The 110,055-nt window shown below is 56.7% G+C and carries 96 protein-coding genes, 1 tRNA gene, 2 rRNA genes, 1 pseudogene and 1 riboswitch (2 of these 101 running past the window's edge); of the genes and pseudogenes, 50 read left to right on the forward strand and 50 right to left on the reverse strand.

Annotation, left to right across the window (positions count from 1 at the left end; translation table 11 throughout):
• On the forward strand, window positions 1-582 hold the 3' portion of the coding sequence (locus JYB84_RS17735; RefSeq protein WP_407696042.1) for an MATE family efflux transporter. 756 nt of this gene lie to the left of the window's left edge; only the last 582 of its 1,338 coding nucleotides appear in the window; its start codon lies beyond the left edge, outside the window; the stop codon is at window positions 580-582.
• Between the two features lie 40 nt (window positions 583-622).
• On the opposite strand, the gene nfuA is transcribed toward JYB84_RS17735, so the two are convergent.
• Window positions 623-1,201, reverse strand: a complete 579-nt coding sequence (nfuA, locus tag JYB84_RS17740; protein ID WP_207321325.1) for a Fe-S biogenesis protein NfuA — start codon at window positions 1,199-1,201, stop codon at window positions 623-625.
• A gap of 221 nt (window positions 1,202-1,422) precedes the next feature.
• On the opposite strand from nfuA, the gene JYB84_RS17745 reads away from it, so the two are divergent.
• A complete protein-coding gene (locus tag JYB84_RS17745) occupies window positions 1,423-3,924 on the forward strand; it encodes a M14 family zinc carboxypeptidase (protein WP_207321326.1) in 2,502 nt (833 codons plus the stop codon).
• Here JYB84_RS17745 and JYB84_RS17750 read toward each other — a convergent pair.
• A complete protein-coding gene (locus JYB84_RS17750; RefSeq protein WP_207321327.1) occupies window positions 3,921-4,667 on the reverse strand; it encodes a ComF family protein in 747 nt (248 codons plus the stop codon). The two genes, JYB84_RS17745 and JYB84_RS17750, sit on opposite strands and share 4 nt — an antisense overlap.
• 29 nt (window positions 4,668-4,696) lie before the next feature.
• Between JYB84_RS17750 and bioH the strand changes: the two genes are divergently transcribed.
• Window positions 4,697-5,485 (forward strand): pimeloyl-ACP methyl ester esterase BioH, encoded by a 789-nt coding sequence (gene bioH, locus JYB84_RS17755; RefSeq protein ID WP_207321328.1) that lies wholly within the window; start codon window positions 4,697-4,699, stop codon window positions 5,483-5,485.
• 34 nt (window positions 5,486-5,519) lie between these two features.
• The gene (locus JYB84_RS17760) at window positions 5,520-6,035 is read left to right on the forward strand and encodes a hypothetical protein (protein WP_207321329.1); all 516 of its coding nucleotides are present in this window, start codon (window positions 5,520-5,522) and stop codon (window positions 6,033-6,035) included.
• A gap of 56 nt (window positions 6,036-6,091) precedes the next feature.
• On the opposite strand, the gene JYB84_RS17765 is transcribed toward JYB84_RS17760, so the two are convergent.
• Window positions 6,092-8,440: a Tex family protein gene (locus JYB84_RS17765; protein ID WP_207321330.1), complete on the reverse strand. Its 2,349-nt coding sequence runs from the start codon at window positions 8,438-8,440 to the stop codon at window positions 6,092-6,094.
• A gap of 117 nt (window positions 8,441-8,557) precedes the next feature.
• The gene (gene greB / locus JYB84_RS17770; protein WP_207321331.1) at window positions 8,558-9,052 is read right to left on the reverse strand and encodes a transcription elongation factor GreB; all 495 of its coding nucleotides are present in this window, start codon (window positions 9,050-9,052) and stop codon (window positions 8,558-8,560) included.
• A 308-nt stretch (window positions 9,053-9,360) separates the two neighbouring features.
• On the opposite strand from greB, the gene ompR reads away from it, so the two are divergent.
• The 3 genes from ompR (at window position 9,361) to JYB84_RS17785 (ending at window position 13,443) form a co-directional block, all read left to right on the forward strand.
• On the forward strand, window positions 9,361-10,086 hold the full coding sequence (ompR, locus tag JYB84_RS17775; RefSeq protein WP_207321332.1) for an osmolarity response regulator transcription factor OmpR: 726 nt from the start codon (window positions 9,361-9,363) through the stop codon (window positions 10,084-10,086).
• 13 nt (window positions 10,087-10,099) lie between these two features.
• Window positions 10,100-11,416: a two-component system sensor histidine kinase EnvZ gene (gene envZ / locus JYB84_RS17780; RefSeq protein WP_207321333.1), complete on the forward strand. Its 1,317-nt coding sequence runs from the start codon at window positions 10,100-10,102 to the stop codon at window positions 11,414-11,416.
• An 80-nt stretch (window positions 11,417-11,496) separates the two neighbouring features.
• Window positions 11,497-13,443, forward strand: coding sequence for a methyl-accepting chemotaxis protein (locus tag JYB84_RS17785; RefSeq protein WP_207321334.1), 1,947 nt, complete (start codon window positions 11,497-11,499; stop codon window positions 13,441-13,443).
• Window positions 13,444-13,447: 4 nt separating this feature from the next.
• Here JYB84_RS17785 and JYB84_RS17790 read toward each other — a convergent pair whose 3' ends face one another.
• On the reverse strand, window positions 13,448-13,921 hold the full coding sequence (locus tag JYB84_RS17790) for a peroxiredoxin (RefSeq protein ID WP_207321335.1): 474 nt from the start codon (window positions 13,919-13,921) through the stop codon (window positions 13,448-13,450).
• A 164-nt stretch (window positions 13,922-14,085) separates the two neighbouring features.
• On the reverse strand, window positions 14,086-14,319 hold the full coding sequence (locus JYB84_RS17795; protein WP_207321336.1) for a hypothetical protein: 234 nt from the start codon (window positions 14,317-14,319) through the stop codon (window positions 14,086-14,088).
• A gap of 332 nt (window positions 14,320-14,651) precedes the next feature.
• Here JYB84_RS17795 and JYB84_RS17800 point away from each other — a divergent pair, with 332 nt between their 5' ends.
• A complete protein-coding gene (locus JYB84_RS17800) occupies window positions 14,652-15,011 on the forward strand; it encodes a nuclear transport factor 2 family protein (protein ID WP_207321337.1) in 360 nt (119 codons plus the stop codon).
• Window positions 15,011-15,580: a GNAT family N-acetyltransferase gene (locus JYB84_RS17805; protein ID WP_228290841.1), complete on the forward strand. Its 570-nt coding sequence runs from the start codon at window positions 15,011-15,013 to the stop codon at window positions 15,578-15,580. Before JYB84_RS17800 ends, JYB84_RS17805 begins: the two co-directional genes overlap by 1 nt.
• A gap of 162 nt (window positions 15,581-15,742) precedes the next feature.
• Here the strand turns inward: JYB84_RS17805 and JYB84_RS17810 are convergent, their stop codons facing one another.
• A complete protein-coding gene (locus JYB84_RS17810; RefSeq protein ID WP_207321338.1) occupies window positions 15,743-16,474 on the reverse strand; it encodes a DNA/RNA non-specific endonuclease in 732 nt (243 codons plus the stop codon).
• Window positions 16,475-16,770: 296 nt separating this feature from the next.
• Here JYB84_RS17810 and JYB84_RS17815 point away from each other — a divergent pair, with 296 nt between their 5' ends.
• The 3 genes from JYB84_RS17815 (at window position 16,771) to JYB84_RS17825 (ending at window position 19,924) form a co-directional block, all read left to right on the forward strand.
• Window positions 16,771-17,631, forward strand: a complete 861-nt coding sequence (locus JYB84_RS17815) for a PfkB family carbohydrate kinase (RefSeq protein WP_207321339.1) — start codon at window positions 16,771-16,773, stop codon at window positions 17,629-17,631.
• A gap of 236 nt (window positions 17,632-17,867) precedes the next feature.
• Window positions 17,868-19,325 (forward strand): sensor domain-containing diguanylate cyclase, encoded by a 1,458-nt coding sequence (locus JYB84_RS17820; RefSeq protein ID WP_207321340.1) that lies wholly within the window; start codon window positions 17,868-17,870, stop codon window positions 19,323-19,325.
• Window positions 19,322-19,924, forward strand: a complete 603-nt coding sequence (locus JYB84_RS17825) for a GNAT family N-acetyltransferase (RefSeq protein ID WP_207321341.1) — start codon at window positions 19,322-19,324, stop codon at window positions 19,922-19,924. Before JYB84_RS17820 ends, JYB84_RS17825 begins: the two co-directional genes overlap by 4 nt.
• A gap of 42 nt (window positions 19,925-19,966) precedes the next feature.
• On the opposite strand, the gene JYB84_RS17830 is transcribed toward JYB84_RS17825, so the two are convergent.
• Window positions 19,967-21,883, reverse strand: a complete 1,917-nt coding sequence (locus JYB84_RS17830) for a methyl-accepting chemotaxis protein (protein ID WP_207321342.1) — start codon at window positions 21,881-21,883, stop codon at window positions 19,967-19,969.
• Between the two features lie 210 nt (window positions 21,884-22,093).
• Complete coding sequence (locus JYB84_RS17835; protein WP_207321343.1) at window positions 22,094-23,743, reverse strand: electron transfer flavoprotein-ubiquinone oxidoreductase; 1,650 nt, start codon at window positions 23,741-23,743, stop codon at window positions 22,094-22,096.
• A 230-nt stretch (window positions 23,744-23,973) separates the two neighbouring features.
• Window positions 23,974-24,110, forward strand: a riboswitch (molybdenum cofactor riboswitch).
• Here JYB84_RS17835 and moaA point away from each other — a divergent pair.
• From moaA to JYB84_RS17890, 11 genes are all read left to right on the forward strand, one after another.
• A complete protein-coding gene (gene moaA / locus JYB84_RS17840) occupies window positions 24,098-25,078 on the forward strand; it encodes a GTP 3',8-cyclase MoaA (RefSeq protein WP_207321344.1) in 981 nt (326 codons plus the stop codon). (Overlaps the previous riboswitch by 13 nt.)
• A 21-nt stretch (window positions 25,079-25,099) precedes the next feature.
• Window positions 25,100-25,573, forward strand: coding sequence for a cyclic pyranopterin monophosphate synthase MoaC (gene moaC, locus JYB84_RS17845; RefSeq protein WP_207321345.1), 474 nt, complete (start codon window positions 25,100-25,102; stop codon window positions 25,571-25,573).
• A gap of 4 nt (window positions 25,574-25,577) precedes the next feature.
• Window positions 25,578-25,826 (forward strand): molybdopterin synthase sulfur carrier subunit, encoded by a 249-nt coding sequence (gene moaD, locus JYB84_RS17850; protein WP_207323295.1) that lies wholly within the window; start codon window positions 25,578-25,580, stop codon window positions 25,824-25,826.
• A 1-nt stretch (window position 25,827) separates the two neighbouring features.
• Window positions 25,828-26,361 (forward strand): molybdopterin synthase catalytic subunit MoaE, encoded by a 534-nt coding sequence (gene moaE, locus JYB84_RS17855; RefSeq protein WP_207321346.1) that lies wholly within the window; start codon window positions 25,828-25,830, stop codon window positions 26,359-26,361.
• A complete protein-coding gene (gene modA / locus JYB84_RS17860) occupies window positions 26,358-27,119 on the forward strand; it encodes a molybdate ABC transporter substrate-binding protein (protein WP_207321347.1) in 762 nt (253 codons plus the stop codon). Before moaE ends, modA begins: the two co-directional genes overlap by 4 nt.
• Complete coding sequence (modB, locus tag JYB84_RS17865) at window positions 27,119-27,796, forward strand: molybdate ABC transporter permease subunit (protein ID WP_207321348.1); 678 nt, start codon at window positions 27,119-27,121, stop codon at window positions 27,794-27,796. Before modA ends, modB begins: the two co-directional genes overlap by 1 nt.
• Window positions 27,797-27,817: 21 nt before the next feature.
• Window positions 27,818-28,918: an ABC transporter ATP-binding protein gene (locus JYB84_RS17870; protein ID WP_207321349.1), complete on the forward strand. Its 1,101-nt coding sequence runs from the start codon at window positions 27,818-27,820 to the stop codon at window positions 28,916-28,918.
• Window positions 28,919-29,093: 175 nt separating this feature from the next.
• Window positions 29,094-29,630 carry a hypothetical protein gene (locus JYB84_RS17875; RefSeq protein WP_207321350.1) on the forward strand — a complete coding sequence of 179 codons (537 nt, stop codon included), beginning with the start codon at window positions 29,094-29,096 and terminating at the stop codon, window positions 29,628-29,630.
• Window positions 29,631-29,644: 14 nt separating this feature from the next.
• Window positions 29,645-30,322: a response regulator transcription factor gene (locus tag JYB84_RS17880; protein WP_207321351.1), complete on the forward strand. Its 678-nt coding sequence runs from the start codon at window positions 29,645-29,647 to the stop codon at window positions 30,320-30,322.
• 49 nt (window positions 30,323-30,371) lie between these two features.
• Entirely contained in the window at window positions 30,372-31,634 is a 1,263-nt protein-coding gene (locus tag JYB84_RS17885) for a sensor histidine kinase (protein WP_207323296.1), read from the forward strand.
• Window positions 31,635-31,642: 8 nt separating this feature from the next.
• Window positions 31,643-32,314, forward strand: coding sequence for a TIGR01621 family pseudouridine synthase (locus JYB84_RS17890; RefSeq protein WP_207321352.1), 672 nt, complete (start codon window positions 31,643-31,645; stop codon window positions 32,312-32,314).
• Here JYB84_RS17890 and JYB84_RS17895 read toward each other — a convergent pair.
• Entirely contained in the window at window positions 32,285-33,475 is a 1,191-nt protein-coding gene (locus JYB84_RS17895; RefSeq protein WP_207321353.1) for a GGDEF domain-containing protein, read from the reverse strand. The genes JYB84_RS17890 and JYB84_RS17895 overlap by 30 nt on opposite strands.
• A 148-nt stretch (window positions 33,476-33,623) precedes the next feature.
• On the opposite strand from JYB84_RS17895, the gene JYB84_RS17900 reads away from it, so the two are divergent.
• On the forward strand, window positions 33,624-33,791 hold the full coding sequence (locus JYB84_RS17900; protein ID WP_207321354.1) for a YqaE/Pmp3 family membrane protein: 168 nt from the start codon (window positions 33,624-33,626) through the stop codon (window positions 33,789-33,791).
• Window positions 33,792-33,850: 59 nt separating this feature from the next.
• Window positions 33,851-34,009, forward strand: coding sequence for a DUF2986 domain-containing protein (locus JYB84_RS17905; RefSeq protein ID WP_207321355.1), 159 nt, complete (start codon window positions 33,851-33,853; stop codon window positions 34,007-34,009).
• Here JYB84_RS17905 and JYB84_RS17910 read toward each other — a convergent pair.
• From JYB84_RS17910 to JYB84_RS17930, 5 genes are all read right to left on the reverse strand, one after another.
• Window positions 34,006-34,824 (reverse strand): substrate-binding periplasmic protein, encoded by an 819-nt coding sequence (locus tag JYB84_RS17910; RefSeq protein ID WP_207321356.1) that lies wholly within the window; start codon window positions 34,822-34,824, stop codon window positions 34,006-34,008. The genes JYB84_RS17905 and JYB84_RS17910 overlap by 4 nt on opposite strands.
• A 133-nt stretch (window positions 34,825-34,957) precedes the next feature.
• Window positions 34,958-38,290: a TIM-barrel domain-containing protein gene (locus tag JYB84_RS17915; RefSeq protein ID WP_207321357.1), complete on the reverse strand. Its 3,333-nt coding sequence runs from the start codon at window positions 38,288-38,290 to the stop codon at window positions 34,958-34,960.
• Between the two features lie 164 nt (window positions 38,291-38,454).
• The gene (locus tag JYB84_RS17920) at window positions 38,455-41,361 is read right to left on the reverse strand and encodes a DUF2339 domain-containing protein (protein ID WP_207321358.1); all 2,907 of its coding nucleotides are present in this window, start codon (window positions 41,359-41,361) and stop codon (window positions 38,455-38,457) included.
• 78 nt (window positions 41,362-41,439) lie between these two features.
• Window positions 41,440-41,835: a VOC family protein gene (locus JYB84_RS17925; protein ID WP_207321359.1), complete on the reverse strand. Its 396-nt coding sequence runs from the start codon at window positions 41,833-41,835 to the stop codon at window positions 41,440-41,442.
• A 30-nt stretch (window positions 41,836-41,865) separates the two neighbouring features.
• Window positions 41,866-42,690 (reverse strand): hypothetical protein, encoded by an 825-nt coding sequence (locus tag JYB84_RS17930; protein WP_207321360.1) that lies wholly within the window; start codon window positions 42,688-42,690, stop codon window positions 41,866-41,868.
• A 239-nt stretch (window positions 42,691-42,929) separates the two neighbouring features.
• On the opposite strand from JYB84_RS17930, the gene JYB84_RS17935 reads away from it, so the two are divergent.
• The 3 genes from JYB84_RS17935 to JYB84_RS17945 all read left to right on the forward strand — a co-directional run bounded on the left by JYB84_RS17935 (window position 42,930) and on the right by JYB84_RS17945 (window position 47,168).
• Window positions 42,930-45,206 (forward strand): PKD domain-containing protein, encoded by a 2,277-nt coding sequence (locus tag JYB84_RS17935; RefSeq protein ID WP_207321361.1) that lies wholly within the window; start codon window positions 42,930-42,932, stop codon window positions 45,204-45,206.
• 102 nt (window positions 45,207-45,308) lie between these two features.
• On the forward strand, window positions 45,309-46,157 hold the full coding sequence (locus tag JYB84_RS17940; protein WP_207321362.1) for a DMT family transporter: 849 nt from the start codon (window positions 45,309-45,311) through the stop codon (window positions 46,155-46,157).
• Between the two features lie 72 nt (window positions 46,158-46,229).
• On the forward strand, window positions 46,230-47,168 hold the full coding sequence (locus tag JYB84_RS17945) for a pirin family protein (RefSeq protein ID WP_207321363.1): 939 nt from the start codon (window positions 46,230-46,232) through the stop codon (window positions 47,166-47,168).
• Between the two features lie 109 nt (window positions 47,169-47,277).
• On the opposite strand, the gene JYB84_RS17950 is transcribed toward JYB84_RS17945, so the two are convergent.
• The 8 genes from JYB84_RS17950 to JYB84_RS17985 form a co-directional block, all read right to left on the reverse strand.
• A complete protein-coding gene (locus tag JYB84_RS17950) occupies window positions 47,278-49,362 on the reverse strand; it encodes a M13 family metallopeptidase (RefSeq protein WP_207321364.1) in 2,085 nt (694 codons plus the stop codon).
• Window positions 49,363-49,603: 241 nt separating this feature from the next.
• Entirely contained in the window at window positions 49,604-50,902 is a 1,299-nt protein-coding gene (locus JYB84_RS17955; protein WP_207321365.1) for a phospholipase effector Tle1 domain-containing protein, read from the reverse strand.
• A 143-nt stretch (window positions 50,903-51,045) separates the two neighbouring features.
• Complete coding sequence (locus JYB84_RS17960; RefSeq protein ID WP_207321366.1) at window positions 51,046-52,206, reverse strand: GGDEF domain-containing protein; 1,161 nt, start codon at window positions 52,204-52,206, stop codon at window positions 51,046-51,048.
• A 177-nt stretch (window positions 52,207-52,383) separates the two neighbouring features.
• Complete coding sequence (locus JYB84_RS17965) at window positions 52,384-53,469, reverse strand: energy transducer TonB (protein ID WP_207321367.1); 1,086 nt, start codon at window positions 53,467-53,469, stop codon at window positions 52,384-52,386.
• Window positions 53,470-53,639: 170 nt separating this feature from the next.
• Window positions 53,640-56,366, reverse strand: coding sequence for a M16 family metallopeptidase (locus JYB84_RS17970; RefSeq protein WP_207321368.1), 2,727 nt, complete (start codon window positions 56,364-56,366; stop codon window positions 53,640-53,642).
• 257 nt (window positions 56,367-56,623) lie between these two features.
• The gene (gene gorA / locus JYB84_RS17975) at window positions 56,624-57,979 is read right to left on the reverse strand and encodes a glutathione-disulfide reductase (protein ID WP_207321369.1); all 1,356 of its coding nucleotides are present in this window, start codon (window positions 57,977-57,979) and stop codon (window positions 56,624-56,626) included.
• A gap of 115 nt (window positions 57,980-58,094) precedes the next feature.
• Window positions 58,095-58,547 carry a hypothetical protein gene (locus tag JYB84_RS17980; protein ID WP_207321370.1) on the reverse strand — a complete coding sequence of 151 codons (453 nt, stop codon included), beginning with the start codon at window positions 58,545-58,547 and terminating at the stop codon, window positions 58,095-58,097.
• 48 nt (window positions 58,548-58,595) lie between these two features.
• Entirely contained in the window at window positions 58,596-59,282 is a 687-nt protein-coding gene (locus JYB84_RS17985; RefSeq protein WP_207321371.1) for a hypothetical protein, read from the reverse strand.
• 240 nt (window positions 59,283-59,522) lie between these two features.
• Between JYB84_RS17985 and prlC the strand changes: the two genes are divergently transcribed.
• Window positions 59,523-61,559: an oligopeptidase A gene (prlC, locus tag JYB84_RS17990; RefSeq protein WP_207321372.1), complete on the forward strand. Its 2,037-nt coding sequence runs from the start codon at window positions 59,523-59,525 to the stop codon at window positions 61,557-61,559.
• 123 nt (window positions 61,560-61,682) lie between these two features.
• Entirely contained in the window at window positions 61,683-62,213 is a 531-nt protein-coding gene (locus JYB84_RS17995) for a thioesterase family protein (RefSeq protein ID WP_207321373.1), read from the forward strand.
• Window positions 62,214-62,225: 12 nt separating this feature from the next.
• On the opposite strand, the gene JYB84_RS18000 is transcribed toward JYB84_RS17995, so the two are convergent.
• Complete coding sequence (locus JYB84_RS18000) at window positions 62,226-62,873, reverse strand: glutathione S-transferase family protein (protein ID WP_207321374.1); 648 nt, start codon at window positions 62,871-62,873, stop codon at window positions 62,226-62,228.
• 87 nt (window positions 62,874-62,960) lie between these two features.
• Window positions 62,961-63,878 (reverse strand): LysR family transcriptional regulator, encoded by a 918-nt coding sequence (locus JYB84_RS18005; protein ID WP_207321375.1) that lies wholly within the window; start codon window positions 63,876-63,878, stop codon window positions 62,961-62,963.
• Window positions 63,879-63,989: 111 nt separating this feature from the next.
• Between JYB84_RS18005 and JYB84_RS18010 the strand changes: the two genes are divergently transcribed.
• The 6 genes from JYB84_RS18010 to JYB84_RS18035 all read left to right on the forward strand — a co-directional run bounded on the left by JYB84_RS18010 (window position 63,990) and on the right by JYB84_RS18035 (window position 72,037).
• Window positions 63,990-64,841: an NAD(P)H-binding protein gene (locus JYB84_RS18010; protein WP_207321376.1), complete on the forward strand. Its 852-nt coding sequence runs from the start codon at window positions 63,990-63,992 to the stop codon at window positions 64,839-64,841.
• 64 nt (window positions 64,842-64,905) lie between these two features.
• Complete coding sequence (locus tag JYB84_RS18015; protein ID WP_207321377.1) at window positions 64,906-65,595, forward strand: DNA-3-methyladenine glycosylase I; 690 nt, start codon at window positions 64,906-64,908, stop codon at window positions 65,593-65,595.
• A 221-nt stretch (window positions 65,596-65,816) separates the two neighbouring features.
• Window positions 65,817-66,965, forward strand: a complete 1,149-nt coding sequence (locus tag JYB84_RS18020) for an efflux RND transporter periplasmic adaptor subunit (RefSeq protein ID WP_207321378.1) — start codon at window positions 65,817-65,819, stop codon at window positions 66,963-66,965.
• Window positions 66,966-66,980: 15 nt separating this feature from the next.
• Window positions 66,981-70,142 carry an efflux RND transporter permease subunit gene (locus JYB84_RS18025; protein WP_207321379.1) on the forward strand — a complete coding sequence of 1,054 codons (3,162 nt, stop codon included), beginning with the start codon at window positions 66,981-66,983 and terminating at the stop codon, window positions 70,140-70,142.
• 537 nt (window positions 70,143-70,679) lie between these two features.
• The gene (locus tag JYB84_RS18030) at window positions 70,680-71,249 is read left to right on the forward strand and encodes a LemA family protein (protein WP_207321380.1); all 570 of its coding nucleotides are present in this window, start codon (window positions 70,680-70,682) and stop codon (window positions 71,247-71,249) included.
• 140 nt (window positions 71,250-71,389) lie between these two features.
• A complete protein-coding gene (locus tag JYB84_RS18035; protein ID WP_228290981.1) occupies window positions 71,390-72,037 on the forward strand; it encodes a lytic transglycosylase domain-containing protein in 648 nt (215 codons plus the stop codon).
• 2 nt (window positions 72,038-72,039) lie between these two features.
• Here the strand turns inward: JYB84_RS18035 and JYB84_RS18040 are convergent, their stop codons facing one another.
• Entirely contained in the window at window positions 72,040-72,894 is an 855-nt protein-coding gene (locus JYB84_RS18040) for a 23S rRNA (adenine(2030)-N(6))-methyltransferase RlmJ (protein WP_207321381.1), read from the reverse strand.
• Between the two features lie 134 nt (window positions 72,895-73,028).
• On the opposite strand from JYB84_RS18040, the gene JYB84_RS18045 reads away from it, so the two are divergent.
• Window positions 73,029-73,775, forward strand: a complete 747-nt coding sequence (locus JYB84_RS18045) for a class I SAM-dependent methyltransferase (RefSeq protein WP_228290843.1) — start codon at window positions 73,029-73,031, stop codon at window positions 73,773-73,775.
• Between the two features lies 1 nt (window position 73,776).
• Here the strand turns inward: JYB84_RS18045 and JYB84_RS18050 are convergent, their stop codons facing one another.
• The gene (locus tag JYB84_RS18050) at window positions 73,777-74,661 is read right to left on the reverse strand and encodes a DMT family transporter (protein ID WP_207321383.1); all 885 of its coding nucleotides are present in this window, start codon (window positions 74,659-74,661) and stop codon (window positions 73,777-73,779) included.
• Between the two features lie 108 nt (window positions 74,662-74,769).
• Here JYB84_RS18050 and JYB84_RS18055 point away from each other — a divergent pair, with 108 nt between their 5' ends.
• Complete coding sequence (locus JYB84_RS18055; protein WP_207321384.1) at window positions 74,770-75,273, forward strand: MarR family winged helix-turn-helix transcriptional regulator; 504 nt, start codon at window positions 74,770-74,772, stop codon at window positions 75,271-75,273.
• A gap of 55 nt (window positions 75,274-75,328) precedes the next feature.
• Entirely contained in the window at window positions 75,329-76,084 is a 756-nt protein-coding gene (locus JYB84_RS18060) for a PilZ domain-containing protein (RefSeq protein WP_207321385.1), read from the forward strand.
• A 27-nt stretch (window positions 76,085-76,111) separates the two neighbouring features.
• On the opposite strand, the gene JYB84_RS18065 is transcribed toward JYB84_RS18060, so the two are convergent.
• The 5 genes from JYB84_RS18065 to JYB84_RS18085 all read right to left on the reverse strand — a co-directional run bounded on the left by JYB84_RS18065 (window position 76,112) and on the right by JYB84_RS18085 (window position 80,970).
• Window positions 76,112-76,513, reverse strand: a complete 402-nt coding sequence (locus JYB84_RS18065) for an acyl-CoA thioesterase (RefSeq protein ID WP_207321386.1) — start codon at window positions 76,511-76,513, stop codon at window positions 76,112-76,114.
• Between the two features lie 75 nt (window positions 76,514-76,588).
• Window positions 76,589-78,382, reverse strand: a complete 1,794-nt coding sequence (locus tag JYB84_RS18070; protein ID WP_207321387.1) for an AMP-dependent synthetase/ligase — start codon at window positions 78,380-78,382, stop codon at window positions 76,589-76,591.
• 98 nt (window positions 78,383-78,480) lie between these two features.
• Window positions 78,481-79,743: a hypothetical protein gene (locus JYB84_RS18075; RefSeq protein ID WP_207321388.1), complete on the reverse strand. Its 1,263-nt coding sequence runs from the start codon at window positions 79,741-79,743 to the stop codon at window positions 78,481-78,483.
• Window positions 79,740-80,585, reverse strand: a complete 846-nt coding sequence (locus tag JYB84_RS18080) for an ABC transporter ATP-binding protein (RefSeq protein ID WP_407696043.1) — start codon at window positions 80,583-80,585, stop codon at window positions 79,740-79,742. The genes JYB84_RS18075 and JYB84_RS18080 overlap by 4 nt, the downstream gene beginning before the upstream one ends.
• On the reverse strand, window positions 80,572-80,970 hold the full coding sequence (locus tag JYB84_RS18085; protein WP_207321390.1) for a GntR family transcriptional regulator: 399 nt from the start codon (window positions 80,968-80,970) through the stop codon (window positions 80,572-80,574). Before JYB84_RS18085 ends, JYB84_RS18080 begins: the two co-directional genes overlap by 14 nt.
• Before the next feature lie 89 nt (window positions 80,971-81,059).
• On the opposite strand from JYB84_RS18085, the gene JYB84_RS18090 reads away from it, so the two are divergent.
• Genes JYB84_RS18090 through JYB84_RS18105 form a run of 4 tightly spaced genes read left to right on the forward strand, consistent with a single transcriptional unit; the run spans window position 81,060 to window position 84,670 of the window.
• The gene (locus tag JYB84_RS18090; protein WP_207321391.1) at window positions 81,060-82,568 is read left to right on the forward strand and encodes an alpha/beta hydrolase; all 1,509 of its coding nucleotides are present in this window, start codon (window positions 81,060-81,062) and stop codon (window positions 82,566-82,568) included.
• A 3-nt stretch (window positions 82,569-82,571) separates the two neighbouring features.
• Complete coding sequence (locus tag JYB84_RS18095) at window positions 82,572-83,306, forward strand: ABC transporter ATP-binding protein (RefSeq protein ID WP_207321392.1); 735 nt, start codon at window positions 82,572-82,574, stop codon at window positions 83,304-83,306.
• On the forward strand, window positions 83,303-84,436 hold the full coding sequence (locus JYB84_RS18100) for an ABC transporter permease (protein WP_207321393.1): 1,134 nt from the start codon (window positions 83,303-83,305) through the stop codon (window positions 84,434-84,436). The genes JYB84_RS18095 and JYB84_RS18100 overlap by 4 nt, the downstream gene beginning before the upstream one ends.
• A gap of 36 nt (window positions 84,437-84,472) precedes the next feature.
• Entirely contained in the window at window positions 84,473-84,670 is a 198-nt protein-coding gene (locus JYB84_RS18105; protein WP_207321394.1) for a hypothetical protein, read from the forward strand.
• Window positions 84,671-84,797: 127 nt separating this feature from the next.
• Here JYB84_RS18105 and JYB84_RS18110 read toward each other — a convergent pair whose 3' ends face one another.
• From JYB84_RS18110 to JYB84_RS18535, 9 genes and pseudogenes are all read right to left on the reverse strand, one after another.
• Window positions 84,798-85,241 (reverse strand): DUF6491 family protein, encoded by a 444-nt coding sequence (locus tag JYB84_RS18110; RefSeq protein ID WP_207321395.1) that lies wholly within the window; start codon window positions 85,239-85,241, stop codon window positions 84,798-84,800.
• 76 nt (window positions 85,242-85,317) lie between these two features.
• Window positions 85,318-85,602 (reverse strand): hypothetical protein, encoded by a 285-nt coding sequence (locus JYB84_RS18115; protein WP_207321396.1) that lies wholly within the window; start codon window positions 85,600-85,602, stop codon window positions 85,318-85,320.
• A gap of 270 nt (window positions 85,603-85,872) precedes the next feature.
• A complete protein-coding gene (locus JYB84_RS18120) occupies window positions 85,873-86,994 on the reverse strand; it encodes an ABC transporter permease (RefSeq protein WP_207321397.1) in 1,122 nt (373 codons plus the stop codon).
• On the reverse strand, window positions 86,987-87,928 hold the full coding sequence (locus tag JYB84_RS18125; protein ID WP_207321398.1) for an ABC transporter ATP-binding protein: 942 nt from the start codon (window positions 87,926-87,928) through the stop codon (window positions 86,987-86,989). The genes JYB84_RS18120 and JYB84_RS18125 overlap by 8 nt, the downstream gene beginning before the upstream one ends.
• Window positions 87,925-88,860: an HlyD family secretion protein gene (locus JYB84_RS18130; RefSeq protein WP_207321399.1), complete on the reverse strand. Its 936-nt coding sequence runs from the start codon at window positions 88,858-88,860 to the stop codon at window positions 87,925-87,927. The genes JYB84_RS18125 and JYB84_RS18130 overlap by 4 nt, the downstream gene beginning before the upstream one ends.
• Entirely contained in the window at window positions 88,857-89,498 is a 642-nt protein-coding gene (locus JYB84_RS18135) for a TetR/AcrR family transcriptional regulator (protein WP_207321400.1), read from the reverse strand. The genes JYB84_RS18130 and JYB84_RS18135 overlap by 4 nt, the downstream gene beginning before the upstream one ends.
• Before the next feature lie 102 nt (window positions 89,499-89,600).
• Window positions 89,601-90,272 carry a phosphatase PAP2 family protein gene (locus JYB84_RS18140; RefSeq protein WP_207321401.1) on the reverse strand — a complete coding sequence of 224 codons (672 nt, stop codon included), beginning with the start codon at window positions 90,270-90,272 and terminating at the stop codon, window positions 89,601-89,603.
• Window positions 90,273-90,441: 169 nt separating this feature from the next.
• Entirely contained in the window at window positions 90,442-90,807 is a 366-nt protein-coding gene (locus tag JYB84_RS18530) for a CZB domain-containing protein (RefSeq protein ID WP_407695906.1), read from the reverse strand.
• Window positions 90,808-90,840: 33 nt separating this feature from the next.
• Window positions 90,841-91,533 (reverse strand): annotated as a pseudogene (locus tag JYB84_RS18535) (methyl-accepting chemotaxis protein); the annotation flags it as partial.
• 258 nt (window positions 91,534-91,791) lie between these two features.
• On the opposite strand from JYB84_RS18535, the gene JYB84_RS18150 reads away from it, so the two are divergent.
• From JYB84_RS18150 to JYB84_RS18160, 3 genes are all read left to right on the forward strand, one after another.
• On the forward strand, window positions 91,792-94,359 hold the full coding sequence (locus tag JYB84_RS18150; RefSeq protein ID WP_207321403.1) for a bifunctional diguanylate cyclase/phosphodiesterase: 2,568 nt from the start codon (window positions 91,792-91,794) through the stop codon (window positions 94,357-94,359).
• A 103-nt stretch (window positions 94,360-94,462) separates the two neighbouring features.
• The gene (locus tag JYB84_RS18155; RefSeq protein ID WP_207321404.1) at window positions 94,463-95,620 is read left to right on the forward strand and encodes an iron-containing alcohol dehydrogenase; all 1,158 of its coding nucleotides are present in this window, start codon (window positions 94,463-94,465) and stop codon (window positions 95,618-95,620) included.
• 145 nt (window positions 95,621-95,765) lie between these two features.
• A complete protein-coding gene (locus tag JYB84_RS18160) occupies window positions 95,766-96,659 on the forward strand; it encodes a DUF2167 domain-containing protein (RefSeq protein WP_207321405.1) in 894 nt (297 codons plus the stop codon).
• 53 nt (window positions 96,660-96,712) lie between these two features.
• On the opposite strand, the gene rlmF is transcribed toward JYB84_RS18160, so the two are convergent.
• Both rlmF and JYB84_RS18170 read right to left on the reverse strand, forming a co-directional pair.
• Window positions 96,713-97,621: a 23S rRNA (adenine(1618)-N(6))-methyltransferase RlmF gene (rlmF, locus tag JYB84_RS18165; RefSeq protein ID WP_207321406.1), complete on the reverse strand. Its 909-nt coding sequence runs from the start codon at window positions 97,619-97,621 to the stop codon at window positions 96,713-96,715.
• A gap of 23 nt (window positions 97,622-97,644) precedes the next feature.
• A complete protein-coding gene (locus JYB84_RS18170) occupies window positions 97,645-98,019 on the reverse strand; it encodes a flagellar basal body-associated protein FliL (protein WP_266097124.1) in 375 nt (124 codons plus the stop codon).
• Window positions 98,020-98,158: 139 nt separating this feature from the next.
• On the opposite strand from JYB84_RS18170, the gene JYB84_RS18175 reads away from it, so the two are divergent.
• Complete coding sequence (locus JYB84_RS18175; protein ID WP_207321408.1) at window positions 98,159-98,722, forward strand: chorismate--pyruvate lyase family protein; 564 nt, start codon at window positions 98,159-98,161, stop codon at window positions 98,720-98,722.
• A 25-nt stretch (window positions 98,723-98,747) separates the two neighbouring features.
• Here JYB84_RS18175 and JYB84_RS18180 read toward each other — a convergent pair whose 3' ends face one another.
• Both JYB84_RS18180 and JYB84_RS18185 read right to left on the reverse strand, forming a co-directional pair.
• The gene (locus tag JYB84_RS18180; RefSeq protein WP_207321409.1) at window positions 98,748-101,333 is read right to left on the reverse strand and encodes an immune inhibitor A domain-containing protein; all 2,586 of its coding nucleotides are present in this window, start codon (window positions 101,331-101,333) and stop codon (window positions 98,748-98,750) included.
• 291 nt (window positions 101,334-101,624) lie between these two features.
• A complete protein-coding gene (locus tag JYB84_RS18185) occupies window positions 101,625-102,221 on the reverse strand; it encodes a YhgN family NAAT transporter (RefSeq protein WP_207321410.1) in 597 nt (198 codons plus the stop codon).
• A 202-nt stretch (window positions 102,222-102,423) separates the two neighbouring features.
• Here JYB84_RS18185 and JYB84_RS18190 point away from each other — a divergent pair, with 202 nt between their 5' ends.
• Both JYB84_RS18190 and JYB84_RS18195 read left to right on the forward strand, forming a co-directional pair.
• Window positions 102,424-103,974 (forward strand): metal transporter, encoded by a 1,551-nt coding sequence (locus JYB84_RS18190; RefSeq protein ID WP_207321411.1) that lies wholly within the window; start codon window positions 102,424-102,426, stop codon window positions 103,972-103,974.
• A gap of 63 nt (window positions 103,975-104,037) precedes the next feature.
• Window positions 104,038-104,829, forward strand: coding sequence for an NRDE family protein (locus tag JYB84_RS18195; protein ID WP_207321412.1), 792 nt, complete (start codon window positions 104,038-104,040; stop codon window positions 104,827-104,829).
• Here the strand turns inward: JYB84_RS18195 and JYB84_RS18200 are convergent.
• Window positions 104,804-105,226 (reverse strand): YybH family protein, encoded by a 423-nt coding sequence (locus JYB84_RS18200; RefSeq protein WP_207321413.1) that lies wholly within the window; start codon window positions 105,224-105,226, stop codon window positions 104,804-104,806. The two genes, JYB84_RS18195 and JYB84_RS18200, sit on opposite strands and share 26 nt — an antisense overlap.
• A 78-nt stretch (window positions 105,227-105,304) precedes the next feature.
• Here JYB84_RS18200 and JYB84_RS18205 point away from each other — a divergent pair, with 78 nt between their 5' ends.
• Window positions 105,305-105,862 carry a lysophospholipid acyltransferase family protein gene (locus JYB84_RS18205; RefSeq protein ID WP_207321414.1) on the forward strand — a complete coding sequence of 186 codons (558 nt, stop codon included), beginning with the start codon at window positions 105,305-105,307 and terminating at the stop codon, window positions 105,860-105,862.
• Window positions 105,863-105,867: 5 nt separating this feature from the next.
• Here the strand turns inward: JYB84_RS18205 and JYB84_RS18210 are convergent, their stop codons facing one another.
• From JYB84_RS18210 to JYB84_RS18225, 4 genes are all read right to left on the reverse strand, one after another.
• On the reverse strand, window positions 105,868-107,127 hold the full coding sequence (locus JYB84_RS18210; RefSeq protein WP_207321415.1) for a mechanosensitive ion channel family protein: 1,260 nt from the start codon (window positions 107,125-107,127) through the stop codon (window positions 105,868-105,870).
• 255 nt (window positions 107,128-107,382) lie between these two features.
• Window positions 107,383-107,459 (reverse strand) — tRNA-Asp (locus JYB84_RS18215).
• Between the two features lie 23 nt (window positions 107,460-107,482).
• Window positions 107,483-107,598: ribosomal RNA gene (gene rrf, locus JYB84_RS18220) — 5S ribosomal RNA — on the reverse strand.
• A 227-nt stretch (window positions 107,599-107,825) separates the two neighbouring features.
• Window positions 107,826-110,055: ribosomal RNA gene (locus JYB84_RS18225) — 23S ribosomal RNA — on the reverse strand (it continues 663 nt past the right edge of the window).

The following is a 110,055-nucleotide window of genomic DNA, read 5'->3' on the forward strand; positions in this document are numbered from 1 at the left end:
TGCCTGCAGGCCGCCTTCGCCTTTATGACCTTCAAGGGGGCAGGCCTCGGCGATGTGCAGCTGGCGGCCAATGCCGTGCTCTTGAACCTTATGATGCTGATTGCTTATGCCCTGGATGGGATTGCCTATTACGCCGAAGTGCAGACGGGCAACGCCATAGGCCGACGTGACAATGTCGGTTTGCAACAAGGTGTGGTGCTGGCCTTCTTTTGGTCAGCCGTGTTTGCCCTGTTGTTTTCCCTCACCTTTCTGCTGCTGGGCCCCTGGATGATAGCCCTGCTGACGGATATAACCGAGGTCAGAACCGAAGCCAATCGGCTGCTACCCTGGCTTATTGGCCTGCCCCTGCTGGGATTTGGCTGCTTCCTGTTTGATGGCGTCTATATCGGCGCCTCCAAGGGACGGGTGATGCGCAACGGCATGCTGCTTGCCTGCGCCGGGGTATTTTTCCCCATCTGGTGGTTAAGTCAGGATTGGGGCAATGGGGCTCTGTGGCTCGCCCTGTCTTGCTTTATGTTGGCCCGCAGCCTGAGCCTGGGCGGGCATTATTTGCTGACCCGCCACAATTTCGAACGGACATAAAAAAACGCGGCCTTGGCCGCGTTTTCAACGAAGTTCACTCTTACTGGTAAGAGTGATCGCCGTGTTGGTGATCGGTCACGTCGCGCACACCGGACAGTTCGCCCGGGAACATATCCAGCAGCTGCTTCTCAATACCATCCTTGAGGGTCACGTCCACCATGGAACAACCGTTACAGCCACCGCCAAATTGCAGCACGGCTACGCCCTCAGCGGTGATTTCCACCAGCATGACATTACCGCCATGGCTGGCCAGCTGAGGATTGATCTCGGATTGGATCACATACTCAATACGCTCAACCAGGGGAGCATCACCGGCCACCTTGCGCATCTTGGCATTGGGGGCCTTGAGGGTCAGCTGTGAACCCAACTGATCGCTGACGAAATCTATACTGGCATCCTCGAGGAAGGGCGCGCTCTTTTCATCCACCATGGCGTTGAAACCATTGAACTCCAGTTCAATATCATCATCTTCCACTGCATCGGGAGGGCAGTAGGACACACCGCACTCGGCATGGGCCGTGCCGGGGCTGATAACGAATACGCGGATATTGGTGCCTTCTGGCTGATCGGCCAGCAACTTCACAAAGTGCGCCTGGGCGGCTTCGGAAATGGTAATCATGTAGAGCTTGCTCCCGGCAGGATAAACCTGAGTGAATTACTAAGAATTAGGCTTATCATACTCCCCTTGCCGGCCGGAGTGTAGTCCCAAGGCTCCGGAGCCGGGGCAAAAAATCCCCAACAGCCGCGTCGCATTCGGTAGCTCCGGACATAGCGGTTGGCATACACCATCCCAAGCTGTTAATTTAAAAGCCATTACAAATACAAAAATAGAAATTCGCCATGAATTCAAGCCTGTTTTGTCGCGTCCTGCTGCTCTGTGGTCTGTTGCTGCCCTTGGGTTTAGTAGCGGCGCAGGACAAAACTGACGCCCTGGAAACCTATTTGGGTTACCCCCTGGGCTCCTGGCATCTGCGCCATGATCAGATAAACGGCTTTCTGCAGCAGTTGGCCGCAGGCAGCGACAGGGTGTCACTGGAAAGCACCGGCTTCAGCCATGAGCACAGGGAACAGCTGACCGCGGTCATCACCTCACCCACGAACCAGGCCAGGTTGGCTCAGATCCTCGCCAATCGCAGTCGGGTCAAACAGGGAACGGCGGAGCAGGATCTGTTGATAATCTGGTTGGCCTATTCCATCCATGGCGACGAGGCCAGTGGTGCCCACGCTGCCATGGCGCTGGCCCAGCAACTGGCGCAAAGCCGGGAGCAATGGGTACAGGAGCTGCTAACCCAGGCGGTGGTGCTGATTACACCCACCCAGAATCCGGATGGCTTCGATCGTTTCTCCACTTGGGCCAACGGCAATGCCGGACTCAATCCGGTCAGCGACGAGGAGCACAGGGAGCATATGCAGGCCTGGCCCGGTGGGCGTTACAATCATTTCCTGGCCGATCTTAACCGTGATTGGCTGTTCCTGCGCCAACCCGAAACCCGTGGCCGGATAGCCCTGTTCCATAAGTGGCAGCCCCATCTGGTGTGCGACTTCCACGAAATGGGCCACAACCAGAGCTATTTCTTCCAACCCGGGGTACCGGAACGCACCCATCCCCTGACCTCGAAACGCAATCAGGAACTGACCGATAAGCTGGCCAATTTCCACCGCCGGGCTTTGGACGGCCGTAAACAGCCTTATTTCAGCCGCCAGTCCTTCGATGATTTTTTCTATGGCAAGGGCTCCACCTACCCCGACATCAACGGCGCCGTGGGTATGCTGTTTGAACAGGCCAGTGCCCGAGGCCAGATACAGGATTCAGATTTCGGCCCTGTCAGCCTGCAACAGGCCTTAGGCAATCACCTGACGACCTCCGTCTCCAGCCTGCAGGGCGCCCTCGCGCTGAAAGCCGAGCTGCTCGATTACCAACGCGCCTTCTACCGCGGCAAACGCAATCTGGGGCGCAGCGGCAAACTCCTGTCGACCCGGGGTGACGGCGCCGCCCGGGATGATTTGGCCGCATTGCTCAGGCAACATCAGGTGCAATACTCATACCTGCGCCAGGACATCAGGGAAGACAAAAAAGTCTTCCGCGCCATGGACAGCCTGTTTGTTCCCGACGAGCAACCTCAGTCGGCGCTGCTGGCGGCGCTGTTCGATCAGCGTACCGAATTTGCCGATGCCACCTTCTACGATGTGTCGGCCTGGGACCTGGCTTCGGCCTACAACCTGGCAGTTGAAAACGACTTTCGTCCCGAGTGGGAACAGCTGAGCGAACTGCCGCTGCTGCCCCCCAGGTTCGAACCGAGCGACGCCGCCGTCGCCCTGCTGCTGGACTGGCGCCAGGGCAACGCCGCGGCGGCGCTGGCAAAATTACAGGCCAGGGGCGTCAGGGTGAGAGTCGCCTCCAAGCCCTTCACCCAGAGACAGTCGGGTCGCAACCGGGAATATGGCCCGGGTACCCTGCTGATACTGCTGCAACAACCGGGGTTTGAAGCCGGTGAAATACAGGCCCTGACGCAGCAACTGGCGCACCAATTTGGATTGCCACTGGAGCAGAGCCTCTCGGCCCAGGCCATGGTCGGCGCCGATCTCGGCAGCGATGACTTTTATCCGCTCACCCCCATCAAACCTCTGCTGGTGAGTGGCCGTGGCAGTGAACCCACAGAAGTGGGCGAACTCTGGCAATACCTGGACACCCGGATTGGCATCCCCACGCCCCTGGTGGACAGCGATCGTCTGGAGAAGGTCACCCTGGAAAACTACAGCCATCTGCTGCTCGCCGACGGTGACTATATGCATCTGGATGAGGATGTTGGCCGCAAACTGGCCAACTTTGTCAACACAGGCGGAGTCATCATAGCCCAGAAGGGTGCCCTGATCTGGCTTAAGAAACGTAACCTGCTGCGCACCGATGTCAGGGAAGATCGCTTCTTCCTGCAGCAGTTCAGTACCGCAGAACTGAGCTGGGAAGACAGGGAAAGCTTCAAGGCCCGTCAGGCCATTGGTGGCGCCATCCTCGAATGGCAACTCGATCCCCTGCACCCCTTAAGCTGGGGGCTGGGCAGCGCCAGCCTTCCAGTGATGAAAAATCAGGTGCTGGGACTGGCGGACAGCAGCGATCCCTTTGTGGAAGCCGCCCATTACCGGGATCCGCCGCTGCGCAACGGTTTCCTGGCTCCCGAGTATGGCCGCGCCTTTGGCGGCACCACGGCCATGGTGGCCGAACCCCGGGGCAAAGGGGCCGTGGTCGCCCTGGCCGATAATCTCATGTTCCGCAATGTCTGGCTTGGTGCCGAGCGTGTCTATGCCAATGCCTTGTTTTTCCTGCCTGTGGCCCTGGGCAATTAATCGGACAGCACCTCTGACAACAGGCCCGGCGCTTCGGCCCGGGCCAAACACCAGACCTGTACCGCCACACCTGAGCCCCGAAACAAGGCAGCGATTTCCCGCGCCGTGGCTCCCGTGGTCACCACATCATCCACCAGGGCAATGCGCTGCCAGGGGCATGGCCGGTTCAAACTGAAAGCATTTGCCAGGTTGCGCCTGCGGGCCTTGCCATCAAGTCCTTCCTGGGGCCGGGTATCCAGGCAACGACTCACCAGACTATCGTCCAGGGGCAAACCGCTGTAGCGGGCCAGTTCGGCGGCAATCAGCCAGGCTTGGTTAAAACCCCGGCTGCGTTGCCGCTTGGGATGCAAAGGCACGGGCACCAACACCTGGGGCAATTGAATTAGCCCAAGCAGGCTCAATCTGTGGGCCCTTTGCCACAGCAGCTGACACAACACCGCCAGGGGAGCCAGTTGCTGCCTGTGCTTGATGGCGGCAATCACACTGCCCAGACCATGGTGATAGCTGGCCGGCGCCACCACGGCCAGGGTATCAAGCCTTTGACAGCTGCCGCAGAAGCCGGATTCCTGCGGCAAACCACGACCGCAACCCAGACATACGGGCCCCTGATAGAGGGTGCTGGCGAGACAGGTATCGCACAACCCGGTATGTTCAGCCGGGATAGACAGATGACAGAGCAGACAACGGTTGGGTAAACTAGCGGCGAGCCAGGCGCCCAGCCGCCACAGTGAATCTAATTTCATGTTTCTTCCCTGAACCCCGAGAGGCCGCAGTGCAAGCTTCCCTTCATAGCGACATTTTTGGCGATGGCCCGCCGCTGGTATTGCTCCATGGCTGGGGCATGAACGGTAAGGTGTTTTCGCCCCTGCAACAGGCCTTGTCCAAGTATAAGGTGCACTGTGTTGATCTGCCGGGCTTTGGTTTGAGCCCCGCCATAGCAGGCGATCTCGATGCCTGGGTCGATGCCCTGATGGCCATGGCGCCCGCCGATGCCGTGTGGGCCGGTTGGTCTCTGGGTGGCCTGGTCGCTACCCGGGCGGCACAAAGGCACCCGCAGCGACTGGCGGGCCTTATCACCATTGCCAGTTCACCCTGCTTTATGGCCAGGGAGCAGGAAGCCTGGCCCGGAATAGCGCCCAAGGTATTGGCACAGTTTGAAGCGGAATTGCAGCAGGATCTGCCCCGCACCATAGAAAGGTTCCTGGCCATCCAGGCCATGGGCAGCGACAGCGCCAGGGAAGACATCAAACGCATTAAGGAACTGGTGTTGTCGCGGCCATTACCCCAGGCCTCGGCGCTGGCCCAGGGCCTGAGCATGTTGGAGCTGGTTGATCTCAGACCGGGACTGGCCACCATGGACCTGCCCTGGCTGCGGATCTGGGGCCGCCTCGACGGCCTGGTGCCCAGAAGGATGATGGGCCAGCTGCCTTCAAATTCCAGCACCGAAGACAAGGTTCTGGCCAAGGCGTCACACGCCCCGTTTATCTCCCACGGCGATGAATTTGTGCACTGTGTAACCGATTGGCTCGACAGACTTTATTCCGACAAGGAAAGCGGCTAATATTTAACCAGAAATCTTAGCCGGACGCCTTTCTATGCTGCTGGTCAGTCACTACCCCCAGGTTCCGCTCGCGACATCCAATGCCGCGACCGACGCCGCTCGGGTAGATAATCAGCTGCGTCCCCCCATCATACCCCCAAGCGAAGCCACCAAGGGCCATGAAGAGCGTGCCTTTAACCCGCAACATGAGCGCACCGCAGATGAGCCCCAGATCCAGTCGCGGCTGCAGCAGCGGGTCGAGGAAAGGCAGCAACAACATCAGGGCTCGCAACAGGAACAGCAGCAGCGCCACGCCGGTGAACAGCAGCAAAGCCGCCAGGCGCCGTCACGACCGCTGAAGATACCGGCCAAACAACATCCGGCCCTGTCACGCAAAGACATCAAGGTGCGCAGCGAAACCCGCAGCCCTCAGCCCAAGGCCAATCAGGGCACCAGTCCCCAGGCCGGCATGCCGGAGCAGTTCTACCGCACCATTGCCGCCCATGTGAGTGAGTTCTACGCCGGACGCACCGCTCCGGAGGAAGAGCCGGCGCTGTCGGCCTGGATCTGAACTGCCATAAAAGTAAAAACGCAGCCGAGGCTGCGTTTTTTCATGCCCTTTAGGGATCAGGACTTTTTCAGTTTGGCAAAAGCATCGGCAAAGGCATTGCCCATGGCGGCGTTGGCCGGTTGCGGCTTGCTGCCCTGGCGTTGACCGCCTTTGGGCTGGCCACCACGCGGGTTGGGCTGCCCACCCTTGTGCTGTTGTGGCTTGGCGCTCTTGACCTCGGGCTTCTCGTCGAGGCGCATGGTCAGGCCGATACGCTTGCGCTCCACATCCACTTCCATCACCTTGACCTTGACCACGTCACCGGCCTTGACCACTGTGTGGGGATCGCTGACAAACTTGTCCGCCAGGGACGAAATGTGCACCAGACCATCCTGGTGTACGCCTATGTCCACAAAGGCGCCGAAGTTGGTGACATTGGTGACCACGCCTTCAAGGATCATCTCAGGCTTAAGATCGCGGATTTCATGGACCCCGTCCTTGAACTGGGCGGTCTTGAATTCACCGCGGGGATCGCGACCCGGTTTATCCAACTCCCGCAAAATGTCGGTGATGGTCGGCAGACCGAATTCCTCGGTAACAAAATCCTTGGGATTGATGCCACGGATAAGCTCGGTATTGCCTATCAGGCTGTCGATGGCCAGGGACTTGGCGGCGGCAATACGCTGCACCAGGGCATAGGTCTCGGGGTGTACCGCCGAGGCATCGAGCGGGTTGTCCCCATCCCGGATCCGCAGGAAGCCGGCGGCCTGTTCAAAGGCCTTGGGGCCAAGGCGCGGCACCTTGAGCAATTCCTTGCGGTTTTTAAACTGACCGTGCTCATCGCGGTAATCCACCAGATTCTTGGCCAGGGTCTTGTTGAGACCGGACACCTGACTCAGCAGTGGCACCGAGGCCATGTTGAGATCGACGCCGACGCTGTTTACGCAATCTTCCACCACCGCTTCCAGGGAGTGCGACAGCTGACTCTGACTGACATCGTGCTGATACTGGCCCACACCGATGGACTTGGGCTCAATCTTCACCAACTCGGCCAGAGGATCCTGCAGGCGCCGGGCGATGGACACGGCACCGCGAATGGACACGTCGAGATCCGGGAATTCGTTGGCCGCCAGTTCCGAGGCCGAATACACGGACGCACCGGCCTCGCTGACCATGACCTTGGTCAGGCCCGGATGGGTATCGCGCAGGCTGGCGATAAGCTCGCCCGCCAGCTTATCGGTTTCACGGGAGGCGGTGCCGTTACCCACGGCAATCAGTTCCACCTTGTACATGGTCACCAGGTTCGCCAATGTGCGCAGCGACTTGTCCCACTGGTTCTGGGGCTCATGGGGGAACACTGTGGTGTGGGCCACCAGTTTGCCTGTGTCGTTGACCACGGCCACCTTAACCCCGGTGCGCAGCCCGGGATCCAGCCCCAGGGTGGCCTTGGAGCCTGCAGGCGCCGCCATCAGCAGATCGCCGAGGTTGCGGGCGAAGACCTTGATGGCATCCAACTCGGCCACTTCACGCATCCGTGACACAAATTCGGTTTCCATTTGCAGCGAAATCTTGATGCGCCAGGTGGCGGTCACCACAGACTTGAGCCACATATCCACGGCGCAGCTGCCAAGTTTAAGCCCAAGATGATCGGCAATAATGACTTCGCAATAACTGCCGCTGCCGGGCTCGGCACCCGGGTCGGCATTCATCGACAGGCTGAGTATGCCCTCGTTGCGGCCCCGCAGCATGGCCAGCGCCCTGTGTGACGGTACCTTGGCCATGGGTTCGCTGTGCTCAAAATAGTCGCGGAACTTGGCACCTTCCTTTTCCTTGCCCGCCATCACCCGGCTCTCGATCACCGCGCTGTGTTCCAGCTGCTCACGCACCTTGCGCAGCAGTTCGGCATCTTCGGCAAAACGCTCCATCAGGATATAACGGGCACCATCCAGCACGGCGCGGGCATCGGCAAATCCGGCCTCGGCCTGGATAAAGGCGGCGGCTTCGGCTTCGGGATCGACAGCGGCGTCGCCCCGGGCGGCCAGCAGTTTATCGGCCAGAGGTTCAAGACCGGCTTCAATGGCAATCTGGCCCTTGGTGCGACGCTTGGGCTTGTAGGGCAGATACAGATCTTCAAGACGGGTCTTGTTGTCGGCGGCATTGATGGCGGCCTTAAGTTCAGGGGTCAACTTGCCCTGGGCCTCAATGGAGGACAGGATCACCTGGCGGCGATCGGCCAGCTCACGCAAATAGCCCAGGCGACTGAACAGGTTACGCAACTGGGTGTCATCCAGGCCACCGGTCACTTCCTTACGGTAACGGGCGATAAAGGGCACTGTGGCGCCTTCATCCAGCAGGGCTATGGTGGCATTGACCTGTTGCTCGCGAACACTCAGTTCGTCGGCAATAATCCGCGCTATATCAGACATAATCAGTTAAAAATTCCATTGCAAATGCGTTGGCCCAAAGATACCACAGCCAGGGAGACCGGGCATGCCTGGGCGGTGAAAACCGGGCTTTTCGGCGAAAAACTTCCCCCGACCGGTTCAATCTTCCGGTTCGAAGGCTTGGTATCGGATGCAGTTAATAAACCATTCCTTGCGCCCCGAGGGGGTCTGGACGCTGATTTCATCGTCCACCTGTTTGCCTATCAGCGCCCGCGCCATGGGGGAGTCTATGGTGATGTAACCCTTCTTGGTGTCGATTTCATCCTTGCCAACGATTCGATAGCGCACCACAGTGCCCTCGTCGTTTTCCAGCTCCACCCAGGCACCGAAGAACACCTTGCCTTCCTGCTGCGGCGAGTAATCCACTATCTTGAGTTCCTCCAGACGTTTGAGCAGGTAACGTACCCGGCTGTCTATCTGGCGCAGCAATCGCTTGTTATAGGTGTAGTCGGCATTTTCCGAGCGATCCCCCTGGGCGGCGGCTTCCTGTACCTTGAGGGTGATCTCGGGGCGGTATTCCTTCCAAAGATACTTGAGCTCTTTGTCCAGGGTTTCCCAGCCCTTACGGGTAATGAGATGGGCTTTTTTTGTCATGGGGCAGCAGAATTCTGAATTGATTCGCAATGCCTGAGGTTATACCAGAGCCGGGGATGGGATCAAAGCCGCCGGCTTATGCTTGGTTACAATTTACCGTTTCAGAGTCAGGATCACTGCCTTTCCAATAAAATTCACTATAATTCATTGTGTTGTATCCGGATTTCAGCTGGAGCAAGCCCGGGATGCAAACAGGCGTCAAATGCGTCACTCTGGTCAGGCGCAGATAATTGCGGCTATAGTAACGCTTTCAATATCAGCCAGTTGTTCAGGTTTTACCGGCCCCCGGCCGGACACAAGGATTTACCATGGGACAAGAAACCTCGAAAATTCTCGTTGTCGATGATGATATGCGCCTGCGGGCCCTGCTGGAGCGTTATCTGGTCGAGCAAGGCTATCAGGTGCGCAGCGCCGCCAATGCGGAGCAGATGGACCGCCTGTTGGAAAGGGAGAATTTTCATCTGCTGGTGCTGGATCTGATGTTGCCCGGCGAAGATGGCCTGTCCATCTGCCGCCGCCTGCGTCAGCAGGAAAATCCCATCCCCATTGTTATGCTGACCGCCAAGGGTGACGAGGTGGACAGAATCATAGGCCTGGAACTGGGTGCCGATGACTACCTGCCCAAACCCTTCAATCCGCGGGAACTGCTGGCGCGGATCAAGGCCGTCATGCGGCGTCAAACCACGGAAATCCCGGGTGCTCCGGCGCAGCAGGAAGAGGAAATCGCCTTCGGCGAATTCAGGCTCAATCTGGCAACCCGCGAGATGTACCATGGCGATGAGGCCATTTCCCTCACCAGCGGTGAATTTGCGGTACTCAAGGTGCTGGTCACCCACCCCAGGGAACCCCTGTCACGGGATAAGCTGATGAACCTGGCCCGGGGCCGGGATTACTCGGCACTGGAGCGTTCCATCGATGTGCAGGTATCACGCCTGCGGCGTCTGATAGAGAAAGATCCTGCCAACCCCCGCTATATCCAGACAGTTTGGGGCCTGGGCTATGTGTTTGTGCCCGATGGCACGGCGCGGCGCTGAGCCGGAGCAGTAGATGAATCACTCCTGGTGGCAGCGCCTGCTGCCCCGCAGTGCCTTCAGCCAGACTGTGATGCTGATTGGCTGTTTGTTGCTGATCAACCAATTGGTGTCCTACGTTTCGGTCGCCCTCTACGTGATCAAACCCAGCTATCAGCAAATTAACCAGCTGATTGCCCGCCAGGTCAGTTTTCTGTTTGCCGACGGCATAGAGTTGGGCCGCGAACACCTGACGGTTGTCGATGCCCTCAATGCCAAGGTCAAAGACGACAGCATGAAGGTGTATAACCAGAAGCAGGCCCGGGAAGCCGGGGTCGAGCAGGCAACCTACTATGGTCTGCTGTCAAACCAGATGTCCGACTATCTGGGCGGCAAGGCCGAGGTGCGCATTACCCAGGGCGAGACGCTGCAGATTTGGATCCGGCCGCCCCAGGCCCCCGCCCTGTGGATCCGGGTGCCACTGACCGGCTTCAACGAGATGGCGCTGTCTCCCCTGACTTTGTATCTGATGGTGATCGGCGCCCTGAGTGTGGCCGGTGGCTGGTTATTTGCCCGCAAGCAAAACAAACCCTTGAAGGCCCTGCAACAGGCCGCCATGGCGGTATCGAGGGGGGATTTTCCGGAGCCGCTGGCCCTGCGCGGCTCAAGCGAAATAGTTGAAGTGACCAATGCCTTCAACCAGATGTCCCACAGCATGAAGCAATTGGAGCAGGACAGGGCCTTGCTGATGGCCGGCATATCCCACGACCTGCGCACCCCTTTGACCCGGATCCGACTTGCATCTGAGATGATGGTCGATGAGGACGCCTACCTCAAAGACGGCATTGTGGCCGACATTGAGGACATGGACGCCATCATTAACCAATTTATTGCTTATATCCGCCAGGATCAGGAAGCGGTGCGGGAGCTTATACCCCTAAACCCTTTAATCCAGGAGTTGGCCCAGGCCGAGTCGAAACGCGACGGCACCATAGAGCTGGCACTGACCGACTGCCCGGAGATCCCCATGCAGGCCATTGCCATCAAACGGGTCTTGGGAAATCTGGTGGAAAACGCCTTCCGTTACGGCAATGGCTGGGTGCGGATTTCTTCCCTGTTCGATGGTCGCCGGGTCGGCTTTGCGGTGGAAGATAATGGCCCCGGCATTCCCGAGCAGCAGATCCCCAAGTTGTTTCAACCTTTCACCCAGGGCGACAGCGCCCGTGGCAGCGTCGGCTCCGGTCTGGGGCTGGCCATCATCAAGCGCATAGTGGACAGGCACCAGGGTAAGGTCAGCCTGAGTAACAGGCCGGAAGGCGGCCTGCGGGCCGAGGTTTGGCTGCCACTGGAATGACAATCTAGTCGTCATCAATCTGTCATCTTAACGTCATATGCTGGCGCCGACTCAGGCACTTTGACTACGGCGTAATCAAGATGAAGATTTCCACCCTATCCCTGACTGCATCCGCCATTTTATTGGTGTTGGCGGCCACCCTGGCCGGCATAGTGCTCTGGAGCAGTGAGCAGCGCCAGCAACTGGAATTACAGGGCCAAACCCTGGAGCAGATACAGCGCAGCTTTCTGGTGGAAGTACGCCGCGAATTGGAACACTACCTTGGCAGCGGCGATGCCAGCCAACTGGAGTCGGCCCGCAGCCAGCTGCAACAGATGCAGGTCAGCATTGCCGAAGTGGACAATCCGGCAGCCACAGAGCTCAGCCAATTGCTGAAACAATTTGCCGGCGAGCTGAACACCAAGTACCGCGCCGCCGGCAAGCTGTCGGGCAACCCCAGGCAGCTGTTGGCCCACGCCGAAACCGAGCTGCTGGACTTTAACCGGCGTCTGGCGGACTACGGTACCCAGGGCCTGACCATCAACGAGCCCCTGGCCCGGAAATACCTTGCCCTGAGCAGCACCCTGCCCCCGCTGGTTTACCAACTGTCTCAACTGAGCGAAGGCTATCTGATTGGCAAAGATCAACGCCTGCAGGGGATACTGGCCACCAAACTCGATGAACTGGACGCCTGGCGCCAAAGCCTGTCGCAGCTTGCCGATATCGGCATTTACCGGGTGGAGGAAGTGGATGAGTTTGCCCTTGGCGAGCAGGAAGCGGAAAAAACCGAGGTAGGGGCCGAGTACCGCAGTGAGCTGGTGAGTCTGAGCCAAAGATACCGACGCGAGATAGACAACACCCATCAACTGCTGGCCAATAACCAGCAGATCCAGGCCGACCTGATGCAGGCCATTGCCAACAGCGAGTCCTTGCTGCTGGATCTGAGCGAAAGCCAGGAGCGACGTAACACCAAGCTGAAACAGGAAATGCAGCTGATACTCTACGCCATAGTGTCAGTGCTGGCGCTGTTTGCCCTGGTCTACCTGGTACTGCAACAGCGACGGGTGGTGAAACCCCTGAAGCGACTCAATCTGGCGTTCGGACGCCTGACCGAGAGCAACCAACGCGAGCGCTTGCAGATCCAAAGTCGCTGCGAAACCGGACAAATAGCCGAGCATTTCAATCGCCTGCTGGACAATTTCGAACAGCAGGATGAACAGCAACGCGGGCGTATTTCCGACGTCTCCCAATCCCTTGGACAGCTGGTGAGTCAGATTGGCGGCCTGGCCAAAAACAGCGAGGCCACAGAGCAGATAGTAAATGAGGCCCTCAGTCGCACCGCCGCCCTGCGCGAACTGGCCCAGGAGGTCAGCAGCACATCCCACAGGGTCGCCGAAGATGCCAGCGGCACCATGGAGCAGATGCGCCAAAGTCAGGCCCAGGCGGAAGCCGTGCTGGCGGCCACCCAGGACTCCCACGACGCGGTCCGGCGCTGCCATGAGTCATTGGCAGGCCTGAGCGGCTCAGTCAGTGATGTGTCCAAGATCATTGATGTCATAGGCAATATTGCCGAACAGACCAACCTGCTGGCCCTTAACGCCGCCATCGAGGCAGCCCGGGCCGGCGAACAGGGACGGGGCTTTGCCGTGGTGGCCGACGAGGTGCGTAACCTGTCACAGCGGACCCAGAGTTCGCTGCAGGAGATCCTCGCCATCCTGGGACAACTGACGGCGGCCAACGAGGCCCTGTCGCACACGGTTGAAGGCATAGAACAGACCACCGACAGCCAACACCAACGTGCCAGTCAATTGCTGCAGGTGGCGCAAGCGGTACAGCAACAGGCCAACGGCATGGCGCAAACCGCCGGGCAGGGGGTCAGCAATGCCGGTTTGCAGTTGAATTATCTGGATGAATTCGTGCAGGCCATGGAAGCGTTGCGCAGCCAGTCACTGGCGGCCTCAAGACAGAGTCAGACCATAGCTAGCGAAGTGGCCGACAGCGTGGCCCGCATAGAAGACAGCCTGAGCGGTGGCGCCCAGGCTGTATAAGGGATCAGAGGGCAGCAAGCATCACTTCGGCCTTGCTGACCTCAAATGCCTTGGGGGCTTCCACGTTCAGCACCTTGACCACACCGTCTTCCACCAGCATGGCATAACGCTGGGAACGCAGACCGCCGAAGGCACCGGTTTCCATCTCCAGTCCCATGGCCTTGGTGAAACTGCCGTCACCATCGGCCAGCATCATGATTTCGCTGGCGTTCTGGGCATCTCCCCAGGCCTTCATCACGAAAGCATCATTGATAGCCACACAGGCAATAAAATCGATACCTTTGGCCTTGAACTGATCGGCCAAGACCACGTAACCGGGCAGGTGTGCAGCGGAGCAGGTAGGGGTAAAGGCGCCGGGCACGGCAAAGAGAATCGCTTTCTTGCCGGCAAACAGGCTGGCTACATCGTGGGTAACCATGCCATCGGCGGTCAGTTGGCTCAGGCTGAGGGCCGGCAGTTTATGTCCTTGCTGAATCATGGGTAAGTTCCTTAGGGTAAATGGATCTCAAGTATGCTACCCCCTTTGGCAAGGCGCAAACACTGAGAAAAACAAGGGAAATAGCCAAAGGATCTGCTGCGGGATAAAGAGCATAAAATGAAAATGCCCCGCATTGGCAGGGCATTGTTACTCAGGGCTGGATATTACTCGGCTGCACGGCGGTGTTTGGCCATGTCGGCATCCACCTGTTCCTGGTTTTCTATGCTGAGCCTGCCGTAGGCCGTCAGTTCAGGCTTTTCTTCCTTTTGTTCATCAATCAACTGCTCAAGCAGCGGCTTGAAAGCCTGACCTTGCTGCTCATCCAGCATGCCGTTGACATCCTGATAGGTAAGCCAGGCCGCATAGGCGACGATGGCGTAGAAAATTTGCCGTTTCATGACACTAATCCTTTGAACTCTCGCGTTACTCTTACTCGGGTCCGATCGATCTTTTTGCCGATCTGGGGCTGATCTTTATTTAAAAAATCAATGGTTTCAATAGCTGTTTTTTTGACCAGTCAAAAGATTGACTAAATTGGCCCGGCATTTGCAATGGGCTGTATTACATTTCAATGGGTTAGCGAAATCGGCTAAAAATTTGCGCCGCATATTTTTTTGGAATTTTTTTCTATAAGCAATAGATAAATTGCTATATCTGGCTATAAACTGCCCAATCCGGGCAATTCAACGACCATATCAACTGCCAGGACACTGCAATAAGGACTATTTTCATGCCGCAACTCAGCGCGGAACAACTGGTACAAGGTCAATTGGATGCCTACAACGCCCATGATTTGGAAGGCTTTCTGACCTTCTTCAGCGACGACGTGCGCCTGTATCGACCACCTGCGACAACCCCGGTACTCTCGGGCAAGGCCGAATTTGGCCACTTTTATGCCAGCGAGCGCTTCAATGTGCCGACGCTGAGGGCCGAGGTGGTCAAGCGTATGGTGGCCGGCAACAAGGTCATAGATCAGGAACTGATTTTCGGTTTGGGAGATGAACCGCGCCAGGTCATGGTAGTGTTCGAAATCAAGGCGGGCCTGATCCACAGCATGTGGAGCTTTGCCGCGGATCAGGAACAGGGTTGATGCTGCAGGGCGACCATGGAGACCACAGGATGACCGACTTTCCACGCCTGCGCAGCCCAAGATTGCTGCTGCGGGCCTTTCAGCACTCTGACTTGACCGCCTTTGCCACCTACCGGGCCGATCCCCACATCGCCCGCTATCAAAGCTGGTCCAGCTACAGTCTGGCCGATGCCGAGCGCCTGTATGAGGGGATGCAGGGGTTGGCCTTTGCGACACCGGGGTGCTGGTACCAGATAGCCTTGGCCAATCCGGATACCGATGAATTACTGGGTGATTTGGCGCTGCATTTTATCGACGAAGCTCAGGTGGAGTTGGGATTTACCCTGTCGGCGGCGGCCCAAGGTAAGGGACTGGCTACTGAAGCCGTCAACACCATACTGAGTTACCTGTTCGATACTCTGGGCAAACACAGGGTCATCGCCGTTACCGATGCGCAAAATGCCGCTGCGGCCCAATTGCTGGAGCGCTGCGGCTTCCGTCGCGAAGCACACTGGATAGATAACGTGTTTTTCAAGGGTGCCTGGGGCAGTGAGTATCAATACGCCATCCTGGCCCGTGAATGGCCCTGAACACAGACCTGCGGCACAGAAAGGCTGAGTGTAACTGACACTCAGCCTTGGCAGATGTCATCCCGGATAAGAAGCCTTTCTCACTGGGCCTGCGGCCCGGATATTGAAGGGTCTTTTACTCAAGATCCAGGCAAAGACGACCGCTACCGGAATGACTCAGGTTTACCACATTTCCCACAGGGTGGACTCGGCCGCCTCTTCAACCGAGTCAGGCAGGTCACTGAAAAAATCCAGGTGGGTCAGGCGCTCCACTTCATCCACTGTGGTGATGAACTGGGGCAGTTCGCTGGAAGACACGCTGCGGTGGGGCACGATAAAGGCAATGGCATCGTTGTAGTAGGGATCCAAAATCACCTTGTAGAAGGCATTGGGAATATAGACACCGTTGCCTATATAGGTTTCATTGCCATCCCAGATGGGGCCGGAGATCACATACAGCTCCTCATAGGTATTGGCCCATTCACGCACCTTTTCCTCCAGCGCCTTCCAGCCACCGCGGTTAAAGCCCGGCAGCTGCGGTGACATGTTGGACATCAGGAAGCTTTGCTTCATGGACTCTTCGGTAAAATCCATGGTGCCAGAGGGTGCCAGATGACCGCGATCATAGCCTGTGCTGCTGTAGTCCGAGCTCAACGAGCGATAGGCCTCCGGCAACTCCTTGTCGGTGGTAAAGCTGTTGGAACGCTCGAAAAAGGCATTCACGCTGGCGGCAGTGATATGGTAAGCCACCCAGTCAGCCACCTTGTTCTGGTAGTTGTAGCCAACGGCGTAGCCGTCACGGCACAGCTGCTGATCGCTTTGTCCCGGCGTGCCTTTTTCAAGGTGCTGGTGACAGGCAGCAGCGGCCTGGGCCGATAACATCAGGCCCAACAGGCCAATCAAGTAGTGTTTCATGGTATTAACCCCTTTTGATTTTTATTGTTTACCGCACCGAATCCTAAAAACTGAATCAATACAGCATGTTGCAACGTTGTTAAGCTGCGGGGCGGATGTTAACAAAGCACTGTGTCAGCTAAAAGTCTGGTGTCTGAAAAAACAGCAGAGACCGAGAAAAATCCTCGAAGCGGGAGCTGCAACACTGGTTTGACGCACAGGATGCAGTGACGGGCAGCCAAAAGCGGCGCAAAAGCCCTTGCCAGGGCGCCGTGGCACAGTAGTATGGCCAAAGTCCCTGTTTTAGGAGCCTTGCCATGGCCAACATTATCCTGGTCGCCAACCTCAACTGTGATCGCCTGTTGCTGCTCGACAAACCGCTGCACACGGGTGGACGCTTTCATTACCGGGATGGTGGCCAAAGATTGGGCGGTGGTGGGGCTAATACCGGATTGGGCCTGGTGTGGGCCGGCCACAGGGTCGCTCTGGTCAGCCAGGTGGGGCGTGATGATATAGGTGATTGGCTGCTGGCCGAAACCAGCACCCAGGGCATAGATTGTCATATGATCCAGCGCCGCCCAGGCAATACCTGCGAGATGCTGCTGGTAATGACGCCGGACGGTGAACGCACCATAATCCGCCCCCAAAGGCCGGTTTTCGAGCTGCCGGCGCCGCCCCGCTGGCAACGCTGGGACGCCCTCTATATCAACTCCTCCGCCGAAGGGGCCGCCAGCTGGGCCAGGACAGCCCTGCCCCATTGCCTCGTGGTGGCGCAATTGGCCAAGGATGACAGGGAAAGGCCCTGCCACCTGTTGCTGGCCTCGGCCACGGATCTCAATGGCCGCACCGAGCTACCCCTGTGGCAATACGCCCAATCCATTGCCGGCGACAGCCTGCGCTATCTGGTGGTGACCGAGGGTGACAAGGGGGCATGCGTTTACAGCAGCGACGGCTGTCAGCGGGTACCAGCCCGCCCCGCCAGGGTGGTGGATACCACGGGTGCCGGTGACGCCTATGCCGCCGGCTTGATCCATGGTCTGTGCCGCAACCTGACCATAGTGGACGCCATGGCCGAAGCAGCGATCTGGGCAGCGTTCGCGGTCGAAAGTGAGAGTTCCACCCCGGGAACGGCGCTGCAACAGTATCTCGAAGAACAAGCAAATGCGATGGGCAAATGATGTCATAAAGCTGACATCTACATGTCATCTGCCTGCAATCCCTGCCCCTTATTCTTCTTCGCCATCAACCGCAGGTTAGCTGTTCCCTGAACCTTCCCATTTGTCAGTTGTTTGCTTGTTTTGATACCCCGCCCTGTGCGGGGATTTTTTTTATAAACCCTGCCATTTCATGCACAAGGCGTCTTTGTGCATTAGTATGAGATCACCGGTTTGCAATAAACACCCCGGAGGCGCAATTGGGGAACTCGGTCTGGAATGAAAAGCGCAGATTCATCTGGCTGCTGACTTTGTTACTGGTCACCGCCTTTCTGGCCACCAGCGGCATCAGTTACAAGGTGGCCCACGATTCACTCAGCCAACAGGTAGAGCAGAACACCCTGCCGCTGACCAGCGACAACATCTATTCGGAAATCCAGCAGGATTTGCTGCGGCCTATCTTTATTTCCTCGCTGATGGCCCAGGACACCTTTGTCCGTGACTGGACCCTGGCCAGGGAGCAGGATCCGGATAAGCTGGTGCGCTACCTCAAGGAAATCCAGGAGCGCTACGGCACAGTCACCAGCTTCTTTGTCTCCGAAGCCAGCCGTAACTACTACCACTCCAGCGGCATTTTGAAAAAAATCCAGGACACCAATCCCCAGGACGCCTGGTATTTCCGGGTTCGCTCCCTGCCCGAAAGCGAACCCTACGAGATCAACATAGATGCGGACACCGCAGACCGCAGCAAGACCACAGTGTTCGTCAACTACAAGGTCTTTGATTTTGAAGGCCGTTTTATTGGCGTCACCGGAGTGGGACTGGCGGTGGAGAAGGTCAAGGCCTTGATTGAGCTGTACCAGCAACGCTACAACCGGGTGGTGTACTTCTGCGATCGCGAGGGGGACATTACCCTGTCTGGCCCGGGTTATCGGGGTCAGGCAAGCCTGCAACACACCTATGGTTTGGATAAACTGGCCACCCGCATACTCACCAGCCCCAGCGGCAATTTCAGTTACGAACGCGAAGGCAAAACGGTATACCTCAACAGTCGCCTGGTGCCCGAGTTCAAATGGTTCCTGATTGTGGAACAGGAAGAGTCACAGGGGGAGCAGGAACTGCTCAATACCTTCTGGGGCAATATGGGCCTGAGCCTAGTGGTCACCCTGGGCATACTGCTGATCGCCAATATGACCCTGGGTCGTTACCAGCGCCGGCTGGAACACATGGCATCTACCGACAAGCTGACCGGCACCGCCAACCGCCAGGTGTTTGAGGAATATTTTGATCAGGCGCTCTTGCAGGCCAAGGCCAATTCCAGCGCATTGAGCATACTGCTGCTGGACATAGATCACTTCAAGCAGATCAACGATACCCACGGTCACAGCATGGGCGATCTGGTGCTCAAGACGGTCGCAAGTCTGATCCAGGACACACTGCTGGATGACGAAATACTCTGTCGCTGGGGCGGAGAGGAATTCCTGTTACTGACCCATCAGGACATGGTGCAGGCCAGCGAGCGGGCCGAGTTGTTGCGTGAGCGCATTGCCAACCGCCGGCTCAAGGTCAACGGCCACGACATCGACATCAGGGTCAGCATCGGCGTCGCCCAATTTGAGTATCAGGAATCGGCCGACAATCTGATCAAGCGCGCCGACATCGCCCTGTATCAGGCCAAAGACAGCGGCCGCGATCGCGTGGTGCTCAACCATCCATGAATCAAGCATCCATGAATCAACCGGCCATGAGTCAAGCTGCCATAGACCAAGCTGCCAGAGTGGTGGTGGCCACCTCCCCCAGGCTAAGCCTGAGCCACTTTGCCCCCGGGGATGCCGCCGACTTTTTTGCCCTCAATGCCGACCCGCAGGTGCTGCAATACACGGGTGACTTGCCCTTTGCCGACCCGGCAGCCGCACTGGCTTTTATCCACAATTATGACCATTACCAGCGCCACGGCTTTGGCCGCTGGAGCCTGCATCTGCATGATGGCACCTTTATCGGCTTTTGCGGCCTCAAGCAGCACGGCGATGGCCAGGTAGATCTGGGCTTTCGGTTGGCACGGGCCTATTGGGGTAAGGGGTTGGCCGGCGAAGCAGCCCGGGCAGCCATGGTGTTGGCCAAGGACAGATTTGAGTTGGACAGCCTTATCGCCCGCGCCATGGCTGACAATCAGGACTCGATCCACCTGCTGAACAAACTGGGATTCGGCCGCGCCGGCAAGTTGGATCAGGGGCAGTGGCTGGGTTTTGAGCTGTCACTGAGCGAGGTTCCGCTGGAGCGCTGGCGCCGGGATGTGCAGATTAAGCCGTACAGCTAAAAAACAGCCCGGACTCTGCCGGGCTGATTGTTAAAGCGCTTATTACACCTTGAACTTGGCCACCAACTGGTCCAGACGTCCCGCCAAAGAGGTCAGATCCTGGCTGGCGCGGGCCGCCGCCTGAGCGGTCTCCGCGGTGCGCTGGGTGATCTCGTTGATTTCGGTCACGTTGCGATTGATGTCCTCCACCACTGTGGACTGTTCTTCGGTGGCCGCCGCCACCTGGATATTCATGTCACTGATAAGGCCTATGCGCTCGCTGATACCGCTCAGCACCTGACTGGCCTCATCCACGGCCTTGACCCCTTCCTGGGAACGGCTGCGGCTTTGGGACATGGCATTCACCGCCCGGGTCGCCTCGGCCTGCAGCTTGTCAATCATGCCCTGCACCTCGTTGGTGGAGGCGGCGGTGCGCGACGCCAGATTACGCACCTCATCGGCCACCACGGCAAAACCGCGACCGGCCTCACCGGCACGGGCAGCTTCAATGGCGGCGTTCAGTGCCAGCAGGTTGGTCTGCTCCGATATGGCGCGGATCACATCCAAAATGCCACCGATGGACTTGGTATGGGTCGCCAGGGATTCAATCACCTCACCCACCTGCTGCACGTCCCGTGACAGCTGATTGATGGTATCTCTGGCTTGGGTCACCACCCGCTGGCCTCCAACCGATTCGGTGTCCGCGTCCTTGGCGGCATCGGCTGCCTGGGCGGCGTTGCCGGCAATCTCATTCACAGTGGCGCCCATCTCATTGATGGCGGTCACCACCTGCATGGTGCGATCTTTCTGCTCATGGCTGTCATCGAGGGTTTGCCCCGCCTGGCGCGACACGTCCCGCGCCGACTGCCCCAGTTGTTCGCTGGTGCGCGCCACTTCCAGTACCGAATCCTGGATCTTGGCAATAAAGGCGTTGAAACCCTTGGCCAATTCGGCAATTTCATCCTCGCCTTCCACCGGCAGACGTTGGCGTAAATCACCCTCGCCTTCCCCTATGTTGCGGAACATGTCAGCCACCTTGGCAATGGGCTTGCTGACGCTGCCGGCCACGGTCGACCCCAGGATAACGAAGCCCACGGCGATGGCCAGGGTCCACAGCAGTATGTGCAGCACGGCATCGGACAACAGCGCAAACACCTCAGCCTCAGGCACCTGGGCCAGCAGGTACCAGTCCATGGACGGAATATAGCTGCTGGCGATCAGGGTCGACTCACCGTCGACCTCGGCCCGCAGCAGGCTGAAATCGCTTTTTGTCAGCAACTTGTTGGTGTCGGCATCGGGATACAGCTTGGACAGATTGGCCTTGCCTATCTTGCTCTTGTCCTGGTGCAGCTGCACCTTGCCGCTCGCATCCACCAAATACACAAAGCCGCTCTGCTCTATTTTGAACGAGGCCAGCAGCCGCACCATATCATCAAGAGATTTGGCCAGCCCCACCAAGCCCCGACCCGAGGGTTGCTGATAGTTGATAAAGAGTTTGACCTCACCATTGGCCTCGGTAAACACGTTCAGCATCCGTTCCTGACCGCTGTCCCGGTAACCGAAGAACCAGCCGTCCTGACTCGGGGTCAGGATCCGTAAAAAGCCATCCTGGGTGTAATAGGCGGCGGTTTGACGATCGGCATAGGAGGCCTGCACCAGGTCATACTGGCGGGTCACGTCCTTAAGTTGGGCCACCACCCTGGGCTCATCGGCCGCGGGCCTGTCCGACTCCAGCCATTGCAGCAACATGCGGCTGTTGGCCAGCTGCTCGGCGGCATTCATCAGGGTAACTATGTCCATTTCCAGCTTGTTGCGTATGCTCAGCATCAGGCTGGGCATTTCCGAGTCCAACATGCGCTTCTCGACCACATCGCGGGCACTGCGTTGACTCAGTACCCCCACCAGGGAGGTGGACAAAAGGATAGCCAGCGCGACCGTCAGCAGGATTTTTTGTTTTATGGTGAGTCTGTTCAAATTCATGATGTGCTTTGCCCTCGGATAGCGCCTGGTCCAATGCCTGAACCTGCAAGTATCGCCACAATGGGACCAACCTGCCGTGATGGGTCACAAAGATCCCGCCCGTCCCGACGAAAAATATGTGATAGACCGATGAATTATGGTGGATTTTTTTGGGTGCTGCCAAAAATCAGCCAAAAAAAACGCCGGAGTTTTGGGCTCCGGCGCTGAGTCTTACATGTTCGGGTAGTTGGGACCACCGCTGCCTTCCGGCGTAACCCAGGTAATGTTCTGGCTCGGGTCCTTGATATCGCAGGTCTTGCAGTGGATGCAGTTTTGCGAGTTGATCACGAACTTGGGTTGTCCCGCCTCTTCCACTATCTCGTACACCCCGGCCGGGCAATAACGCTGGGCCGGCTCATCGTATCTGGCCAGGTTGACCTCCACCGGAATGCGCTCGTCTTTCAGGCGCAAATGGCAGGGCTGATCTTCCTCGTGGAAGGTGTTCGACAGGTAGACCGAGGACAACTTGTCAAAACTCAGCTTACCGTCGGGCTTTGGATAATCAATCTTGGGATAATCGCTGGCCAGACCCATCTGGGCATAGTCGGGCTTTTCGTCCCGCAAGGTGATGGGGCAACGGCCGCCAAACCAGTTTTGATCTATGTAGTTGAAGGCGCCGCCGAGCAGGGTGCCGAACTTGTGCATCGCCGGACCGAAGTTGCGCGAGCGATACAGTTCATCCGCCAGCCAGCTGTGGTCGAAACGCTCCTGGAAGCAGTCGAGATCCTTACCTTCGGTCACACCGGCCATCAGGGCCTCGGCCAGGGTTTCGGCGGCCAGCATACCGCTCTTCATGGCGGTGTGGGTGCCCTTGATCTTGGCAAAGTTCAGGGTACCGGCATCGCAACCTATGATAAGACCACCGGGGAAACTCATCTTCGGCAGGGCATTGAGACCGCCCTTGGTGATGGCGCGGGCGCCGTAGCACAGGCGCTCACCTCCCTCCAGATACTGGGCAACCAGCGGATGAGTCTTGTAACGCTGGAACTCATCAAAAGGGCTCAGGTGCGGGTTCTGGTAGTTGAGGTCGATGATCAGACCCACCACCACCTGGTTGTCTTCCATGTGATACAGGAAGCCACCGCCGGAGGCGCCCTGGGTCAGAGGCCAACCACCCGTGTGCACCACCTTGCCGGGCTGATGCTTGTCGGCCGGCACCTTCCAGATTTCCTTGAAACCTATGCCGTAATGTTGCGGCGTCTTGCCGTTGTCGAGGTGGTACTTGGCGATCAGCTGCTTACCCAGGTGGCCGCGGCAACCTTCGGCAAACACTGTGTACTTGGCGTGCAGTTCCATACCGGGCATGTAGCTGTCCTTGGGCTCGCCATCGGCACCGACGCCCATGTCGCCAATCAGTATGCCCTTGACGCTGCCATCTTCATGGAACAACAGCTCGCTGGCGGCGAAGCCGGGGAAAATTTCCACGCCCAGCTCTTCGGCGCGGCCGGCGAGCCAGCGGGCCAGGTTGCCAACGCTGATGATATAGTTGCCATGGTTGTGCATGGTCTTGGGCACCAGGGCATTGGGCAGCTGGCGGGAGGCACTGTCGGACTTGAGCAGATGGATCTCATCTTCGGTCACAGGCGTCAGCAGCGGTGCCCCCGTGTCACGCCAGTCGCTGAACAGCTCGTCCAGCACCTTTGGCTCAAACACGGCGCCGGATAAAATGTGGGCCCCCACTTCGGAGCCTTTTTCCACCACGCACACAGTGATTTCTTTACCTGTGTCACGGGAGATCTGCATCAAACGGCAGGCGGCAGCCAATCCGGCAGGGCCTGCACCGACGATAACAACATCGAACTCCATGAATTCGCGTTCCATCTGTTCACCTCTTTCCTTCACTTGTCCCCCGTTGCCAACGGGTGTTTTTCTCATGTTTGTGGCCACCTTACCTGAAAATTGCGCCAAGGCACAGGGGGGCCGGGTCCGCCTAGTGTATTACAGTTTCCGCCTGAGAGTGAGCACTGTCACAAATTGTTAACGGCGTTTTGATCCAGGCCAAGAAATACACGTAAGAGGTATGGAGCCGGGGGGCCTTAGGCCTATAATCGGCAGTGACGGTTCTCCGAGCTTCCCGTCCTAAGTCAACACAGATATGGACCTGAAGCCGTGGCAATTTCGCCACCAGGGTAAGCGCAGAAATGCCCTTACCTCCCACGACTTGGAAAGGTGACCATGTCTCAACTGCAAGATAATTTCGGCCGCAAATTTCATTATTTGCGGATGTCGGTGACCGACGTCTGCAACTTCAAGTGCAGCTATTGCCTGCCCGACGGCTACCGCCCGGACGGTAAACCCGGTTTCCTGTCTCTGGATGAAATCAGTCATCTGGTGGGCGCCTTTGCCGAGGCCGGCACCCGCAAGGTGCGGATCACCGGCGGCGAGCCCACGCTGCGCAAAGATTTCAGCGATATCATACGTGTAATCGCCGATACCAAGACAATCAACACCATAGCCTGCACCACCAATGGTTATCGCCTGGAGAAACATGCCCGGGAATGGTTCGATGCCGGCCTGAGGCGCATCAATGTGTCGGTGGACAGCCTGGACCCCAGAATGTTCTATCAGATCACCGGCGAAAACCGCTTCGATGAGGTGATGCGTGGCGTTAACGCGGCTCTGGAAGCGGGCTTCGAGCGGGTCAAGATCAACGCCGTGTTGCTGAAAAACCTCAACGACCAAGACCTGCCGCGCTTCCTGCACTGGATTAAGCACACACCACTGGATCTGCGCTTTATCGAGCTGATGGAAACCGGTCTGGGCCGGGACTATTTCCAGGCCCACCACCTGCCCGGCAGCAGCATACGCGAGCGCCTGCTGGCCGAAGGCTGGTCCCTGGATCCCCGCGGCGCCGAGGACGGTCCGGCCCAAAACTTCAGCCATCCCGATTACCAGGGCCGCATCGGCCTTATCATGCCCTACGAGAAGCACTTCTGTGACAGCTGTAACCGTCTGCGGGTCTCGGCCCGGGGCAAGCTGCACCTGTGTCTGTTCACCGAGGGTGGTCTGGAACTGCGGGATCTGCTGCAAAGCGCCGAACAAAGGCCGGAACTTATCGCCCGTCTGGAGCGCCAACTGCTGCTGAAGCGGGAAACCCATCTGCTGCACCAGGGCTTCACCGGCGTCACCCAACATCTGGCCTCCATCGGCGGCTAACCGATTTTTGCAAGGAAACCCATGAGCCAATTTACCCACATCAACGCCAGTGGCCATGCCCACATGGTGGACGTGACCGACAAAGATATCAGCGAGCGCGAAGCCAGGGCCGAAGCCTATATCAGCATGGCCCCCGAGACCCTGGAGCTGATCCTCAGCGGTCGCCATCACAAGGGCGACGTGTTTGCCACTGCCCGCATCGCCGGCATCATGGCCGCCAAGAAGACCGCCGACCTCATTCCCCTGTGCCACCCACTGATGCTGACCAAGGTGGAAGTGGAACTGGAGCCTGAGCCCGAGCACAACAGGGTCAGGATCAGCAGCCGCTGCAAGCTGGCCGGCAAGACCGGGGTCGAGATGGAGGCGCTGACCGCCGCCTCGGTGGCCGCACTCACCATTTACGATATGTGCAAGGCGGTACAGAAAGACATGCAGATAGGCCCGATACGGCTGCTTGAAAAACGCGGCGGCAAGTCTGGACATTTCAAGGTATAAGATGATGATAAAAGTGTTATTTTTTGCGCAGGTGCGGGAATTGCTCGGCACCGACAGGATTGAGATACCGGCCCGGGAAGGCGAAACCGCCGATTCATTGCGCCAACAACTGGCGGCGCGGGACGACAAGTGGGCCCGGGTGCTGGGCTCCGACAAGCTGTTGGTGGCGGTCAATCAAACCCTGTGCCAATGGAACACAACTGTGGCAGACGGTGATGAAGTGGCCTTCTTCCCGCCGGTGACCGGAGGCTGAGATGACAGACACAGACCTTGTCCTGGTGCAAACCGGCGATTTCAGTGTTGCCCATGAGTATGCCCGCCTGGCGGACGACCCCGCCGACGGTGCCGTGGTGACCTTTGTCGGCAAGGTGCGCGACTTCAACGATGGCTCCGAGGTCACGGGCCTGACCCTGGAGCACTATCCCGGCATGACGGAAAAGGTGCTGCAGCAGATAGCGCAGGAGGCCCGCGGCCGCTGGCCCCTCAATCGCCTGACCCTGATCCACAGGGTCGGCAGTCTGCAACTGGGTGAGCAAATCGTGTTTATCGGCGTCAGCAGCGCCCACCGCAAGGCCGCCTTCGATGCCTGTGAATTTCTGATCGATTTTCTCAAGACCCGCGCCCCCTTCTGGAAACTGGAGCAAGGGCAACAGGGACGACGCTGGATAGACGCCAGGGACAGCGACGCCCAGGCGGCCGAAGCCTGGGCATCGGCACAGCAAGCTGCAGAGCCCTCTTCTTTGGAGCACTCGTCTTCGGAGCACTCTTCCCTGGAGAAAGAGGCATGAGGCCATGGCTGGCGCTCTGTTTGACGCTGCTGGCGCTGCCGCTGCGGGCCGAGACCGTTACCGTGGCCGCAGCCGCCAACCTTAAGTTTGCCCTGGAACAGATAGCCACCGACTTTGAACACAGCTCGGGCCACAAGCTGCGACTGAGCTTTGGCTCCTCCGGCAATTTCGCCACCCAACTCAGCCACGGCGCCCCCTTTGAACTGTTCCTCAGCGCCGATGAGGCCTATGTGCTGCGTCTGCGCCAACAGGGTATCACAGACAATGACGGCGTGGTTTACGCCTATGGCCGTCTGGCATTGGTGGCGGCCAAGGACTCACCGCTGCAGCTGGATGACAATCTCGATGGACTCAAGCAACTGCTGACTTCGGGTCAATTACAGCGCTTTGCCATCGCCAATCCAGAACTGGCCCCCTATGGTGAACGCGCCCGCACCCTGCTTGAGCAAAAGGGCCTGTGGCAAGCGCTGCAACCCAAGCTGGTGCTGGGGGAAAACGTGTCCCAGGCGGCCCAGTTCGCCCTCGGCGGATCGGCACAGGGCGGCATAGTGGCCCTGTCCCTGAGCCAGGCACCGGCATTCAAACAAAGGGCCCGGGTACTGGCATTGCCGCTCTCAAGCCACGCACCGCTTGCCCAGCGCATGGTACTGCTGCCGGGCGCAGGCCGGGGAGCACAGGCATTTTACGCTTACCTGCAAAGTGAGCCGGCCAGAAGCACCTTTGCCGACTTTGGCTTTGCCCTGCCGGAGCAGCCTTAATGGATTGGCAGGCCCTGACACTGTCGGTCAAGCTGGCGCTGGTGACCTTGCTTATTCTGCTGCCACTGGCCACCCTGGCCGCCCGCTGGCTGGCCTTCAGTCGCTTTCGCGGCCGCAGCATGGTGGAGGCGCTGATGTTGGTGCCCCTGGTGCTGCCCCCCACGGTAGTGGGCTATTACCTGTTGGTGGGTTTCGGCAACCAGAGCCTGCTGGGCAGCTGGCTCAAAGACTGGTTTGGGTTGGAACTGGTTTTTCATTTTTCCGGCCTGGTGCTGGCCTCTGTGCTGGTGAATATTCCCTTTGCCCTGCAACCCTTGCAGCGCGCCTTTGAAGCCATTCCCAAGGAGGTGCGCGACGCGGCCGCCTGCTGCGGCATGCCGGCGCTGAAGATCTTCTGGCGCATCGAGCTGCCCATGATAGTCCCAGGCCTGTTAACGGCGCTGGTGCTGTGCTTTTCCCACGTGCTCGGCGAGTTTGGGGTGGTATTGATGATGGGCGGCAATATTGCCGGTGAAACCAAAACCGTTTCCATCGCCATTTATGATAATGTGCAGGCCTTTAATTTCGACGCCGCCGGGATCATGTCCCTGCTGTTATTGCTGTTTGCCATTGCCGCCCTGGCGATTACCACCAGCCTGTCGCGGCGCCTGGGAGGCCAGGATGGCGACCATCGCTGATGCCGGAGTGAGTTCACAGCCATGAGCCAGATCATCGCCGACTTGCAGGTGCGTATATCCCAACAAACCGGCATCAGGCTGGAAGCCGAGTTCGGCTGCCGGGCCGGCGAGGTGCTGGCGGTGGTGGGCCCCTCCGGTGGCGGCAAGAGCACCTTGCTGAGGATGATCGCCGGTCTCAACCATCCCCAGCAGGGGCGTATTTGCCATGGTCCGCGCACCTGGTTCGACAGCGAGCAAAGGCTGGCCCTGAGTCCCCAGCAACGCCATATAGGTTATGTTCCCCAGCATTTCGGCCTGTTTCCCAGGCTCACGGCCTTGGAAAATGTGTTGGCGGGCCTGGACCATTTGCCCAAGGCCGAGCGACTGCACCGGGCCAGGGCGGCACTGGAGCGGGTCAATCTGCAGGGTTTGGATAAGCGCTTGCCGGCCCAGTTGTCCGGTGGCCAAAAGCAAAGGGTGGCCCTCGCCCGCGCCCTGGCCCGGGAACCTTCGGTGCTACTGCTCGACGAGCCCTTCTCGGCGGTGGACAGGGAGACCCGCGAACGCCTGTACCTGGAGCTGGCCCGCCTGCGCCAGGAGCTTGCCATTCCGGTGATCCTGGTGACCCATGACCTTAACGAAGCCCTGTTGCTGGCGGACCGCATGTTGCTGCTGAGCCAGGGGCAACTGTTGCAACAGGGGCCACCGCAGGAGGTGTTTGCCCGCCCCAGAACCGAGGCAGTGGCGCGTCAGTTGGGACTGCGCAACATCTTTGATGGCCAGGTACTCGCCAATGAAAAGGACGGCTGTTGGTTGGGCTTCGGTGATCAGCGGCTGTTTTGTGCCAACGCCAGTCACATGGCTGAGGGCAGCCGGGTGCGTTGGCTTATTCCCAATCAGGGCATACGTTTCAGCGCATTGGCACCGGGACATAACAAAGCGCTGGGCAATGAGCTGCCACTGAGCATAGACACGGCCCTGCCGCTGGGTGACTCATTGCGCCTGGAGGCCAGTATTCCCGGTTGTGATGCCAGTCTGGCGACAGAGGTGCCCCTGCACCTGGCACGGCGTCTGGGATTGTCGGCCGGGGTGAAGACTCAGGTGCACCTGAGACCCGATTTGCTGCACATACTGGAGTCCTGAGTGACACAGTTTCCCCGATATGGCGCTGAAACAGTCACAAACCCTCCATATCCTTGATTGGATGATCAAAACTTAATCTGAATTCCATCGGCACTTCAGCCACCAACCAGTATACTGGACCACTGTCTGAGGTTAATGACAAGCTGCCGTGGGGCGGGTGTCGATGGAGGATAAAATGAGGTTGTGCCTATATGCATCATTCCTGGGTGCATCATTTCTGGGTTCGGGCCTGGCCCAGGCCGCCAATCCGCTTTATGACAGTCTGGTGGCCGGCAATCCCAAGGATCCTCTGGTGCTGATGGCCGAAATCGAAACCGAACAGCCGGGGATCATCAGCCAGTTCGACATAGATTTCGATGACGGTGAACTGCATTATGAGTTCGACCTTATCAATCCGGCCGAAGACAGCCTGACCGAGCTGACCCTGAGGGCCAGTGATGGCAAGCTGTTGCTGCAAAAGGTCAACAAACTGGAGGCCGACGATCAGGATGAACTGGCCGCGGTCAAGTTACTGCAGCAAAAGGAGCTGAGCTTCTCGGCTTTGGTCACCCTGGCGGTTCAGGAGCAACAGGGCAAGCTGATTGAGGCGCAGCTGGAGCACGATCTCGGTATCAGCTACCTGGAGTTCCAACTGATGGATGAGAACGGCAAACGCAAGCTGGCATTCGACATCAACAAGCTCAAACCCCTGCCCATGCTGACCTGGGAGTAAGACAAGGAGTAGCCATGAAAATCCTCTTGGTCGAGGACGACCTGACCACAGCTGACTACATAGTCAAGGGATTCACCGAACAGGGTCACAATATCGAGGCCGTCAACGATGGCCAGCAGGGATTGTTGCTGGCCACCTCGGGCAATCACGACCTGATCATCCTCGATCGCATGTTGCCCGGCCTTGATGGCCTGAAAATCCTTGCCGCACTGCGGGCAACAGGCAATCAAACCCCGGTGCTTATCCTCTCCGCCCTGGCCCATGTAGACGAGCGGGTCAAGGGACTGCGCGCCGGTGGCGATGATTACATGACCAAGCCGTTCGCCTTTTCCGAGTTGCTGGTGCGCAGCGAAATATTGATCTCCCGCGGCCAATCCCAACCGCTGCAAACCCAGTTGCAGTGCGGCCCGCTGACCATGGATCTGCTGGCCCGCTGTGTCACCCTCGACGGTGAAGAGCTGTTGCTGCAACCCAAGGAATTCCAGCTGCTCAAGTACCTGATGGAGCATCCCAACCAGGTGATCAGCCGCACCTTGTTGTTCGAGGCCGTGTGGGACTACCACTTCGATCCCCGCACCAATGTCATCGACGTGCACATTGCCAAGTTGAGGCGCAAGTTTGAAGAACTGGGCCACGGCGAGCTGATAGAAACCGTCAGAGGGGCCGGTTATCGTCTTCGTCAAAGGCATTAAGCCTCACCAAAGCTCCATCTGGGGCATTACTTTGACCTTCTCAGTGCTGGTGACCCTGATCATCAGCATTTTGCTGTTCGCCCTCTACCGCCAACTGGTAACCGAACAGCAGAATCAGGTACAACAACGCCTGATGGGGGAAATGCAGCGCTACCAGCAACTGGCGCTGAATGTCGACAGGCGCAGTTTTGCCGCCCAGGTCCGCGCGGCGGATCCGCGCACCGCCCTGGTGGCCTGGCGTAACAGTGCCGATCTTATCGGCGCCCTGAGCCTGATCCCTGAAGATATTCCGCTGTTGCCGCAAACGGTGGACTTTCCGATACTCACAGGCGGCCCGGACAGGTTGCACATACTGACCGGCGGCTTGGCCGTGACCGCCTACGGGCCTGTGCTTATCGCCACCCGCACCGACCATCTGGCGGCGCTGATCAAAAAATTCATCCGTGCCGCCGCCACGGCCGTGGCCCTGACCATAGTGCTGACCCTGGCCTTGGGCTTATTGTTCTCCAAGGCCATTTTGCGGCGTTTGGTGCAGTACAACCGCCTGGCCATCCGTATCGAGCGGGGCCAGTATGACACCCGTTTGCCCATCAGTTGGCGCCAGGACGAATTTGACATGCTGGCGGGCCAGTTCAACCGGGTACTCGATACCCTGGAGCACAATCTCAATGCGGTCCGCGGCGTCACCGACAACATAGCCCACGACCTGCGCACACCGCTTTCACACCTGCGTATCGGCCTGGAACAGCTCAAGGATCAAGAGCCCGAAGCCAGAGCCGAGGCCTGTGAAGGTTTGATAGAAGAGCTGGACCACTGCCTGGCCACCTTCGATGCCATGTTGTCCCTGACCCGCATTGAAGAAGGTAAGCAGCAATTGGATCTGCAGCCCCTGAGCCTGCAGCAGCTGTGCCAGGATCTGGTGGAAATGGCGGGAGTGCTGGCGGAGGAACAGGAGCAGCAATTGAGTCTGTCTCTGGGGCGGGAATACCAGTTGTCCGGCGATAAACACCTGCTGTTCCAGGCGCTGTTCAATCTGGTGGACAACGCCATTAAATATGCCGGCCACGGCGCCCACATTGAGCTGGTCCAGCAGGGGCCGGTATTGGAGATCCGCGACAACGGCCCGGGCATTCCCGATGAAGCCAAGGAGCGGGTGTTTGAACGCCTGGTCCGGCTCGACCCCAGCCGCAATCAGCTGGGCACGGGCCTTGGTCTGTCCATGGTAAAAGCGATATTATCGCGCCACAATGCCATCATCCGCCTGTTGGACAATGATCCCGGGCTGGTGGTGCGAATCCAATTTCAGCCCTGAGAGGCCTAATGTTCACAGTCATCAGCGAGCAAAGTGACTTTTTGGTCATCAACAAGCATGCCGGCGTGCATTTCCACAGCCAGGACGGCACTGCCGGGGTGGTGGCCACGGCCGAACAGCAGTTGGGGCTCAAGCTGTATCCGGTACACAGACTCGATACCCTGACCTCAGGTCTGTTGCTGCTGGCCAAGTCGTCCGATGCTGCCCGCGACTTTACCGAGCTGTTCAGCCAACACAGGGTACAGAAATATTACCTGGCGCTGGCACAAGGGAAACCCAAGAAGAAACAAGGTCGTATCGCCGGGGATATGGCCAAGTCCCGTCGCAGTCAATACAAGCTGACCCGCACTCTGGACAATCCTGCCATCACCCAGTTCTTTTCCCATTCAGTGGCCGAGGGCCTGCGCTTATACCTGTTGAAACCGCTGACAGGCAAAACCCACCAGCTGCGGGTGGCACTGGCCAGTCTGGGGGTACCGATTCTGGGTGACAGCCTCTACGGCGGGGCAGCAGCGGATCGCGGCTATTTGCATGCCTATGAACTCAACTTCAACTTCCGCGGCACGGATTATCTTTTTCGCTGTCCCCCTGAGCAGGGGCAGGAGTTTCTGTTGCCACAGGTCACCGAGCAGCTGCAGGGGCCCTGGTTTTCAGCCGTCGGCCTCGATTGGCCGGCTTGACTCGGGGCCAATGCAATTGCGGCCGGCGTCCTTGGCCAGATACAGGGCACGATCGGCGGTCTCAAGCAAATCGGTCGGCATCAAGCCACCACGAACTGTGGCGCAGCCAAAACTGCCGCTGAGTGGGATCTGCTGATCTTTCCAGCGCAATGGATTTTGCATCAACGCCTGGCGCAATGTCTCCGCCAGCTCGCGCACCTGGCGGGCATCGGTATTGGGCAGCAGCAATAAGAACTCCTCACCACCGAAACGACACAACACGTCATCCCGGCGGCATTCGCGCTGCAACAACAGGGCCGTCTGCCGCAGCGCCTCATCACCGGCCAGGTGGCCATAGGTATCGTTTACCTGCTTGAAATGGTCGAGGTCCATCAGGATCAAGCTATAGACCGGCGTTTCACCCTTTTCCCAGGCTTGGTGTAGACGTTCATGTTTGCCGGCACAGCTGCGCCTGTTCCATAGACCGGTCAGTAAATCCCTGTCTGCCAGATAGCGGATCTTGGTCACCAAACGGGTAATGGCATTGGCCACTGTGAGGATACTGATAACCAAGGTTTGCACCAGATAGAGCCAAAGTATGGGCACGGCCTCGGCGGTATCCAGGGACACAAAGCGCTTCCCGTCTTGCCCCAACCACAGGATCACCCCCAGCCTGACCACAAAGGACAGGCTGGCCAACAGAATGGGACTGACCAACAGCCATGCCCGCCAACGGGACATGCTCTTGGACAAGCCCTCGAAATTAGCCTGAGCCAGGCGCCAGAACAACCAGGCCGCCGCAATGGAGAACAGGCTGCCCAGATACAGGGAGGACGCGGCCGAAGGTGGGACCAACAACATTAAACCGGCAAAACACAGCAGCACCAGGACATCGAGCTTTATGCCTGAATCCAAATGGAACAGTTGCAGGGTTCCCCAGCGCAATAGCAAATAGCCCGTCAGCAACAAGATATCGGCTGTAAACCAATAAAGGTAACTCGGTTCTGCCTGGCGCGCAGCCGTCAGTATCAGGCCCAGCATCATCAGGGCATAGGAACCGGCATAGCGCCAGCTGGCACGGGGAGCAATGCGCTGGGGATAGGCCAAAAAGGCCCAAGCAAGAGAGCAAATAGCCGACAGCAGTATGATGACCCTGAACAGGGTCTGCGCCTGAATATCCATCACCGAACCTTTTATGCTGATTCCGTTAAAGATTGCACAGGATTGCTACCCTGTCAGCAAAATTGCAAAACGGCCAATAATTCTGCTTGCCGTAAAGCGCAAAGGCTGCCAAGTTACTGTTATGGTCCCAATAAAAAGGAGAAATACCATGGACACCAACAAATTGCTGCTCGTTATTATTGCTTTGTTCCTGCCACCTTTGGCCGTGTTTCTCAAGGCCGGTGTAGGTAAAGATTTACTGATCAACATCATTCTCTGCTTTGCGTTTTACATCCCCGGTATATTGCACGCCCTGTGGGTCGTGAACCGCGACTGAATCCAGTTCACCCCGGTGTTGGGCCGCTGCTATAATCCCGGCTCCACACCGGAGGCAAGATGAACCGCAAAAAGAAAATCAACCAAACCCTCAAGGCCAAGGCCAAAAAAGCCAACGCCAAGCTGCATAGCAGTAATAAGCCGGCCTATATCTCCAAAGCTGAACGTGCCAGGCTTGCTGCAGAAGCAGATGCGGCAGCTTTGCCCCAGGCCGATTAGTTTTCCGACTCTTCCCCCAGCGCCGGGATCCGCTCATATTTGAACTGATAACGACGCTTGAGTTCGGCTATGGCATCGGCCTGTTCCCGCAAAAAGCGATCAAATTGGGCAATAATGGCCGGATGTTTGATGGTCGACAGGCTGAATTCGCCACTTGAATAGGGTAATCCCGGATCGAATTGCACTTCCTTGTCCTTGCCCAGCGCCATAAAGTGCGCCCGCACCACATCGGCATTCAGATAAACCCCGTCCACCCTCTGTCGCAGCAACATGGCAATCACGGCTTCCACCGAGGACACCTCAAGTATTTCCAATTGCCCACGGGCAACCCTGGGCACATAGTGCACTGCAGTCCAGCCTATGGGCATGGCCATACGCTTTAGACTGTCCAGCGGCTTGCCCACATTACCGCTGTGGCGGCTGATACCATCGACATAACCCACCACCCCGGCACTGTACACCAGGGTTTTATCGGCCTTCATATCGATAAGCCATTGGGGATTATCCGGGTACTGAAAGTCGACCCGGCCGTTGAACAGATCTTTTACGGTGCGGATATAGGGTTCGGCCATGTACACAAAGCGGTAATTATGCTGTTGGGCAAAGAGGTCGAGCACATCGCGGCCAAAGCCCGAGTAGCGCCCATTTTGCATAAAGTAATGGGGTGGATAATAAAAATTTTGCACCCCGATAATGAAGGTCGGCCGGGTATCGGGAGGATTCGGCGGTGAAATGGTATCAATATCCGGATCGGCTCCCCAGACCTGGGCACACACACCCAGCAATGCCACCAACGCCCACCACAATTTCATCATTCATTGTCCGCAACCGGCCTTTTTTCAAGTCTAGGCCCTACAGTCCGGTAATACACAGCCAGACACACATCTTTGGCGCAGACAAAAAAACAGCCGCACATCCGGCGGCTGTTTTTGTGGTGAATGACAATCCCTATAGCTGACCGGGAACCGCAGGAAAGCCCAATACGGATGCATTGGCCCAGTTGCCACACACGCCCGGGCTGCCACCGGTAGTGCGCAGGCTAAGCAGACTCACGCCGCGGATATCCAGCTCGGGTTTGACCACGGCAGGGGCCTGTACCAGCCCGGAATCGTACAGCAGCCTGTCATCACCCCAAATTTGGAACTGCATTCCGCCCTTGCTGCGACAGCTGTCATCTATCCCCAGATCGGCCCGCAGCAATTGCCACTGGCCACTCAGGCGATAGTCGATGCGACTGCTGTGGGACACACCCAATCCCCTGCTGAACTTCAATCCATTCATTGACATCTGGGCACCATCACCGCTCTTACGCCCGCCATTGGCAAGGTTAAGCTCCACCGGCCCCAGGGCATTGTCGCTGCGAAGCGGCGATTGCTCAGCAAGGAACAACTGGGTTCTGGCCGTCTTGGGCTCGGACTGTTGCAACACCCTGAACTCAGAAATGGTGATGGGTGACACCTGTTTTGGCAGCAAGGCGTTATAGGCCTTGGCGGTGTCCTTGGCGGCGGTGACCATGGGATCGACTTCGGCCTGATCTTGGGTACTGAGCACTCTGAACCTCAACAAACTGCCTGGCTTGGCCGGGAATTCCACCTTTTGCAATTGCTGTGACTTGGCCAATCGTCCCTTGGCGACAGGTTCCCCCCACTCGCCGTTATTGTCGCCCAGATAGACCTCATAGTCGGCCACTTGCCCATATTCCCAATGCTTGTCATTGCGAGGTGCAATCTCGAAGCCGGCGATCAGCCGTCGCTCGCCCAGGGCCAGGGTGAACTCATGGGCACCTGTCTTCTGGGACTGATCCCGCTTGGTGCGGAACCAGGTATCCGGATTGCCGTCAAAGGCGTTCTCCAGTGGATGGCCGGACTCCTCGGCGGGTCGTCCCAGCACTAACAGGCTATCGGCAGCCAGCTCGTTGCCAAGTTCGGGCGCAGCAGGATAACCGGCTGTGGTGGCCAGGGTCGCGGCGGCGTCTATGGCAAGCTGCAGCACCAGATTGTCGCGGATGGACACCCTGTCTGTTTTGACCAGCACAGTGCCGTACTTTTCCTCGCTGTAGGTCCAGCCACTGCGCGCCTTGGCCAGGGCCTTGGCATCCTTGAACAGCTTGAGTTTGGTACCATCCAGGGTTACGGCCTCAGGCTTGACCCGGCTGTGGATCATCAGCTCGTACACCCGCTGCGACTCCTGCCCCTGAAAACTGCCCTGGGCAGCTTCAATGTGGACCTCTATGTCACCGGCCACGCCTTCGGGCGCTTTGACCGCGAAACGCTGTTGACTGAATTCCCCCTCCCGATAGCGGCGGCTGTTGCCGTCGTCCTCATACATTTGGTACTCGGACTCGCCCCAGGGGTAGATATCCAGGGTCAGCACATCCTTGGGCTTCTCACCGTCATACAGGGACTCGGGGTACATGGGCAGAATGGCACCGCCGCGGACAAACAGCGGCAGGGTTTTGAGATCCACCTGATAGTCCAGGCTGAGCCCCTCATCGGGCGCTTCCACCACCCGGCCATCCCAGTAATCTATCCACTGGCCCTTGGGCAGAAACACATCCTCGCGCCAGCCCTTGCTGGCGACCTGCGAGCGAAACACCGGCGCCACCAGCAGATCCTTGCCCACCAGGAACTGATATTTGTGTGCCTCGGTCAGGGTCTCGGCGCCTGTGGCGTGATCCCACATCAGGCCGCGCACTATGGGCGCCCCCGTCTGCTCCGTCTCCCAGGCCGTGGTGTACATGTAGGGCATCAAGCGCATCTTGAGCTTGAGGTAGTCCCGGTTGATGCTGCGATAGGGCTCGTCATACCACCAGGGATGTTTGCGGGCCGCCTTGGACCAGCCGGACATGCCCATCAGCACAGGGGTAAAAGACTTCCACTGCAGATCCCGGGTAAAGGTTTCCGGACTGCCACCAAAAATGGCATCCACGTCACCAGTGGCGTAGGCCTGGCCGGAGAGACCCGAACCTATCAGGGTGGGAATATGCCAGCGGATATAATCCCAGCTGGCGGACTGATCGCCGGTCCAGGTTACCGCATAACGCTGAATCCCCGCCCAGCCCATCACGGTCCAGAGGAAGGGCCGGGAATCCGAATTGTTGAGTATGCCTTCGGCCGCTGCCTGGTTGGCATCCAGGGCAAACTGGTAGCCCTGGCCGGTCCAGGCCACGTCGAGTTTCTGGGCCCGGGTACCCGCACTGCCTACTTCCCAGGCAATCTTGTCCACCCCATTTTCGGTCCAAAGGCCGGTATGGAAACCATATTGGGCCAGGCCGGAGACCACCTCGGGCAGATCGGTATAACCACAGCCATAGCCGTCATTTGGCAAAATCCAACCACCGGGCATGTCATGCTCGCGATACTTTTTGGCCACCGAAGCTATCACATCCGGGGTGGTGCCCGTTGGGCCATCGCTCCAGCCCTCGGGTACCGTGCCCGGCTTTTTCACATTGTCACCATCGTTATAACAATCGGCATCGCCATATTCGAAGGCCCAGCGGGGGATCAAGCGGGCACGGCCGGTCAGTTCGGTATAGTCGGCCAACACCTGCTGTATGCTGCCGGGGGCAAAAATATAGGCGTCAAAACGCCCTTCCTGGTGCGCCAAGCGCAGGTAATCTGCGCCACGGAAGTCATAGCTGCCATCACTCCAGGTGTTGCGCAAAATACCGTAGCCCTTGCTGGACATGAAAAACGGCGCCGGACTGGGCCTGTCGCCCTCTTCCCAGCCGCCAGAATAGGAAATCTCCAGACTCTTGCCCCTGAACTCAAAGGCACCGTTCTGCTGGCCCCCACCGTAGAAAAACTCATCAGCGTCTGCACTCAGGGTTTGTACCGTGCTGTCCTGGTTCAGCTCCAGACTTTGCACTTCCTCGGTGATCAGGGTGCGATTGTCGGCCCTATACAGGGCAAAACGCAGCGGTTGCTTGTAGATCCGCAGCGCCAGCGCCGAGGTGGTCAATAACTGGTATTGACCCTGATCGCTCAGTTCAAAAGCCACCGGTTGGTAGTCACGCTTCACCACTATGGCGGCGGCCTTGCTGCCTTCATCACTCAACTCGCCACCGGATCCTGCCTGAATGCGCAACAGGCTGGGTTTAAGCACATCGATTTGCAGTTTAGTCCGGTTATCCGTGGTCAGAGTGAGTTGACTCACACCTGGTTCCACACCTGTGAGCACACCCACGGGGGCTGCCAGACCTTGGCCACAGTACACAATGGCAGCCAGCGCCAGGGCTGTGGGACGGCAGCACAGGGCGAAAAGGGGAAATGGCTTGGGCATTTTCTTCCTCGGAGATCTTGTAGGGTTACGGTGAATACGGCTTCACAAAGGAACAACCACCATAAAACAAAAGCAAACAAAAGAAAACATCGACAAAACGAAAACAAACAAAACCACTTAAGATGGATGAAGAGGAGAATTCCCGGCCACCCGGCCGGGATTGCTTACTCCAGATTCAAAACACGATTGCGGGCTTTCTGGAAGAAGAAGGCCACGGCCAGCAAGATGGCGCCTATCAGCATAAATACCACTATTTTCTGCAATAGGGAGGCCGAGGCCATATCCAGCAACAACAGCTTGAGACAGGCCAGGGCAAAGATGCCACCCGCCAGACGCAACAGCGACTGATTGGCGGGTTTGAGGCTGAGGAACATCAGCCAACAACCGTGGCACACCATCAACAGGGCACTGAGCCCGGCAGCCAGTGCACCGCCCAGGGTCAGCGACAGGGGCAGATAGGTCAGCAGCAACAGACCATGCCAGCCCATGGGCCGCCAGCGGGAAGGCAACTGCCGGTGCCAACGCCGCAAGGCTCTCAGCCTGCGAACTTGTGCCTGCCACATCAGGGCCAGACAGGTCAGTTGCGCCAGCCCGAGTAACCAGGGATCGACACCCCGGGTATCTACCGGGAGCCAGGCCAACCAGAGCACGAGAGCGGCGGCAAAAAATCCGCCCAGGGCCAGGCCATAATTGGGCCTTAAGCATGCTGCCGGAGCCCCCTGCAACAGCCAATAAAAATAGCTCGCCACCGCCAGGGAACTGAAGGCCAGGGTATTGCTGTAATAGCCTTCAATGCTGTGCGCTATCACGGCTACCACCAGGGCGCCGTAGAAGGGCGCCAGTTGCCAGCCCAGGCGGCAGCTCTGTTGCCACAACCAGGGAAGGCGGCCGAATCTGAGCACCAGGGCGCCAAGCCAGACAGCGCCCATGGTCAGGGCCAGCAAGCCCTGCCAACGCTGCTGCAGACACTCAACCGCCGTGGTCAGGATGGCCAACCATAGCAGCACCTCGGCCTCACGCATCAGCAGGGGATGGCGGAAACGACGGCCAATGATCAGGGCCAAGGCCGCCACGCCCCACAGGGCCGGTGCCAACCAGGCCACATAACTGACCACCACCTTGGGCAACAGCAGCAAGGGCAACAGGAACAAGGTCAGCAAACGGGCATACCAGGCCAGCTTCTTCATCCTGCCCTTGGGATACAGGCGCCGGTAGCCATACCAGGCCCCCAGCAGACCAAGGAACAGGAAGATCCGCGCCAGTTGCGCATACAGGGGCTGGGCACTGAAATGGACACTGCCACTGACAACTATGCCTTGCAGCACCACCAGGGCGGGTAACAGTTGCAGCACCCAGGCAAGCATTTCACTGCCGCGCAATTGCCAGCGTTTGGCAAGGTAAAGTAGTGCCAACCCAAGGGGCATAACCAAAAGCACAGAGTATTCCTGCACCAGCAGATAGGCGCTTCCCAGCAGCGCCAACACCAAACACAGATTGGCCAGCTCCCTGACCAGGGTCAGCAGACGGGCTTCAAGTGTGCCGGGCGTTGCCGGCGCCGCCAGCATGCGTGCCGCAAGATAAAGGGCCGCTGTGCTCAACCACCAGGCGATAAACGGCAAATCAAAGGAAAAAGCGCCCCCGACCAGCAATTCCAGCCAGGGAGGGCAATTGATGGCCAGCCCCAGCAACAGCAAGGCGATGGATTCCAGTCGCAGCGATACCTGGCGCTCACGACATCCGAGATACAGCAACAGCAGGGCTTCAAACAGCAACACCAGTCCCAGTTGTTCATCGCTGAGCAGATAGAGGGCGGCAAAGCCCGCCAACGCCGCGGCGCCAAACCAACACAGATGCCTGAAGCCCCTCAGTCGCCAGCCGGCCAGGGACAGGATCAGCCCATTGAACGCCAGCCATTGGCCGGGAAATTCGGAGAAACTCCCCAGACTGTAGATCATAAAGGCCAGCAAGGCCGCAGGCAGCGCCAACAGCCTGTGGCTTAAGCCATTGCGGCCAAAGAGCCACAGGATCGAAGCGCCATAAAGATAGAAAATGCCATGCAGGCACAATAGGGCCAACCAGCCCATGGTACCTGTCACCAAGGGGAGGTCGAGATAGAATCCCAGCACTTCAATGCAGGCCATGTGCAGCACGGCCGTGGTTTCCAGCAACAGCGGCCAGCGCAGCCGCTGGCACAAGGCCACCGAGCCCAGCCCCAGGAGCAGCAGGTAAGGAAGATACATCAGCGGAGCCTGGCTGCCGGGCAATAACATCAGCGGCGCCAGGGAGCCGCCCAAAAGGGCCACTATGCTGATGACCCGGGCCTCCAACCGCAGCGCCAACCAATAACCGCCCAGGGTGATAGCGAGCAACAACAGATAACTCAGGCTGTCGGGGATAAGCCCGTAATAGGGGCCGACAAAGTAGCCGCAGAGATAATTGATGACAAGTCCCAGCCCCACCAGGGCCGAGCCAAAATCGGCCACCGCGGGTTGTCGTCGCCTGAGCCAAACACCCAGTCCCAGGATGGCGTTGGCACAGGCAAAGCCCAACAACGCCTTGCCCGTATCCGACAACCAGTTGTCGAGGGAATACTGCAACAGATAACCAAAGCCCAGGGTCATGGCGATGATGCCGGCCACTGTCATCAGGAATACCGGCCCCTGACCCTTTGACTGGTAATGGCGGTAAAAATCCTGCGCTTGCCCCAGGAGTCCGGCCAGGGGGCCAAGGAGTCCTGCAAGGCCGGTGGCCAGCGCCGCCCCGGCCTTTTGACTCCAGCCTGGTGCCCTTTTCGCGGTTTGCGGGTGAGCTGGCGTTACCTGAGCCGATACCGCGGCCTCTTGAGGTTCTGCCTTGTGCCAGGGAGAGGCGGTTGCAGGGCCCATCGCCTGAGCTTGCGCCTCGGGCACCGAGTCCTCGCCCCGGAGCAGTAACTGCGCCAGCTGATCCTCCAGCGCCTCCAGACGCAGCTCTGTCTGTAAATGCCGCTCCTGCTCCTGCTGTTTTAGGAGCTGCAACTCCCGCAGCAACTGCTGCAGTTGTGCCGCTGACGTCCCTTCCGTTGACTTCATAGCCCGCCCATTTGCTTTAGATTCTGCCTGCCAATAGTGGCCTTACCCCGATATACACAAAACCATTCCGCCACACCACTAGCCGGGCAGATGACAAACGGCCTCAACATTATTGCCATCGGGGTCGAGCACAAAGGCGCCAAAATAGTGCTGATGGTACTGGGGCCTGAGCCCTGGGGCGCCGTTATCTGCACCGCCGGCAGCCAGGGCCGCATGATAAAAGTCGCTCACGGCTGCCCGATCACGGGCCGCAAAGGCGGTATGTCTGGGGGTTGCCGCCTCACTGCTCTCGATCACCCAGAACACCGGTCTGCCGTCCGGACCGAAAGCGCACATGCGCTGGGTAGGCCAATCGGGGTTCCAATGGGCCACCTCTTCCAGCACCAAGGGATAGCCAAGGGGAGCCAGCGCGGCCTGATAAAAAGCCTTGGTAACTTCATAGTCTGTAGCATAGCTGCTTAAGTGATCTATCATGTTCATTCCTTTGTCAAAAATGACAGGACGTCATCGCCGGTTGCCCCTGTCTACATCAAAGGTTCCAAGCGCAAAGGGACCACCGCCATTAATGTCCTTGTCGTAATGAATGGTCAACCAATAACCATTGGCGGGGCCACTGCGGGGCATTCTTAGCATGGCCACGCCAATCCAGATTTCCTTGGCAGAACCACCAACCAGGGTCGCCCGATAACTTAGGGCGGCATTATCGCCAAGATACTCACCATTGGCCTCAAACAGGGCTTGTTGGCGTCGTTCGGGCTTGCCCTTTGGGAAATAGTACATATCGGCAATTAATCGCACCTTGTCGCCATCAATGTTGACCTTGGCGTTGTGAAATTCATACTGATACATAGCCGAATGAAAATTGTTTAGCTCTATGAAGTTATGCTTGTCTATATCTTTTCCTGCACCTTCAAAAGTCCATTCAAACCGCTCTGTTTCAGCAACCTGTTTAGTGTCCGCATTGACCGGAAATCCATTGGCCAACCAGATCCACAGCAAGGTGATGAATATCACAACGCCAATGACCACCCCATAAAACAAGCCTGCAACTTTGGCATGATTTTCATCTCCACTTGGCTCTATTTCTATCTCGTCTTGAATAAGGGGAGGCAGTAAATATTGCTGCTGAAATTGATCGTAATTCAGAAAATCCAAATTTAATGCCAGAGACAATTTTCGGCATTCAATTTCATTGAAAAGCAAAGGGTTGGATAACTTTTTGTAAAAAGTCGATTCCTTGAAGCCATGTTGGCGTATGAAACTTTTTTTACTGACACCCGTGGTTTGCAGGACTCTATTGAGCTCCATCTCAAGAACGCTTCTGTCCATAATATTTATTCGCAATCAAAGTGTTAGATACTCTTTCCGTGTCTATTTTAAGCACAGTTGCAAGCGGTAGCAACTTAGTATTAACAATATTGCGCTCAGGGTGTACGGCCAACATGACTTATTTGGCAACTCCAGTTGGGTAATAAGTATTAATTGGCTGACATCAAAGTCTCGTGGAAATAGGCAATAGGCTCAATCCCACCTTTTATATATCGCCGACTCGAAAAGGAATTTTACCGATGGAACTCACGCATAAATTCAAATTGTCGCTTTTGTCCTGTAGCCTGCTGCTTGCCGCATGCGGTGGCAGCGATGGCAAAGACCCGGAAGTTTCGGTTAACCAGGCGCCCACAGTCACCCTGGCCAATACGACTGTCAATGAAAAAGCCGAAGTCAATTTAAGCGCTTCAGCCACAGACACAGATGGAACAATAGCTTCTTTTCTCTGGGAAGTGACCAGCAGCCATGATATCGCACTGACCGGCGCAGACACTGCTACCCCTAGCTTTACCGCTCCTGAGGTGGGGCTTGAGGGGGACACAGTAGCGCTAAAGGTGACAGTCACAGACGACGACGGCGCCACCGCCAGCGCCAGCACTGAGGTCAAGGTTAACCCACTTACCCTTGCTTTTACCTTGCAAGGTATGGCCACCGATTCGCCTCTTGAAAACGCTCAGATTAAGGTCACCATAGGTGGGCGAGAGATCACTGTTGATGCTACTGCCGATGAAAATGGCAATTACAGCATTGAATTACTACTGGACGATTCGGAAACCAATGCCTTTGTCACCATAGTGGCCATGGGGGTTGGTGAGCAAACCAATGCCGGTCTGATATCTTTGCTTGGCAGCGTGTCGGAACTCAATCAACTTGCAGGTGCAGATGGCATAGTCAGTGCGGAAGATCATTTTGCTGTAAACGTCACCAACGTGACCACGGCCCAATATGCCTTGGCCAAACTGGCCAACAACAATGAACCCATCAGCAGCAGTGAGCAGTTCGCAACACTTTCTGCTAACCTGAATCCCGACGAAGTCCTGGCACTCGCCACAGCCATCAAGGTCGCCATAGACAAATCTGCCGACAACCCGGATTTGGGATTACCCGAGGGGATCAGTAATACCCTGGAATTAGTAGCCAATACGGAGCAAACCCAGGCCTACGTGGAAGATGTGCAACAAAGCACTGAATACGCAGATGCCCAGCAGGAAATCTTTGAAGACCCCAACTTGGTTGATACCCAATCGGCCTTTGTGGTGCCTGAGACCTATTACCTGATGCCACAAAGCACATTGCACAGTGGAAGTGTATTGAAGTTCAAGGCGACCAATGCCGAAGGATCTACAGGCACTGGCACCCAAGGAGATTCCCACTTTGATTGGAGCTTGGCTGAGGGTGTATTAACCCTGATTTATGATGGCAATCCACAAAGCGAGCGATTTTACATCAGCCGAGTAGTTGAGAATCAAACACGCAATGTATTGGTGGAAACTGAGCCAGTGCGCACCGAAATACGGCGCTTGCAAAGTTCAGCAGACGGGGATCTGCTCGCGTTTACCGATGTAAAAAAATGGCATTTCCCCAATGGCGAATTTGAAGACGAAATCCAACAATCACATGCCAGTCTGACAGCCCTTAAGCCCAGTGCCATTAAGCCCATCAGTCACAGTGGAGAGGGGCATATGATAGTACCCACAACAGAGGAGCACAGAGGAGATTCCTATATCAGTACCGAGGTTTTACACCTGGCTGCTGATGGCAGTGGCACTTTTGAATTCAGCCCAGACAGCTATAGCTGGCAGCTGGTTGACGGCCAAATGGTGCTGAGTTTCGGTGAAACCAAGGTGCGTTTTGTGCTGCTGGATGATTCTCAGGCTCTGGACCGCTACGCCTTGGAAGTCAGTGACGATGGCATAAACTTTGACTGGGGTTACACCATTGGCCAGGGTAAATTGCTCACCCAACCACCCGTTTGGGCCGTGGCCGATATTCCCGGCATTTACAGCTATGACAACGCCATATTTAATGGCGAGCCCAGTGCCTTCTGGCTTGAGCTCCATGAAAACGGAGATGCCGAAACCATAAGTGCCGACGACTGGAACGGTGATGGCAAGCTTAATGACGAGGAGTTTTCCATCCAGTATGGCAGTTGGGAAGCGCGCAGCGATGGCGGCATTCGCATCCTGCGTACCATGGTCAAGGTACAGGATGACAACGGCGATATACATTACTCCTATAGCAACAGCTGCCGCCATCCGGAAGGCAACTGCGTTACAGTCCATGATCGAACCTGGTCACTGCTGGGGCAAAAGGATGAGCAATACGGTGTGTTCCATACACACCATTACTACAGTGGTTATTACGACAACGATACTCAGTACATGGACAACCGCACCCTGTTCAAGCTGGCCGAACGCCCACTTCCCTTACCCGAAAGCCTTAAGTCAGCACGTCAAACTAAAGTCATGACAGCTGAGCAGGCAAAGATCGAGTTAAACAAGGCCCAATGGCACTAACTCAAACCAGCCAAGCTTTTAGCCGCCTCTCTTTGGGCGGCTTTTTTATCATTCAAAGCCTTAACTATACTTGCTGCACCTGTTCGAAATCTCGGAACTCCAATGCCGCCCCTGCGTTTAACCCTGCTCACCCTGCTGACCCTGTGTGCCTTTGCCGGCAATTCGCTGTTGTGCCGTGCCGCCCTGAGTCAAACCAGCATAGATGCCGCCAGTTTTACCAGCCTCAGGCTGATGTCCGGCGCCCTGATGCTGGGACTGATAGCCAGACTGAACAGGCAAGGTGCCCCGGGGCGCGGCAATTGGCTTTCCGGCCTAGCACTGTGGGTGTATGCCGCCGGCTTTTCCCTGTCTTATCTGCAACTGAGCACCGCCATGGGGGCCTTGATCCTGTTCGGCGCGGTGCAATTCACCATGATAGGAGTGGGGCTGGTACGTGGTGAGCGCCTGACACTGTACCAATGGCTGGGGCTGGTTCTGGCCTTTGGCGGCCTTGTCGGACTCTTGCTGCCTGGGCTGGCAGCGCCGCCACTGGTGGGCGCGCTGCTGATGCTCAGCGCGGGCATCGCCTGGGGCATCTATTCCTTGCGGGGCCGCAAAGGTGGCGATCCGCTGCGGGTTAACGCCGGAAATTTTCTCTATGCCCTGGTCCCCGCTCTGCTGTTCAGCCTTATCTGGCCCGGCGACACTTCTTGGGATTACCCCGGCATAGGATACGCCCTGGCCTCCGGCGCCCTGGCATCAGGAATAGGCTATGCCATCTGGTACCGGGTACTGCCCGAACTCAAAGCCAGTACCGCCGCCAGCGTACAGCTGAGCGTGCCCGTGCTGGCATCCCTCGGCGGCATAGTTTTTCTGGGGGAATCCCTGAGCCTGAGACTGGTACTGGCAAGCATCGCCATCCTCGGCGGCATATTGCTGGTCATTCTGGCCAGGACGGCAAGCAAATCCTGAATCCAGTGGGTATTTGCCAATAGCGCAGCTTTGAGTAAGGCTAAAGGTATCCCCTGGCAAACCGGAGTCAGCATGAGTGAACGTCAATCCCCGCAATTTTATGGCGGCCCAAGAGAGTGCCCCAGTAACGAGGGGCGCAGGCAAATTCAGCGCATCCTGCCGAGGATCAGCGATGTGGGTGGTATTCCCGTGGCCCGCGCCATACCGCAGAAGGACAGGCGCCTGATTGGCCCCTGGTGCTTCCTCGACCATATAGGCCCGGTCACCGATGGCCCGGCACTGGACGTGGGTCCTCACCCCCATATAGGGCTGCAGACCTTCACCTGGATGCTGGAGGGGGAGATATTACACCGCGACAGCCTGGGCAGCGCCCAGGTTATAAGCCCGGGTCAGGTCAACCTGATGACCGCCGGCTATGGCATAGCCCACACCGAAGAAGCCGTGCCGGGTCATCGCCGGGTACACGCGGCCCAGCTGTGGATTGCCTTGCCGCTGGCCCACAAGGATACCCAACCACGCTTCGATCATTACCCCTCACTGCCGCGCTGGACCGAGGTCGGGGTCGAATTTACCTTGCTGACCGGTCAATGGCTGGAACACCAGGCCCCCGTGCTGCACTTTTCCCCGATCCTCGGTATGGATCTGTATCTGCCCGCCACGGCAGAAACGCCGGTCAGCTTGTCGCTGCCTTTGCAACCCGGATTCGAATACGGCCTGATGCCGATGGAGGGCCAATTCAGCGTCGATGATGAGGCGTTCAGCGACAATCAGCTGGCCTATCTGGGATTGGGGCGGGACTGTGTCGAACTGGAACTGCAGCCGGGTTGCCGCCTGCTGCTCTTGGGTGGCGAGCCCTTAAGCGATGCGGTCAGCATCTGGTGGAACTTTGTCGGCCACAGCAAGGAAGAAATCGCCGAAGCCCAGGCCCAGTGGCTGGCTGAAGATCCGCGCTTTGGCACAGTGCCGGGTTATAGGGGCAAACGCCTTGTGCCACCGCCGTTGCCCTGGTAGCGCCCCCTTATATGAAGGCCAAAACATGCACAGCCAGATACATGTGTAAGGAGATAGCTAGTAAAAGACCGCCATCAAGGCGGTCTTTTTTAATGGGTTAATCCAAGGATTACCAAATCTTGACCCTGTCCTCGGGGGCCAGATACAGGGCATCACCGGGCTTAACGTTAAAGGCCTGGTACCAGGCATCCAGGTTACGCACCGTCAGAGCGCGGTAGTTGCCGGGGGCGTGACCATCGGTGGCGATACGCTGGCGCATGGCCGGTTCGCGCATCTTGGTGGCCCAGGTCTGGGCATAGCCGATGAAGAAGCGCTGATCGCCGCTGAAGCCGTCGATCACCGGTGCTTCCTTGCCTTTGAGGGAGGCACGATACGCATCGTAAGCGGCCGCGAGACCAGCCACGTCAGCAATGTTCTCACCCAGGGTCAGCTTGCCGTTCACATGCAGATCCGGGAACGGCTGGTAAGCGTCGAACTGGCCTGCCAAGGCATTACCCTGCTGGGCAAAGTGATCAAAGTCTTCCTTGGTCCACCAGTTGCGCATGGCGCCTGTGCTGTCGAAGGCCGCACCGTTGTTGTCGAAGCTGTGGCTGATCTCATGGCCTATCACGGCACCTATGGCGCCATAGTTGTAGGCATCATCGGCATTGGGATCGAAGAAGGGTGGTTGCAGGATACCGGCCGGGAAGTTAAGCGCGTTTTGCACCGGCAGGTTGACCGCGTTCACTATCTGGGCCGTCATCCACCATTCGCCCTTGTCCTGGGGTTGACCTATCTTGGCCAGCTGGTGAGCATACTCGGCCTGCTGTCCGGCAATTTGGTTGGCATAGGCATTGCTGGCCTTGACCTTATAGTGGCCGTAGTCGCGCCAGTTGTCGGGATAACCCACACTCACCACCAGGGATGCCACCTTGGCCAGGGCTTCCTGTTTGGTGGCTGGCGCCATCCAATCTATCTGCTCAACCCTGTTGTGGAAGGCGGCGATGATCTGCTTGGTCATGTCGCTGACCTTGGCCTTGGCCGAGGCAGGGAAATACTTGTCCACATAGGCCTTGCCGACCGCATCGCCCAAATAGTCATCCAGGGCGCTGAGGGCGCGCTTGTCACGACTGCGCTGCTGTGGGGTACCGGACAGGGTGGTACCATAGAAGTCAAAGTGGGCCTGATCCACAGCCGTAGGCAGCACGTCTGCATGGCTGTTGATCTGATGGAATGCCAGCCAATCCTGCCAGGATTGCAGTGGCTCGGACGCCACCAGGGCCGACAGGGCCGTGATGGCCGGAGCGTGATAGGCGGCAAAGCGACCCTGCTTGCCCAGCTGCGCCGCCGTCATAAAGGCCTGCCAGTCGATACCGGGTGCCTTGGCATCAAAGTCAGCACGACTCCAGATGGCCGACGACTTGCTGAAATCTTCGCTGTCTTCGCGGCTGACATGGGCCTGGGCAATCTTCAGCTCCAGGGCATAAATCCGTTTGGCACGGGCCTCGGCATCCTCCATACCCGCGGTCTGCAGCAATTTGGCGATATAAGCCTGGTAGGCGGTGCGGATCTCCTGCATCTTGGGATCGTCGGACAGATAGTATTCCCTCTCTGGCAGACCCAGACCACCCTGCAACATGTAGGGCAAGACTTCGCCCGGCGTTGACAGGCCCTGGGTTACAAAGATCCCGAACAGGTTTTCGGTGAAGTAGTTGGTGGCATTGAGTGGGTCCACATCGGCGCGCAGGTTGGCGCCCAGGGCTGCCGACAGCTCGGCCTTGTTGCTGATGGCCGCAAAGCGGGCCAGATCGGCCTGCACCGGCTTCATACCGGCGGCATCGATGGCGGCCGTGTCCAGATAAGCATGGTAAAAATCGGCGATGCGGGCATTGTCACTGCCGGGGGCATGCTTGGCCTTAACCAGCGCATCTATAAGCTCGGCCTTGTGCTTTTCTGTCTCCAGGAAAGCCACCAGGAATGCGCCTGTGCTGGAGCGATCATCCGGGATCTTGGTGGTTTTCATCCACTCGCCATTGGCGTAGTTATAAAAATCATCACCGGGCTTTTTCGATAAATCCATGGCCTGCAAATTAATACCTGCCAGGCTTTGGCTTGCCATGGCATTGACCGGCGTTTGTGCCTGGCTTGGGATGGCAGCAACGCCCCCCAATACTGTTGCGCCTGTCAGCAAGGCCGCTGCGATACGGTTCAACATCTGTAGTTCCTTTTATCGTTATATTTCAACTTATATTGCAAGAGTCGACAACGCAGAAAAGTCTACTCCATTGTCGGCAGGGAGCTGCAAACAAAAATGTGTATTTATGTGTTGAATATGGCCTTGGCAGCCAGGACGAACTCAGCAGCGTCATTCAATTATGGGAGTTACCAGAGGGCGCGCGTCCAAACATCCAAATGCGCATCAGCTGCCCGACCGCACCAGGCCGGGCAGCTGTAGATCAGGCTGCAAATCTCAAACCATAGCTGGCACCATTTTTCCAGACGCACCTAGCCTTGGTTGGACCTGTCAATTCACTGTCCAGTGACAGCCTGTCACCTACCAGCAGATCGCCCTGATACTGAATACGGGCGCCTTCTTTGCTGAAGTCCAGCAATTGGCAACTGGCATCCATCTTATCCTTGTGCAGCATGGCCTGGATGTGGCCACCCTTGAAACGCTCCTGAGCTCGGCGATCTGCCTCGCGGGTATTTTGCACATCTGACTTGGCAACGGCCTCTTCATGCTGTGGCACTTCCGACTCGCTAACCAATTCAGGATTGCCAGGCATGTATGTGCCTTCGGCCATACGCTGCTTGACACTGGCATGAAGACTGACATTGATGGGTGAACTTTGGGGATCACCGTAAACCTGCCGCAATTCGGGTTTGGCGCCCAATTTTTCCAACATTCGGTAACTCCAGGAATAGGAGTTGTGGGCAGTCATCTTGAGATCCGGTTTGCAATGGTGAGCCAAATAGTGCTCATCAAAGTCCAGCCCCAGAGCTTGCGCCTTATTCACCATCCATTGCAATGGCATATCGGACAACCCGGACTCTTCATAGCCACCGGTCACATCGGCATGGGCGCCGACAAACCAGCACTGCTCAATGTGTTGCTTGTCGAGCTGGGAGCCGGCCCACAGATCCGGCTGATAATTGTGTCGCCTTTCATCCAGGGCCAGGGCTTGAAAAGCATTATTCACCGAGGGACTGATTTGGGTATCGTAAAAGCCAATCCAACTGCGGGTTAAACGATTAAGCAGCGGCAGCGGCGCACCACGGGCACCGACGGAATCGAACACCCCCAACATGCGTATGTCGGGACGAATATTGCCTTCATAGTGGGTGGCGGTGCGCTTGTGTTCCGGCGTGCGGTAATAGCGGTAAATTTTCGACAGCTTGCCTAAATCTTCTCTGGCCACCAGACCGACCGCATCAATCAGGCCTGTCAGCGCCCTGGCAGTATGGGCCCCGCGGCTGGCGCCGAAAACATACACCTCATCGCCCGGTTGATAGTTGTGGACAATAAAACGGTATGCATTCAGCACATTGCGCTTCATGCCATAACCCAAGGTGCCGGCAATCAATCTACTGATGGGATTGATACCCAGCCCCTGATCGTAAAACACCACCTGATGTTTGCCATCGGCTGCGATGGGCCTGATGGCTCGAACCATTTTCACCGCATTGGTCGGATTCTCATCCGGCGCATTCCAGGTCCCGTCACAACAGATGACGATGCGTTTGGCCGCGTTCATAGTTACACTCCTTCCACAGGGAAATAGCAGCAAGCCTCGACATTGGCGCCGATACAGTGGAATGAGTATAGTTGAACATTGATTAAAAAGTGACCAGGCCTGACGATGTAAAAGCAGGCTCAAGCCCTATGATTGCTGGTGTCTCAGTGCGATCTTGGATCTGAATCGCAAAATTTATAGCCCCGCTTTCCGGCTTGCTTTATTTGGTACATGGCCGCGTCGGCCTGCTCTATTAGTTGCTTTAATTCATTGCCGTTTTCTGGGTACAGACTGATACCTATACTGGCCCCCAGGCTGTAAGCTTTGTTGCCAATCACAACATCCTCAGCCAACTGAGTCACCAACTTATTGGCCACCTCCTGTACCTGGGCATGGTTTTCCAACTGCGTGGCTATGATGATAAATTCATCACCGCCGATCCGGGCGCAAATATCTGTGCTTCGGGTACTGCTCCTGAGCCGCTCCGCCACCACCTTCAACACTTCATCTCCGGTACCGTGGCCCGCCTTGTCGTTGATGGGTTTGAAATTGTCCAGATCGATATAAAAAATGGCCATTAATTGGTGGGGCCGGTTTGCCAACAGCACGGCTTTCTCAAAAATATTGTGCAAATACCTTTTGTTTTTGAGTCCGGTAAGGGGATCGTGGTGGGCCAGCTCCAATGCTTTTTCCTCTGCATCCAGCAAGCGCTTTTGCAAGCTGAACAAAATGGCGGCCAAGAGTGCCAGATACAACACCAGAGTCAGACCTGTGCCAATCATAAATCCCGGTAACTGCCAGCTTGGCATCAGATACATCAGGGGGTAGGACAGCCAGTGCAGCGTCAACAAGGCCGCTGCCACAGCTGCCGCGGTCATGAAAACAATTGGCATCATTTGTCTGTGCTTCACAATGACAAATGCAAAGCAGCCAAGGTACACCAGGTTAAAGATCACCAAGCTGGCTCGCCCGGCCCACAAGGGTATGTCGGTCAGCAACACCAACAACAGCCACAGCTCTGCCGCCAAGGTACCTGCCCACAGCCAAACCTGCCCGGGCTTCAAACCATAAAACTGCAGCACACCAGCCACCAGCAGCGCTTTTTCCAGCACAATCAAAGCAGCATAACTAACTAAGGTAAGTTCGAGATTTGATTGCTGTGCGTGCAGTAGCAAAGACAGCCGCGCCAACAGTGCGAAGAAGATAGCTGCTGCCCACAGCCTGGCACCGTCATTGGTTCTGGGTATCCGACTGACCAGGATAAACAAAATACAAATGACGAAGTAAATGGTGGAGCCAACGGTATGTTCTATTTGGTAAAACATAACACCTTGCTGCCGCTGATTATGAAAGGGGTGACCTTGCCGATCGCAAACGTATCCCGAAGAGTATAGACCCCTCCCGGGATCTGTTCATAAGTCACGGCATCGGGAAAGGTTGGCGAGTATGGATAGCCGGCACAGTTAATTCACAGTACCGGCCTCAAGGTGAAAGGATGGAGATTATTTTGCCAGCTCAAAATCAAGGCGCACCGTGCTTTCGGCGGCGACAGGTTTACCATCAACAAACTTGGGGGCATAACGCCAATCTTTCAAAGCTAAAAGAGATGCTTCTTCTATGGCTTTCACACCACTGGAGTCAATAATCTTAGGGTCTCTGACCTTACCATTTTCAGCAATGGTGAAACTAATATTCACCCACCCACTTTTTCCTCGCCTGGCGACAGAAACAGGAAACTTGGGCGCAATCTGCAACAGAGGTACCTGCTCCTGGTTATCATTCCAGGGACGCATTTTTCCTACTGCCTGACACTGTTCGGTGGCCTTATCCTCTTCCCCTTGATGTTCATATATTTCTATCAAACGGGTGCGCGCTGCCAAGGCGTAGGGGTGACTGAAATTCAAAGATTCATACTGCTTTATCACGTCCAGAAATAAGGGCTCTGCCTTGGAATATTGCTTATTGCCCAACTCGGCATTGGCGAGCAAATAGTTGGCCTTCACCCTGGCGGTCGCATTTTCCGGCAAATTGGCACTGAAGTATTGCTGGGCATCACGTATGTAAGCCAGCACCTCTCTGTCATAAAACTCAGTTCCTGTCAGACGCTCAAACGCCGTCATCTGGGTCAGGGCCAATAGCTGAGGATTTTTGGCCTTTTCGGCTATAGCAAGCGCCCGTCGGTAAAGGTTCCGGGCCTCTTTATTATTTCTGGACACGTCCGCTGTGATACTAAGGGCATCAATCAGCTCAATGGCATTGTTACCATAGTGTTTTTCAAAACTGGCAAGACTGCTTTGGGCTATGGCATGAGCTTCGTCCCAATGTCCACGAAAGCCTTGGGACTGATCTTGTCCCATGGCCGCAGCCAAATTAAGACCAACCGCGGCGTACTGCAGGTCTTCCTTGCCATATTTTGTCGCCGCCAACTCATAGGCCTTCAAACCATGGCTTACTGCACTGGCGTAATCTCCAGCCTCACTGGCTGATTGATAACTCTGATACTCATCGCTGAATTCGTCTGCCTGAATGGCAACAGAAATAGCAATACCCAAGGCAAAAAGAAGAGGCTTAACAGTCAATGTTTTCATCGTTAGTCCATTAAAAGAAGAAATGACGGGCAAAACTATCATGGGAAGGTGTGATTCACAATCTGCAAATTGCCACGACAAAGCATAAGAAACTGATATTATAAATTTTGTAATTTTGATTACAGATAAGAATGAATTAGGGACCCGAAGGTCCCTAATTCATAGGTCTGTTATTCAACCTTGCTAATATCACCCGCTTTTATCAGAGCAAAATCTTCGACTTTAATGTAATTACGGAACACCTTCGTCAAATCCTCTGCCGTCAGTGCTTGAATTTGGGCTTCAAAATCCTTGTCAAAGTCCATGCTTCGCTCCAGCTTGAGATTCTTGCTTAAGGTGCGTACCAACTCTTTATCTTGGGCTCTACTCACCTTGCGTCCTTGTAACAATCCGGATTTGGCCGCTGCTACTTCGTCCGCAGTAAATCCATCCTTGAGCAGACGCGCAATCTCCTCCTTGAAGCCTGTCTCTACCTTGTTCAGGTTTTGCGGTGCGCAAATGGCATAGGCTCCAAGAATGGCCCTTTGGTCCTCACTTTCAAATTGCAAGAAAGAGCCGGCAGTATAGCTCAGGCCATCTTGTTGGCGCAGTCGCGTAGCCAAACGGGAGCTGAGGAAACCGCCGCCGAGAATATAGTTGCCTAATGTTAAGGCCGGAGCATCGACGCTGGTATCACCGGCCGGCAGCTGCAATGAGGCGACGAAAGTCGCGTTTTCTTTATCTGGGGTATTAAAGCTGATCGGATTGGCATCCAATTTCTGGTATGGGCTATCAATCCTCTGATAATCCCGCTTGCCATTCCAGTTATTGGTCAGGCTCTCAAGGCTGTTAAGGGTTGTTTGCGTGTCAAAGTCACCAATCACCGCAATTTGCATCTGCTTGGCGCCATAAAACTCTTTGTGGTACTGCTTCAGCTGTTTCAAGTTTAGGGCATCGAGCTCTGCCAACTGTTCTTCAAAACTGCCTACGTGTCTTGGATCGTCTTTCTCATAGGGGCTCTGGTGTCGGCTGAAGGCGTTGAAAGCCAGCGCTTGGGGATCCTGCAAGTTTTGTTCAATGGCTACCTTGGCCTCGGCCCTGTATTGCTCAAACTCTTTTTCCGGGAATGTTGGATTTCGTAGCACATCCGTAACTATAGCCAAGACAGAAGTCAGCTTATCCTTTGTGGTTTCCAAGGTGAGGAACAAACTGCCATTGCCACTACCAATCTGGAGATTGGCCTGTAACTTGTCGAGTTCCTCTTTAATTTGTTCGCGGCTGTACTTGCTGCTACCACGCAGCAACATTTCACCCACGGCTTCGCCGACGGTATTCTTTCCTTTCAGGCTGGACAGGTCACCAAACTGGGCATTCATGCGCAGCACCACGGTTTCACCCCGGGTTTTCTTTGGCAGCAATGCCACCTGAGTGCCCGATTTCAACACCAAAGTCTGGGTTCGGCTGTCAATGCTGTCTTGAGAAGGGTCAAAGGCTTCGCCTTGTGCCACCAGCTCACGTCCCTTGTAGTCCTTCACCATGGCTGTCACATCAGCAACCGCGGGAATCTCTATCCGCTCAGGTTTTTCACTTGGAATGAAACGCCCCAAGGTACGGTTATTTTGAGCCAAGTAGTATTCTGCCACCCGCTGCACGTCGGCCAGCGTGACTTTCTCCAAACGATCCCGATTTAAGAACAGCAAACGCCAATCGCCCATGCCAAGCCATTCAGACAATTCAAGGGCAACGCGTTCCGATGAGTTAAATGCCAAGGTCAGATTTTTCAGCAGCGTACGTTTGGCCGTTTCAAGTTCTTTTTCGGTGATAGGTTGGCTTTGTATAGACTCCAAAGTATCAAGGAACACTTTTTGTGATTTATCTATATTGGCGGCCTTATCCAATTCAGCGATGAAAATGGCCAATCCCGGTTCCTGCCATTGGAAACCCATTCCATAAACCGAAGACGCCAACTTGTTTTCCACCATGGCCTTATGCAAACGGCCATTGGGAGTAGCACCGAGGATTTCATTCAGCAAATCAATCGCAGCATAGTCCTCGTGGGCACCTGGCGGCACATGATACATGCTTCCCAGTAATTGCACGTCGCCAACGCGGCGCACTGTCACCTGACGCTCACCGTCTTGAGCCGGCTCTTGGGTATAAAGCGGTTCCAAGGCGCGCTGAGGTTTGGGTATTGCACCAAATTTGGATTCAATCTTGCCCAGCATGACCTTGGAATCAAACTTGCCCGCAACTATCAGGGTCGCATTATCTGGCTGATAATATTTCTTATAAAATGCCTGTAGACGCTCTATGGAGACATTTTCCAAATCCGAGCGGGCACCAATGGTTGACTTACCATAATTGTGCCATTCAAAGGCGGTGCTCATCATGCGCTGCAGAGTGATACGCATGGGACTATTTTCACCCTTTTCAAACTCGTTACGCACCACAGTCATCTCAGTGTCGAGATCCTTTTTGGCGATAAAGGAATTGACCATACGGTCAGACTCCATGCTAAGCGCCCAATCAATATTCTCTTCGGTGGCCGCAAAGGTTTCGAAATAGTTGGTACGATCTGTCCAGGTGGTACCGTTTGGTCTGGCACCGTGGGAGCTCAACTCCGAAGGGATATCTTTATGATTGGGGCTGCCCTTGAACACCATATGTTCAAGCAGATGCGCCATGCCCGTCTCACCATAATTTTCATGTTTGGAGCCCACATGGTAGGTAACGTTGACTGTGACAGTTTCCTTGGTCGCATCGGGGAACAATAATACCTTCAAGCCATTATCAAGCCGATATTCGGTAATCCCCTCCACTTCAGTGACTTTGTCTGCTGCCAATGCAGTAAAGCTGCCCATGCCACCGAGAGCCAGTAACAGAGCGCTGGCAATGCGATTTTTTCGCAAAATTTTCATGCAATTTCCCTTTGTCTTGGTTGATATTCCTCCCAAAGCTAACAGCCTTTGATTGTTCATGCGAGAACAAAGGCTAAAAAATTTACCGTCATTCGTTTTGATTTAAGTCGCTTATTCAACGACCTATTGCCAATAAGCCCAGGTAGGGTATCAGCAATCGAAATTGACTTTGTTGGCTGTAATGGGACTAAAAAGCCGCATCAAGATGATGCGGCTTTATTTTTTGGATAGGGTGCAGGAGCTTGGCGCCAAAAGGCCTAACGCATGGTGACAAATTCTTCTGCACCGGTGGGGTGTATGGCCACTACCGCATCGAAATCGGCCTTGGTGGCGCCCATCTTGATAGCCACGCCGAAGCCCTGGAGTATTTCATCCATGCCGAAACCTATGCCGTGAATACCGACCACTGTCTCCTCGGGGCCGGCACACACCAGCTTCATCTTGCAGGACTGACGGTGGGCGGTAACGGCTGTGTACATGGAGGTGAAGGTCGAGTTGTAGACCTTGATATTATTCTCACCGTACTTGGCCCTGGCCTCGGGCTCGGTCAGGCCCATGGTGCCTATGGGGGGATGACTGAACACCACGGTCGGCACATTGGAATAGTCCATGCGCGCCTCTGGCATGTTACCGAACAGGCGCTCAGACAGCAGACGTCCGGCTTTCACCGCCACCGGGGTCAACTCAATGCCACCGGCCATGATGTCACCGACGCAATAGATGCCCTTGGCACGGGTGTTCTGCTGTTCATCCACCAGCACATAGCCCTGCTCATCCAGCTGTACATCGGTGTTCTCCAACCCTATGTTGCCTGTGGCCGGGCTGCGGCCAATGGCCCAGATAAGGCAATCCACTTCATGGCGCTCACCGTTTTCCAGCTCCAGCACCAGGGTGCCGTCCTGTTGCTTGTGAACCGCCTTGGGTACGGCATCCGTGTGCAGTGTGGGGCCCTGTGCCGCCATGGCATCCACCAGCGCCTGGCTGAGCATGGGGTCAAAACCCCGCAGCGGCGCATGGCGGCGGACAAATAGCTTGGTGTCACTGCCGAGGGCGTGCAGTACCCCGGCGATTTCCACGGCAATATAACCGGCACCGACTACGGCCACTCTCTTGGGCTGTTCGTTGAGGGCGAAAAAGCCGTTGGAGTCTATGCCATGTTCGGCACCGGGAATATCGGGAATGGTGGGCGCACCGCCGGTGGCGATCAGTATATGGTCGGCGCTGTAATGCTCACCGTTGACCTCTATGGTGTGATTATCGACAAAGCGACCATAGCCCTGCACCAGGGTGACACCATTGCTGGCAAAGCCGCGACCATAGGCAGCGTGAACCCGTTCGATGTAGGCCTCGCGACTGGCGACCAGGGTCGCCCAGTCGAATTTTTTCACATCCACATCAAAGCCGTAATCCTTGGCATACAGGTGAATGGCCTCGGCTATTTGGGCGCCGTACCACATGACTTTTTTGGGCACGCAACCAACGTTGACACAGGTGCCGCCCACTTGCTGAGCTTCAATCAACAGCACCTTGGCACCGCGGATGGCGGCGCGGTTGGCAGAGGCAATACCACCGCTGCCGGCGCCGAGGCAGATGTAGTCGTAGTGTTGGGCCATGAAATTCTCCGTAATCTTCGGTCGGCGGGTCTCTATCGAGGGGTGCTAGTTTGCCCCCATAGCGGCGGCGCTTGCAAGAGACCGGGGAGAATCAACAGATATTGCGGCAATGAAATCAGCGCCGGTATTGGCAGCGACCGTAGTCGTCAGGCTCCGGGCCATGGCCGCCGCAATCGAGACAACTCCACTCCTTGCGCCTGACCGTCAGCTCTTCTTTCTGGTAGCCGGCCCCCTGGCTGCGGACGGCAGCTTCCAGGTGATCCAATCTGGCATCCAGCCAACGACAGGCAGGGTCGTTGGCCACCAGCTGGCGCTCAACCTTGGTCTTGCTGATCGTCTTTTTGCTCTGTTTCACTTTGCCGGATTGGCGTTTAGGGGCTTGTGTGGCCTGCGGCAGATGAATTTCCAGTGCCGGGCGGCTTTCGGGCACGGCCAAAGGCTGGCCCTTATCGTCCAGAACTGCGTCTTTGGGGGGTAAATACTGATTATTGAGCACATCGGCACCCAAGGCGCCAACACTGAACAGCAAGAGACCGGCCCAAAGCCGGTAGCGATTTATGGCAGACATTTCCTTGTCCCGGATCCATTCCCTGATTCAGGCAAGCATAGCGGATATTCAGAATTCCCGACTCAGGTGCAGGCTAATAAAATTAAGATCGCCTTCCTCATCATCCAGGATCACATCTCCCTGGGCCTCACTGTGTGCCAACTGCAGGGTTGTGGACCAACCGTCATCCAGGGTCCAGATTGCCTTAACTCCCCACTGTAAATGATTGCGGCCGCTGTGGAGTTCCGTCATGTACTGATAGTCCAGGCCCTGGGTAACGAAAGGCGTTAACTCCAGCGACTCTGTCAACTGCCAATGGCTGTAAAGACTGAGTTCGACAAAATAACCGGCGGCATCACTGCTGTAGGTATAGGCCACCACAGGCACCAAACGCGGCTCCAGCCACCAGGCCAGGCTGGCAAACCATTCATTGTCGGAGAAAGGCTCGTCGGCCACTATCTCCACCCTTTGGTACCCCAGACTGCCACGCCAGTCATCCCCCAGCGGCAGCTCATATTCCAGCCCCAGATTCCACTCACTGAAAAACTCACTGTCACCGCGGGCCAGGGTGGCGTAGGCCGTCAAGCTATCAACCGAAACGGCAGCCCCGCCCCACCAAACGCCGCCCCGGCCTATATTGTCGCGGCCCTCGGACACATATTGGCTGTCCCAGCCCAGATCCAGCCAGTAGCCAGTGTCGGCTTGGCTGGCACAGGTGAACAGGATTAGCGGTAATAAAGACAAGGAGCTTTTCATTACAGGGGTCCGGCATTAAACACAGGCATAGCATAGCCTATTCAGCACCGGCTTAAATGAGAACAGATATCATTTGAGATCCACACAGCATTTTTCCGCTGAACTTTATACGGTACGCGGTTATTTGATCGCCAGCACTGTTAAAGGGCGCATAAGCTGCTAAATGCGATCACGCCTTGATAATTGCCGCCACAGGCCTTATCTATGGCCTATACACAGACCCGATTCCGAGGATCCCCTATGAGCAACCCGCTGTTGTCCCCATCGACACTGCCGCCCTTTTCCAGCATTCGTCCCGAACACATAGAGCCCGCCGTCAGCCAGGCACTGAGTCATTGCCGCGCCGAAATCGAGCGGGTATTGGCCGCCGGCGACTTCAGCTACGAGGGTCTGGTGACACCGCTGGAGCAGGCCGATGACGAGCTGGGTCAGCTCTGGTCCCCCGTGTCCCACATGAACTCGGTACTGAGCACCGACAGCTGGCGCGCGGCCCACGATGCCTGCCTGCCGCTGCTGTCCGAGTACGGCACCTTTGTCGGCCAGCATGAGGGGCTGTACCAGGCCTATAAGACATTACACGGCTCGGCGGAATTTGCCGGCCTGCCAAGGGCCAAGCAAACCCTTATCGAACACAGCCTGCGGGATTTCGAGCTGTCCGGCATAGGTCTGGACGCCGCTAAAAAGGCGCGCTACGGCGAAATCGTCAAGCGCATGTCCGAGCTGACCAGCAGTTTTTCCAACAATGTACTCGACGCCACCCACGCCTGGAGCAAACTGGTGACAGATGAGGTCGAACTCAAGGGTCTGCCCGAGTCCGCCCTGGCCGCCGCCCGCGCCATGGCCGAGGACAAGCAGTTGGATGGCTGGCTGTTCACCCTGGATTTCCCATCCTACCTGCCGGTAATGATGTATTGCGACAACCGGGCGCTGCGGGAAGAGTGTTATCGCGCCTTTGTCACCCGCGCCTCGGACCAGGGTCCCAACGCCGGCGAATTCGACAACGGTCCGCTGATGGAAGAAATCCTCGCCCTGCGCCACGAGCTGGCCCAGTTGCTGGGATTCGAAAGCTTCGCCCACAAGTCCCTGGCCACCAAGATGGCCGAGAGCCCGAGCCAGGTGGTGAGCTTCCTCAACGAGCTGGCACTGCATTCCAAGGCCCAGGCCAAGACCGAACTGGCAGAGCTCAAGGCCTTCGCCGCCGAGCACCATGGCGACGCGACGCTGGAAGCCTGGGATCTCAGCTTCTACGCCGAAAAGCTCAAACAACACAAATACGAGATTTCCCAGGAAGAACTGCGCCCCTATTTCCCCGAGGACAGGGTGCTTGGCGGCCTGTTCCACACGGTGGAGCGTCTGTTTGGCCTGCGCATTGAAGAGCAGAAAGAATTCGATCGCTGGCACAAAGACGTGCGCCTGTTCCATATCTTCGATGCCAGTGGCGAGCAGCGCGGCAGCTTCTTCCTCGACCTCTATGCCCGCAGCGGCAAACGCGGTGGCGCCTGGATGGACGAGTGCCGGGTACGCCGTCGCGGCCCCAATGGCCTGCAACTGCCGGTGGCCTACCTGACCTGCAACTTCAACGGCCCGGTCGGCGGCAAACCGGCGCTGTTCACCCATGACGAAGTCACCACCCTGTTCCACGAATTCGGTCACGGCATCCACCATATGCTGACCAGGATAGAAGTGGCCGGGGTGTCGGGTATCAATGGTGTGCCCTGGGATGCGGTGGAGCTGCCGAGCCAGTTCATGGAAAACTGGTGCTGGGAGCAGGAAGCACTGCAAGAGATCTCCGGCCATTTCGAGACCGGCGAGCCCCTGCCCAAGGCCATGCTCGACAAGATGCTGGCGGCGAAAAACTTCCAATCCGGCATGATGATGCTGCGCCAACTGGAGTTTTCGCTGTTCGATTTCCGCCTGCACCTGGAATATGACCCCGCCAAGGGCGCCCGCATCCAGCAGACCCTGGACGAAGTGCGCGAACAGGTGGCCGTCCTGATCCCGCCGGCCTTCAACCGCTTCCAACACAGCTTCTCACACATCTTTGCCGGCGGTTACGCGGCGGGCTACTACAGCTACAAGTGGGCCGAAGTGTTGTCGGCCGATGCCTTCTCCCGCTTCGAGCAGGAAGGCATTTTCAACCCCGATACGGGCCATGACTTCCTGACCAATATTTTGGAGATGGGTGGCAGCGAAGAGCCCATGACCCTGTTCAAGCGCTTTATGGGCCGCGAGCCCAGCATAGAGGCACTGCTCAGGCACAGCGGTATCGAAGCGTAAAGGCCTTGGCTTAATGACAAGGGGCGCACTGCGCCCCTTTTTGCTGCCGGTCCCCGGCGCCTTGCCTGCTGGTATGACCTCTGTTAGCCTGTGCTTTTAAAGCAAAAACTCAAGAACCGACCCATGAATCTGTATTTCCGCTTAATCTGGTTGTTCCTCTGGCGCGTACGCCACTGCCGCAGCATAGGTTTTCTCGACACCAGCCTGATCCAGTACCGGGCGCTGCCGTCTGACTGCGACATCAATATGCACCTGACCAACAGCCGCTATCCGGCCTTTATGGATCTCGCCCGCACCTTTATGTTGGCGGAAATGGGCCTGCTGAAGCGCTTCCTCAAACTCAAGTGGATGCCGATAGTCAATGCCGCTGAATTCACCTATATCCGCGATATCAAGCCGCTGCAAAAATTCACCATTGAAAGCCGGGTCGTGGGTTGGGACGATAAATATTTCTATATTGATCAACGGTTTGTCAGCGATCGCGGTCTGCACTGCATAGTGCATGTGCGCGGGGTATTCGTTTGTAACCGCAAGCAGGTGCCCATCAGCGAACTGATCCGCGAGGCGGGTTTCGAGGGAGAGACCCCTGAGCTGACGCCCGAGGTACAACAGTGGAAGGCCTTTTTGCAACTCAAGAAGGAACGCAACAGCTGATCAGGGCGCGGCTCAAGGAATGTTGCGCACGCCCGCGGTTTCCTCGGCCTGGGCCAGGGTAATTTCGTCGGTCACCAGCTCCCAGGCGCCGCGGATATTGGCCTGTTGCCGGTAACGGCACAGATTATCCAATTCGAACGGCGTCAGGAGATCGAACAGGGTATCCAGGCAGGGCACCAGGGCGCAGTCGGCCAGGGTAAAGCCATCGCCCACCAGCCAGTGGTTATCGGCCAGCTGGTTATCCAACTCCTGCAAGGTCAGCCAAAGCCTGTTGCGCAACTGCCGGATTTTCAACTCGTCCTGCCGTGACTCATTGAGCAACTGCTCCAGCACAAATAGCTGATTATTGAGATCATTGTCTATCAGCCTGTCCCACAGCCGTACCCGCAAATTCACCGAGGGCATATCCGGCAACAAGCGGGTGCCACCGCGCACCTGCCGGTCCAGGTATTCTATGATGATGCTGGATTCGGGCAATAACAGGCCATCGCTGGTCTTCAACAGTGGCAGCTTGCAGGGCGGATAAATCTGGGCAAATTCGGCCCGCTGCACAGGATCGCGTAGCTCCACCACCCGGGGGAAAAAATTGGCCTGCTTCTCATACAGACCCAGCAGGACCTTTTGGGAATAGCGTGACAGCGGATGATAAAAAAGCTCCATGACACCTGCCTTGCAGCAACCACCTACAAGTTAACTTTAGCCGCAGACGCCACAGAGGGTGCAGTTTTCTGCTGTATTGTTTGCCGGTTATCCGGGATTAGCCTCAGCCCGACCGGGAAACAGTCGCTCCCGCAGGAAATCCAGCAGCACCCGCACCCTTGGAGGAGTCGTATCACGGTAGGGGTGCAGCGCGAAGATCCCGCCCTCGCGCAGATGATAGTCAGGTAACAGCCGCACCAGCTCACCACGTGCCAGTTGCTCCGTCAGCAGGTTATCCGGCAATACCGCCACCCCCAACCCCTGGCATGCCAGCGCCAACAGGGCATTGGTGCTGTTACAGCTGATAAAGGGCGTTACCCGTATCCGGTATTCCTCGCCCTGGCTGTTGTGCAGCACACAGCTGCGGGGCAAATGGCTTGAGGCATGCATCAGCCAGCGATGGCTGTGCAGATTGTCCGGATGCAAGGGCTTACCGTGGCGGGCTATGTACTCGGGGCTCGCCACCAGCAGCTCATCAAAACTGCCGAGCTTGATGGCCTTGAACTCAGAATCGGCTGGCCACCCGGCCTGAATGGCCACATCTATTTGCTGCTCCAACAGGTTCAGTTTGTTGTCTTCCAGCAGCAGGGTCAGGCGCAGGTGGGGAAAGCGCTGATGGAATTCACCGATCAGCGGCAGCAGATTGCGCTCCCCCAACCCCACGGGTGCAGTGACCCTCAGGCTGCCGTACAGCTGCTCGTCGCTGGGACGGGTAACGGCTTCCGCCTGCTTGGCCAGCAACAGCAGTTCGGCACAGTAGTGATAAAAGCCCTGACCATCTTCGGTGAGGCTGATACGGCGGGTGGTGCGGTGCAGCAGCTGGCAGCTGGTACGTTGCTCCAATTTTTTCAGGTGCTGGCTGACCATGGAGCGGCTGATCCCCAGCACCTCGGCAGCCGAGGTCAGGGAGCCCTGCTCCACCACAGTGGCGAACACCAGCATTCGATAAAGTTGTGCCGCGTCCATAGCCGCCCCTTTTGTTTAATTTCACTTACCAAAGCTATAAGTAAACCACTCATTATCAATTTTAGCCACGGGCGTACACTGACGACGTCAATTCAACCCGAGGAAAACAAGATGATCCTGATTTTCGGAGCGGCCGGCGATCTGGGCCGCCGCGTCACCCAAGCCCTGTTGCAACACGTCCCCGCCAACCAGTTGCGCCTGGCGAGCCGTCAGCCGGAGCGCCTGGACCATAGCGGCGCTGAAACTGTCTATGCCGATTTTGGCGAGCCGGAGTCACTCGCTGCCGCAATGCAGGGTGTCAGCAAGGTACTGCTGATTTCCGGCGATGCCCCCAACGATGTGCGCCTGGGGCAACATTTGGCGGTGATACAGGCCGCCAAGTCCGCCGGGGTCGAACAACTGGTGTATACCAGCTTCCAGTTGGCCAACCTGGACTCGGCCTTCGACTTTGCCCGCAGCCACGGCGCCACCGAGGCCGCCTTACGCCTGTCAGGGGTGCCTTTCACCCTGGTGCGTAACGGTCTTTATGCCGAGCTAACCCTGATGGGGCTGGAACAGGCGCTGCAGAAGGGCGAGCGCTTCAATGCCAGTGGTTCCGGCCGCTTTGCCCCCGTACTCAAGGATGATCTGGCCGAGGCTTTGGCCAAGGTGTTGACCGAACCGGGTCATGTGGGCCAGACATACACACTGCAGGGACCCGAGTTGTTCAGCCAGGCCGGGATCAGCGCTCTCATTGCCGACATCAGCGGCAAGGCGCTGCGGACGGTGGACATCAGCCCGGAGGCACAACAGCAGACGCTGCTCGCCATGGGATTGCCGGAATTTCTCGCCCGCGCCCTGGCAGGTAACAGCCGCGCCATTGCCAATGACGAATACCTGACTGCCGAAAATCACCTGCCGGCCCTGCTCGGCAGGACACCCGGCAGGCTCGAGACTTTGCTGCGACAGGCACTGTCCCACTGATCCGGGGAGGACGTGAAGGCGACTTGGGGTTACACTGTCAGCTCCTTGTTGCCGGAGAGTCCCCATGCAAAAAGCCGAACCTTTCAAGCACATCTATGAACGCGCCTGCGAACGCAAGGGCGGTGAATCCGGACTGGCGCAGCTGCTGCCCCAGGTGCTGACGGCAGCAGAATACCGCAACCACTCCGATGCCGAGCTGTTGTCGGCCATCAGCCGTCAGGTGTTCCAGAGCGGTTTCGTTTGGAAGGTGGTGCAAGCCAAGTGGCGGGCCTATGAGCAGGCCTTTTTCGGCTTCGAACCCCTAAAGGTGTTGCTGCTGTCGCCGGAGCAGTTGGCGGCGCGGGCAGCAGACCCCGATCTTATCCGTCACGCTAAAAAGACCCAGGCCATCTATGACAATGCCATTATGGTGACCGATATCGCCCGCGAGCACGGCAGCCTGGCGGCTTTTATCGCCGACTGGCCCACGGCGGATATCACGGGTCTGTGGCAACAGCTCAAACGCCGCGGCGCCAGGCTCGGCGGCAATACCGGCCCCTATTTCCTGCGCGGCACCGGCAAGGACACCTTTTTGCTGAGCACAGACGTGCAGGGTTACTTCAAGGCCCACAAGCTGGTGGATGGCAGCTTCAGCTCCCAAAAGACACTGGCCCAGGTGCAGGCCACCTTCAATGACTGGCAGCAGCAAACGGGTAAGCCTCTGGCCCATTTGAGCCGCATCCTGTCCTGCTCTGTCGGCGACAATCGCCTCTAAGGCGCCAGGCAGCAACGGGGCTGCAACATTGAGCAACACCCGGGTGAAAATCAGCGAAAAACCTTAACTAAACCTTTGCATAGGCAGAGAAATTTTCAATGTTTTACACTTTCAATCCCAAGGCCGCTTGTCCTGCTGTGGGGGCTGTGCGATAACTGGGGGCTGGACCAAATTACCCCGTCTTGGGTAATGGTGTATGTCCGAAATTTAAGGAGAGTCAGATGCGGCAACTGTTTGGAATTGCCTCGGCCATCAGCATGGCCTTGTTGATCAGCGCCTGTGACAACAAGGCCGAACAAGGCACACCCCAGGGACAGACACCCCCACCGACAGCCGTAGGCGTGGTGCAGGTGCAAAGTGGGCCCCAAACCCTAACGACCGAGCTGCCGGGCCGCAGCCGCGCCTATCTGGAAGCCGAGGTGCGCCCTCAGGTATCGGGAATCATTACCGAACGCAACTTCACCGAGGGCGGCATGGTCAGCCAGGGCCAGTCCCTGTACAAGATTGACGATGCCAGCTTCCTTGCGGCACTGAAAAGTGCCGAAGCGGATCTGGCCAGTGCCCACGCCGGGCTCGCCAGCGCCAAGGCCAGGGCGGCCCGTTATCAGGCGCTGCTCAGCAGCAAAGCCATCAGCAAACAGGACTTCGATGAGGCCGATGCCTCCTTCAAGGAAGCCAAGGCCCGGGTGGCTCAGGCGGAAGCCGCGGTCAACAATGCCAAAATCAACCTGGACTACACCCAGGTGCGCGCCCCCATTGCCGGCCGCATCGGCAAGTCCAGCATCACCGCCGGCGCTCTGGTGACCGCCAATCAGTCCATGACCCTGGCCACCATACAGCAGCTGGACCCCATTAACGTTGACATCAGCCAATCCAGTGCCCAACTGCTGGCACTGAAAGCCAAGCTGCGCCGGGGCCAGTTGCAGGCCAGCGACCATGCCGAGGTCGAACTGCTGCTGGAAGACGGCAGCCTGTATGAGCACAAGGGCCAGCTGAAATTTGCCGAAGTCAACGTCGAAGAGACCACGGGCTCGGTGATCCTGAGGGCGGAATTCCCCAACCCGGATCAACTGTTGCTGCCCGGCATGTATGTGCGTGCCCGGGTGAATATGGGCACGGATCCTGCGGCCATTCTGGTGCCGCAAAAGGCCATTTCCCGCAACACCAAGGGCCAGGCCGTGGCCATGGTGGTCAACCAGGACAACCAGGTTGAGGCCAGGGTGGTCACCACAGCCGAGGTGATAAGCAACCAGTGGCGCATCACGTCCGGGCTGCAGGATGGCGATCAGCTGATCATCGAGGGCCTGCAGAAGATAAGACCCGGCGCGCCCGTCAGCGCCACACCGGCCACCACCAGCCCAGCGCACTAATCGGGGACAGAGCTTATGGCACGTTTCTTTATCGATCGCCCCATCTTTGCCTGGGTGATTGCCATCATAGTGATGCTGGCGGGGGTATTGGCCATTCGTGACCTGCCCGTGTCCCAGTATCCCAAGATAGCGCCGCCGACCGTGGTGATCAGCGCCTTCTACCCCGGCGCCTCGGCCAAGACCCTGGAAGATTCGGTCACCCAGGTGATCGAACAGCGGATGACGGGCCTCGACCATCTGCGCTACATCAACTCCACCAGCGACGGCTTTGGCAATGCAGCCATCACCCTGACCTTCAACGCCGATGCCGATCCCGACATAGCCCAGGTGCAGGTGCAGAACAAGCTGCAATCGGCAATGCCGCTGCTGCCCCAGGAAGTGCAAAACCAGGGGGTCCGGGTTAACAAGGCATCCTCTGGCTTCCTGATGGTGCTGGGCTTTGTTTCCGAAGACGGTTCCATGGACAGGAGCGATATCGCCGATTATGTGGGCTCCAATATCCAGGACCCCATGAGCCGGGTGCCGGGCGTGGGTGAGCTGACCCTGTTCGGCTCGCCCTATGCCATGCGCATTTGGCTCGACCCGCTCAAGCTGACCCAATACAACCTGACCTCCCAGGACGTGATTGGCTCCATCCGCGAGCAGAATGCCCAGGTGTCCGCGGGTCAACTGGGGGGCGCGCCGTCCTTGCCCGGTCAGCAGCTCAACGCCACGGTATCAGCCCAAAGCCGCCTGACCACAGAGGAAGAATTCCGCAATATCATACTCAAGTCCGACACCTCGGGCGCCAAGGTGTATCTGGGCGATGTGGCCCGAGTGGAGCTCGGCGCCGAGAGCTATGTGGTGCAATCCTTCTACAACGGCCGCCCGGCTGCGGGTTTGGCAATCCAACTGGCGACAGGGGCCAACGCCCTGGCAACCGCCGATGCGGTACGGGCCAAGATAGATGAGATGAGCCCCTTCTTTCCCCAGGGGTTGAAGGTGGTTTATCCCTATGACACCACGCCCTTTGTCGACAAGTCCATCGAGGGCGTGATCCATACCCTGCTGGAAGCCATAGTGCTGGTGTTCCTCATCATGTACCTGTTCCTGCAGAATTTCCGCGCCACACTGATCCCCACCATAGCCGTGCCCGTGGTCTTGCTGGGCACCTTCGCCATACTCTCGGCCATGGGCTTTTCCATCAACACCCTGACCATGTTCGCCATGGTGCTGGCCATAGGCCTGTTGGTGGACGACGCCATTGTGGTGGTGGAAAACGTCGAGCGGGTGATGCAGGAGGAAGGCCTTGGGGCGGTTGAGGCCACCCGCAAGTCCATGGATCAGATCACCGGCGCCCTGGTGGGCATAGGTCTGACCCTGTCGGCGGTATTCGTGCCCATGGCCTTTATGACGGGCTCCACCGGGGTGATCTACCGCCAGTTCTCCATCACCATAGTCTCGGCCATGGCCCTGTCGGTGATGGTGGCCCTGATCCTGACCCCTGCCCTGTGCGCTACTTTCCTCAAACCCATCAAGCCGGGACATGTGCACGAAAAGACCGGCTTCTTCGGTGCCTTCAACCGCACCTTTGACAATCTTACCCAACGCTATTGCGGCAGTGTGGCCGGGATACTCAAGCGCGGCCTGCGCTTTGCCGCCATCTACCTGATGCTGGTGGTGGCCACCGGTTGGCTGTTCAGCCGCATGCCCACCGCCTTCCTGCCCGATGAAGACCAGGGCATTTTGTTTTCCCAGGTAATTCTGCCCACCAATGCCACCCAGGAATCCACGGTCAAGGTGCTGGACAAGGTGTCGGATCACTTCCTTGAGGGCGAGAAGGACAATGTCAATTCGGTGTTTACCGTGGCCGGTTTCAGCTTTGCCGGTATGGGTCAGAACATGGGTGTCGCCTTCGTCAGCCTCAAGGACTGGAGTCAGCGCACCGGGCCGGGCCAGGATGTGGAATCCATCTCCGGCCGCGCCATGGGCGTGCTGTGGCAGATTAAAGAGGCCTTCGCCTTCGCCTTCGCGCCGCCGGCGGTGATCGAGCTGGGCACAGCCAACGGTTTCGATCTGTTCCTGCAGGACAAAAACGGCATGGGCCATGAGCAATTGGTGGCGGCCCGTAACCAGCTGCTGGGACTGGCGGCCCAGAATCCCAATCTGGTGGGGGTGCGCCCCAACGGCCAGGAAGATGCCCCCATGTACCAGCTGCACATAGATCACAGTAAGCTGCGGGCCCTGGGCGTGGATATCAATAACGTCAATAACGTGCTGGCCACCGCCTGGGGTGGCAGCTATGTGAACGACTTTATCGACCGTGGCCGGGTGAAGAAGGTCTATGTCCAGGGTGATGCCCAATTCAGGATGCAACCGCAGGACATCAACAGCTGGTATGTGCGCAACCACCAGGGCGAGATGGTGCCCTTCTCAGCGTTCGCCGGCGGCAGCTGGGAATTCGGCTCCCCCAGGCTGGAGCGTTTCAACGGTCTGCCGGCGATGAACATCCAGGGCAGCACAGCCCCCGGCTACAGCACAGGTGACGCCATGCGTGACTTCGAGGAGATGGTCAAGCAGCTGCCACCGGGATTCGGCATCGAATGGAACGGCCTGTCCTATGAGGAACGGCTGTCGGGCAATCAGGCCCCCGGCCTCTATGCCCTGTCGATTCTGGTGGTGTTCCTGGTGCTCGCGGCCCTGTACGAAAGCTGGTCCGTGCCCTTCGCCGTGGTGCTGGTGGTGCCCCTTGGGATCATAGGTGCCCTGGTGGCCATGACGGGAAGGGGCCTGGCCAACGACGTGTTCTTCCAGGTGGGCCTGCTGACGACCGTGGGGCTGGCCACCAAGAACGCGATCCTGATAGTTGAGTTTGCCAAGGAATACTACGAGCATGGCGCCGGCCTGGTGGAAGCCACCCTGCACGCGGTGCGGGTGCGGCTGCGGCCCATCCTGATGACCTCGCTGGCCTTTGGCCTCGGCGTTGTGCCCCTGGCCATCTCCAGCGGCGTGGGCTCAGGCGCCCAGAACGCCATAGGCACGGGGGTGCTCGGCGGCATGATGAGTTCCACCTTCCTCGGTATCTTCTTTATCCCGCTGTTCTTCGTGTTGGTGGAGCGGCTGTTCAACCGCGGCGAGCGCAAGACACAGGAAGCCGAGCCCGGCCCTGGTCCGGAATTGGAACCGGAAGCAGACTGAGGTTCTACCCCAACAGCCCCGCCTTGCGGGGCTTTTTTATGACCCCCGGCTCGCACTCTGCAACAAGGTAAAATTGATGTTAACGGTGCCCCACGCCAATCACGCCCGGCATCGGCTGTTTTGACAACTCGGATTTTAAGCCATGGGCCGAAATGCGGGATAAAGATGGGATCAGGGGTCAATAATTCACCATCACGCACTTAACCAGCAGTCAATTTAACCAATGAATATCAATTGCTTATACTTGATAACTGGTAAGCGGCTCAGTATGCGCTGACTTTTTCACCAATAACTCTATGGTTATTTTGGCTGTAGCCCGGGAAAACCAATTAGCCGCTGTTTTTGACAATTAACTCTCTGCATACCTGTCCCCTTGGGTAAGGTTTTTTACCTTACCGGTTAAGTAACAACCACTTTGGGCGGGGTTGAAATTGCGGGAGTGCTGGTGCAATTTGCTGCGATTTATGGTTAGCTGTGAGCCAATTTCTGGCCGAGCTTGAGTTCGGTTCCAATAAAATCAATAAAAAAGGAATCAAAATGGAAGGTTTGCTGCTGGGATTGGGATTGCTGCTGATCCTGACCTATCTCTGGTACGTCAGCCTGCTGAAAAAGCGCGCCACGGCCCGTGAGGCCTTGCAGAGCGTGGATCATCAGCTCAGCAAGCGCAGCCAGCTTATCACCACCCTTTTGGCGCGGGCGCAAACCGAAATGGCGCACGAGCAGCCTTTGCCGGCCGACATCATCAAGTTGCAGGAGCAAACCGACGGGCCCTATCAGCCACAGGATGCCAGGGCATTGCAGCAGCATCTGCAAGCGGCGGATCAGTTGCACGGCAAAATGAGCCTGCTGTTTGCGCAATTGGAAAATACTCCCACATTGCTCACCGACAGCGTGCTGTTGCAATCCATGCAGGCCTACAGCGAACTGGAAACCCAGCTCTGCAGCGCCAGACGCTTTTACAATGCCGCCGTCACCGAGCTCAATACCGCAGTGGCCATATTCCCAGGCTCCATAATCGCCAGGCTCGCCAACATAGGCCCCATGCCTTTTTATGAAGCCGGCGAGGCCGACCAGGCTCCGGTCAACACCTGCGATCTGCAGAAATAGCGGCATATTGGCGCCAAGGCTTTGCTATTCTTGGCATATTGTCAAAACAGGAACCTCTGCCAGTGACAGCCAGGCTGTACCTTTACATACTGCTCTTGCCCCTGCTGACTCTCCAGTCCTGGGCTGAGGAGCCCAAACGGCTGGCCGCTAATTCTGCCGCCGGGGTGACGACGCCGGCTGAGCCAAACCAGGGCAAAAAACCACGCCTGAGCGCCAAATATTCGGATCAGGGTACCCAGGGGCCCAAGGTCAAGGTGTACCAGTATCGCCAGGATAACGGCACCATGGCCTTCAGCGACAAACCACCCGCAGATCAGCGCTTCAGTGTCCTGCTCTACGACTGTTTCGCCTGCGATCCCGCCTCCAAGGTGGACTGGCGCACCATCAAGTTACACCGCAGTTTTGATAAGCAGATCCGCGAAGCAGCCAATACCTATGCCCTGGAACCGGCGCTGATCCGCGCTGTGATCCATGCCGAATCCGGTTTCAATCCCAAGGCGGTGTCACGCACCGGCGCCATGGGCCTGATGCAATTGATGCCGGAAACGGCCAGGGAGTTGGGGGTGCGTAACGCCTTCGCCCCGGAGCAGAACATACTCGGTGGCAGCCGTTATCTGGCAAAGATGCTCAAACGTTTCGACGGCAAGCTGGATCAGGCGCTGGCGGCCTACAACGCCGGCGCCACCACGGTCCAGGACTACCGTGGCGTGCCGCCCTACCCCGAAACCCGGGCCTATATAGAAAGGGTCAACATATTGCTTAAACGCTATCGTAATTTTCGCGTCTAAACCTACTCGCCCACTTCCCATTTCACAGTGACCTGCCCATCGGGCTGCCCCAGCAGGGCTGACAGGCTTTGCAGCACCTCGGTCGCTATCTCATCCAGTTGCCAGGGGGGATTGATCACCCAAAGTCCGGCGGCCGTCATGCCAAACTCATCCGAATCGGGCTTGATGGCCTGCTCGATCCGCAGCTGCCGACGTATGCCGCTTTCTTTCAGCAGACTCAACATGGATTCGGTCTGGGCGCGATTCACCACGGGATACCAGAGCAAATACACCCCGGTGGCAAACTTGCGCTGGGCCTTGATGATGGCTTCGGCCACATCCCGATAATCGCTCTTAATCTCATAGCTGGGGTCTATCAGCACCAAACCCCGACGCTCCAGCGGCGGCACGGCTGCGAGCAGTCCCTTGAGGCCATCGCCGCGCACCACCTTGGTCTGGCGATCCGCATCAAAGTATTCCGCCAGCAGCTGATGATCCGTGCCATGCAACTCATGCAGCACCATGCGATCCTTGTCCCGCAACTGCATATCCACCAGCGCAGGAGAACCCGGATACCAGGCCAGCTCTTCGGCCGCGCCACCATTGCCCTCGTTGAAGTGGGCCACACACTCCAGATAATGGACCAGTGACGCCGGCAGATCCTGACGGCCCCACAGGCGCCCGATGCCGTCTTTGAACTCGGCGGTCTTCTGGGCAAACTCATCATCAAGACAATAGCCACCGGCACCGGCATGGGTGTCTATGTAGACAAATGGCTTATCTTTTTTCTGCATCAACTCAATGGTTTGAAGCAGGATCGCGTGCTTGAGCACATCGGCGTAATTGCCGGCATGGAAGCCGTGGCGGTAACTCAACATAATGATTTCCGAAACAAACGGGCCGTCAGCCCTGAATGGGGGCATTATATCTGCAATCCTGTGCCCTGTATGCTTTTGTGCCCCGCAGCGAGGCAAGCTATACTGCCGCCAACCTGATTAACGGAAGCCCGGTCTTGAATCCCATCGCCATCCACCTTGCCAACCCCGAACTGTACACCCTTTGTGATCGCTGGGCACTCAAGCCCGACGATGGGGCCCCGTTTGCGTTGGAAATGGTGGAGGACAGGCTGACCCTGTTCAAACGGGACGAGCCCAAGCTGGGTGGCATCTGCGTCGACTTTGTCAGCGGTGCCGTCGCCCACAGACGCAAGTTCGGTGGCGGCCGTGGCCAGTCCATCGCCAAGGCGGTGGGCCTGAAACAGGGGGCCACCCCCACGGTGGTGGATGGTACCGCCGGTCTGGGTCGCGACGCCTTTGTGCTCGCCAGCCTGGGGTGCCGTATGACCCTGATAGAGCGTCACCCAGTGGTGGCAGCCTTGCTGGAAGATGGCCTGCGCCGGGCCTACCAGGACCCCGAAATCGGCCCCTGGATGCGGGAGCGCATGACCTTGTTGCACGGTTCCAGCCTGGAAGAATTGGCCAGGATAGAACCCCGTCCCGAGGTGGTGTATTTGGATCCCATGTATCCACACCGGGATAAATCGGCGCTGGTGAAAAAGGAAATGCGGGTATTCCAGTCCCTGGTGGGCGCCGATACCGATGCCGATGGCTTGCTGGCACCGGCATTGGCGCTGGCCAGCAAGCGGGTGGTAGTCAAACGTCCCGACTACGCTGACGATCTCGATGGTGTTAAACCCTCCACCGTCATTGACACCAAGAAAAACCGTTTCGACGTCTACGTCATCGCTGCCCTGAGCTGACTCAGGTTTCCGCCAGGACAGGGCGGTTCAGTCTCTGCCACAGTGCAGGCAGCAGCGAGGCGGCTATCATGCCCGCCATCAACAGGTATTGGCCCTGACTGTAACTTTCCCCCAACAACATGGTTCCCAGGCTGATACCGGCCACGGGATTGGCTATGCCGCCGAAGGTAAATTCCACCACGGACATGCGTTGCATCAACCACACGTACAGGCCATAGGCCAGGGCGGTGTTGATGAGCACTATCCAGGCCAGCCCCGCCAGGTTACGACCGTCCAGATTGGCAAAGGCGTCGAGATAGGCTTGCGGCGCGAACCAGGCATGCCCCAGGCTAGCCAGGGCCAACAGAGTGCCACCAACTATGAGCTGCCACACCAATACATCCCACCAATGCAGGCGACCGCTGAGGGTTTGGGTCAGGCGACTGCCGCAGATAATACAGCCGATGGCTGCCACCATGGCCAGCAATCCCAAAGGATTGAGTTGCATCGACGCCGGATTGAACAGCTGCCAACCAAGCAGCAGCAATAAGCCGCCGGCCACCAATTGCACCTGACTGGGGCGCTGCCTGATCACCACAAACTGGAACAGCATGGCAAACAGCGGCACAGATACCATACCCACCCCGGAGATGGCCGACGGTAAGGTGTGGGCCATGACAAAGATCAGACTGAAGAAGGCGGCGATATTGAGTGCCCCCAGCCCCAGCAGCGGTAACCAATGCTGCCGGACCGGCAGGCTGGGTTTAAACATCCACAACAGCAATCCCGCCGGCAGGGCGCGGATGGCCCCCAAGAGCAAAGGCGGCCATCCGGGCAGACTCATCTGGGTAACGGCATAGGTAGTGCCCCAACAGGCGGCGGTCAACAAGGCAAAAAGTAAATTCATATAAAGTATCTTTATATCAAGACATATTGTCAGCCTAACGGAATTATTACTGACGGTAAAGTATCTTCATGTTAAATTAAATTTCAGTTATCAGCGCCGGAAGTAAAAATGGACGCCATAGACAGGATCCAGGCCCAGTGGGCCGCAGAAAAACCCGCACTCGACACCTTGCCCATGGGCATCATTGGCCGTCTTGGCCGCCTGGCCAAGCATCTGGAACAACAACTTAGCGCCTGCCATCAGGAGTTCGACCTCAAACCGGGGGAATTTGACGTACTCGCCACCCTGCGCCGGGCAGGCGCCCCACACAGACTCACACCTTCCGGTCTGTTGCAGACCATGATGCTGACCTCGGGTGCCATGACCAACCGCCTCGACCGTCTGGAGCAAAAAGGACTGATTGCCCGTGAACACAGCCAAAGCGACAGGCGCAGCGTTGAAGTGGTGCTGACCTATGCCGGCTTGACCCTGGTGGAACAGGTACTGGACGCCCATGTGCGTCAACAGCAAGCCCTGTTGGCTTCCCTGCCCAGGAAAGAGCAACAACAGCTCAATGAGCTCCTGACCCTGTGGTTGGCACAATTTGAACAACCCCTTACGTCAGGCGACTGATTTATGGTCTATTCTTGAGCTGACAGCTTAACCATACCGGATGGGATCAGGCGCCATGACACACAGCACCCCCGATGACTTTGAACGATTTGACTCTGTTCCCTGCAACACCGAAGTGTACCTGCAGTTGCTGACCCCCACCCAACCCATCCGCCTGCGCACCCGCCTGATAGGGATACATTCCCGCAGGGCGGTATTGCTCGAGTTTGGTAGCGATCGCCATTGGTTGGCGGCCAAACCATACATCAAGGAAGACAGGGGCGTGATAGTGCGGCTGCTGAACAGCGATGACCCCAGCGGGCATGTGTTCGCCTTTCGCTCAACCATCAGCCGCATCATGTCGGCCATGTACCAATGGATAGTGCTGGATTACCCCAGGGATCTGGAGCAATTGGCGCTGCGCCAACACAGCCGCCTGCAGGTCAATGTGCCGGCGCAATTGCAGGCCAATGACAGCACCCACAAGGTATCCGATGGCCATATTTGCGATATCTCCATCGGTGGTGGTGCCTTCATCGGCAAAGATCTGGGTGAAGACTGCGTCGACAAGCACTACAGCCTGAAATTCACCGATGACAGGGATGGCCGCAGCACAGTGCTGCCGGTCACCATCAAGAATCAGCAATTTATAGACGCAGAGAATAACCTGACCCATTACGGCCTGGTGCTCAACTGCTCCCAGCAGGAAACCGAAGCCCTGGTGCAAAGGGTGATCCTGAGGCACCTGATCCAGGAGCTGCCTGGCAAGCAGCCCCTATCGGAAGAGACAAAGGCCGGGGAAGACAAGGGCGCGCCGGCAGCCGACCAATAACTCCCTCGGCCAAGATAGCGAGAAAAATCAGGCAGAAGTGGTCAGATAGGCTTCCAATTGACTGCGGATATCGGCCGGAATGGGCTGGCTTTTTTCATTCCCGTAGTCGTAGTGCACCAAGGTGGTCTTTGCTTCGGCGGTTTGTACGCCGGCCTGGAAGGCGCGCTGGAACACCTCAAAACTGGAGCTGCCGATGCGGCTTATCTGGGTAACCACTTCGACTGTCTTGCCGTAATAGGTGGGCGCACTGAAGGCCACACTGAAGCCGGCCACAATCAGGTTCCAATGCTTAAGATCCAACTCGGGGTTGAAGATGGCGAACACGGGCTCACGGGCGGCCTCGAACCACACGGGGATTACCGTGTTGTTGATATGACCCAGGCCATCGGTTTCATTGAATCTGGGTTGGATACTGAGCTCAAACTGCATGGCTGGATTCCTTAGTGATAATGGGCGGCGGTTTGCATCTTAAGCCAAAGCGCCGCCGTGACCAAGTCTTCGGCCTTAGCCGCCGTACATGGCGCTGATTTCCCTGGCGTATTTGTGATAAATCATCTTGCGCTTCAGCTTGAGGGTCGGGGTGATCAGTCCCGACTCCATGGTAAAGGCGTCCGGCAACAGGGTGAACTTCTTGATCTGTTCAAAGCCCGCCAGCTCCTGTTGCATCAGCTTGAGCCGCGCCTCGAAGTGTTCCAGCACATGGCTGTGACGTATCAGTTCCAGCTTGGATTCGTAACTTAACCCCACCTCCCTGGCCCAGGCCTCCAACGTCTCGAAGGCAGGGACTATCAGGGCCGTCACATAGTTGCGGGCATCGGCTATGATGGCCACCTGTTCGATAAAGGGGCAACAGCCCACTTTCCCCTCCACCCGCTGCGGCGCTATGTATTTGCCGTTGGAGGTCTTCATCAGTTCCTTGATGCGATCGGTAATAAAGAGATTACCTGCAGCATCCAGGCGCCCGGCATCACCTGTCCTGAACCAGCCATCCTCAAAGGCGGCCGCAGTGTCCTCGGGTCGCTTGTAGTAGCCGCTCATGACGGTATCGCCGCGCACCAGGATCTCATCGTCGGCCCCAAGGCGCACCTCCACCTCAGGCAGTGTCTGGCCATTGGAGCCGGGCACCCTGTTGTCCAGGGTGTTGCAGGTGACTGTGGCCGTGGTTTCGGTCAGGCCATAGCCACAGAGTACGGGAATATTCACGGCATTGAAGAAGGCCCCTACTTTGGGGTCCAGGGCTGCACCGCCACAGGGCATAAACCTCAGCCGGCCCCCCAACACCTGGCGTAACTTGGAGGCCACCAGCGCATCGGCGATACGAGCCTTAAGCTTGAGCCCAAATGAACCCCGGGCCCGGCCCTGATCGACCTCAAATTGTTGCTGTCCCACGGCCAGGGCCCAGTGGAACAGTGCTTGCCTGGTCTTGGGCGCCCGCGCCACCTTGTCCTGCACGGCGCTGTAGACCTTTTCCAGGAAGCGAGGCACCACGCACAGGGTATGGGGCCGTACCGCGGCTATGGCCTCTTTGACCCTGTTGGTATCCGAAAGGTAAACATTGTGGCCGCCGCGGCAGAGCACATAGAAACTCCAGCCGCGCTCAAAGACATGACTCAGGGGCAAAAAAGCCAGGGATACGTGACCGGGACTGACGGCCAGACGTTGATCGTGCTGCCTTACGGTGGAGGCAAAGGCCCGGTGCGGCAACATGACCCCCTTGGGATCCCCCGTGGTGCCCGAGGTATAGATCAGGGTCAGCAGTTCATCCAGGTTGGCGCCGGCAATACGCTGTTCCAGCTCGGCCCCGGCCTGTTCGTCAACGGGTCGGTTGAGCAGTTCGTCCAAATAGCAGTCTGATTCATGGGCCAGCTCCACTGCACCATCGAATACCACTATGCGCTGCAAACTTGGACACAGGGCCCTGAGTTCACAGGCCAGGGCGTAGCTGCGGGCACAGTCGACAAACAACCAACCGGCTTCGGCATCATTGATGATATAGGCGGCTTGCTCTGCCGTACTGGTGGGATAGATGGGCACCACCACGGCGCGGGCCTTGAGCGCCGCCACGTCACTGACTGTCCATTGGGGACAGTTATTCGACAATATGGCCACCTTGTCCTGGATGGCCAGATTGCCGGCAATCAGTTGCCTGGCCAGGCGGTCGGTGCGCCGCTCAAACTCCTGCCAGCTGAGCTGCTGCCAGGGTGACGCCATCTCAAAGCCCTCAAGGGCTATGGCATTTGGCCGGGACTGGGCCTGCTGACGCAGCAGACGCACGACATGAAATTGCTGAAGTGACATGGGGAATTCCTGGGTTGCAGCGTACAGCTGTTCCGTTTTGGCGGAATTCTATCCCAATCACACAATAAAGATAAGAGTTTTTGCTCTAGCCCTTACTCCTATTCTGGCCCCCGCAAGCGGTTGTGGCTCCAGTAGAGTATCGCCAGAGCCACCAGTGCCATTAAGCCATTGCCGAGCAACCAGAGCGTCGGTTCCAGAGCGCCTTCCCTTGCCTGACGCGCCGCCACGTCGGTGATCACCAGGGGGGGTATCATCAGCAGCATCAGCAGGGTGGTGTGCAGACTGTTACGGCACAGTACCCCCAATCCCAGTGACAGGGCACAACCCCAAAAAGTGGCCAGCACGGTAATGGGCAACAGGCTCCAGGAGTAGTTCAGCAGCAGCGTCTGCAACAGCATCAGCACACAAATAATCACACTGATCACCCCCAGCAAACGCAACTGGGCGTGAAAGAAATGCCGCTTGAAGTCAGTGAAGCCGGCAAAAAGCGGTAACAGCAGCAAGGCATCCAGTGAGCGCCAGCGCATCACCCGGATCCAATGGACCAAGGCACAACCCATGACACAAAGTTGCACCCAGATATGCAGCCAGCCATAGAGTTTGCTGCTTACCAACTCCAGTGGCATCAGCAACAACACCGAGGTTACCAAGGCCGCCACCAAGGGCAGCAATAGCATCAGCACCAAGAGTGCCGGGCCGGTGAAATAACTCAGGGGAAACAGCAAGCGCACCAAACCGGCGCTACGATTGAACAGACGCCAGGAAGGCAAGGTCAGCCCGCCGGTATTCATACCATTTTGATACAGGTGTCGGGCGCCGCTGCGCCAGGTGGTTGCCCACAGGCGGCGTTCCATGGCCCAGCAGACAGGTAACGCCAGTATCACGGACAACCATCCCAGAGCCGGGGCCGCAACCAATGCTGATTTGATCAGAGGTAAAGATAAAAACATCAGCATCGACAGGTAAAAATTGCCGGGCTTCAGACTGCATGCCCAGAGAAAAGCCATACCCGCCAACAGTGCCAGTCCGACATAGCCAACGGATACCCCGGCCAACAGTGCCAGCACCAAAGACAACAGCGCTGAGCCCAGCAATAGGAACTGAGATTGCCGTCGCACCAGCGCGACAAAACCTGGACTCAACAGACCCCATTCACAGGCGTGTACCCGGTTCCATTGCCAAGAGATGGCCATGCACATGCCGTAAAGAGAGAAGGACAGCATAATGCCGACATCTTCGCGGCGCTCCAGCAGCAGCGCCATCAGGGCAAATATCAATCCGAACAGCAGATTCATCCCCATAAAGCTGGCACTGCCGAGATCGCGGAACCACAGAGGCCAAAATCCCCTCAACATCCTCATGGATGCAGCTCCATAAACAACTGCTCCAGGTTCACCGGCTCGGCGTGGAGCAATCCTGCGAAGGCGTCACCGTCGAAGCCCTCCACCAGCACCCGGTTGCCATTGCGGCCCAACTGGGTCAGTCCCGGTGGCAGGGAGCATCCTTCCTTAATGGTCAGCAACCGCAGGGATTCCCGCAGGCCATCAAGGTCGCGCATCAACAGCAGCTTGCCGTCCCTGAGCAGGGCCACATGGCTGGCGACCCGCTCCAAGTCCGAGGTGATATGGGAAGAGAACAGCACGGCAGAGCCGGATTCCAGCGCCAATTCAAACAAATCCGCCATAAAACGGCGCCGGGCCGAGGGATCCAGGCTGGCTACCGGCTCATCGAGGATCAGCAATTGGGGGCGATAGGCCATGGCCATTATGATGGCCAACGATTGCCGCTGCCCCACGGACAATTTGGTGACCTGTGCTTTGGGATCGAGACCAAAGCGGGTGACCCAGGCCTGCTCCAGCTGTTTATCCCACTCGGGATAGAAACTGGCATGGAGCGCCAGGGCACGCTCGACATTGAACCCCTCGTAGCCGAAATGCTGCTGCGGCACGTAACCGATCCGGCTCTTCAAGGCCGGACTCATGGCCGCAGGAGCCTGGCCCAGGGTACTGATCTCGCCCCAATCCGGGCTTAACAAGCCCAGAATACAGCGCATCAGGGTGGTTTTACCGGCACCGTTCTTGCCGAGCAACCCCACCACCATGCCGGGTTCCAATACCAGATCGACGCCGTCCAGCGCCACCTTGCCGTCAAAACCCTTACGCAGTCCGCTCACCCTGAGCAGAGGCTGTTCAGCCGTTTGCATTTCCATCCTCGTTTGCCTCTTGCTTCCATGTGTCCGAAATGAGTGTCAGCAATGATTCTTGGTCTAATCCCAACTGCCGTGCCTGCTGCACCAGCGCCAGCAATTGGGGCGCCAACAGTTCTGTGCCCGAGTCCTGCTGCTTACGGGGGGCTACCCGGGTCGCCTGACCACGGCGCCGCTCCAGCCAACCTTGATCCACCAGCTGCTGAATGGCCCGGGAAACCGTCATGGGGTTGACCGCCAGATATTCGGCAATTTGCCTTACAGACGGCAGAACCTCGTCCACGGACAACTGGCCGCCGACTATCAGTCTGACTATCTGATCATTCAGCTGACGATATATGGGCTCGCCGCTGGAGGGGTTGACATGCAGGAGTTCTAACATTAGCCTTTAAACACTGTATTAATACATTGATACACCGATACACTACTAAACTAGCATAATTGGCCAGGTTTGCAAAAAGGAAAGCTCAGATGATTGCAAGGATTAAGACCCCGACCAGGATTGCCCCCCTGGCGGCGTGTGCCACCGCTCTATGGTTATTGGCCTGCGACCCAAGCCAGGCCAGCGAGGTACAACAACAGGCGATGGGCGCCCCCCAAAGCTGCTATCTGTCCGGCATATCGGACCGGGCCAGATGCGGTTTTGTGGAAGTGCCGGAAAACGCCGCCAAGCCAGATGGTCGCAAAATACAAGTGCACTATGCCGTGTTGCCGGCCATTAAGCCGAGCTTCCCCAATGAGGCGTTCCTGGCCATCGCCGGCGGTCCGGGACAATCGGCCATAGACAATGCCGTTGGCTTTGAGCGCACCTTTGCCGAAATTCGTCAAAGCCGCGACATACTGCTGATAGATCAGCGCGGTACCGGCAGATCAAACCTGCTTAACTGCGACCTGGGCCCAGATGCCATGAGCCTGGCTTTCGACGATGAAAAGCTCGACAGTGCCGCCGAAGCAGCAAAGTGTCGCAACAGTCTCGACGCAGATATAGCCCAATACGGCAGTCGGGCGGCGCTGGAAGACTTCGAGGCCGTGCGCAAGGCCCTGGGCTATGACAAGTTGCATGTCTACGGCATTTCCTACGGCACCCGCATGGCGCAGCTGTACCTTAAGCATTATCCCGAGTCTCTGCTGACCGTCACTCTCGACGGCGTAGTGCCCATGCAGCAGAGCGTGCTCGCCATAGGTGATGCCATAGACAGGGCGGTGGAACTCATGCTCGCGGACTGCGAACAAAACAGCCAATGTCATACCCAATTCCCGGTCCTGCGTGACGAGCTGGCCATGGTCAATCAAAGACTCGACCAAGCGCCGGTGCGATTGATGGTCAATCATCCCCGCAGCGGCGAGGCCACAGAGTTTCTGCTGACCCGCAACAAGTTTGCCTCAGTGGTGCGCCTCGCCCTGTATGCCACCAATGTCCGCGCCCTGCTGCCGCTGGCGATTCACCAGGCCGCCGCCGGCAATTATCAGGGGATCCTTGGGTTGCACGGCATGATGCTAGACGGCCTGGATCTGGCCATGGGTATGCACAGTTCCGTGGTGTGTGGTGAAGATATTCCGCGTCTGGATGCGGCCATGCGAGCCAAGCTGAATCAGAGTTATTACGGTGCCAACATGATCAAGGGACTGGAAGAAGTCTGTACCCAATGGCCCGTCCCCGCAGCCGATGCAACCTTTGCCGAAGGCGTGCGCAGCAATTTGCCCGTGCTGTTGCTGTCCGGTGAAATAGACCCCGCCACCCCACCCCAGTGGGCCGAACTGGCCATGGCCAACATGAGCAATGCCAAACATCTGGTTGCCCCCTACGCCACCCATGGCGTAGCCCAACAGTCCTGCGGCAACAAGTTGGTGGCCCAATTGGTCAACAGCGGTTCCCTGAAGGAAATTCAGGGCGACTGTCTCAACAAGGATGTGCGCCGCAGTTTTTATCTCAACGCCAGCACGGTCGAGCCCCTGCCCGCAACCATCAACAAGGAATAAGTCATGATCAGAGTCGACGCTTTATATAAAAAAATCGGCACAGTCCAGGCGCTGAACAACCTCAGTTTTCAGGCCGAGGATGGCCATATCACCGGCCTGCTGGGCCCCAATGGTGCCGGCAAGACCACCTGTCTGCGGACAGTTTTTGGCCTGCTCAAGCCCGACAGTGGCACGGCGGAGATCGATGGCATAGACGTGAGCCTGGATCCCCTGGCCGCCAAGCAACGCCTGGGGTTGTTTCCGGATCCCTTTGGCCTGTATGAGCGCCTGACCCCGAGGGAATATGTGCGCTTTTTCGCCGAGCTTTCGGGCATGGACAGCATGGCCGCCAAGGAGGCCACAGCCCGGGTGCTGACCCAATTACAGATGGATGAAATTGCCGATCGCCGTTGCAAGGGCTTTTCCCAGGGGCAAAGAATGAAAACCGCCCTGGCCCAAGCCATAGTCCACCAGCCACGCAATATTATTTTGGATGAGCCCACCCGCGGCCTGGATGTGATGAGCACCCGGGTGCTCAGGGAGATGCTGAAAAACCTCAGGGCCCAAGGGCACTGTGTGTTGTTTTCCAGCCATGTAATGCACGAGGTTGCCGCCCTGTGTGATCGGGTCATAGTCATGGCCCGTGGTGAAGTGGTCGCCATCGGCAGCCCCACCGAGCTCTGTGAGCGCACCGGCCACGATTCACTGGAAGAAGCCTTTATACAACTGATTGGAACCGACGAAGGGATTGCCGCATGAACGCTATTATCGCCCTGTTTCGCAAAGAATTACTGGATGCCGCCCGCGACAAGCGCTCTGTGATGGCAGGCCTGTATTACGCCATAGGCACGCCGCTGGTCATGTGCGGCCTGTTCCTGGTGCTGATCAACAAGCTCTCCAGCCCGGACGATCTCTTTATCCACATAGACAATGCCAACGGCGCCCGCGACCTGGTGCACTACCTGGAAAACCAGGGCATCAGCCACTCGGATGAAGACAAGGCCAAACCCATCCGTCTGATCATCGGTGACGAGTATGCGGCACAAATGGCCAAGGGACAGCCGGCCGAAATCGTTATTGAAGCCGACGACTCGGATGAAAAATTGCAGAAATCCATCCGTCGCCTGCAAGCCCAACTGCAAAATTACAGCAGCGAGATGGGCAGTCTGAGGTTGATTGCCCGCGGCATAGACCCCAGGGTGGTCACACCTTTGAAGGTGGAGTTGCATGACGAGGCCACCGCCGATTCCAAGGCCGGCATGATCCTGGGGTTGGCGCTCTTTACCATGATCTACTCGGTATTCATCTCGGGAATGAACCTGGCCATAGACACCAGTGCCGGAGAACGGGAACGCAATTCCCTGGCGCTGCTGCTGAGCCACCCCCTGAGCACCCGACAACTGGTGCTGGCCAAGGCAATGGCGGTCACCTGTTTCGCCATGCTGGGCCTGGCGCTGATCCTGCTGGTGTCCAAGTTTGCCTACACCCTGGTGCCCTGGCACAAACTGGGCTTTTCCATCACCTTGGATCCGGCCTTTATCGCCCTGATCCTGCTGGTCGGCCTGCCCATAGCCCTGCTGGCCTCCACCCTGCAGCTAGCGGTGTCCTTTTTGGCCAAAACCTTCAAGGAAGCCCAGTCCTACCTGACCATGGTGCTGATAGTGCCGTTGGCGCTGTCAATGACCGCCGCCTACGACATAGCCCCGGATGTGCTCTACTGGTTGCCGATTTCGGGCCAGCAACAGGCGCTGATGGCCTTCGTCAAGGGCAAGGACCTGCCACTGCTGCAGCTGTTGGTCACCTCCGGTGGCACCCTGCTGTTGTCGCTGCTGTTGTTGTTGTTTATGGAACGCTCGCTCAAGAGCGAAAAAGTGGTGTTCGGGCTCTAAACCAGCCCGACGCTGTCACTCAGGAGGGCATGGATTATGGATAAGCTCACCGCGGTCACACTGATCATGCTAACGGCCTTTGTTGCCCAGCTGCTGACAAATTACTGGCACCGCAGGCCGGCGGCCACGGCCGAAATCAACAGTCTGAGGGAAGAAAATCAGGCTATCAAACAAAGGATTGCGGCGCTTGAAGCCTTGGTCAACGAACTGAAACGGGAGCTGGGCAAGCACTGACCAAAGGGCGGATAACCAGGCCGTCCCGGCCTGGTTTCAGGCGCGACAAGCTCGGGCCGCGAGGTTAGGTGTCACCGCCGAGAGCTATGCCTTTGAGCCGGAGACCAAGCCTTTGAAACCAAGCCGGTCAATTGCCGCTGTCCAGTGCCCGCAGCGCCTTGTCCTGCTCCTTGGTCAAAGGATAAATGCGCTCGATACGGCATTGGGGCACAGGGGTGTCGACCGTGGCTACGGCATCAAATCTGGCCATCAGGGAAGAAGAGATTTGTTGTTTCAGCAACAGGCTGTGGGAATAGGCCAAATCCGGGCAGCGGCTGCCGAGCGCGAGCAGATAGGCCTTGAATGGTGAGGTCCGCACCATCAGGTGCCATTCACCGAGAGAGGCCCAACTGTCGAGGCGGAAGGTGGTGATATTATCTACCGGCTGCAGCTGCCACTCGGCAATCTTGGCCTCTACCAGGGTTTTCCACTCTTCCCGACTGAGATGCGTACTGCATCCAGCCATCAGCAATATGGTCAGACTCAGCAGGGCGGCAAGGGCCAAGCCGCCCGCTGTTTTAATTTTTCCCATTTGACGCTCCCGATAATTCACTCCGAACTTGAGTGTAGAACCAAGTCCAGTCTTTGACATAGCCGGGATTAAGCCATTAATTCCTTTTGCTTAACAGGGTGTCAACTGCCTGTTCGTGTGGCGCTTCCACCTCAGCACTTTGCAGTTCCAGGCTCACGGCCAAACGGGTTTCCGCCGCAATCCGTGCCAGAGAGGCATCCAGCTGTTCGGACAATTCGCGGCTCACATCGGCCACCAGATGAGTGGTGACATTGCCATGGCCTGCCAGATCGAAACCAAAGCTGTCGTTGGCGTTGGCGTTTACGCTGGTGAATACCAGGCCGGCGGTGAAAATAATGCTCTTGATGCTGTACTTGTTCATGGGTCACTCCTTGATTGGGATTAAGGTCTTGCTTTACCCAGATACATCAAGAGCCGTGCCAAAAACACAAACAGCTGATATATATCAATTTTATTCGGCACCAGCCAAATCAAATGTCCGAAGCGGACACAGGAGAATGCGACCGCCGGACTGTCCACCTGTCCGCAGCGGACAGGCTTGCGTTGGCGCATGGCCCCCAAATAGGAATGTGCGCTGGACCATAAGCAAAAAAGTCCCGCAAGCGCGGGACTGATAAGAGGCATACGGCCATTAATCCAAACGCTTATTGAACCTCAGACTGGCAACCGTCAGGCCAAACAGGGTGAAACCCATCAGCCACAGGGAGTCATAGCCCAGATCTGCCACCAGGGCCTCCCTGAGCACTATGGCGCGGGCCATGCGCATAAAGTGAGTAGCCGGCAGAGCTTCGGCAATCCATTGGGCCGGCACCGGCATAGCTTCATAGGGAAACATGAAACCGGACAGCAGAATGGACGGCAGCAAGATAAAGATGGTCAACTGCATCGACTGCAACTGGGTCTTGGCTATGGTGGAAATCACCAGTCCCAGGGTCAGGCTGGCGAGAATAAACAGCATGGCCGCCAGGGCTATGCTGTCCAAACCACCGCGGATGGGCACATCAAACACCAGATGACCGGCACTGAGTATGATGGCCACCTGGATAAAGCCCACCAGCACATAGGGCAAGATCTTGCCCAGCATCAGCTCCAGCGGCTTCACCGGAGTGGTGATCAAAAATTCCATATTGCCCTGCTCCCGCTCGCGCACTATGGCGGCGGAGGTAAACATCACCATGGTCATGGTCAGGATCACCCCCAACAGGCCTGGCACTATGTTCACCACTGTGCGCTGCTCAGGGTTAAAGTACTGCACCACTTCAAAGCTGGGTACCGTCGTTGCCTGGGGCTTTAGCATGACCTCAGCCAGCGGCATCTGCCGCAGCGAACGGATGGCAGAGGCCACCACAGTATCCGAGCCATCCACCAGCCACTGGCCCACGGGCTCGGCAAAGTAATGGCCGCCGCCGGCCGCCGGATGGCGCACCAGACGCTCACCGAGATCCGCTGGTAACACCAGCACCGCCTTGACCTTACCGGCGGTAATGGCGGCCTCGGCCGCCACCACAGTGTTGTAGGTATCTTTGAAGTCCACCACCTGGGTGGCGGTCACCGCCTGCAGCACGGCACGGCTGTAACTGGAATCGCTGAGATCCACCACGGCGGCGGGCAGGTGGCGCGCATCCGTGTTGATGGCATAACCGAACAGGGTCAGCTGCACCAGGGGGATCATCACTATCATGCCGAAGGTCATGCGATCCCGTGACAGCTGGCGCAGCTCCTTGATCAGGATTGCGAGGATACGACTAAACATGCTGGCCTCCAGCGGCACGGCTGCCGGTACAGGTGACAAACACATCTTCCAGGCTGGGACGCACCTCGTCCATCTGACGGCCGCCGACCTTGGGGCCCAACCAGGCCAGGGGATCGTTGATATCACTGCGCACCAACACCCGCAGACGGCTGCCGATTTGGGCCGCCGACAACACGGCATCGTCCGTCAGCAGCTGCTGCTTGAGCTTACGCAAGTCTTCACCGGCCACTTCCACCACCCGAGCCCCCATGTCCTGCATCAGTTGCTGGGGAGAGCCATCGGCGCGCTTGATGCCACGCTCCAATATGGCCAGACCGTGGCAGCGCTCGGCCTCATCCATGTAGTGGGTCGACACCAGTATGGTGGTGCCAAGGGCACAAAGGTCGAACAAACGCTCCCAGAATTCCCGGCGGTTTTCCGGATCCACCGCCGAGGTGGGCTCATCGAGGAACAAGAGCTCGGGTTCGTGCATGGTGGCCGCCGCCAGTGCCAGCCGTTGCTTTTGACCTCCGCTCATGGAACCGGCCATCTGGGCTTCACGACCATGAAGATCGTACAGCGCCAACAGCTGCTCTATGCGCTCCCTGGCATGGCGCAGCGGCAGGCCGTAGATCTGCGCCACGAACCGCAGGTTTTCCAGCACGGTCAGGTTTTCATACAGGGAAAACTTCTGGGTCATATAGCCGATACGGCGCCTGAGCCTTTCTTCGGCCCCGGGCAGGGTTTCCCCCAGCACCCGGATCTCGCCTTCAGTGGGTCGCAGCAGGCCGGTCAACATGCGGATCGAGGTGGACTTGCCGCAACCGTTGGGCCCCAGGAATCCGTAAATACTGCCGCGGGGAATGGCCAAGTCGACCCCGTCCACCGCCTTGAGCGCCCCGAAGCTGCGACTCATGCCGCGGGTTTCCACCGCAAACTCAATGCCTGCGCTCATTGGGGCAACTCCACTTCGATTGCCAGGCCGCTCGGCAACTCAGCACCTTCAGGCAAATCTATGTCCGTCAGGTACATCAGCTGGGCCCGATCGCGCTCGTTCAGGGCATAAAAGGGGGTGTAGGCCGGCTGACTGCGTACCTTGCGCACCTTGCCGGTCAAGGCCTCTGCCCTGCCATCTACCCTGATGTTAACCTCGGCGCCGGGAAGCATTTTGTCGAGGTAAGGTGCGGGCAGATAAACCCGTACAAAGGGCCGGTTCTTGGCCAGCAGGCCTACAAGCTGGGTGCCGGCGGCGACTCTGTCACCCGCCCGCCAGGGCAGCAGGTCGACCAGGGCATCCTGGGCCGCCACCAAATACAGGTCCGCCAGCGCTTTTTGTTCCAGTGCCAATTGGGCTTCGGCGGCAGCCACAGCGGCCCGGGCCTGATCCAGCTGCTCGCTGCGGGTGCCATTTTCCAGCTCACGCAGTGCCTGGGTGGCGCTGTCACGGGCGGCGAGTGCCGTATCCCTGGCGGCACGGGCACCGTCGAGATCCGCCTGGGTCAACACCTTATCCTTATAAAGCCTGGCGGTGCGCTCGTATCTTGACTCGGCTTCAGTGAGTGTGGCTTCGGCGCCGCTCACCTTGGCGCGGGCCTGTGCCAGAGCCTCAATGCGGGCCCCCTTTAATAACTCGGCCAATTGAGCCTCGGCCCTGGCCAGCTCAGCACGGCGCAGCGCCAGCCTGGCCTGCACAGCAGTGTCATCCAGTTCAAGCAAAAGGGTACCGGCCTTGACCTCGTCCCCCTCATGCACATGCACGGCACGGATCAGCTCCCCCACCGGGGCCGTCAGGGTCAGGCGATCCCGCTCAACTGTGCCATATACCCTGGGCGCTTCCTGTTGGCAGGCGCTGAGCAACAACAAGGCAACCAACGACAAGACTCTCATTCTGACTTCTCCACGGGCTGCAAGATGCCCTGTTGTAACACTTTGATATGGTGTGGGATCAGGGCCATAAGCCCCTCGGGATTCAAGGTGACCCCCAGCTGGCCCACCAACACGGGCGGCGCCAACAAAGGAAACACCATCAGACTGACCAGACTCAGCCGCGCCAGGTTGGGATCTACGCCGTCGCGCAGCAGCCCCGAGTCCACCAGCGCCTGGGTCACCCAGCGACGGGACAGTTGAATGACTTCCTGAAAAATGGACAGCAGTATGCGATAGGGCTCTGAGCCTTCGTCTTCGCGCAATACCCGCAGCACCAGACGCGGCAGGCCGGGATGGGCACCAATGGCCTGGTAGTACACCCGCATCAGGGTCGCCAGGTCACCCGGCGTGTCGGCCTCACTCAACTGCCGGAATCGGGCCAACACAGGCGCCATGGTTTCACGTACCATGTGCTCAAACAGGCCGGATTTGCTGCCAAAGTAATAGCGGATCATGGCCGCGTCGACTTCGGCCTCACGGGCGATTTCCCGGGTGGAAACCCCTTGAAAACTGCGCTGGCTGAATAGCTGCCTGGCGGCATGGATCAGCCGGACACGGGCATCTGAATCACCCTTGGGACGGCCTGGAGCTTGGGACATGGCGGACCTCTTCCAATAAATTCACCCATTGATGAACATACTAGTGAAGATCCGCACATAACGGCAGCGGTAAAATTCCTCAATTACCGCTGTTTTGCTGAATTAATCCGCCAGTTGCCGACGAATATGGGCAGGGAAAAAGACAAAAAACAGCAAGGAGGCAAGAGTCCAGCTCAGCAGCAGACTCCAAATATCGTGGGACAGGAAATGGGCTCCGCGGAACTCCTGGCACAGGGAGAACACCAGGCCCACAGTCAGCACGCTCAGCAACACACGCTGGCGATGCTGCGGGAAATACACGGCCGCAAAGTAGTACAGACAAATCCAGGCAAAGGCACCACTGGAATGGCCGCCGGGAAAGCATTGGCCACCGACATCATTGGCACTGAGACTCCAGGGAAAAGGCACATAGGGGAACTTGCCGCCGAATTGCAGCAGATCCCAGGGACAACTGACATTGGTCAGATTCTTGCCCATCCGCACCAGCATCACGCTGGAAAGCACGCATAAAAACAAGTAGTAAAAGCCACGACGATAGGGCTTCAACCTTTGGCGGAAATGGCTGGCACCCAGGGCCAGCAGCAACACCAGGCCCATCAGACCCACCAGGTTACGGCCTCCGGTATGCAATACACCGTCGGTAAACCACCAATGGCGCAGTCCCCAGGTATTTACGCCGCCCTCAAGATGAAACATCCATTGGGCCAGTTGGATATCCACCCCAAAATGCTCAATGGCACCAAGCAGGCACAGGACGGCAAATACAGGTAACACTAAATGGCTCACCCACCAGCGCGATGTAACCGCGACAAGGGCAGCCTCCGGGGCTTTTACGACATGCATGTTTTTTCTCTTGTTGAGCGCCTGCCTCAAGCGCAGACCATTACATTAGTAAATTTTAATGGAATTAAGTTCCCGGCTCAGCCAAAAGTTGTGAAAAAAATCAGTTTTCAAGTAGCCGATCAAGACAGCGCACCACTTGCAGGCTGGCGCGCTCCATGCTGTCCAATTGCTTAACCATTTCTTTAAGTTGACCTTTTTCTCTCGCTTTAAGCGCCTGACGTCCGGCATCGTGTACCTGTCGGTGCGGGCTATCCAGCTCACGGAAACCGGGTTTGTTTTGGTACTGCTCAGCCCCCAAGCCCTGGAAATACCATTTGCCCAAGCGGCAGCTGGTATGGTCGTTAACGGATTCCGAGAACTTTTGTTGCTCAATCAGGCGATAGATATTGTTTTTCCATACCGCATGGTCAAGCTTGGTGGTGTTGAGAAAAGCTGTGTCGGCCGCCATCTGGATGACTTCCTGCATCTGATGGCTCTTGTGCAGTACTTCATTGACCACGGCATTAATCTGGGTGGAAGAGGTCGCCACCTCGGCCGCGCTGGCTTGATTTTCATCGATGATCAGCTTAATCCCCGCCGCTTGCTCCACTATCTGTCGAACCAGGGATTCAATTTGGCTGCTGGCCTCGTGTGCCTTGCTCGCCAGTTGTCTGACTTCGTCCGCCACCACGGCAAAGCCACGCCCGGCTTCACCGGCGCGGGCCGCTTCAATGGCCGCGTTCAGTGCCAGCAGATTGGTCTGTTCGGAAATCCCTTGGATCGCGGCCACAAAACGGCTGATGGCAGAGGTGGTACCATCCAATTGCTCCACGGCACTGCGACTGCGCAGCGCCTCGCTGTTGATCTTTTCGGCCCGCTCTCCCAGGCGTTCGATTGCGATACGGGTCTGGCCAAACAGCTGTTCCAACTCACCCAGTTCGGCCTTTTCCTGCATCAGATGTTCGGCGCTGACAGCCAGGCCCTCACGCACCGTCTGCAGCATGTCGCCACCCTGGTTTTGACAGGCAATCACCTGGTTGAATTGGTCGGCCGTCTCTCTTGATGCCAACTGTGCCTGCTCATATTCGCCTATGGTGGCCCTGAGTTCAGCCAAGGTTTGCTCATGTTGCTGTTGCTGCTGCGCCAATTGCTGCTTAAGTGCAAGGTTTTCTGCTTTCAGTCGCTTGCCAAACCACATCAGGGAACACTCCATTTATTTCGCGGGGTGCATAAGTATATCTGCATCCACTGATGGGCCCCAGCACCCAGATCTCAACCTGAAGCAGAAACCGGATATCCCTTTGTCAAAGGGTGATCCACATCACCCTTGGGCTAAGGGACCACAATCAGGCGGACCATAACATCCTGATTACAACTTTGCACAACTTAACGTTTGTCATACTGATAAAGTCTGCTATATCTGAGAAACTTTGGACCACATTTTCTCCCCGATCCGGACCGCCGAAGGCCAATGCGAAAGTTAAAGCAACAATTCAATATACGGGCCCAATGGGTACGCTGGCTGGTGCTGCTACTGTCTTTGCTGGTCACAACGACCTTTGCCTGGAAGTTGCAACAAAGCCAGGATAAAGCCCTGCAGGCCGAGCTGACCTTCTTGCTGCGCTCCCAGGGCGCACTGCTGCAACAAAAAATAAACCATGCTCTGGCAACGCCGTCGATCCTCAGAGCTATAGTGGCAACCGACACAGTATCCGAGCCGCTGTTCAACGCTCTGGCCAGGGAGCTGTTGGAAAACTTTGATGGCTCTGAAAGTGTTCAGCTGGCCCCCAAGGGCATAATCCAATATGCCTTTCCACCAGGGGTGGATGACAGCGTAATAGGCCATGATCTGTTCAACACCCACGGCAAGCGCGATTACCAGCCTGGCATGATGCAATCCATAAAAACCGGCCAAGTGGTGCTCGATGGCCCCCGGGAACTGTACCAGGGAGGTCGGGCCATAATCGCCCGTCAGCCTCTTTATCAAGGGGATGAATTTTGGGGCTTTTCCATTGTGATATTGAGATTTCCCGAATTTCTCGGGCTAGATGCCCTGACGACGAAAGAAGGCCGGGAGCTGAGTTTCGATATCTGGCGCAAGCAGGATCAAAACTATCGCTCACTGCTCAATTACCAGAATATAGAGGACTTTGGCGCAGCGGAGCGCCTGCCATTGACGGTCGCAGACCAACAGTGGGAACTGGGTATCCGCCAGCAGCCCCCGCTGTGGGCTCCGGCGTTGGCACTCAAACTGTTTTTGGCTCTCTTGGTCAGCCTGGTGTTTGCTGAACTGTGCCGGGCCCTGTACCTGCTCAGGGCCCACAAGCATTCACTGCTGGAATTGGTCAATGAGCAGACGGTGCAAATCCGTCAGCGGGAGCAAAGCCTGGAACGGGCCCAGCAGGCCGCCAGTATCGGTAGCTGGCAGTATTTTCCAGACACTGACCACAAGGAGTTTTCTCCCCAGGGATTGCGTACCCTGCAACTGCATCAGCCTCTGACCCATGCCCAACTCATGCAGCAAATTGCGCCGGCGCACAGAGCCGACTACCAAAAATTCATGGAATACCATGGCCTGGACACCATCTGCGTCGAGTACGAGCTGCAACTGCACCAGGGCAGCATCTGGCTGAGGGAATACGCCCAATGGAGTGAATCGGATGCCTGCCTGGTAGGCACAGTGCAGGACATTACCGCCGAACTGGAACTGCAACGCAAAATTTGGCGCCAGGCCAATGTCGACCAGCTGACCGGGCTCAAGAACAAGAACTACCTGCTCAATCTCTCCGAAGAAAAACTCAACCTGATGAAGGCCGACGTCAGCAATGTCCTGGTGGCGGTATTCGATATAGATCACCTTAAACGTATCAACGACAGCCTGGGGATCCGCTACGGCGACCAACTCTTGTTGCAGGTGGCCCACAGGCTCAAGGAAAAGGTCGGCCTTTTGGGCACTGTGTTCAGGCTTGCCGGCGATGAATTTCTGGTGGGCTTCGAGTTGAGCGAACAGAGTCAACCGGAAGCCCTAATCAAATTATTACAGCAAATAACTGTGCAACCCTTTGTGCTGTTTGACAGCAGCAGGTTTATTACCGCCAGCATTGGCTGGGCCCTGTGGCCCAGAGATGGCCAGAGCATTGCGGAAATTCTGGTGGCCTGCACCCTGGCGGCTCACAAGGCCAAGCAGCAAGGGCGCAACATGAGCCTGGAGTACGCTCCCGAGATGACCGAAGCCGCGCGCCTGCGGGACAATCTTGAAGCCGAATTGCGGGCTGCCCTGCTGCAGGATCAAATGCACATGCTGTATCAGCCGATAGTCAACGCCGCCACCGGTAAGCTGGAAAGCCTGGAAGCCCTGATCCGCTGGCATCACCCCAAACTGGGCCTGGTGTCGCCGGATAAGTTCATTCCCATAGCCGAAGAATCAGGGTTGATCCTCGGTCTGGGGCAGTGGATTTTCGAAACCGTTGCCAGGGATTGCCATCTGTTAAGGCAAACATTGGGCCCCGGAGTGCGCTGCTCCATCAACGTCTCCCGGGTGCAGTTGGTGGACAGCAACTTCAGCCATTATGTCAGCCGCAATCTGTTATCCCGGTTTCCAAAAGATCAGCAATTGACCTTCGAAATCACCGAATCGGCACTGATCCGCGACAGCGAACGGGCCGCCGACTCCATCAATGCCCTGTGCTCGCAGCAATTGGCTTTCGCCATTGACGACTTTGGCGTCGGCTATTCATCTCTGTCGAGTTTAAGGGAGTTCAAGGTCAGCAACCTCAAGATAGACAAGAGCTTCATCAGCCACTGCACCCACAATGCCAGCGATCGCACCCTGCTGAACGCCATGATAGAAATGGCCCACAGTCTTGGCATGACGACCACAGCCGAAGGAATTGAAACCGAAGAACAGCGCGCGCTGCTGCAAGAGCTTGGATGCGATCTGTTGCAGGGTTACCTGTTCAGCCGCCCGGTGACCATAGAGGAAATCGCCGCCCAGGGTTGGTTCTATCCCGTGAAGCAACTTAAGGTCGCCACCCTTTAACAGATGCAATATTCGCCAAACGGCGCCTTGCGGTTAGGAAAAAGGGCGGCTTGTCGTTAGCATTGGTGCACTTTTCAGACCCACACTTTGGGAGCCCTGATCCATGTTTAATTTCAACTATCGCAACCCAACCCACATAGTGTTTGGCCGGGACAGATTAAGCGAGCTTGATAGCCTTGTTCCCGCCAATGCCCGGGTACTGGTGCTGTACGGTGGTGGCAGTGTCAAACGCTTCGGCACCCTGGAGCGGGTACTCCATGCCCTGGGTAACAGAACCGTGTTCGAGTTTGGTGGCATTGAGGCCAATCCCCAATACCACACCCTGATGCAGGCGGTGGAGTTGGTACGGCGCGAATCCGTCGATTTTCTGCTGGCGGTCGGGGGCGGCTCGGTAATGGATGGAACCAAATTCATTGCCGTCGCAGCGCCATTTGAGGGGGATACCAGTTCTCTGCTGTACCATGGTTTCAATCCGGCGCCCGCCACCAAGGTACTGCCACTGGGCATAATAGCGACCCTGCCGGCCACCGGCTCCGAAATGAATCCCTATGCTGTGATAAGCCACAACAATGGTAAGCATTCCCTCAGTCACGCCGAGCTGTTCCCCCAGTTTTCGCTGCTCGACCCCAGTCTCAGCTTCAGCCTGCCCCCCATCCAGGTCGCCAACGGCGTGGTAGATGCCTTCGTGCATGTGCTGGAGCAATATGCCACCTACCCTGTAGATGCCAGGGTGCAGGACAGATTTGCCGAGGGCATATTGCGCACCCTGATTGAAATCGGGCCCCAAACCGTCGCAGAGCCGGACAATTATGATGCCCGGGCCAATCTGATGTGGAGTGCCACCTGTGCCCTCAATGGCATGCTGGGGGTGGGTGTCCCCATGGACTGGACCAGCCATATGATAGGCCATGAATTAACCGCCCTGTTCGGCATAGATCACGCCCAAACCCTGGCAATACTGCTACCGGCCGTTTGGACGGAACGCAAATCCCAAAAGCATGCCAAGCTGCTGCAATATGCTGAACGGGTCTGGGACATCCATGAAGGAGACGAACAAGGCAAGGTGCTGGAAGCCATAGCCCGCACCCGTGACTTTTTCGAGCGCCTGGGACTGAAAACCCGTTTGCGGGATTACGGTGTCGCTCGCCCGGATATAGATAGGGTTATACAAGCGCTGGATCAGCACGGCATGCATACCCTGTCGGAGCGGGGTGATATTAATCTGGATATCAGCCGCAGGATCCTCGAGCTTGCCTGGTAAGCCCAGGGCGGCCCACAGGGGCCGCCGCGCAACCACAAATAAAATATGATGATTTTTGCTTAATCCAGCCTTAAAATAACAAGCTCTTAACAGCCCATCCCAAGCCATAGCGGATATATAGGCTTGGACAATCAAGGATGAATATATGCATCAAGCTCTCCGTGGCCTTCTGGCCACTCTGTTATTGTCAATCTCCACGCAATCTGCACTGGCAGAAGACACCCCAGCCGATCAGCAGGCAGCCTATCAGGCTTGGGCAGAAGAATTCGTAGCCTCATTGAGCCCGGAAAAAGGCACCATAGTCCTGCCGGGCGGCAAGGCCACTCTGGAAGTCCCGGAAAACTTTTATTATCTGAATCCCGAAGACAGCCGCAGGGTATTGGAGGAGGCCTGGGGCAATCCAGCCCAGGATCTGCACTTGGGCATGCTGTTTCCGGCCGAGTATTCCCCCGTGGATGCCGCGGCCTGGGGTGTGACCCTGGATTACGAAGAAGAGGGCTATGTTTCCGACAAGGATGCGGCCGATATCGACTATGCGGACCTGCTCAAGACCATGCAGTCCGACGTTGCCGAATCCTCCCAGGCCAGGGTTGAGATGGGCTATGAGCCCATACGTCTGGTTGGTTGGGCGACTCAGCCCTATTACGACGCCGCCCAGCACAAGCTTTACTGGGCCAAGGAGTTGCAATTCGGCGACAGCACCGAACATACGCTGAACTTCAATGTGCGGGTTCTGGGGCGCCAGGGAGTACTGTTGATGAACTTCGTGGCCGGCATGTCACAGCTGGAGGAAATCCAGGCGGCCCGCGAAGAAGTGCTGGCCATGGCCAGCTTCAACGAAGGCCACAAGTACAGCGAGTTTAATCCCGACATAGACAAGGTCGCGGCCTATGGCATTGGTGGTCTTATCGCAGGTAAGGTGTTGGCCAAGGCGGGCATGTTGACCGCAGCTCTGTTACTGTTGAAGAAGTTCTGGTTCCTGTTGCTGATGCCATTGGTTTGGCTAAAGAAAATGATTTTTGGCAGAAAGGAAGCCTGATCTGATACCCAAAAGGGAAGCCAAATGGCTTCCCTTTTAATTTCTTGAACCGGTTAAAAACGCCAGGCAAGTATCCGGGTCTGCTTATTGCCCTGGGTCATCTCTATCACCCGCACCTCAGTCGCTCCCAATGCCTGCAGACGGCGTTTACAGGGCCTCAGATTGTCACCTTTGGAGACCAAAGAGGTGAACCAACGACACAGTTGTGGCCTGGCCGCACTTTCATCAATCATGGCAAACAGAAAACGACGTTCGCCACCATCGCACCACAGCTCATTGTGTTGACCACCAAAATTGAGTTTGACTTGTCCCACCGGCTTGCCAGTCAGATTCTGCAATTTGCGCTTGCTGCCTGCACTGGCCTCGGCCTGTGTACCATGGAATGGCGGGTTACACATGCAGGCATCAAAATGCTCATCGTCCGCGGCCACATTGGCAAAAATTTTGGTTGGATTGGATTGCAATCTCAGGTCAATGCGCTCGGCGAGCAAGGGATTATGCGCCAGTATGTCCCGGACATTGGCCAGGGAGCGGGGTTCTATGTCCGTGGCCACCAGCTGCCACTGGTAGAGACTGGCACCAAGCAGGGCATAGATGCCATTGGCCCCCGTACCTATATCCAGCACCCGGTTTGGCGTGCCTTTTGGCAACAAGTCCGCCAAGTAATGCACATAATCAACCCGCCCGGGGACCGGCGGGCATAAATAGCCTTTGGGAATGTCCCAGCCAACAATGCCATAGTGCTGTTTTAGCAGAGCCTTGTTGAGACACTTAACGGCTCTGGGATCTGCAAAGTCGATACTGCTCTGGCCCGACTTGGCCGTGAGCAGAAACGCCCGGAGACCGGGCTCGGCGCGGCACAGTGCGGGAAAGTCATAGCCACCGTTGTGGGCGTTGCGTGGATGCAGGCCTTTGCCTTTTGCTTGGCCAGGCTTACCTGCACGACTTTTGTTGATGCTCATAACCTGTGAACCCTTTGCAGGGCTCAGTCGTACAAATAACGGGTAAACAGCAAGTTAACCACCAGAGCACGGCCGGTTTCCTGCTCTATCAGACGATTGACCGTGTCATAGCATTCACGACGTATCTCTTCCCGGCCGGTCAGGGATTTAATTTTCTCTTCCGGCTGGTTACCCAAAATTTCGACTATGGCCGAGCGCAACAGGGGATCATGGTGTTCTATGGCCACCAAATCGTTGGGATCCTTCACCATCAGTTCGACACTGATGCGTACAAAACCAAGCTTTTTTCGGTTGGAGATGTAGTTGGTGACTATCTCGGGTTCAAAGCCATAGTAAGCGTAGTCTTCCAGAACCTTTTCATCTGCCCCCCAGCTCATACTGCTGACACTCATCAACATAAACAGGATACTCAGTAAATATCTCTTCAACTTGGTGGCTCCTTAATGCTCCGCCTGAGGCCAGGCGTTCCTGCTATCGACAGAGGGTGCAACATGGTAGACTTCTTGGGTTTTACCCCTCTATTGTAGCGAGCAACCCATGAGTGTGACCAGTCTCAGTTTTCCATATGGTGAATCAATTCAGTGGTTTTCACCAGATGCTGTCACATATTTGCCAGATGGATCCATGACAGACTGGATATTGGCACCGGGCAGCCTCACCGCCCGTCTAAAAGCCTTGGGGCTCGGATTTGAAGTCAGGGTATTGGGTGAAGGTTTTATCGCAGCCGGCGACGAGCAAATGTCCGCTCCCTGGGTCAGGGAAGTCTTGTTGTGTCTGGGTGGGATCCCCTGGGTATTTGCCCGCACTCTGGTACCAACATCCCTGCTGAATCAATGCCAGGCCGAGCTGATGGGACTGGGTGACAAGCCCTTGGGGGAACTGCTGTTCAGCGACCCCAGATTTATTCCCGGACGTATCGAAGTGGCCAGTTTCAACAACTGCAGCCGTCTCGCCCAGCTGGCGGCGTCATTGTCCCAAACGGTAACAGGTCCACTTTGGGGCCGGCGGCGTTATTTCGGTTTTGGCCATGATGAGCTGACAGTGTGTGAAATGTTCCTGCCGGCGGCCGTGACTGCCCTCAGCGACCGAAATCAAGCATAAAAAAACGCCCCGAAGGGCGTTTTCCTTATTGGCGTCGGCGCCAACCAAGCAGGCTCAGCAGGCCCAGACTCAACCATCCCAAGCTGCCACCACCGGAAGAGCCACCATTGGACAGGTTGGTTGGAACTGCAACAGTTATAGTATGTGTAACGGTAACATTATTACCACTCCCGTCGCTGACGGTCAGAGACACGGTATAAGTCCCGGAAGTTGAATAGGTGTAGCTGGGATTCCTCAGATTGCTGGTTGCCCCGCTGACACCGAAGTCCCAGGCGTAGCTGTAGTTACCACTGCCACCGCTCACATTGGCACTGAAGTTTACCGTTGCGCCAGATGCCGAACTGGTGAAATCCGCCGTCAGTGGTGTAGGCTCAGGTACGTTACCGTCGTTCAATGATAGACGAATGGTGGCGGTACTGCTGTTGGTTGTCTGCTGTACCACCTCCATGGTCAATCCCAGGTGAGGCAATATCAAACCGGCCATGGGTTTCAGCGGCGCGCTGTAATCCAGACTGTCATCGAACAGGGTCACGGCCGCCAGATTACTGTCTCCGGCATAAGCAGTTTGATCAAACTTACTGAAGGCGGCATCGCGTATCTGTACCTCGGTACCAAAGCTACCTATCAGATTTTGATCCGCATCTATCACCCCAATCAGCACCTTACCGGGGTGATCCGACACATTGTTATCGTCCAGATTGAAGTCTTCCAGCCACATCAGCACACCGGCATCATATCTATAACCGGCATCACCCAGCGCCTGGTCCACGCCATTGTGGCTGCGCAGCTGAATAATATAACGTCTGTCCTTGCCGGGACGGGTGTCGCCGATGCGACTGAAACCACCCGAAAGATTCATCTTTCCTGCGGTTTCAGCATCGTCGCTGTACACTGTGCTGCTACCGGTGACTATGGCAATATCATCTATGGCAATGCCATACCCACCAACAAAGTCGTCGGTCTTGTAAACAAAGCTGATTTGCTTGGTCATACCGGCATAGGCACTGAGATCATAGGTCAACTCGACCCAGGCATCGGCCCCCTCTGCACCGACAACATTCGCCGATTTTCCTGTGATGATATTCTTGGCGGTATTTACGCCATTGCTCGCCTTGGTGTGGTTACCAGCTATGGCTGTACCGTCGACCAACAGCTGCATATAGTCATAATCTGTTTCTATATCCCAATTGGCCTTCATTTTCAGAGTGATGCTGCCGGACGAGGGCAAGGTCAAACTAAAGGACATGGCATGATTGAGCATATTGCCCTGCCCGGAATAGTACTGAAAACTACCTGAGTAGGGGGCCTTGAAGGGCACATCTTCCGCGGGCAGAGGAATTGAGAGTTGGTTGACGCCAACCGAGTTTACCGCCTCCACCAGATTGTAATCCGTGCCCGCAGAGTTAAGGCTGCTGAGCGTCACAACCTGTTCATTAACCCAGTTGCCCAGATATTGCTGCTGCAGGAAGGAGCGGGCATAGGGGCTGAATCCCGATGGTTTGGAACCGGCAGGCACCCCGGTCCAGCTTCCGCCGGACATCAGCGACCAGGCCCCCACGGGTGAACCGTCGCCGCTATTGCTGGTGTCGTACTCATCCGGCAGCCCCAGATCATGGCCAAATTCATGGGTACAAACACCCGCAGCCGCATCTATGGGCTGCACCGTATAACCAAACACCCTTTTACTGGTGCCGGGGATCGCCTGTCCCAAGTCATTACCGCTGGAATTGACGAAGAAACGGTGAGACCAGATGGCATCATCACCCAAGACACCGCCACCGGCCTCCTCACCTATGCTGGAGTGGAACAACATCACATGGTCAATCACACCATCGGCTTCATCCAAATTGCCGTCACCATCCAAATCATAGGGATCTTCCACATCATAGCTGGCCAGCTGGGCTGCACTGAGACCCGCAACCGCCTTGGTCACGGCCTCGAGTACCAACTCGGGCACTGCCTTGTCACTATTATCATTGGCGGGATCATTGCCACCATAGTAGGCGGCATTGTTATCGGCGCGGACCCAATCGAGCACATCGCCGGTAAAAGAGAAACTGCTGCCCGAAACCTGGCTGTAATATTGATTGGTGGAGATCAGGTTTTGATTGGAAGGACCGGAAAAACCTGTGGTTGAAAACAGCAGATTACGGTAATGGCCGACCGGATAACTGCTGTAATACATGTCCGTATCACCCGGAGCGAGGCGATTGGCATCATGGGGGAGATCGGGAAAGTCCACCAAAACGCCAAGCACTTTCACCGTTTTGGTGATGGCTGAGGCATTGAGAGGTGCGACCGAACTGAATTGCGCCTTGTTGCGCTGTGCGCTGATCTTGCTGGCGCGCTCCCTGGCAAGTTGGGCGCGCATATCCTTGGGTATGCCCTGAGCCCTGGCCACAAATGCGGCAACGGCCTCATCTTGCTGATGGGCACTGGCATCGGCTGACAATTCACCCCGCTTAATTAACCAGTAAAGCACCCGTTCTTTGTTGACGATTCCGGCATCGGCCGGAGTACCGGAAACAGGCTCAACCCTGGCCTCGGCCGTACCCAAGGTCAACATAAGCGCCAAAGCGACCGAAACCGCCGGCATAGAGAGATTTGCCATAACTACTTCTTCCTTCAACCAATGACCACCGAACCCAGCCTTACGTCGCTTTTTTCACCGCTTCGCATCTATTATCGTTCACCAGAATGCGAAAGAGTCCTTAAGTGTGACCCCAGTTTACGGCCAAGGTTGCAACAGCTCAGGAACATCACCTTAACAGCGTCACACCAGTGTCTCAATGGGGCCAATCTGTTATTTGGCCGGTGTTCAGGCGGGATTCAGCAACAGGCTCACAAACAAAAGCCCGGCAATAAGCCGGGCCTGGTTCACAGTCGACGTAATATCCCTGAATTAACTGACGGATTTATTCAGGTAATTTGCTATACCATCCAGGAACATCTGCACAGATATCATCACCAACACCATGCCCATCAGGCGTTCTACCGCGGTCAGGCCTTTCTCGCCCAAAATTCGGGTAAACACCTTGTAGAACATCAGAATAAACGCACTCACGGCCCATGCAGACACCAAGGCTATGGTCCAGTCCATCATGCGACTGCTGTCCGTGTGCGCCAGCAATATCAGCGCGGCGAGAATGGAAGGTCCCGCCATCAAGGGAATGGCCATGGGCACGATAAAGGGTTCTTCCCCCGCCGCCAGGCCAATGACACCGCCCGGTTGGGGAAAAATCATCCGAATCGCAATCAGGAACAGAATAATACCGCCGGCAATGCTGACCGACTCTGACCTCAGGCTCAGGAAGTTGAGGATCCACTCTCCGGCAAAGAGAAACAGCAACATGATCATCAGAGCGAAGATAAGCTCCCGGATCAACACCCTGCGACGTTTCTTCGGATCAATATGACGCAAAATAGACGCAAATATGGGCAAATTACCCAAGGGGTCCATAATCAGGAATAACATTACCGCTGCAGACAAAATATCCATAGGCTCATCTTTAAAAGTGACCAGGCGTGAAGCGTTATTGTAACTGCTTTCACAAACACATAGTTGCAAAATTAGTTGAAGATTGCTGAAAATCCCAATCCGGATAACAGATCCGGCAAAGCCCTAAAATATACCTGTGGCGCTGCTCATTTGCCCGGCAACTGGTATACTACAGCGTTTTTTCAGCATCGCCGTGAGATCCATGCTCTATCTAATCGCCAGTTGCATCGCCCTGCTGCTCGGTCCCTTGTTTTACCGCTTCCTATCCAACGGCAGCGGCCTGCAAAAGGGCCTTGATGGCTTTATCTTCGTCTCCCTTGGCGGTTTGGTGCTGATCCATATTCTGCCCGAACTGCTGGAACATGGCGGTTTGCTGTCTATCCTGTTTGTCTTGCTTGGACTCTGGGGGCCCACCGCCAGCGAGAAGCTGTTCCAGCGCTATTCGGAAATCACCCACAACCTGACCCTGAGCTTGGGTATAGGCGGACTGCTGTTGCACACCCTTACCGATGGTGGCGCCATGGTACTGGCACAGCATGATTCAGGCTCGAGCCTATTGGCTCTGGGGATTATTCTGCATCGTTTACCCGTTGGGTTGGCCATTTGGTGGCTGCTGAAGCCCCAGGTTGGCAGTCGCTGGGCGATATTGGTGCTCGGCGCCATGATGCTGCTGACCGGTGCGGGCTTTATGGCCGGTGAGCAACTGTTGCAACAGCTCAGCCTGGACAACACCGTCTATCTGCAGGCCTTTGTCACCGGCTCCATATTGCATGTGGTTATACATCAGCCCCATGGCCATCACGACGCCGACAGCAACGGCCGTTTTGAATACCAAGCAGGTATCGGCAGCCTGATAGGTATCTCACTGTTGTTTTTGTTGCTGCTGATGGACTCGGGAGCCCATCAACACCAGGATCACGGCAGTGAACAATTAATGCAATGGTTGCTGGTGCTGGCTCCCGTGCTCTTGCTGGCTTATGCCCTGGCCAGCATACGTTTCGCCCTGGGGGTGACCCCCTCAGCAGCCGGACTCAAGGTTCAGTGGCTGCAACGACTGGCCGGGCCGGAGGCTTTGATCATCAGTCTGTTACTGCTTGGAACCACCTTTGCCCTGTGGCAAATCTTTGGCTTACTCTTGCTTGGCGCGCTGCTGACCTGGAGCAAACAACGGCCGGTAGACCCTCATCTCAATGTTCCCCATTCAGCCCTGACTTTCGGATTCGCCCATATAGTGGATCGCAGTGCTCCCTGGGTGCTGCTCAGTTTGGTATTGGCCAACCTGATAGGCCACCCATCCATACCTCTGGAAAATCCTGCTATCCAGCTGCTGATCTTGGCCTTGTTGTTACTGCCAATGCGCTTTTGTAATCTGGGCGCCGCCGTTCTGGCCATATCCCTGGCATTCAGCGGTTGGTCTAACATGGCGGTTATCTTTATCCTGCTGGCAGCTCCCTGGCTTAACCTGCAACAACTCAAAGCCATGACCTGGGGATTGCGACTGGCCTTAGCGGTACTGCTGGGCGCATTGTTGCTGCCGCTGGCGCTGATGGAAATCCAAATCCAGGAGACCTTTAACTGGCCTGTCTGGAGTCAGGAATTAGCGCTGCTCTTGCTTGCCCTGTTGTTTGCCGCCAGCTTGCTGCGCCTGGGGCCAAGAAAGTTTCTGCGCCGCCTGTGGCATGGTCAGGGGCCCAAAGCCCACGCCCATAAACACGGGCATAAACACGATCATAGCCACGGCCATCACCACTGAGATCTGTTCAATTCGGCATGAATTGGCTAGTCTGATTGGACACTTTGCCCGCTGGGGTCTGTTATGTGCATTCTCTTTATTGCCTTCAGGGTTCACCCGGATTATCCGCTGATCCTCTGTGCCAACCGGGACGAGTTTCATCACAGGGCAACCGCAGCGGCGCACTATTGGCCCCCGGAAGGGAAAATTCTGGCGGGACAGGATCTGCAAGCAGGCGGAACCTGGTTGGGCCTCAATGACAGGGGACAAATCGCCGCCCTCACCAATATCCGCAGTCCGGCCAATCACAGCGACAACCGCCTCAGCCGAGGTGATTTACCCTTGGCCGCGCTGCAACAGGGGAGCCATTTCCAAACCTGGCTGCAGAGCCACAGCGACAACTACAATCCCTTTAATCTGATTTGGGGTGACAGGGAACAGCTGCATTGCTACAACAGTCTGCAACGGCAACTGCAACCACTGACGCCCGGCTGCCACGCCATCAGCAATGGTGCTCTTGATGAGCGTTGGCCCAAAATGGCGAAGGGCGAACTGGCTCTGGAAGCCCTGGTCAATCGACCGGAAGAACCCGACATTGAAGCCTTGCTGGCTATGATGAAGGATGACTCGATTCCGGACGATAAATTGCTGCCGGATACCGGAGTGGGATTGGAGTGGGAACGGCGCTTATCTTCCATCTATATCTGCCATCCCGAATACGGCACCCGCTCCACCACCCTGATATTGCAGGATAATCAAGGACGCAGCCGTTATATTGAACTCAGATTTGATGGTAAGGGCAGGCAGCTGGGACGACAGCAATTTATTCGTAATGCCCAGAATGAGACTTTCAATCTGAAGAGTGATCGTGGGTAATCACCCAACGCTCATTTATCTTTTCCAACAATAAACTGAACGCGCCGGATGGGTTATCCTTGTCCCGCTTCAGTGACCAACGTCCCACGACCAGGGCGGCATCATTGCCGAGGATTTTAATGTCCACCTGACTGAAGGTCAGTTGCCCCATGGCCTCCCGGGTCGGGTAATGTTTTCGATAAGCCTCGCGGATCGACTCCCAGCCATAGCGAAATCGGTCACCGGAAACCACCCGCAAGTTGTCACTGTGCCAATAGCCCGCCATATAGTCATCTATGCTTCCCTGGTTCCAGGCTGCCTGCTGTTGTCGCAGTAAGGCCATAACCTCATCAGCGGGTGCCGCCGTAACTGCACAGCAAACCAACAGCAGAAAGGCAGCCAAGCCCTTTAACAACATAACAATTCTCCAGCGAACTGATTACACTGTACTATAACCCATCGGTGGCGAGATGCCCGGTGAACCAAGAGAGAACCCATGTTTCAGAAATTTTGCCAAGGCCTGATGCAATTGCTTGGCTGGCGTATTGCCGGCGAATTGCCAACGCTGGATAAGTACATCATCACTGTGGCCCCCCATACCAGTAACTGGGACTTTATCATTGGCGTCATTGCCAGGGGCGCCTTGGGGCAAAGAATACATTTCCTCGGAAAACATCAATTGTTTCTGCCCCCCTGGGGATGGTTTTTCCGCGCCATCGGCGGCAGCCCGGTGGACAGACGCAGAAACAATAATCTGGTAGATGCAGTCACTAACTTGTTTGTTGAAAATCCGAATTTTAAGTTGGCTCTGGCACCGGAAGGCACACGCAGTCCGGTGAGCCGTTGGAAAACGGGATTCTACCATATCGCCTGTAAGGCACAGGTTCCCATAGTGACGGTGGGACTGGACTTTTCCCGCAAGCAAATCGTCATAGCCCGGCCACTTGAACCGAGTGGTGACATACAGAAAGATATGAATTCTATTCTCGATTTCTATCGCGGGATCCGCGGACGTCATCCAAAACAGATCCCCGATTTCGAACAAACCAGCTGATTTGTCTAACTTACCGCTTTCAGACTGCGGATATCGTTACCAGTCGGATTCTGGAAGGCCCGTAAATCAAATTCAGGCAATATGGCCAGGATATGATCAAAGATATCCGCCTGAATACCCTCGTAATAAACCCAGCGGGTATCGTTGGTAAAAATATAAAGCTCCAGTGGCAGCCCTTCGGTGGTCGGCGCCAACTGGCGCACCATTAACGTCATGTCCTTATGAATTTTCTCATGGCGACGCAGGTACTCGGTCAGATAGGCCCGCAGGGTCCCCACATTGGTCAGGCGCCTGCCATTCACCGGCATATCCGCATCCGCCACGCTGGCATTGGCCTCGGCGAGTTCCTGCTCCTTACCGGACAAATACTCTTTCAAATGATTGATCCGTCCGAGCCTTAACCTGTCGGCCTCGGTGAGGAAACGTATACTGCTGATGTCCAAATGCAATGCGCGTTTGATCCTGCGACCGCCTGATTCAGACATACCGCGCCAATTGCGAAAAGCGTCGGAAACCAGGGCATAAGCGGGGATCATGGTGATGGTGTTGTCCCAATTACGCACTTTAACCGTGGTCAGCGACACCTCTTCAACTGCGCCATCGGCGCCATATTTGTCCATTTGGATCCAGTCACCCTTGCTGACCATGCGATTGGCAGCCAACTGGATACCGGCAACGAAGCCCAAAATGGTGTCCTTGAACACCAACATCACCAAACCAGTCGCCACGCCCAAGCCACTGAGGAAATAAACCGGTGACTGATCCGCCAAGACAGAAATGGCCACTATCAATGCGATAAAAAACAGGAACAACTTGATGAGCTGCACCACACTTTTTATCGGCAGCCGACGGCTGATATCGCGCAAATCGGCAACTTCATTGACCGCATCCAAACCGGAATAGGCCCCACGGACTAAGAGTACCACCATGGCCACGTCCAGTAATCGGCCGGCCAGACTGAGCAACAAGGGTTGACCGGCAAAAATAACCGGAGCCGCGGTATCCAACACCAACACGGGCACCAGTAAGGACAACTTCTCCAACACCCGATGTCGCATAAAGACGTCATCCCAGGTGACTTTGGAACGCTTAATGACCAAATTCATGGCGCGCACTACACCTCGACGCACCAAAACGTAGGCCAATATGGCAACCAAGAGCGTCAGCAACATCATGCCGAACACCGACGCCGTTGCTGACATATCGGCATCCATTCCCAATTCGGACAGCCAAGCAGCAAGCTGAACTTGAATCTCACTGTTCACGATAAAACCTCTGTTGATAACCGCTGGCCAGTGTAGCATCAACTGTGACACGGTTGCTGTTTCGAGATAGATATCAAGCAGCTATGCAGGATCTGGCAGAAATGCATAACAGCAAAGCTCCTTGGGTTGTACTCATGCCAGCGGGCGAATACCGCGTTACGATATGCTTATGAGCACTTAGCTGTGGGTTGAATTATTCAAAACACTATAACGAAAAAAGCCTCTGCATTGCTGCAGAGGCTTTCGTCTTTATGTTGGCGGAGCGGACGGGACTCGAACCCGCGACCCCCGGCGTGACAGGCCGGTATTCTAACCAACTGAACTACCGCTCCTTTGGGCTAGGCCCAAATTAGGCGTCTGGCGATGACCTACTCTCACATGGGGAGACCCCACACTACCATCGGCGCGATTGCGTTTCACTTCTGAGTTCGGAATGGGATCAGGTGGGACCACAATGCTATTGTCACCAGACATAAAATTGTATGGAACAAATTTTAAACGCGCTTTAGCGCGGCCCGTCAGGGTCAAATACAGGGATGTATTTGATAAATTCATTCCTGAATCTGGAAAGCTGCTGCTCTTACGAGCCTTGAGTCTCGACTTCAATCAAGTTTGGATATTCTTACGTACGACCTCCAGGGAAGGAGGAAGTACTGGAAAATGTCTGGAACATTTTCAGTAAAACCCATCTGGGTTGTATGGTTAAGCCTCTCGAGTCATTAGTATCAGTTAGCTCAACGCCTCACAACGCTTACACACCTGACCTATCAACGTCCTGGTCTCGAACGGCTCTTATGTGGACTCTAGGTCCAAGGGATGACTCATCTTGGGGCTCGCTTCCCGCTTAGATGCTTTCAGCGGTTATCGATTCCGAACGTAGCTACCGGGCAATGCCATTGGCATGACAACCCGAACACCAGCGGTTCGTTCACTCCGGTCCTCTCGTACTAGGAGCAACTCCCCTCAATCATCCAACGCCCACGGCAGATAGGGACCGAACTGTCTCACGACGTTCTGAACCCAGCTCGCGTACCACTTTAAATGGCGAACAGCCATACCCTTGGGACCGACTTCAGCCCCAGGATGTGATGAGCCGACATCGAGGTGCCAAACACCGCCGTCGATATGAACTCTTGGGCGGTATCAGCCTGTTATCCCCGGAGTACCTTTTATCCGTTGAGCGATGGCCCTTCCATTCAGAACCACCGGATCACTATGACCTACTTTCGTACCTGCTCGACGTGTCTGTCTCGCAGTTAAGCTGGCTTATGCCATTACACTAACCGTACGATGTCCGACCGTACTTAGCCAACCTTCGTGCTCCTCCGTTACTCTTTGGGAGGAGACCGCCCCAGTCAAACTACCCACCAGGCACTGTCCCTAACCCCGATTAGGGGCCCAGGTTAGAACATCAACACTACAAGGGTGGTATTTCAAGGACGACTCCACGAGAACTGGCGTTCCCGCTTCAAAGTCTCCCACCTATCCTACACATGTAGGGTCAATGTTCAGTGCCAAGCTATAGTAAAGGTTCACGGGGTCTTTCCGTCTAGCCGCGGGTATACGGCATCTTCACCGCAATTTCAACTTCACTGAGTCTCGGCTGGAGACAGCGTGGCCATCATTACGCCATTCGTGCAGGTCGGAACTTACCCGACAAGGAATTTCGCTACCTTAGGACCGTTATAGTTACGGCCGCCGTTTACCGGGGCTTCGATCATGAGCTTCTCTTGCGATAACCCAATCAATTAACCTTCCGGCACCGGGCAGGCGTCACACCGTATACTTCCTCTTGCGAGTTTGCACAGTGCTGTGTTTTTGATAAACAGTTGCAGCCACCTGGTATCTGCGACTGCCGTCAGCTCGGGGAGCAAGTCCCTCCACCAACAGCAGCGTACCTTCTCCCGAAGTTACGGTACCATTTTGCCTAGTTCCTTCAGCCGAGTTCTCTCAAGCGCCTTGGTATTCTCTACCCGACCACCTGTGTCGGTTTGGGGTACGATTCCTGCTAACCTGAAGCTTAGAAGATTTTCCTGGAAGCCTGGCATCAACCACTTCAGTGCCGTAGCACCTCGTCATCAGCTCTCGGTGTATGTGTGCCCGGATTTGCCTAAGCACACCACCTACCACCTTAAACACGGACAACCAACGCCGTGCTGGCCTAGCCTTCTCCGTCTCTCCATCGCAGTTAGCAGAAGTACGGGAATATTAACCCGTTTCCCATCGACTACGCCTTTCGGCCTCGCCTTAGGGGTCGACTCACCCTGCCCCGATTAACGTTGGACAGGAACCCTTGGTCTTTCGGCGAGGGGGTTTTTCACCCCCTTTATCGTTACTCATGTCAGCATTCGCACTTCTGATACCTCCAGTGTGGGTTACCCCTTCACCTTCAACGGCTTACAGAACGCTCCTCTACCGCGTACACGTTATCGTGCACACCCGTAGCTTCGGTGAATTGCTTAGCCCCGTTACATCTTCCGCGCAGGCCGACTCGACTAGTGAGCTATTACGCTTTCTTTAAATGATGGCTGCTTCTAAGCCAACATCCTAGCTGTCTAAGCCTTCCCACATCGTTTCCCACTTAGCAATTACTTTGGGACCTTAGCTGACGGTCTGGGTTGTTTCCCTTTTGACGACGGACGTTAGCACCCGCCGTCTGTCTCCCGGATAGCACTCTTTGGTATTCGGAGTTTGCAAAGGGTTGGTAAGTCGGGATGACCCCCTAGCCTTAACAGTGCTCTACCCCCAAAGGTGTTCGTCCGAGGCGCTACCTAAATAGCTTTCGAGGAGAACCAGATATCTCCCGGTTTGATTGGCCTTTCACCCCCAGCCACAAGTCATCCGCTAATTTTTCAACATTAGTCGGTTCGGTCCTCCAGTTGATGTTACTCAACCTTCAACCTGCCCATGGCTAGATCACCGGGTTTC

It is taken from the genome of Shewanella cyperi (genome assembly GCF_017354985.1).
Taxonomy (GTDB): domain Bacteria; phylum Pseudomonadota; class Gammaproteobacteria; order Enterobacterales; family Shewanellaceae; genus Shewanella; species Shewanella cyperi.

What these genes read in the sequence shown, in the direction of transcription:
- JYB84_RS17955 (WP_207321365.1), bottom strand. Translation starts at nt 50,902, where the DNA reads ATGAACGCGGCCAAACGCATCGTCATCTGTTGTGACGGGACCTGGAAT.
- JYB84_RS18125 (WP_207321398.1), bottom strand. Translation starts at nt 87,928, where the DNA reads ATGAGCGCAGGCATTGAGTTTGCGGTGGAAACCCGCGGCATGAGTCGC.
- JYB84_RS18155 (WP_207321404.1), top strand. Translation starts at nt 94,463, where the DNA reads ATGTTTAATTTCAACTATCGCAACCCAACCCACATAGTGTTTGGCCGG.
- JYB84_RS17750 (WP_207321327.1), bottom strand. Translation starts at nt 4,667, where the DNA reads ATGAAATTAGATTCACTGTGGCGGCTGGGCGCCTGGCTCGCCGCTAGT.
- JYB84_RS17790 (WP_207321335.1), bottom strand. Translation starts at nt 13,921, where the DNA reads ATGATTCAGCAAGGACATAAACTGCCGGCCCTCAGCCTGAGCCAACTG.
- JYB84_RS17960 (WP_207321366.1), bottom strand. Translation starts at nt 52,206, where the DNA reads ATGTTTTACCAAATAGAACATACCGTTGGCTCCACCATTTACTTCGTC.
- JYB84_RS18100 (WP_207321393.1), top strand. Translation starts at nt 83,303, where the DNA reads ATGAACGCTATTATCGCCCTGTTTCGCAAAGAATTACTGGATGCCGCC.
- JYB84_RS18030 (WP_207321380.1), top strand. Translation starts at nt 70,680, where the DNA reads ATGGAAGGTTTGCTGCTGGGATTGGGATTGCTGCTGATCCTGACCTAT.
- JYB84_RS18105 (WP_207321394.1), top strand. Translation starts at nt 84,473, where the DNA reads ATGGATAAGCTCACCGCGGTCACACTGATCATGCTAACGGCCTTTGTT.
- JYB84_RS17930 (WP_207321360.1), bottom strand. Translation starts at nt 42,690, where the DNA reads ATGGACAGAAGCGTTCTTGAGATGGAGCTCAATAGAGTCCTGCAAACC.
- moaA (WP_207321344.1), top strand. Translation starts at nt 24,098, where the DNA reads ATGTCTCAACTGCAAGATAATTTCGGCCGCAAATTTCATTATTTGCGG.
- JYB84_RS17810 (WP_207321338.1), bottom strand. Translation starts at nt 16,474, where the DNA reads ATGAAACACTACTTGATTGGCCTGTTGGGCCTGATGTTATCGGCCCAG.
- JYB84_RS18150 (WP_207321403.1), top strand. Translation starts at nt 91,792, where the DNA reads ATGCGAAAGTTAAAGCAACAATTCAATATACGGGCCCAATGGGTACGC.
- JYB84_RS17915 (WP_207321357.1), bottom strand. Translation starts at nt 38,290, where the DNA reads ATGCCCAAGCCATTTCCCCTTTTCGCCCTGTGCTGCCGTCCCACAGCC.
- JYB84_RS17925 (WP_207321359.1), bottom strand. Translation starts at nt 41,835, where the DNA reads ATGATAGATCACTTAAGCAGCTATGCTACAGACTATGAAGTTACCAAG.
- JYB84_RS18065 (WP_207321386.1), bottom strand. Translation starts at nt 76,513, where the DNA reads ATGCAGTTTGAGCTCAGTATCCAACCCAGATTCAATGAAACCGATGGC.
- JYB84_RS17980 (WP_207321370.1), bottom strand. Translation starts at nt 58,547, where the DNA reads ATGTCTGCCATAAATCGCTACCGGCTTTGGGCCGGTCTCTTGCTGTTC.
- JYB84_RS18000 (WP_207321374.1), bottom strand. Translation starts at nt 62,873, where the DNA reads ATGGAGCTTTTTTATCATCCGCTGTCACGCTATTCCCAAAAGGTCCTG.
- JYB84_RS18010 (WP_207321376.1), top strand. Translation starts at nt 63,990, where the DNA reads ATGATCCTGATTTTCGGAGCGGCCGGCGATCTGGGCCGCCGCGTCACC.
- JYB84_RS17795 (WP_207321336.1), bottom strand. Translation starts at nt 14,319, where the DNA reads ATGAAACGGCAAATTTTCTACGCCATCGTCGCCTATGCGGCCTGGCTT.
- JYB84_RS18200 (WP_207321413.1), bottom strand. Translation starts at nt 105,226, where the DNA reads ATGTTGTTAAAGGGCTTGGCTGCCTTTCTGCTGTTGGTTTGCTGTGCA.
- JYB84_RS18130 (WP_207321399.1), bottom strand. Translation starts at nt 88,860, where the DNA reads ATGAGAGTCTTGTCGTTGGTTGCCTTGTTGTTGCTCAGCGCCTGCCAA.
- JYB84_RS17785 (WP_207321334.1), top strand. Translation starts at nt 11,497, where the DNA reads ATGAAGATTTCCACCCTATCCCTGACTGCATCCGCCATTTTATTGGTG.
- JYB84_RS17745 (WP_207321326.1), top strand. Translation starts at nt 1,423, where the DNA reads ATGAATTCAAGCCTGTTTTGTCGCGTCCTGCTGCTCTGTGGTCTGTTG.
- modB (WP_207321348.1), top strand. Translation starts at nt 27,119, where the DNA reads ATGGATTGGCAGGCCCTGACACTGTCGGTCAAGCTGGCGCTGGTGACC.
- JYB84_RS17805 (WP_228290841.1), top strand. Translation starts at nt 15,011, where the DNA reads ATGCTGCAGGGCGACCATGGAGACCACAGGATGACCGACTTTCCACGC.
- JYB84_RS18070 (WP_207321387.1), bottom strand. Translation starts at nt 78,382, where the DNA reads ATGTCACTTCAGCAATTTCATGTCGTGCGTCTGCTGCGTCAGCAGGCC.
- JYB84_RS17905 (WP_207321355.1), top strand. Translation starts at nt 33,851, where the DNA reads ATGAACCGCAAAAAGAAAATCAACCAAACCCTCAAGGCCAAGGCCAAA.
- JYB84_RS18055 (WP_207321384.1), top strand. Translation starts at nt 74,770, where the DNA reads ATGGACGCCATAGACAGGATCCAGGCCCAGTGGGCCGCAGAAAAACCC.
- JYB84_RS18120 (WP_207321397.1), bottom strand. Translation starts at nt 86,994, where the DNA reads ATGTTTAGTCGTATCCTCGCAATCCTGATCAAGGAGCTGCGCCAGCTG.
- JYB84_RS18135 (WP_207321400.1), bottom strand. Translation starts at nt 89,498, where the DNA reads ATGTCCCAAGCTCCAGGCCGTCCCAAGGGTGATTCAGATGCCCGTGTC.
- JYB84_RS17870 (WP_207321349.1), top strand. Translation starts at nt 27,818, where the DNA reads ATGAGCCAGATCATCGCCGACTTGCAGGTGCGTATATCCCAACAAACC.
- JYB84_RS18530 (WP_407695906.1), bottom strand. Translation starts at nt 90,807, where the DNA reads ATGCAGGAAGTCATCCAGATGGCGGCCGACACAGCTTTTCTCAACACC.
- nfuA (WP_207321325.1), bottom strand. Translation starts at nt 1,201, where the DNA reads ATGATTACCATTTCCGAAGCCGCCCAGGCGCACTTTGTGAAGTTGCTG.
- envZ (WP_207321333.1), top strand. Translation starts at nt 10,100, where the DNA reads ATGAATCACTCCTGGTGGCAGCGCCTGCTGCCCCGCAGTGCCTTCAGC.
- prlC (WP_207321372.1), top strand. Translation starts at nt 59,523, where the DNA reads ATGAGCAACCCGCTGTTGTCCCCATCGACACTGCCGCCCTTTTCCAGC.
- JYB84_RS17830 (WP_207321342.1), bottom strand. Translation starts at nt 21,883, where the DNA reads ATGAATTTGAACAGACTCACCATAAAACAAAAAATCCTGCTGACGGTC.
- JYB84_RS17875 (WP_207321350.1), top strand. Translation starts at nt 29,094, where the DNA reads ATGAGGTTGTGCCTATATGCATCATTCCTGGGTGCATCATTTCTGGGT.
- JYB84_RS18115 (WP_207321396.1), bottom strand. Translation starts at nt 85,602, where the DNA reads ATGAACAAGTACAGCATCAAGAGCATTATTTTCACCGCCGGCCTGGTA.
- JYB84_RS17945 (WP_207321363.1), top strand. Translation starts at nt 46,230, where the DNA reads ATGAGTGAACGTCAATCCCCGCAATTTTATGGCGGCCCAAGAGAGTGC.
- ompR (WP_207321332.1), top strand. Translation starts at nt 9,361, where the DNA reads ATGGGACAAGAAACCTCGAAAATTCTCGTTGTCGATGATGATATGCGC.
- JYB84_RS17940 (WP_207321362.1), top strand. Translation starts at nt 45,309, where the DNA reads ATGCCGCCCCTGCGTTTAACCCTGCTCACCCTGCTGACCCTGTGTGCC.
- JYB84_RS17835 (WP_207321343.1), bottom strand. Translation starts at nt 23,743, where the DNA reads ATGGAACGCGAATTCATGGAGTTCGATGTTGTTATCGTCGGTGCAGGC.
- JYB84_RS18040 (WP_207321381.1), bottom strand. Translation starts at nt 72,894, where the DNA reads ATGTTGAGTTACCGCCACGGCTTCCATGCCGGCAATTACGCCGATGTG.
- JYB84_RS18060 (WP_207321385.1), top strand. Translation starts at nt 75,329, where the DNA reads ATGACACACAGCACCCCCGATGACTTTGAACGATTTGACTCTGTTCCC.
- greB (WP_207321331.1), bottom strand. Translation starts at nt 9,052, where the DNA reads ATGACAAAAAAAGCCCATCTCATTACCCGTAAGGGCTGGGAAACCCTG.
- JYB84_RS18195 (WP_207321412.1), top strand. Translation starts at nt 104,038, where the DNA reads ATGTGCATTCTCTTTATTGCCTTCAGGGTTCACCCGGATTATCCGCTG.
- JYB84_RS17765 (WP_207321330.1), bottom strand. Translation starts at nt 8,440, where the DNA reads ATGTCTGATATAGCGCGGATTATTGCCGACGAACTGAGTGTTCGCGAG.
- JYB84_RS18180 (WP_207321409.1), bottom strand. Translation starts at nt 101,333, where the DNA reads ATGGCAAATCTCTCTATGCCGGCGGTTTCGGTCGCTTTGGCGCTTATG.
- JYB84_RS17965 (WP_207321367.1), bottom strand. Translation starts at nt 53,469, where the DNA reads ATGAAAACATTGACTGTTAAGCCTCTTCTTTTTGCCTTGGGTATTGCT.
- JYB84_RS17800 (WP_207321337.1), top strand. Translation starts at nt 14,652, where the DNA reads ATGCCGCAACTCAGCGCGGAACAACTGGTACAAGGTCAATTGGATGCC.
- JYB84_RS18190 (WP_207321411.1), top strand. Translation starts at nt 102,424, where the DNA reads ATGCTCTATCTAATCGCCAGTTGCATCGCCCTGCTGCTCGGTCCCTTG.
- JYB84_RS18090 (WP_207321391.1), top strand. Translation starts at nt 81,060, where the DNA reads ATGATTGCAAGGATTAAGACCCCGACCAGGATTGCCCCCCTGGCGGCG.
- moaD (WP_207323295.1), top strand. Translation starts at nt 25,578, where the DNA reads ATGATAAAAGTGTTATTTTTTGCGCAGGTGCGGGAATTGCTCGGCACC.
- JYB84_RS18020 (WP_207321378.1), top strand. Translation starts at nt 65,817, where the DNA reads ATGCGGCAACTGTTTGGAATTGCCTCGGCCATCAGCATGGCCTTGTTG.
- JYB84_RS17950 (WP_207321364.1), bottom strand. Translation starts at nt 49,362, where the DNA reads ATGTTGAACCGTATCGCAGCGGCCTTGCTGACAGGCGCAACAGTATTG.
- moaC (WP_207321345.1), top strand. Translation starts at nt 25,100, where the DNA reads ATGAGCCAATTTACCCACATCAACGCCAGTGGCCATGCCCACATGGTG.
- JYB84_RS17900 (WP_207321354.1), top strand. Translation starts at nt 33,624, where the DNA reads ATGGACACCAACAAATTGCTGCTCGTTATTATTGCTTTGTTCCTGCCA.
- gorA (WP_207321369.1), bottom strand. Translation starts at nt 57,979, where the DNA reads ATGGCCCAACACTACGACTACATCTGCCTCGGCGCCGGCAGCGGTGGT.
- JYB84_RS17910 (WP_207321356.1), bottom strand. Translation starts at nt 34,824, where the DNA reads ATGATGAAATTGTGGTGGGCGTTGGTGGCATTGCTGGGTGTGTGTGCC.
- JYB84_RS17995 (WP_207321373.1), top strand. Translation starts at nt 61,683, where the DNA reads ATGAATCTGTATTTCCGCTTAATCTGGTTGTTCCTCTGGCGCGTACGC.
- JYB84_RS18050 (WP_207321383.1), bottom strand. Translation starts at nt 74,661, where the DNA reads ATGAATTTACTTTTTGCCTTGTTGACCGCCGCCTGTTGGGGCACTACC.
- JYB84_RS18075 (WP_207321388.1), bottom strand. Translation starts at nt 79,743, where the DNA reads ATGAGGATGTTGAGGGGATTTTGGCCTCTGTGGTTCCGCGATCTCGGC.
- JYB84_RS18185 (WP_207321410.1), bottom strand. Translation starts at nt 102,221, where the DNA reads ATGGATATTTTGTCTGCAGCGGTAATGTTATTCCTGATTATGGACCCC.
- JYB84_RS18015 (WP_207321377.1), top strand. Translation starts at nt 64,906, where the DNA reads ATGCAAAAAGCCGAACCTTTCAAGCACATCTATGAACGCGCCTGCGAA.
- moaE (WP_207321346.1), top strand. Translation starts at nt 25,828, where the DNA reads ATGACAGACACAGACCTTGTCCTGGTGCAAACCGGCGATTTCAGTGTT.
- JYB84_RS18160 (WP_207321405.1), top strand. Translation starts at nt 95,766, where the DNA reads ATGCATCAAGCTCTCCGTGGCCTTCTGGCCACTCTGTTATTGTCAATC.
- JYB84_RS18205 (WP_207321414.1), top strand. Translation starts at nt 105,305, where the DNA reads ATGTTTCAGAAATTTTGCCAAGGCCTGATGCAATTGCTTGGCTGGCGT.
- JYB84_RS17895 (WP_207321353.1), bottom strand. Translation starts at nt 33,475, where the DNA reads ATGGATATTCAGGCGCAGACCCTGTTCAGGGTCATCATACTGCTGTCG.
- JYB84_RS18025 (WP_207321379.1), top strand. Translation starts at nt 66,981, where the DNA reads ATGGCACGTTTCTTTATCGATCGCCCCATCTTTGCCTGGGTGATTGCC.
- JYB84_RS18085 (WP_207321390.1), bottom strand. Translation starts at nt 80,970, where the DNA reads ATGTTAGAACTCCTGCATGTCAACCCCTCCAGCGGCGAGCCCATATAT.
- JYB84_RS18110 (WP_207321395.1), bottom strand. Translation starts at nt 85,241, where the DNA reads ATGGGAAAAATTAAAACAGCGGGCGGCTTGGCCCTTGCCGCCCTGCTG.
- JYB84_RS18170 (WP_266097124.1), bottom strand. Translation starts at nt 98,019, where the DNA reads ATGTTGATGAGTGTCAGCAGTATGAGCTGGGGGGCAGATGAAAAGGTT.
- JYB84_RS17825 (WP_207321341.1), top strand. Translation starts at nt 19,322, where the DNA reads ATGAATCAAGCATCCATGAATCAACCGGCCATGAGTCAAGCTGCCATA.
- JYB84_RS18005 (WP_207321375.1), bottom strand. Translation starts at nt 63,878, where the DNA reads ATGGACGCGGCACAACTTTATCGAATGCTGGTGTTCGCCACTGTGGTG.
- JYB84_RS17890 (WP_207321352.1), top strand. Translation starts at nt 31,643, where the DNA reads ATGTTCACAGTCATCAGCGAGCAAAGTGACTTTTTGGTCATCAACAAG.
- JYB84_RS18095 (WP_207321392.1), top strand. Translation starts at nt 82,572, where the DNA reads ATGATCAGAGTCGACGCTTTATATAAAAAAATCGGCACAGTCCAGGCG.
- JYB84_RS17935 (WP_207321361.1), top strand. Translation starts at nt 42,930, where the DNA reads ATGGAACTCACGCATAAATTCAAATTGTCGCTTTTGTCCTGTAGCCTG.
- JYB84_RS17920 (WP_207321358.1), bottom strand. Translation starts at nt 41,361, where the DNA reads ATGAAGTCAACGGAAGGGACGTCAGCGGCACAACTGCAGCAGTTGCTG.
- JYB84_RS17815 (WP_207321339.1), top strand. Translation starts at nt 16,771, where the DNA reads ATGGCCAACATTATCCTGGTCGCCAACCTCAACTGTGATCGCCTGTTG.
- JYB84_RS17880 (WP_207321351.1), top strand. Translation starts at nt 29,645, where the DNA reads ATGAAAATCCTCTTGGTCGAGGACGACCTGACCACAGCTGACTACATA.
- JYB84_RS17970 (WP_207321368.1), bottom strand. Translation starts at nt 56,366, where the DNA reads ATGAAAATTTTGCGAAAAAATCGCATTGCCAGCGCTCTGTTACTGGCT.
- JYB84_RS17985 (WP_207321371.1), bottom strand. Translation starts at nt 59,282, where the DNA reads ATGAAAAGCTCCTTGTCTTTATTACCGCTAATCCTGTTCACCTGTGCC.
- JYB84_RS17760 (WP_207321329.1), top strand. Translation starts at nt 5,520, where the DNA reads ATGCTGCTGGTCAGTCACTACCCCCAGGTTCCGCTCGCGACATCCAAT.
- modA (WP_207321347.1), top strand. Translation starts at nt 26,358, where the DNA reads ATGAGGCCATGGCTGGCGCTCTGTTTGACGCTGCTGGCGCTGCCGCTG.
- JYB84_RS18175 (WP_207321408.1), top strand. Translation starts at nt 98,159, where the DNA reads ATGAGTGTGACCAGTCTCAGTTTTCCATATGGTGAATCAATTCAGTGG.
- rlmF (WP_207321406.1), bottom strand. Translation starts at nt 97,621, where the DNA reads ATGAGCATCAACAAAAGTCGTGCAGGTAAGCCTGGCCAAGCAAAAGGC.
- JYB84_RS18080 (WP_407696043.1), bottom strand. Translation starts at nt 80,585, where the DNA reads ATGCAAACGGCTGAACAGCCTCTGCTCAGGGTGAGCGGACTGCGTAAG.